Annotated in this window: 96 protein-coding genes, 4 tRNA genes and 2 pseudogenes (2 of these 102 only partly in view); 59 read left to right on the top strand and 43 right to left on the bottom strand. The window is 72.0% G+C overall.

The features are described 5' to 3' along the window. Nucleotides 1-560, bottom strand: partial view of an FAD/NAD(P)-binding protein gene (locus AB0L59_RS03565; RefSeq protein ID WP_365578737.1) — the beginning only. Its footprint begins 1,396 nt before the window's first position; the window shows 560 of its 1,956 coding nt (coding positions 1-560); its start codon is at nt 558-560; its stop codon lies off the left edge, out of view. A 188-nt stretch (nt 561-748) separates the two neighbouring features. After that, nucleotides 749-979 (bottom strand): DUF2277 domain-containing protein, encoded by a 231-nt coding sequence (locus tag AB0L59_RS03560; protein ID WP_365578735.1) that lies wholly within the window; start codon nt 977-979, stop codon nt 749-751. A gap of 93 nt (nt 980-1,072) precedes the next feature. Here AB0L59_RS03560 and AB0L59_RS03555 point away from each other — a divergent pair, with 93 nt between their 5' ends. Next, nucleotides 1,073-1,972 carry a 2-dehydropantoate 2-reductase gene (locus AB0L59_RS03555; protein WP_365578733.1) on the top strand — a complete coding sequence of 300 codons (900 nt, stop codon included), beginning with the start codon at nt 1,073-1,075 and terminating at the stop codon, nt 1,970-1,972. A gap of 98 nt (nt 1,973-2,070) precedes the next feature. Then, nucleotides 2,071-2,412: a hypothetical protein gene (locus AB0L59_RS03550; RefSeq protein ID WP_365578731.1), complete on the top strand. Its 342-nt coding sequence runs from the start codon at nt 2,071-2,073 to the stop codon at nt 2,410-2,412. A gap of 33 nt (nt 2,413-2,445) precedes the next feature. Here the strand turns inward: AB0L59_RS03550 and AB0L59_RS03545 are convergent. Further along, a tRNA-Val gene (locus AB0L59_RS03545) sits at nt 2,446-2,520 on the bottom strand. Nucleotides 2,521-2,786: 266 nt separating this feature from the next. Between AB0L59_RS03545 and AB0L59_RS03540 the strand changes: the two genes are divergently transcribed. The 4 genes from AB0L59_RS03540 (at nt 2,787) to AB0L59_RS03525 (ending at nt 5,954) form a co-directional block, all read left to right on the top strand. Further along, on the top strand, nt 2,787-3,557 hold the full coding sequence (locus AB0L59_RS03540) for a DUF4097 family beta strand repeat-containing protein (RefSeq protein WP_365578730.1): 771 nt from the start codon (nt 2,787-2,789) through the stop codon (nt 3,555-3,557). Between the two features lie 94 nt (nt 3,558-3,651). Further along, nucleotides 3,652-5,043, top strand: coding sequence for a hypothetical protein (locus tag AB0L59_RS03535; RefSeq protein ID WP_365578728.1), 1,392 nt, complete (start codon nt 3,652-3,654; stop codon nt 5,041-5,043). A gap of 104 nt (nt 5,044-5,147) precedes the next feature. Continuing rightward, entirely contained in the window at nt 5,148-5,732 is a 585-nt protein-coding gene (locus AB0L59_RS03530; protein ID WP_365578726.1) for a DUF4383 domain-containing protein, read from the top strand. Between the two features lie 9 nt (nt 5,733-5,741). Continuing rightward, nucleotides 5,742-5,954: a zinc ribbon domain-containing protein gene (locus tag AB0L59_RS03525; RefSeq protein ID WP_365578724.1), complete on the top strand. Its 213-nt coding sequence runs from the start codon at nt 5,742-5,744 to the stop codon at nt 5,952-5,954. Nucleotides 5,955-5,989: 35 nt separating this feature from the next. Here the strand turns inward: AB0L59_RS03525 and AB0L59_RS03520 are convergent, their stop codons facing one another. The 3 genes from AB0L59_RS03520 to AB0L59_RS03510 are packed head-to-tail and all read right to left on the bottom strand — an operon-like array spanning nt 5,990 to nt 10,473. After that, nucleotides 5,990-6,802 carry an HAD family hydrolase gene (locus AB0L59_RS03520; protein WP_365578723.1) on the bottom strand — a complete coding sequence of 271 codons (813 nt, stop codon included), beginning with the start codon at nt 6,800-6,802 and terminating at the stop codon, nt 5,990-5,992. Further along, a complete protein-coding gene (locus tag AB0L59_RS03515; RefSeq protein WP_365578721.1) occupies nt 6,802-9,279 on the bottom strand; it encodes a phosphoribosyltransferase in 2,478 nt (825 codons plus the stop codon). Before AB0L59_RS03515 ends, AB0L59_RS03520 begins: the two co-directional genes overlap by 1 nt. A gap of 27 nt (nt 9,280-9,306) precedes the next feature. Continuing rightward, the gene (locus tag AB0L59_RS03510; protein WP_365578719.1) at nt 9,307-10,473 is read right to left on the bottom strand and encodes an HpcH/HpaI aldolase/citrate lyase family protein; all 1,167 of its coding nucleotides are present in this window, start codon (nt 10,471-10,473) and stop codon (nt 9,307-9,309) included. Between the two features lie 185 nt (nt 10,474-10,658). On the opposite strand from AB0L59_RS03510, the gene AB0L59_RS03505 reads away from it, so the two are divergent. After that, nucleotides 10,659-11,408, top strand: coding sequence for a TerD family protein (locus tag AB0L59_RS03505; protein WP_365578717.1), 750 nt, complete (start codon nt 10,659-10,661; stop codon nt 11,406-11,408). A gap of 13 nt (nt 11,409-11,421) precedes the next feature. Here the strand turns inward: AB0L59_RS03505 and AB0L59_RS03500 are convergent, their stop codons facing one another. From AB0L59_RS03500 to AB0L59_RS03475, 6 genes are all read right to left on the bottom strand, one after another. Then, nucleotides 11,422-12,159 (bottom strand): Tellurium resistance, encoded by a 738-nt coding sequence (locus AB0L59_RS03500; RefSeq protein ID WP_365578715.1) that lies wholly within the window; start codon nt 12,157-12,159, stop codon nt 11,422-11,424. Nucleotides 12,160-12,293: 134 nt separating this feature from the next. Then, nucleotides 12,294-13,433, bottom strand: a complete 1,140-nt coding sequence (locus AB0L59_RS03495; RefSeq protein WP_365578713.1) for a DUF475 domain-containing protein — start codon at nt 13,431-13,433, stop codon at nt 12,294-12,296. 154 nt (nt 13,434-13,587) lie between these two features. Further along, the gene (locus AB0L59_RS03490) at nt 13,588-14,166 is read right to left on the bottom strand and encodes a TerD family protein (protein WP_365578711.1); all 579 of its coding nucleotides are present in this window, start codon (nt 14,164-14,166) and stop codon (nt 13,588-13,590) included. A gap of 101 nt (nt 14,167-14,267) precedes the next feature. Further along, the gene (locus AB0L59_RS03485; RefSeq protein ID WP_228620121.1) at nt 14,268-14,843 is read right to left on the bottom strand and encodes a calcium homeostasis/redox stress adaptation protein; all 576 of its coding nucleotides are present in this window, start codon (nt 14,841-14,843) and stop codon (nt 14,268-14,270) included. 138 nt (nt 14,844-14,981) lie between these two features. Then, nucleotides 14,982-15,440, bottom strand: a complete 459-nt coding sequence (locus AB0L59_RS03480; RefSeq protein ID WP_365578708.1) for a peroxiredoxin — start codon at nt 15,438-15,440, stop codon at nt 14,982-14,984. A 136-nt stretch (nt 15,441-15,576) separates the two neighbouring features. Next, nucleotides 15,577-16,017 carry a DUF3052 domain-containing protein gene (locus tag AB0L59_RS03475; protein WP_365578706.1) on the bottom strand — a complete coding sequence of 147 codons (441 nt, stop codon included), beginning with the start codon at nt 16,015-16,017 and terminating at the stop codon, nt 15,577-15,579. 417 nt (nt 16,018-16,434) lie between these two features. Between AB0L59_RS03475 and aceE the strand changes: the two genes are divergently transcribed. Next, complete coding sequence (gene aceE / locus AB0L59_RS03470; protein WP_365578704.1) at nt 16,435-19,182, top strand: pyruvate dehydrogenase (acetyl-transferring), homodimeric type; 2,748 nt, start codon at nt 16,435-16,437, stop codon at nt 19,180-19,182. A gap of 73 nt (nt 19,183-19,255) precedes the next feature. After that, nucleotides 19,256-19,999: a potassium channel family protein gene (locus AB0L59_RS03465; protein WP_365578702.1), complete on the top strand. Its 744-nt coding sequence runs from the start codon at nt 19,256-19,258 to the stop codon at nt 19,997-19,999. A gap of 154 nt (nt 20,000-20,153) precedes the next feature. Here the strand turns inward: AB0L59_RS03465 and AB0L59_RS03460 are convergent, their stop codons facing one another. Together AB0L59_RS03460 and AB0L59_RS03455 are read right to left on the bottom strand one after the other, a co-directional pair. After that, on the bottom strand, nt 20,154-20,459 hold the full coding sequence (locus AB0L59_RS03460; RefSeq protein WP_365579497.1) for a small hydrophobic protein: 306 nt from the start codon (nt 20,457-20,459) through the stop codon (nt 20,154-20,156). 241 nt (nt 20,460-20,700) lie between these two features. Continuing rightward, nucleotides 20,701-22,320, bottom strand: a complete 1,620-nt coding sequence (locus AB0L59_RS03455; RefSeq protein WP_365578700.1) for an MFS transporter — start codon at nt 22,318-22,320, stop codon at nt 20,701-20,703. Nucleotides 22,321-22,386: 66 nt separating this feature from the next. On the opposite strand from AB0L59_RS03455, the gene AB0L59_RS03450 reads away from it, so the two are divergent. The 3 genes from AB0L59_RS03450 (at nt 22,387) to AB0L59_RS03440 (ending at nt 25,244) form a co-directional block, all read left to right on the top strand. Continuing rightward, the gene (locus AB0L59_RS03450; RefSeq protein ID WP_365578698.1) at nt 22,387-23,022 is read left to right on the top strand and encodes a TetR family transcriptional regulator; all 636 of its coding nucleotides are present in this window, start codon (nt 22,387-22,389) and stop codon (nt 23,020-23,022) included. 83 nt (nt 23,023-23,105) lie between these two features. Then, entirely contained in the window at nt 23,106-24,323 is a 1,218-nt protein-coding gene (locus AB0L59_RS03445; protein WP_365578696.1) for an alpha/beta hydrolase, read from the top strand. Between the two features lie 66 nt (nt 24,324-24,389). Next, complete coding sequence (locus AB0L59_RS03440) at nt 24,390-25,244, top strand: DUF4429 domain-containing protein (protein ID WP_365578694.1); 855 nt, start codon at nt 24,390-24,392, stop codon at nt 25,242-25,244. 1 nt (nt 25,245) lies between these two features. Here AB0L59_RS03440 and AB0L59_RS03435 read toward each other — a convergent pair whose 3' ends face one another. Then, nucleotides 25,246-26,262: an aldo/keto reductase gene (locus AB0L59_RS03435; protein ID WP_365578692.1), complete on the bottom strand. Its 1,017-nt coding sequence runs from the start codon at nt 26,260-26,262 to the stop codon at nt 25,246-25,248. Continuing rightward, nucleotides 26,259-26,723, bottom strand: a complete 465-nt coding sequence (locus AB0L59_RS03430; protein WP_365578690.1) for a MerR family transcriptional regulator — start codon at nt 26,721-26,723, stop codon at nt 26,259-26,261. The genes AB0L59_RS03435 and AB0L59_RS03430 overlap by 4 nt, the downstream gene beginning before the upstream one ends. A 96-nt stretch (nt 26,724-26,819) precedes the next feature. Between AB0L59_RS03430 and AB0L59_RS03425 the strand changes: the two genes are divergently transcribed. Continuing rightward, nucleotides 26,820-27,296 (top strand): GNAT family N-acetyltransferase, encoded by a 477-nt coding sequence (locus tag AB0L59_RS03425; RefSeq protein WP_365578688.1) that lies wholly within the window; start codon nt 26,820-26,822, stop codon nt 27,294-27,296. A gap of 19 nt (nt 27,297-27,315) precedes the next feature. Next, entirely contained in the window at nt 27,316-28,137 is an 822-nt protein-coding gene (locus tag AB0L59_RS03420) for a serine hydrolase domain-containing protein (protein WP_365578686.1), read from the top strand. A gap of 83 nt (nt 28,138-28,220) precedes the next feature. On the opposite strand, the gene AB0L59_RS03415 is transcribed toward AB0L59_RS03420, so the two are convergent. Beyond that, nucleotides 28,221-28,874, bottom strand: a complete 654-nt coding sequence (locus tag AB0L59_RS03415) for a pirin family protein (RefSeq protein ID WP_365579495.1) — start codon at nt 28,872-28,874, stop codon at nt 28,221-28,223. Nucleotides 28,875-28,970: 96 nt separating this feature from the next. On the opposite strand from AB0L59_RS03415, the gene AB0L59_RS03410 reads away from it, so the two are divergent. The 5 genes from AB0L59_RS03410 to AB0L59_RS03390 all read left to right on the top strand — a co-directional run bounded on the left by AB0L59_RS03410 (nt 28,971) and on the right by AB0L59_RS03390 (nt 33,960). Further along, nucleotides 28,971-30,188: a helix-turn-helix domain-containing protein gene (locus AB0L59_RS03410; protein WP_365578684.1), complete on the top strand. Its 1,218-nt coding sequence runs from the start codon at nt 28,971-28,973 to the stop codon at nt 30,186-30,188. Nucleotides 30,189-30,277: 89 nt separating this feature from the next. After that, on the top strand, nt 30,278-31,210 hold the full coding sequence (locus AB0L59_RS03405) for an ACP S-malonyltransferase (protein WP_365578682.1): 933 nt from the start codon (nt 30,278-30,280) through the stop codon (nt 31,208-31,210). Nucleotides 31,211-31,220: 10 nt separating this feature from the next. After that, nucleotides 31,221-32,252, top strand: coding sequence for a ketoacyl-ACP synthase III (locus AB0L59_RS03400; protein WP_365578680.1), 1,032 nt, complete (start codon nt 31,221-31,223; stop codon nt 32,250-32,252). 78 nt (nt 32,253-32,330) lie between these two features. After that, entirely contained in the window at nt 32,331-32,579 is a 249-nt protein-coding gene (locus AB0L59_RS03395) for an acyl carrier protein (protein WP_361244522.1), read from the top strand. An 85-nt stretch (nt 32,580-32,664) separates the two neighbouring features. Next, nucleotides 32,665-33,960 carry a beta-ketoacyl-[acyl-carrier-protein] synthase family protein gene (locus tag AB0L59_RS03390; RefSeq protein ID WP_365578678.1) on the top strand — a complete coding sequence of 432 codons (1,296 nt, stop codon included), beginning with the start codon at nt 32,665-32,667 and terminating at the stop codon, nt 33,958-33,960. A gap of 75 nt (nt 33,961-34,035) precedes the next feature. On the opposite strand, the gene AB0L59_RS03385 is transcribed toward AB0L59_RS03390, so the two are convergent. Then, entirely contained in the window at nt 34,036-34,530 is a 495-nt protein-coding gene (locus AB0L59_RS03385; RefSeq protein WP_330340336.1) for a DUF3145 domain-containing protein, read from the bottom strand. A gap of 280 nt (nt 34,531-34,810) precedes the next feature. Between AB0L59_RS03385 and AB0L59_RS03380 the strand changes: the two genes are divergently transcribed. Both AB0L59_RS03380 and AB0L59_RS03375 read left to right on the top strand, forming a co-directional pair. Next, the gene (locus tag AB0L59_RS03380; RefSeq protein ID WP_365578676.1) at nt 34,811-35,701 is read left to right on the top strand and encodes an SGNH/GDSL hydrolase family protein; all 891 of its coding nucleotides are present in this window, start codon (nt 34,811-34,813) and stop codon (nt 35,699-35,701) included. Between the two features lie 26 nt (nt 35,702-35,727). Beyond that, nucleotides 35,728-36,708, top strand: a complete 981-nt coding sequence (locus AB0L59_RS03375) for an aldose epimerase family protein (protein ID WP_365578674.1) — start codon at nt 35,728-35,730, stop codon at nt 36,706-36,708. On the opposite strand, the gene AB0L59_RS03370 is transcribed toward AB0L59_RS03375, so the two are convergent. Further along, a complete protein-coding gene (locus AB0L59_RS03370) occupies nt 36,705-37,244 on the bottom strand; it encodes a hypothetical protein (protein WP_365578672.1) in 540 nt (179 codons plus the stop codon). The genes AB0L59_RS03375 and AB0L59_RS03370 overlap by 4 nt on opposite strands. A 241-nt stretch (nt 37,245-37,485) precedes the next feature. Continuing rightward, a complete protein-coding gene (locus AB0L59_RS03365; RefSeq protein WP_365578670.1) occupies nt 37,486-39,927 on the bottom strand; it encodes a glycoside hydrolase family 3 C-terminal domain-containing protein in 2,442 nt (813 codons plus the stop codon). 120 nt (nt 39,928-40,047) lie between these two features. Between AB0L59_RS03365 and AB0L59_RS03360 the strand changes: the two genes are divergently transcribed. Then, the gene (locus AB0L59_RS03360; RefSeq protein ID WP_365578668.1) at nt 40,048-40,611 is read left to right on the top strand and encodes a TetR/AcrR family transcriptional regulator; all 564 of its coding nucleotides are present in this window, start codon (nt 40,048-40,050) and stop codon (nt 40,609-40,611) included. Between the two features lie 326 nt (nt 40,612-40,937). Here AB0L59_RS03360 and AB0L59_RS03355 read toward each other — a convergent pair whose 3' ends face one another. From AB0L59_RS03355 to AB0L59_RS03345, 3 genes are read right to left on the bottom strand one after another with little or no spacing between them, the layout of a single operon-like run. Then, nucleotides 40,938-41,552 (bottom strand): LysE family transporter, encoded by a 615-nt coding sequence (locus tag AB0L59_RS03355; protein ID WP_365578666.1) that lies wholly within the window; start codon nt 41,550-41,552, stop codon nt 40,938-40,940. Further along, a complete protein-coding gene (locus AB0L59_RS03350) occupies nt 41,549-42,352 on the bottom strand; it encodes an EI24 domain-containing protein (RefSeq protein WP_365578664.1) in 804 nt (267 codons plus the stop codon). Before AB0L59_RS03350 ends, AB0L59_RS03355 begins: the two co-directional genes overlap by 4 nt. A 42-nt stretch (nt 42,353-42,394) precedes the next feature. Further along, nucleotides 42,395-42,832, bottom strand: coding sequence for a MarR family transcriptional regulator (locus AB0L59_RS03345; RefSeq protein WP_365578662.1), 438 nt, complete (start codon nt 42,830-42,832; stop codon nt 42,395-42,397). 89 nt (nt 42,833-42,921) lie between these two features. Between AB0L59_RS03345 and AB0L59_RS03340 the strand changes: the two genes are divergently transcribed. Beyond that, entirely contained in the window at nt 42,922-43,956 is a 1,035-nt protein-coding gene (locus AB0L59_RS03340; protein WP_365578660.1) for an NADP-dependent oxidoreductase, read from the top strand. Nucleotides 43,957-44,064: 108 nt separating this feature from the next. After that, a complete protein-coding gene (locus tag AB0L59_RS03335) occupies nt 44,065-44,484 on the top strand; it encodes an organic hydroperoxide resistance protein (protein WP_365578658.1) in 420 nt (139 codons plus the stop codon). A gap of 169 nt (nt 44,485-44,653) precedes the next feature. On the opposite strand, the gene AB0L59_RS03330 is transcribed toward AB0L59_RS03335, so the two are convergent. Continuing rightward, on the bottom strand, nt 44,654-45,805 hold the full coding sequence (locus AB0L59_RS03330; RefSeq protein WP_365578656.1) for a serine hydrolase domain-containing protein: 1,152 nt from the start codon (nt 45,803-45,805) through the stop codon (nt 44,654-44,656). Between the two features lie 187 nt (nt 45,806-45,992). Further along, on the bottom strand, nt 45,993-46,913 hold the full coding sequence (locus AB0L59_RS03325; protein WP_365578654.1) for a hypothetical protein: 921 nt from the start codon (nt 46,911-46,913) through the stop codon (nt 45,993-45,995). 201 nt (nt 46,914-47,114) lie between these two features. Here AB0L59_RS03325 and AB0L59_RS03320 point away from each other — a divergent pair, with 201 nt between their 5' ends. From AB0L59_RS03320 to AB0L59_RS03275, 10 genes are all read left to right on the top strand, one after another. Next, entirely contained in the window at nt 47,115-48,272 is a 1,158-nt protein-coding gene (locus tag AB0L59_RS03320) for a mandelate racemase/muconate lactonizing enzyme family protein (RefSeq protein WP_365578652.1), read from the top strand. Continuing rightward, nucleotides 48,269-49,273 (top strand): alcohol dehydrogenase catalytic domain-containing protein, encoded by a 1,005-nt coding sequence (locus tag AB0L59_RS03315; protein ID WP_365578650.1) that lies wholly within the window; start codon nt 48,269-48,271, stop codon nt 49,271-49,273. The genes AB0L59_RS03320 and AB0L59_RS03315 overlap by 4 nt, the downstream gene beginning before the upstream one ends. A gap of 140 nt (nt 49,274-49,413) precedes the next feature. Next, nucleotides 49,414-50,391, top strand: a complete 978-nt coding sequence (locus AB0L59_RS03310; RefSeq protein ID WP_365578648.1) for a hypothetical protein — start codon at nt 49,414-49,416, stop codon at nt 50,389-50,391. Nucleotides 50,392-50,533: 142 nt separating this feature from the next. Further along, the gene (gene chvE, locus AB0L59_RS03305) at nt 50,534-51,643 is read left to right on the top strand and encodes a multiple monosaccharide ABC transporter substrate-binding protein (protein ID WP_365578646.1); all 1,110 of its coding nucleotides are present in this window, start codon (nt 50,534-50,536) and stop codon (nt 51,641-51,643) included. Nucleotides 51,644-51,686: 43 nt separating this feature from the next. Continuing rightward, complete coding sequence (mmsA, locus tag AB0L59_RS03300) at nt 51,687-53,237, top strand: multiple monosaccharide ABC transporter ATP-binding protein (protein ID WP_365578644.1); 1,551 nt, start codon at nt 51,687-51,689, stop codon at nt 53,235-53,237. Then, nucleotides 53,234-54,478, top strand: a complete 1,245-nt coding sequence (gene mmsB / locus AB0L59_RS03295) for a multiple monosaccharide ABC transporter permease (RefSeq protein WP_365578642.1) — start codon at nt 53,234-53,236, stop codon at nt 54,476-54,478. Before mmsA ends, mmsB begins: the two co-directional genes overlap by 4 nt. Before the next feature lie 55 nt (nt 54,479-54,533). Then, complete coding sequence (locus AB0L59_RS03290) at nt 54,534-55,697, top strand: aldose epimerase family protein (protein WP_365578640.1); 1,164 nt, start codon at nt 54,534-54,536, stop codon at nt 55,695-55,697. A 121-nt stretch (nt 55,698-55,818) separates the two neighbouring features. Further along, complete coding sequence (locus AB0L59_RS03285; RefSeq protein WP_365578638.1) at nt 55,819-57,588, top strand: histidinol-phosphate transaminase; 1,770 nt, start codon at nt 55,819-55,821, stop codon at nt 57,586-57,588. Between the two features lie 318 nt (nt 57,589-57,906). After that, on the top strand, nt 57,907-58,296 hold the full coding sequence (locus tag AB0L59_RS03280) for a hypothetical protein (protein ID WP_365578636.1): 390 nt from the start codon (nt 57,907-57,909) through the stop codon (nt 58,294-58,296). Further along, on the top strand, nt 58,293-60,215 hold the full coding sequence (locus AB0L59_RS03275; RefSeq protein ID WP_365578634.1) for an esterase-like activity of phytase family protein: 1,923 nt from the start codon (nt 58,293-58,295) through the stop codon (nt 60,213-60,215). Before AB0L59_RS03280 ends, AB0L59_RS03275 begins: the two co-directional genes overlap by 4 nt. Nucleotides 60,216-60,225: 10 nt before the next feature. Here AB0L59_RS03275 and AB0L59_RS03270 read toward each other — a convergent pair whose 3' ends face one another. Next, nucleotides 60,226-60,876, bottom strand: a complete 651-nt coding sequence (locus AB0L59_RS03270) for a DUF4360 domain-containing protein (RefSeq protein WP_365578632.1) — start codon at nt 60,874-60,876, stop codon at nt 60,226-60,228. A gap of 165 nt (nt 60,877-61,041) precedes the next feature. Continuing rightward, a pseudogene (locus AB0L59_RS03265) lies at nt 61,042-61,140 on the bottom strand (transcriptional regulator); the annotation flags it as partial. A gap of 77 nt (nt 61,141-61,217) precedes the next feature. Between AB0L59_RS03265 and AB0L59_RS03260 the strand changes: the two are divergent. Next, nucleotides 61,218-64,169, top strand: coding sequence for a beta-galactosidase (locus AB0L59_RS03260; RefSeq protein ID WP_365578630.1), 2,952 nt, complete (start codon nt 61,218-61,220; stop codon nt 64,167-64,169). On the opposite strand, the gene AB0L59_RS03255 is transcribed toward AB0L59_RS03260, so the two are convergent. Next, on the bottom strand, nt 64,156-65,670 hold the full coding sequence (locus AB0L59_RS03255) for an alpha-N-arabinofuranosidase (RefSeq protein WP_365578628.1): 1,515 nt from the start codon (nt 65,668-65,670) through the stop codon (nt 64,156-64,158). The two genes, AB0L59_RS03260 and AB0L59_RS03255, sit on opposite strands and share 14 nt — an antisense overlap. 571 nt (nt 65,671-66,241) lie before the next feature. On the opposite strand from AB0L59_RS03255, the gene AB0L59_RS03250 reads away from it, so the two are divergent. The 6 genes from AB0L59_RS03250 (at nt 66,242) to AB0L59_RS03225 (ending at nt 72,576) form a co-directional block, all read left to right on the top strand. Further along, complete coding sequence (locus AB0L59_RS03250; RefSeq protein ID WP_365578626.1) at nt 66,242-66,847, top strand: toxin-antitoxin system, toxin component family protein; 606 nt, start codon at nt 66,242-66,244, stop codon at nt 66,845-66,847. A gap of 50 nt (nt 66,848-66,897) precedes the next feature. After that, entirely contained in the window at nt 66,898-68,121 is a 1,224-nt protein-coding gene (locus AB0L59_RS03245; RefSeq protein WP_365579493.1) for an MAB_1171c family putative transporter, read from the top strand. A 93-nt stretch (nt 68,122-68,214) separates the two neighbouring features. After that, entirely contained in the window at nt 68,215-68,697 is a 483-nt protein-coding gene (locus AB0L59_RS03240) for a toxin (RefSeq protein ID WP_365578624.1), read from the top strand. After that, nucleotides 68,694-69,884, top strand: a complete 1,191-nt coding sequence (locus tag AB0L59_RS03235; RefSeq protein ID WP_365578622.1) for an MAB_1171c family putative transporter — start codon at nt 68,694-68,696, stop codon at nt 69,882-69,884. The genes AB0L59_RS03240 and AB0L59_RS03235 overlap by 4 nt, the downstream gene beginning before the upstream one ends. A gap of 61 nt (nt 69,885-69,945) precedes the next feature. Beyond that, the gene (locus AB0L59_RS03230; protein ID WP_365578620.1) at nt 69,946-71,103 is read left to right on the top strand and encodes an MAB_1171c family putative transporter; all 1,158 of its coding nucleotides are present in this window, start codon (nt 69,946-69,948) and stop codon (nt 71,101-71,103) included. A 75-nt stretch (nt 71,104-71,178) separates the two neighbouring features. After that, nucleotides 71,179-72,576: an FAD-dependent monooxygenase gene (locus tag AB0L59_RS03225; RefSeq protein ID WP_365578618.1), complete on the top strand. Its 1,398-nt coding sequence runs from the start codon at nt 71,179-71,181 to the stop codon at nt 72,574-72,576. A gap of 5 nt (nt 72,577-72,581) precedes the next feature. Here the strand turns inward: AB0L59_RS03225 and AB0L59_RS03220 are convergent, their stop codons facing one another. Together AB0L59_RS03220 and AB0L59_RS03215 are read right to left on the bottom strand one after the other, a co-directional pair. Continuing rightward, nucleotides 72,582-73,430: an SMP-30/gluconolactonase/LRE family protein gene (locus AB0L59_RS03220; protein WP_365578616.1), complete on the bottom strand. Its 849-nt coding sequence runs from the start codon at nt 73,428-73,430 to the stop codon at nt 72,582-72,584. After that, nucleotides 73,427-74,200 carry an IclR family transcriptional regulator gene (locus AB0L59_RS03215; protein ID WP_365578614.1) on the bottom strand — a complete coding sequence of 258 codons (774 nt, stop codon included), beginning with the start codon at nt 74,198-74,200 and terminating at the stop codon, nt 73,427-73,429. Before AB0L59_RS03215 ends, AB0L59_RS03220 begins: the two co-directional genes overlap by 4 nt. A 152-nt stretch (nt 74,201-74,352) precedes the next feature. On the opposite strand from AB0L59_RS03215, the gene AB0L59_RS03210 reads away from it, so the two are divergent. Beyond that, on the top strand, nt 74,353-74,910 hold the full coding sequence (locus AB0L59_RS03210) for a hypothetical protein (protein ID WP_365578612.1): 558 nt from the start codon (nt 74,353-74,355) through the stop codon (nt 74,908-74,910). Between the two features lie 6 nt (nt 74,911-74,916). Here the strand turns inward: AB0L59_RS03210 and AB0L59_RS03205 are convergent, their stop codons facing one another. Beyond that, nucleotides 74,917-75,747 carry an SDR family NAD(P)-dependent oxidoreductase gene (locus AB0L59_RS03205; protein WP_365578610.1) on the bottom strand — a complete coding sequence of 277 codons (831 nt, stop codon included), beginning with the start codon at nt 75,745-75,747 and terminating at the stop codon, nt 74,917-74,919. A 94-nt stretch (nt 75,748-75,841) separates the two neighbouring features. Between AB0L59_RS03205 and AB0L59_RS03200 the strand changes: the two genes are divergently transcribed. Next, nucleotides 75,842-76,741, top strand: a complete 900-nt coding sequence (locus AB0L59_RS03200; protein ID WP_365578608.1) for a LysR family transcriptional regulator — start codon at nt 75,842-75,844, stop codon at nt 76,739-76,741. An 86-nt stretch (nt 76,742-76,827) separates the two neighbouring features. Here AB0L59_RS03200 and AB0L59_RS03195 read toward each other — a convergent pair whose 3' ends face one another. Further along, on the bottom strand, nt 76,828-77,703 hold the full coding sequence (locus tag AB0L59_RS03195) for a hypothetical protein (protein WP_365578606.1): 876 nt from the start codon (nt 77,701-77,703) through the stop codon (nt 76,828-76,830). Nucleotides 77,704-77,773: 70 nt separating this feature from the next. On the opposite strand from AB0L59_RS03195, the gene AB0L59_RS03190 reads away from it, so the two are divergent. From AB0L59_RS03190 to AB0L59_RS03180, 3 genes are read left to right on the top strand one after another with little or no spacing between them, the layout of a single operon-like run. Further along, entirely contained in the window at nt 77,774-78,379 is a 606-nt protein-coding gene (locus tag AB0L59_RS03190) for an SAM-dependent methyltransferase (RefSeq protein ID WP_365578604.1), read from the top strand. Nucleotides 78,380-78,419: 40 nt separating this feature from the next. Beyond that, nucleotides 78,420-79,865, top strand: coding sequence for an acyl-CoA synthetase (locus tag AB0L59_RS03185; protein ID WP_365578602.1), 1,446 nt, complete (start codon nt 78,420-78,422; stop codon nt 79,863-79,865). After that, nucleotides 79,858-81,228: a carboxyl transferase domain-containing protein gene (locus tag AB0L59_RS03180; RefSeq protein ID WP_365578600.1), complete on the top strand. Its 1,371-nt coding sequence runs from the start codon at nt 79,858-79,860 to the stop codon at nt 81,226-81,228. Before AB0L59_RS03185 ends, AB0L59_RS03180 begins: the two co-directional genes overlap by 8 nt. On the opposite strand, the gene AB0L59_RS03175 is transcribed toward AB0L59_RS03180, so the two are convergent. Next, on the bottom strand, nt 81,203-84,835 hold the full coding sequence (locus AB0L59_RS03175; protein WP_365578598.1) for a S8 family serine peptidase: 3,633 nt from the start codon (nt 84,833-84,835) through the stop codon (nt 81,203-81,205). The genes AB0L59_RS03180 and AB0L59_RS03175 overlap by 26 nt on opposite strands. Nucleotides 84,836-85,059: 224 nt before the next feature. On the opposite strand from AB0L59_RS03175, the gene AB0L59_RS03170 reads away from it, so the two are divergent. The 5 genes from AB0L59_RS03170 to AB0L59_RS03150 all read left to right on the top strand — a co-directional run bounded on the left by AB0L59_RS03170 (nt 85,060) and on the right by AB0L59_RS03150 (nt 93,637). Continuing rightward, nucleotides 85,060-85,452: a CU044_2847 family protein gene (locus AB0L59_RS03170; protein WP_365579491.1), complete on the top strand. Its 393-nt coding sequence runs from the start codon at nt 85,060-85,062 to the stop codon at nt 85,450-85,452. Next, a complete protein-coding gene (locus tag AB0L59_RS03165) occupies nt 85,449-87,110 on the top strand; it encodes a trypsin-like peptidase domain-containing protein (RefSeq protein ID WP_365578596.1) in 1,662 nt (553 codons plus the stop codon). Before AB0L59_RS03170 ends, AB0L59_RS03165 begins: the two co-directional genes overlap by 4 nt. Before the next feature lie 35 nt (nt 87,111-87,145). Continuing rightward, entirely contained in the window at nt 87,146-88,180 is a 1,035-nt protein-coding gene (locus AB0L59_RS03160) for a MoxR family ATPase (protein ID WP_365578594.1), read from the top strand. Then, nucleotides 88,170-92,435, top strand: coding sequence for an SAV_2336 N-terminal domain-related protein (locus tag AB0L59_RS03155; protein WP_365578592.1), 4,266 nt, complete (start codon nt 88,170-88,172; stop codon nt 92,433-92,435). Before AB0L59_RS03160 ends, AB0L59_RS03155 begins: the two co-directional genes overlap by 11 nt. A gap of 164 nt (nt 92,436-92,599) precedes the next feature. Continuing rightward, nucleotides 92,600-93,637, top strand: a complete 1,038-nt coding sequence (locus AB0L59_RS03150; RefSeq protein ID WP_365578590.1) for a rod shape-determining protein — start codon at nt 92,600-92,602, stop codon at nt 93,635-93,637. A gap of 1,046 nt (nt 93,638-94,683) precedes the next feature. Here AB0L59_RS03150 and AB0L59_RS03145 read toward each other — a convergent pair. From AB0L59_RS03145 to AB0L59_RS03130, 4 genes are all read right to left on the bottom strand, one after another. Further along, a complete protein-coding gene (locus AB0L59_RS03145) occupies nt 94,684-95,892 on the bottom strand; it encodes a serine/threonine-protein kinase (RefSeq protein ID WP_365578588.1) in 1,209 nt (402 codons plus the stop codon). A 61-nt stretch (nt 95,893-95,953) separates the two neighbouring features. Then, nucleotides 95,954-96,030 (bottom strand) — tRNA-Ile (locus AB0L59_RS03140). 176 nt (nt 96,031-96,206) lie between these two features. After that, nucleotides 96,207-96,279, bottom strand: a tRNA-Asn gene (locus AB0L59_RS03135). Between the two features lie 6 nt (nt 96,280-96,285). After that, a tRNA-Asn gene (locus tag AB0L59_RS03130) sits at nt 96,286-96,358 on the bottom strand. A gap of 161 nt (nt 96,359-96,519) precedes the next feature. Between AB0L59_RS03130 and AB0L59_RS03125 the strand changes: the two genes are divergently transcribed. The 4 genes from AB0L59_RS03125 (at nt 96,520) to AB0L59_RS03110 (ending at nt 102,128) form a co-directional block, all read left to right on the top strand. Then, on the top strand, nt 96,520-96,825 hold the full coding sequence (locus AB0L59_RS03125) for a YtxH domain-containing protein (protein ID WP_365578586.1): 306 nt from the start codon (nt 96,520-96,522) through the stop codon (nt 96,823-96,825). A gap of 87 nt (nt 96,826-96,912) precedes the next feature. After that, nucleotides 96,913-98,352, top strand: a complete 1,440-nt coding sequence (locus AB0L59_RS03120; protein WP_365578584.1) for an FGGY family carbohydrate kinase — start codon at nt 96,913-96,915, stop codon at nt 98,350-98,352. A gap of 114 nt (nt 98,353-98,466) precedes the next feature. Then, entirely contained in the window at nt 98,467-100,200 is a 1,734-nt protein-coding gene (locus AB0L59_RS03115; protein WP_365578582.1) for an ABC transporter ATP-binding protein, read from the top strand. After that, complete coding sequence (locus tag AB0L59_RS03110; protein WP_365578580.1) at nt 100,200-102,128, top strand: ABC transporter ATP-binding protein; 1,929 nt, start codon at nt 100,200-100,202, stop codon at nt 102,126-102,128. The genes AB0L59_RS03115 and AB0L59_RS03110 overlap by 1 nt, the downstream gene beginning before the upstream one ends. Nucleotides 102,129-102,158: 30 nt before the next feature. On the opposite strand, the pseudogene AB0L59_RS03105 reads toward AB0L59_RS03110, so the two are convergent. From AB0L59_RS03105 to AB0L59_RS03085, 5 genes and pseudogenes are all read right to left on the bottom strand, one after another. After that, a pseudogene (locus AB0L59_RS03105) lies at nt 102,159-103,431 on the bottom strand (RNA polymerase sigma factor). A 328-nt stretch (nt 103,432-103,759) separates the two neighbouring features. Continuing rightward, a complete protein-coding gene (dnaG, locus tag AB0L59_RS03100; protein ID WP_365578578.1) occupies nt 103,760-105,667 on the bottom strand; it encodes a DNA primase in 1,908 nt (635 codons plus the stop codon). Between the two features lie 121 nt (nt 105,668-105,788). Further along, entirely contained in the window at nt 105,789-107,054 is a 1,266-nt protein-coding gene (locus AB0L59_RS03095; protein ID WP_365578576.1) for an FAD-dependent oxidoreductase, read from the bottom strand. A 104-nt stretch (nt 107,055-107,158) separates the two neighbouring features. Next, complete coding sequence (locus tag AB0L59_RS03090) at nt 107,159-108,430, bottom strand: deoxyguanosinetriphosphate triphosphohydrolase (RefSeq protein WP_365578574.1); 1,272 nt, start codon at nt 108,428-108,430, stop codon at nt 107,159-107,161. Nucleotides 108,431-108,553: 123 nt separating this feature from the next. Beyond that, complete coding sequence (locus AB0L59_RS03085; RefSeq protein ID WP_365578572.1) at nt 108,554-109,408, bottom strand: sirohydrochlorin chelatase; 855 nt, start codon at nt 109,406-109,408, stop codon at nt 108,554-108,556. A gap of 153 nt (nt 109,409-109,561) precedes the next feature. Between AB0L59_RS03085 and AB0L59_RS03080 the strand changes: the two genes are divergently transcribed. The 3 genes from AB0L59_RS03080 (at nt 109,562) to AB0L59_RS03070 (ending at nt 113,701) form a co-directional block, all read left to right on the top strand. After that, nucleotides 109,562-110,239 (top strand): ElyC/SanA/YdcF family protein, encoded by a 678-nt coding sequence (locus tag AB0L59_RS03080; protein ID WP_365578570.1) that lies wholly within the window; start codon nt 109,562-109,564, stop codon nt 110,237-110,239. A gap of 115 nt (nt 110,240-110,354) precedes the next feature. After that, a complete protein-coding gene (locus AB0L59_RS03075) occupies nt 110,355-112,814 on the top strand; it encodes a molybdopterin oxidoreductase family protein (protein WP_365578568.1) in 2,460 nt (819 codons plus the stop codon). Between the two features lie 56 nt (nt 112,815-112,870). Beyond that, nucleotides 112,871-113,701, top strand: coding sequence for an arylamine N-acetyltransferase (locus AB0L59_RS03070; RefSeq protein ID WP_365578566.1), 831 nt, complete (start codon nt 112,871-112,873; stop codon nt 113,699-113,701). Between the two features lies 1 nt (nt 113,702). Here AB0L59_RS03070 and AB0L59_RS03065 read toward each other — a convergent pair whose 3' ends face one another. Further along, nucleotides 113,703-114,134, bottom strand: a complete 432-nt coding sequence (locus AB0L59_RS03065; RefSeq protein WP_365579489.1) for a gamma-glutamylcyclotransferase family protein — start codon at nt 114,132-114,134, stop codon at nt 113,703-113,705. 142 nt (nt 114,135-114,276) lie between these two features. Here AB0L59_RS03065 and AB0L59_RS03060 point away from each other — a divergent pair, with 142 nt between their 5' ends. Beyond that, nucleotides 114,277-114,350, top strand: the beginning of a protein-coding gene (locus AB0L59_RS03060) for a M4 family metallopeptidase (protein WP_365578564.1). Its footprint extends 1,579 nt past the window's final position; only the first 74 of its 1,653 coding nucleotides appear in the window; it begins with the start codon at nt 114,277-114,279; the stop codon falls past the right edge of the window.

Raw genomic sequence — 114,350 nt, 5'->3', positions numbered from 1 at the left:
TCCTGCGCGCTCTCGGCGGTGGGCAGATGCCCCTGGGCCAGAACCACCGCGGCCAGGCCGGACAGCGCCCGGCCGTCGTCGAGGGTGAGCATCTGACGGCCGTCGCCGGCGGGATCGTCGTCCAGCCGTACGGCACGGGCCCGGTGGACCTTCACGCGGATCGCCTCCGGCGCCTCACGGACGGTCCTGGCGAACACCCACTCCAAGTAGCGGCCGTAGTGCGCGCGGGTCGGGTAGTCGTCCGGCCCCACCTCTCCGTCCGCCCACTCGTACAGGCTGGGGCCGAGGCGTACCGGGCCCGAGCAGTCGACACTGTCGTCCGTGAACAGCGTCACCTGGCTCGCCACGGTGTTCATCAGCAGCTCGGCGGGCTGCGCGGTCCGCCAGACGCGGCCGGGGCCGGGCGGCGCCGGGTCGATCACATGGACCGTCAGCCGGACACCGGGCGGAAGCAGCTCGGGCGCGGAGGCGCAGAGACGTTCCAGCACGCTGGTTCCGCGCGGACCGGCGCCGACCAGGGCGACGGAGACCGTGGGAGGGTCCTGGGTCGGGGCGACCAATGGGAACTCCGGGGCGTCGGGGGCGTAAGGGCATCCACCGCGGGTAAGCGGAGGATGCGCTTCATCATGCCTTGAGCGACCCGACCCCCCTGCCGCACGCCCGAGTTGCCGGACATGCCCCACGGGGGCCGCGCGCCTCGGGGAGCGGCCACCTCGCCGGCGCCGGTGACCGCCCGCCCCGGCGGCCCCTACCCGGCGCTTCGCACCGACCGGCCCCGCACCTCCAGCTCCCCGAGCAACTCGGCCGTGGCCTCGGCCACCGCGGCCACCGCGCGGTCGAAGGCCTCGCGGTTGTGGGCGGCGGGGGCCCGGAACCCCGAGACCTTGCGGACGTACTGCAGCGCGGCCGCGTGGATGTCCTCCGGCGTGGCCTCACCGGGCAGCACGGGCGGACGCAGCGTCTTGATACTCCGGCACATGCCCCCAGTCTCGCGCACACCGCGCCCCGGTGGCAGGATCGCGCCGAAGGCGGCCACCGACTCCCGGGGCCGACCGTCGAGAGGAACAGTCTCATGACCACCCGACACACCGTGGCCGTCCTCGGCCCCGGCGGCACCGGCGGCCTGCTCGCCGCGCTGCTCTCCCGCTCCGGCCACCGCGTCGTCTGCCTGGCCCGGGAGGAAACGGCCGAGACCCTGCGCCGCACCGGAATCACGGTCCGCAGCGGGCAGTTCGGCGAGTTCACCGCCCCCGTGGAGGCGGACACCGAGCTGCGCGAGCCGGTGGACGCCTGCCTGATCGCCGTCAAGCACACCGCGCTCGGCGCCGCCCTCACCCGGGTGCCGCCCGAGACCCTGGGGGACGCCCTGGTCGTACCGCTCCTGAACGGCGTCGAACACCCCGCGCGGCTGCGCGCCCGCTACCGCCCCGACCGGGTCGCGCCGGCGGTGATCCGCGTGGAGTCGACGCGGGTCGCGCCGGGCGTGATCGAGCACGGCAGCCCGTTCACGGAGATCGACCTGGCCGGGGACGGCGTACCCCGCGCCCGCCTCGACGCCCTGGCGGCCGCCCTCGCCTCCGCCGGTACGGTCGCCCGCGTGGTCGAGGACGAGACGGCGGCCCTGTGGGCCAAGATGGCGTTCCTCGCCCCGTTCGCCCTGCTCACCACCCGGTACGGCCTCCCCCTCGGCGAGGCCCGCACCCGCCACCGCGAGGAACTGGAGGCCCTGGTCGCCGAGACCGCCGCGGTCGGCCGCGCGTGCGGCGCCCCCACCGATCCGGCGCGGGCCCTGGCCCGGTACGACGCCTTCCCGCCCGGCGCCAAGTCCTCCATGCAGCGCGACGCCGAGGCGGGCCGTCCGCTCGAACTCGACGCCATCGGCGGGGCGCTGCTGCGCGCGGCCGACCGGCACGGCGTTCCGGTACCGGTGACGGCCCGCCTGGTGGCCGAACTGCGCACCGCCGGCCACTGAGCGGTACCGGGTCACCGCCGTGACGGCAGGCCAACCCGTTCGCGTGAACCTCACGACCGAACTCGCCACCCAAAATCGAACAGGCGTAGCATTGCCACGTGGCTACGACCTATGAATTCCCCAGTGACCTCCTCGCCGGTCAGGAGGAGCTGCATCAGGTCCGGGCCGAGCTGTCGGCTCTGCTCAAGCGGCTGCCCTGGTCGGTCGAGCCGATCGACGGATTCAGCGACGACACCGGCTGGCGCAAGGTGGAGCGGCCCGCCTCCCCGGGCTGGACTGCGGACGAACAGGCCGAGGTGGAGAAGCTGCGCCGCCGCGAGCACGAGCTGGCGGTGTTCGTCAGCACGCACCGCTTCTGGGCCGAGGTCGCGGCGGCGGACCGCGTGGACGCCCGCACCAGGCTGAAGCACGCCCACGAACAGGACAGCGAGGAGGCATGACGAAGCCCCCGGCCGCACGGCCGGGGGCTCTCCTGGTGGGCGCGGACGGTTTCGAACCGCCGACATCCTGCTTGTAAGGCAGGCGCTCTACCCCTGAGCTACGCACCCGGCACCCGGGCTGCGCGCCCAGGACGAGTCGACAGCCTACCTTGCCGGGACCGGTGCACGGCAAACCCGTAACGCCAAGTCACGGGCCGTACCGGCGGCGCGGGCCGGGCCCGGGGGCAGGCGGCCGGGCGCCGGCGGGGGTTGACCCCACCACGGTTCCGGGAGGCTGCCGGATCGGGGCGTGGACGATGATCACCTAGGGTCGGCGCAGACCGAGTTGCTCCGGCCCGCCGTGACCCGGCGGGCCGGTACAGGGGGAGATTCGCATGGCCCGTTCCGTTCCCGTCCGCGCCGCCGCCATGGCCGTCGTCACCGGCGTCCTCGTCACGGGGCTCAGCGCCTGCGGCGCCTCCGCCGACGACGACACGCACCCCGACCACCGGTCCTTCCCCCTGCACGGCCGCACCCTCACCGTCGACTCCGACAACTCCCAGCTGGAGATCGTCGCCACCGACTCCGTCAGGGCCGGCACGGTCGAGGTGACCCGCTGGTTCCAGGGGGCGGTCGTCATCGGCCATGATCCGACGGTGCGCTGGTCCTTCAAGGACGACCGGCTGGTGCTGCGGGTGCACTGCTCGGGATTCGTCGCCGACTGCGCGGCCCGGCACCGGATCGAGGTGCCGCGCGGGATCGGCGTGCGCGTCGGCAACGGGGACGGCAGCGTGCGGGCGCGCGGGTTCCGGGACCCGCTCAGCATCGACACCAGCGACGGCGCCGTACGCGTCACCGACTCCAGCGGACCGCTCGACCTGCAGTCGGACGACGGGTCCGTACGCGCGGATGTCTCCTCGCGCCGGGTGAAGGCGGACTCCAGCGACGGCACGGTGCACGTGACGCTGTCCGGCGTGCCCGACCTGGTGGACGTCTCCAGCGACGACGGCGCGGTCACGGTCGACCTGCCCAGGAGCGCCTACCGGGTGTCGGCCGGCTCCGACGACGGCGCGGTGTCGGTGTCCGTGCCCCGCGACGACAGCAGCCCGCACCGGATCGCGGCCCACTCCCCCGACGGGAACGTGAGCGTCCGAACGGGAAAGTGACGGTGCGCACCGCGAACTGACCGGCCCGTGTGTTCGTCTACAACGGGTGGGAGAATGACACCACCCACGGCGGAGCACAGCACGGGAGAGGGATGTGACGGCGACACCGGGCACGCCAGCGACGCGGTCGTACCCGCCGTCGACCGTCCGGGCCCGGTACGGGGCCACGGCACTGCGGGACACCCTCACCCTGATGAGCCTGCCGGTGCTGGCGGCGCTGGCCCTGCCCGCCGCGTTCGCCGGCGGCGGCACCCGGCGCTGGTTCGGCGGCCGGGCGGAGAGCCAGCGGGCCGAGGCGCAGGCCGCGAAGGACGCCGCGGCGGCCGCCTTCTACGAACTGGACACCGCCCAGCGGGACCTCAGGATCTCCGTCGAGACCATCGCGGCCGTGGACGACTCCCCCGCCGCCAGGCGTGCCGCCACCGACTTCACGGCCCTCGGACAGCGCATCGACGAGGTCAGCCAGCGGTACATCCAGGCCGTCGACGCCCATGACCTGGACCGGGACGACCTGGAGGCCGCGGCAGCCACCCGGGCTCGCTCGGAACTGACGTCCGCCAAGGACGAACTGGTCCGGGTCAAGCAGGAGCTGGACCGTTTCAGCAGCTCGCTCGGGCCGCTGCTCGGCAAGGCCGAGACCCAGCTGGCCCGGCTCGCGCCCGCCGTGGAGCGGGCCCGGCAGGCCCTGCTGGGCGCGAGCAACGCCCTCGACGCCGTGCGGGACCAGGGATTGCGCGCCGATGACCTGGCCGGCCGGCTCGCCGCGCTGTCCCCGGAGCTGACCAAGCTGAACCAGGGCGCCGGGCAGCACGGCGCGGCACAGACGCTGGAGCGGGCCGAGCGGGTCCAGCGGGAGGCCGGGGCGATCCGCGCCGAGGCCGAGCGTCTGCCGGAGAAGGCCGCCGAGATCGATCACCGGCTGGTCAGCCTGCGTACCCGGGCCCAGGCGCTGACCACCCGGGCCGGGCAGGTGGACCCGGTGCTGAGCGAGCTGCGCCGCCGGTTCGCTGCCGCCTGCTGGCAGGACCTGCAGCAGGTGCCCGCGCAGGCCGGGGAGAACGTACGGCAGGCCGAGCAGAAGCTCCGCGAGGCCCAGACCGCGCGGGACGCCCAGCGCTGGCCGGACGCCACCTCGCTGCTGTCGACGGTCCGGGCGCTGCTGAACACCACCGACGAGGCCGTCTCGGCCGCGGGTGAGCGGCTGCGGCGGCTGAACCAGGTGCAGAAGGATCCACAGGCGGAGATCGAGCGGACCCGGTTCGCGATCCGGGACGCCCAGCGGCTGGCCATGACCGGCCGTACGACCCCCGATCCCCGGCATGCCGGGCCGCTGGACGACGCGGTGGGGCGGCTGGAGCGGGCGATCGGCACGCTGGGGGCCGGGCGGCATCCTGACTACTGGCACTTCCTGACCGAGACGGACGCGGTGCGGCAGACGGTCGCCCGGGTGGTGGCGCAGATTCGTGAGGAGCGCGGGGGGCACTGAGCACCCCTGGGGGCGCGCCGCGGTGCCGCCGGTTGCACGGCGCCGTGGGCTCGGCGGATATTGGATGGACGGATGGCCTCCGCTAGCGCACGAGGGAGGCGGACATGGCCACACACGCAGTGCACACGAGGCCGCGGCGGCGGATCGAGTTCGACAAGCACCTGCCCGTCGACCACCGGCTGAACCTGGTCTACCGGATCGGCGCGGCGCTGATCGGCGCGTTCCTCGTCACCTTCGGCATCCTGGGTCTGATCAACCACATCGGGTTCTTCGACACCGGCGGCAACACGGTCGCCGGGCTGAACACCAACGGCACGCTGAGCGTGCTGTCCATCGTCGTCGGGGCGATCCTGCTCGCCGGCATGGTGATCGGCGGGAACGTGGCGTCCACGCTGAACATGGTGTTCGGGGTGCTGTTCCTGCTGGCCGGCTTCCTGACGCTCGGCCTGCTGGACAGCAACTACAACTTCCTGGCGTTCAAGATCCAGAACGTGTTCTTCAGCTTCATCGTGGGCCTGCTGCTGATGACCTTCGGCATGTACGGCCGGGTCGGCACGACCCTGCCGCACGACAACCCCTACTGGCGGGCCCGCCATCCCGACCCGGCCACCGAGCCGCCGGGACGTGAGCACGAGACCGGCACCCCGCCGGCGACCATGCCGCTGCCCGGCAAGGGGGAAGAGCACTAACCTGTGCGCATGCCTCGCTACGAGTACCGGTGCCGCACCTGCGGCGACACGTTCGAACTGAGCCGGCCCATGGCCGAGTCCGCCGCCCCCGCCACGTGCCCCACGGGGCACGACGACACGGTGAAGCTGTTGTCGACGGTGGCGGTGGGCGGCAAGGCCGTCGCCTCCGCCCCCGCGCCGAGTGGGGGCGGAGGCTGCTGCGGTGGAGGCTGCTGCGGTTAGACGGAGCCGCATGTCGAACGCGGCCCCCACGCCCCTCAGGGCGCTTGCCGTGCCGCCCGTAGGAACTCCCGTACGATCCGCTCCCCCGCCAGCACCCCCCGCTCCGGCAGCGCGCTGATCTCCGGCGCGGTCCAGCCCGTGTCGGCCAGCTCTCCGTGCCCCGGGCGCCAGCCCCGGTCGGCCGCGAGGAGCAGGTCGGCGTCCAGGAGGGAGTCACCCGCCGCCAGAGTCAGCTCCGCGCCCGTGCGGCGGGCGACCTCACGGACGGCCGCGCTCTTGGTGAGCGGCTGCGGGACGGCGTAGATCTTGCGGCCCTGGAGCGAGACGGTCCAGCCCCGGATCTCCGCCCACACCGCCAGCTCCTTCACCCAGTCCTCGGGCAGCAGCTCGCGCTCGACCACGAGGTAGGCGAACAGGTCCTCGGCGACCCGGTGCTTGCGCACCCAGACCGGGTCGGCCGCGCGCAGCAGATGCTCGCCGACCTCCGCCAGCGGCGCGCACTCGTCGGCGAGCCGCGCCTGCACGCCCGCGTGCCAGTCGGGGTCGGTGACCCCGTCGACCAGCAGATGGCCGCCGTTGGCGCAGATCGCGTACTTCGGGGGCGGGCCGGGCAGGTTGATCCGCTGGTACTGCTTGCGGGTGCGGGTCGTCGTCGGCACGAAGACGGCCGTGTCGCCGAGATCGGTCAGCAGCTGGGCCGCGGTCTCCGTCATGTAGGAGAGCGGCTTGGCCTCGTGCACCTCCACGCACAGCAGCCGGGGCGCCCGCGCGTCCGGCATGGTCAGCGCGAGGGCCGCCGAGGAGTAGATCAGCGTACGGTCGAGGTCGCTCGCCACCAGCGCCGGCATCAGGCGTTCACCGCCTTGCCGTCGGCACCGGTGGCCCCGCGCGTGTACTTGGGGTGGATCAACCCGACGCACGTGTACGGCAGTTCGCCGACCTCCTCGACCGGGACACCCCGCTGTTCGGCGAGCAGGCGGACGTGGTCGAGGTCGGCGCCGGCCCCGGCGCGGGCCAGGATCTTCCAGGGCACCCGGCGCAGCAGCACCCGGGTGGTCTCGCCGACACCGGGCTTGACGAGGTTCACGTCGTGGATGCCGTACTCCTCGCTGATCCGCTCCACGGCCCGCCAGCCGGCCCAGGTCGGGGTGCGGTCCTCGGCCATCAGCTCCTTGATCGCCGTGCCGACGGTGTCGGCGACCTCGGGGAAGCGGGCGGAGACGGCGTCGAGGAAGGCCACGGAGACGTCGGCGCCGGCGAGTTCCCGGTAGAACTTCGCGCCGTGGAAGTCGTCGGGGCCGACCAGGTCGGCGCGCAGTACCGTTCGCGAGATCAGGCCGGAGACCGTCGAGTTGAGGCAGGCGGAGGGTATGAGGAAGTCCTCGCGGGTGCCGTAGGTGCGCACACACGAGCCCGGGTCGGCGAGTACGGCGATCTCCGGGTCGAAGCCGGTGACGCCCTCCTTCTCCTCGAACTCCTCCACGGCTTGGGCGAGTTCGCGGGTGATGGCACCCTTGCCGGTCCAGCCGTCGACGAAGACGACGTCCCGGGGGTCGTGGTGGGCGGCGAGCCAGCGCAGCGCGTTGGCGTCGATGCCCCGGCCGCGCACGATCGACACGGCGTAGTGCGGGAGGTCGAGGCCGTGCCGGTACCGCGCCCAGCGACGCATGAGGACGCCGACCGGCGTGCCCGCGCGGGCGAGCGAGACCAGCACCGGGCGCGGTGACCGCTCGGCGATGACGGCCTCGGTCACCACGCCGACCGCCTGGGCGAGCCGGGCGGCCGAGGCGTCGAGGGCCGTGTGGAACAGCTCCTGGTACTGCTCGCTGGGCTGGTACTCCACCGGCAGCGACTCGGCGTAGTGGGCGCCGCCGCTCTGGATGGCCTCCTCCCGCTCCTCGGTCGGCGCCTCCAGCGTGACGTCGGAGAGGTCCTGGAGCAGCCAGCCGACCTCGTCGGGCGCGTAGGAGGAGAATGCGGGGCCGCGGAGGGGCTCGGGCAGCATGGCCGGCCTTTCGGAAGCGTGCGGTGCGTACGACGGGACGACCGCGAGCAGGACGTGCGGGGTGTGCGCGGCGAGGCGGGCCAGCAGGCCGTCGGGCGCGTGCAGCGCGGGGGTGTCGGCGACGGAGTCGACCACGGCGACGACGGCGTCGAAGCCGCCGCCCGCGACGTTGTAGGCGTAACGCTCGCCGGGACCGTCGGCCGGTGTGTCATGGGCGGGGAAGACCAGCCGGGTGCGGATCGCATAGCCGGGGTCGTCCACGGCCAGCACGGGCGAACGGGTGGTGGTGGAGAAGCGCACCTCGGCCGGGATCAGGTGTTCCAGCTCACGGGCGAGGCGCAGGGGGGCGTACATCAGCTCCTCGAAGCCGAGGACCAGGACGCGCCCGGCGCCGGGGGGCAGGGCGCCGGCCATCCGGGCGGCCATGGCGGGCAGCACGGCCTCGAGTCGGGCGCGGTGGGCGGGGGTGAAGCCGTGCCGGCCGCCGTCGGGCAGGCCGTGAGGCCAGCGGAGGTCCACCCGGACGACCTGGCTCGGCTGGTGCGCCCCATGGGGCGCGCGGGGAACCGCGCGACCGGCCACGGCGGACCCGCCCACGGCGACGTCATGCCGCGCCACCAGCCGCTGCCCCTTCTCCAGCACGTCCGACGGCAGCCGCACGCCCCCGGACGCGGCAGCGACGAGATCCACCCGCGCCCCGATCTCGTCGGCGAACCGTGCCATCCGAGCCGCGTCCCCAGCGGAACGCATATCCACCAGCGCAACCACGACATACCGCCGCCGCGGATAACGTTCGTGCAGGTCACGGATGGTGTTCAGCACGGTGTTGCCGGTGGAGAACTCATCGTCGACCAAGACCAGCGGACCGTCCCCCGCCAGCAGCCCGGCATCCTCCGGCAGCAAGAGATGCGAGGTGGCATGGGAGTGCGACTCCTCGAAGCCGCCCGCCCGGGCGACCCCGGCGACCTGCCGCCGCGTGGAGTGCAGATACGGCGCCGTACCGAGCCCGTCGGCCACCGCGTGCCCCAGCCCCGTCGCGGTCTCCGCATAGCCCAGGACCACGGCGCCGGCGGCCTCCTCTTCGCCGAGCAACGCACCGACCCGTCGGCCCAGGCGGTGGCCGTACTCGTACACCACCGTCGGCGACTGCGGCACATGCTTGCCGAGGACGTTGGACACCAGCAGATGGGCCCGCTTGGGGTTGCGCCGCAGGGCGAGCCCCAGCAGGGCCGGCAGGCCGTCGTCCCCCACGAGTTCGACCCCGAGCCGCTCGGCGACCCAGCTGCCGGACCAGACCCCGTCGTTCACTGCGTTCTTCATGCGTTCCTTGGAGAGGTGGAGAAAGGTTCAGCCGGGTATACCGGCGGCGAGCAGCTCCACGAAGCCGACGTCCTCGTGGGCCACGCCGAAGGCCTCGGCGCGCAGCAGGGTCCGCTCGGCCCAGGCGCGGTGCGGCTTCACCTCGTTCATCTTGTTCGTATAGGCCGACCGGAGTACACCCCCGCCGCCGCGTTCCGGCCGCAGGATGTCCTGGGCGTCGCTGTACTCCTCGTGACTGACCACGGACAGCGTGTGGACGGGCAGCACATGGGAGGGGTGGATGCAGGTCTTGCCGAGCAGGCCGTTGGCCTGGTCGAGGGAGATCTCCCGCAGCAGACCGTCCATGGCGTGCTCGATCAGCTTCTCGCGCAGCTCGACGGCCTGCACCTCCAGGAAGGGGCTCTGCCTGAGCTGCGGCTTGAACATGCGCTCGGAGACGCGGAAGTACTCCCACACCGGACCGGTCACGGTGAAGCCCGTGCCGTCCGCCCTGCCCAGCATGTTCACGACGTCGGCGATGACGGAGGCGACGATCTGCACGTCGTAGGCGGTCATGTCGGGGGCGCGGCGCAGGCCGTAGCTGGAGCAGAAGTCGGTCACGCCGAGGCGGAGCGCCAGGACCCGGTCGCGGAATTTGTCGACGGCGCGGGCGATGCCTTCCAGGGTGTCCACGCGGGACTCGCGGTAGAGCAGCTCGGGGGACTCCAGGACGGGCATGGCGAACAGCCGGCGCCCGCTCGCGGCCTCGGCGGCCGTCAGGGCCTCCAGGAAGGGGATGCCGCGCTCCTCGGTGAACTTCGGCAGCACGAATCCGGACAGCAGCCGCACGGTCGGGCCGAGGCGTCGCACGAGGTCGGGGATCTGCCCGGGGGTGCGGACCCGGATGAAGAGCAGCGGCAGCTCGGCTCCGGGCCGGGCCGCCAGGTCGGCGAACTGCCGGACGAGGTTCTCCTCGCCCGCCAGGACGTCCGCGTCGTCGATCGAGTCCTCCAGGCACAGCACCATCGAGACCACGCCGTTCCCGGCCTGTTTGACGATGTCGTCGGCGAGCCGCGGCCGCGTGGCCGGGCTGTACAGGGTGGCGCCGAGAGCGGCGGCAAGCAGCCGGGCCGGAGAGTCGGCGGTGAACGCGCACGGCTCCCGGTGGAAGAGGCGCTGCCGCACCTCGGGGGCGATGTGCCCGAAATGACGCATCGGACTCCTTCAGGGCGCGGCCCGCGTCTCAGTGTTGGGTAAAGGGTGGCCGGTAATAGTACGTAGGGATCCGTGTCGAGGGTTCCCTGCGGGCATGAATTTCCGGTAACCCGCCCGTGTCGGCGGCAGTCCGGAGACCGCCCCCCGCATTGTCGTGGCCAGGACCGAGAAGGCAGGATGACCGCATGACGCACACGATGCTGAAGGGGTCGAACGTCCCGCTGGAAGCCACCACGGTGCGCGCCGTGCTGCGCTGGACGCCCGGGCAGGATGTCCCGGACGTGGACGCCTCGGCGCTGCTTTTGGGGCCCGACGGCCGTGTGCGCTCCGACGAGGACTTCGTCTTCTACAACCAGCCCCGGCACCCCTCCGGAAAGGTGTGGCGGCTGGGCAAGAAGCGGGTCGCCGAGGGGCTGACCGACACGATCCAGTCGGAGCTGACCGGCGTCGAGCCGGACGTCGGCCGGATCCTGCTGGTCGCGTCCGCGGACGGGATCACCTTCGACCGGGTGCCGGCGCTGTGCATCCTGCTGTACGACGCCTCGGCCGCCGGCACCGAGCCGCTGGCCCGGTTCGAGATCAGACCGGAGACCGGTGCGGAGACCGCGCTGATCTGCGGTGAGCTGTACCGGCGCGGGGAGGGTTGGAAGTTCCGCGCGCTGGGCGAGGGGTACTCCAACGGGCTGAGGGGGCTGGCGACGGACTTCGGCATCTCGGTGGACGAGTCGGAGGCGGAGGAGCCGAGCTCCTCGCAGCCGTTGCCGCCCGCGCAGCCGACGTCCGCCGTGCCGCAGCAGCCGCCCGCCTACGGCTATCCGCAGCCGACCTCGGCCCCACCGGTGTACGGCTACCCGCAGCCGGTGCCGGTGACCGTGGGACCGGTGGATCCGAACTTCCGGCTGCCTCCGCAGGGGCCGCAGTTCATCGGGCGGTAGCCCGGCAGGCGGGTCACCGCTCCACCTTGGTCTTGTAGCCCCTGCCCCACTGCAGTCCCCACCCGTACAGCCGGTCCAGCTCGCCCTGGAACCCGTACACGAACTTGACCTCGCGGCGGACGACGAGCTCGCCCTTGACGTTCTCGATCATCACCACCGCGCAGGAGCGGGCCTGGGGATGGCGCTCGTCGAGGCCTATCTCGATGCGGGGGCCGTTGCTGGGGTAGAGCGTGACGATGGCGTGGGTGCGGTCGAAGGCCGGGGTCTGGTCGTAGATGTAGACGAAGACCAGCAGGCGTTTGAAGGCGTCGAGGTGGTCGAGGTTGACGTACATCGTCTCGCCGGACGCCGAGCCGAACCGGTCGTCGCCGCTGAGCTTGATGTACGGCGGTGCGTTGACGTCGCCGAGATAGCCGCCGAGGGGCTGGACGACCCCCTTGGTGCCGTCGGCCAGCTCGTACAGGCACCCCAGGTCGAGGTCGACGTTGACCATGCTCTGTCCGTGGCCGAGGACCTCCGGCGGCTTGAGGGCCTTGAAGGGGTGCCGGAAGAGGCTGGTGCGCTGGTTGCCGTCGAAGTCGGAGGTGCGCATCCGCCAGGTGAGGTTGATGCGCAGGTGGCCGGTGGACGCGCCCTGTTTGGTGAGGGACACCGTCTGGTGCCGCCTGGTGAGTTCGATGGAGTTGGTCGCGGCGCTGCCCGAGTCGAACTCGGCGGCGCCGGCGCCTCGCAGCCCGTCGAAGAAACCCATTCCCGCCCCCTGGTCGTCATCTGAACGCGTCGGGGGCGGCCGACCGTGTCGGCCGCCCCGATTCAGAGCGTTCCTCGCCGGACGGGGTGGCACACCCCGTCACGGCCCGGATCTGTCCCGTACGGGAGCGACGATCACACCCCTGAGGAGACCTCGGCCTTCTCGTCGGTGCCCTCGCCGGTGGCACCCAGCGCGCGGTTACGGCGGACGGAGGACCAGAAGGACAACGCGATCAGGACGACGCCGACGAGACCGGTGATGACCTCGTTGATCTCGTACTGGATGGTGACCATGAGGATCACGGCCAGCGCGCCGATGGCGTAGTGGGCGCCGTGCTCCAGGTAGACGTAGTCGTCGAGGGTGCCCTGGCGGACCAGGTAGACCGTGAGGGACCGGACGTACATGGCGCCGATGCCGAGGCCGAGGGCCATCATCACGATGTCGTTGGTGATGGCGAAGGCGCCGATCACACCGTCGAAGGAGAAGGACGCGTCCAGGACCTCGAGGTAGAGGAACATGAAGAACGCGGCCTGCCCGGCCAGCAGCACCGCCGACTTCTTCTTTCCGGTGCGGGCGGCCTCTTCCTCCTCCTCGTGCTCGCGCTCCTCCTCTTCCTCCAGCCGGTCCTCGAAGTAGCCGGACAGGCCGCCGACGATCATGTAGGTGATCAGGCCGGCGATACCGGCGATCAGGACCGTCTGGGCCTTGTCGGCGTGGGCGCCGCCGTGCTGGTGGGCGTGGGTGGCGAAGGTGAAGGAGGTGATCAGCAGGACGATCAGCGAGATGCAGACGGCCAGCATGTCGACCTTGCCGAGCTTGGCCAGGGGGCGCTCGATCCAGCGCAGCCACTGGATGTCCCGGTCCTCGAAGATGAAGTCCAGGAAGATCATCAGCAGGAACATCCCGCCGAAGGCGGCGATCGCCGGGTGGGCGTCGGTGACCAGCTGCTGGTAGCGGTCCTTGTCGGTGAGGGCCAGGTGGACCGCGTCGTAGGGGTTGAGCTTGGCGGTGATGGCCACGATGACGACCGGGAAGACCAGCCGCATGCCGAAGACCGCGATGAGGACGCCGACCGTGAGGAAGATCTTCTGCCAGAAGGCGTTCATCTTCTTCAGGATGCCGGCGTTGACCACCGCGTTGTCGAACGACAGCGAGATCTCGAGGACGGCGAGGATCGCCACCACGCCGAAGGCCTCCCACCCCCCGTAGAAGACCGCGGCGACCAGGCCGAGGGCGGTGATCGCGAACGACCAGCCGAAGGTTTTCAGAAGCACTGGCTACCCAATCGTGTCAGTACGGGGCTCCCCCGCGCCGTACTCGGCTTTGCTAAACGTTGACCCCGAGTCTAGAGGTGCACCCTACCGGCGGTACCGGCCAGGGCAACCCTCACCGAACAGACACAGCCCAGGCCCCTGGAGGCGTGCTGGGCTACGAGACGTTCACCCCGAAGTCGAGGGCGATGCCGCGCAGGCCCGACGCGTACCCCTGGCCGACGGCGCGGAACTTCCATTCGCCCTGGTAGCGATAGAGCTCGCCGAAGATCATGGCGGTCTCGGTGGAGGCGTCCTCGCTCAGGTCGTAGCGGGCCAGTTCCTGGCCGTCGGCCTGGTTGACGACCCGGATGAAGGCGTTGGAGACCTGGCCGAAGGTCTGGGCGCGCTCGTCCGCCATGTGGATGGAGACCGGGAAGACGATCTTCTCGCAGTGCGCGGGAACCTTCGCGAGGTCGACCAGGATCGACTCGTCGTCGCCCTCACCCTCACCGGTGAGGTTGTCGCCGGTGTGCTCGACCGAGCCGTCGGGGCTCTTGAGCTGGTTGTAGAAGACGAACCACTCGTCGCCCAGGACACGGTTGCCGGCGCCGCAGAGCAGCGCGCTGGCGTCCAGGTCGAAGGGGGCGCCGGTGGTCGACCGCGCGTCCCAGCCGAGCCCGACCATGACGTTGGTGAGGTTCGGTGCGGCTTTGGAGAGGGAGACATTGCCTCCCTTGGCGAGCGTGACGCCCATGATGCTGGTCCTCCCCTAGTGGTGCTTCCCTGGTTGTCCTGCGCGTCCGGCGCCGACCGTAAACGGTGCGGCGCCGGACGGGTTGCGCAGGCTGTCGTACGTCAGACGTTGACGCCGAAGTCCTGTGCGATGCCGCGCAGACCGGAGGCGTAGCCCTGACCGATGGCGCGGAACTTCCACTCCGCTCCGTGCCGGTACAGCTCACCGAAGACCATGGCGGTCTCGGTGGAGGCGTCCTCGCTGAGGTCGTAGCGGGCGATCTCCTGCTCGCCCGCCTGGTTCACGACGCGGATGAACGCGTTGCGGACCTGACCGAAGGACTGCTGGCGGTTCTCGGCGTCGTAGATCGACACCGGGAAGACGATCTTCTCGATGTCGGCCGGGACGCCGGCCAGGTTGATCTTGATCTGTTCGTCGTCGCCCTCGCCCTCACCGGTGATGTTGTCACCGGTGTGCTCGACCGAGCCGTCGGGGCTCTTGAGGTTGTTGAAGAAGACGAAGTGCTGGTCGCTCGCGACCTTGCCGGTGTTGTTCAGCAGCAGCGCGCTCGCGTCGAGGTCGAAGTCGGAGCCGGTCGTGGTCCGCACGTCCCACCCCAGACCGACGATGACGGCGGTCAGGCCCGGGGCCTCCTTCGTCAGCGATACGTTGCCGCCCTTGCTGAGGCTGACTCCCACGGGTCCTCCATGTGGTGTCCAGGGGCGGGGAGCCCCGTCGTGCTTCGGATACGGGATCAACGAGCCGATCCTAGTGACGGGTTCCCGCCCCCCGCAGACCCTGGACCTGAAGAATCACAGGTGTCGGCCACGGTCGGCCTACAGGGTGTCGAGGGCCTTCACGTAGTCGCTCAGGTCGCGCGCGTCCGGCAGGCCGTTGACCACGGTCCACCGCACGACGCCCTCCTTGTCGATGATGAAGGTGCCCCGTACGGCGCATCCCTTGTCCTCGTCGAAGACGCCGTACGCGCGCGAGACGTTGCCGTGCGGCCAGAAGTCGCTGAGCAGGGGGTACTCCAGGCCCTCCTGCTCGGCGAAGACGCGCAGGGTGTGGATGGAGTCGTTGGAGACGGCGAGCACCTGCGTCTCACGGTCCGCGAACCTCGGCAGGTTGTCCCGCACCTCGCACAGCTCGCCGGTGCAGACACCGGTGAAGGCGAAGGGGTAGAAGAGCAGGACCACGTTCTTCTCACCGCGGAAGTCCGAGAGCTTCACGGTGCGGCCGTGGTTGTCCTTGAGCTCGAAGTCGGGCGCCTTGTCGCCGACCTGGATCGCCATCGTCGTGCATCCCTTCGGTGGGCTGTTCGGGTGAGCGCGAACCACACGCTCGACTCCACCCTACGCAGCGGGCACCGGGGCCTTCCGGACGGGCTGGGCCGAAGACCAGCCCGTCCGGTGCTCGTGGACGAGGCGTCTACTTCTTGCCGGACTTGGCCGCCTTGGGCGTCGCCAGACGCGAGCCGCTCCAGTCCTTGCCGACACTGACGCTCTTGGACGCCGTCAGGCCGGCGGTCGTAGCGGCTTCCGAGATGTCACTCGGCTCCACGTACCCCGAACGGCCGGTCTTCGGCGTGAGGAGCAGGATCGCGCCGCCCTCTTCGATGTACGTGGTGGCATCGACCAGCGCATCCGTCAGGTCGCCGTCGTCATCACGGAACCACAGCACAACGGCGTCGGCCACGTCGTCGTAGTCCTCGTCCATCAGGTCGCCTTCGACGGCTTCCTCAATGGCCTCGCGGAGCTCCTGATCGACGTCGTCGTCGTAGCCGATCTCCTGGACCACCTGCCCGGGCTGGAACCCCAGCCTGGCGGCAGGGTTCGTCCGCTCCTCCGCGTGGTCCGCGGTCGCGCTCACGGGTTGCCTCCTGATCATGTCTTGGTGAATATCTCAGCCACGCGCGTGCGCGAAGCATTGGCCGTAGTCCACACGGGCGGGACGGATCGCGCAAGTACCCGGCCGTTTGGACCGCCGAAACGGTGACGATCCCGGCCGTGTCGCCGCAACTCCTGGCACCGTATCCCGATTCCGGGTGCGCCACATCACACCGATGTGCCCGGTTTACCCCATTCGAAATCATCTCAGGATCATCCAGTGATACGCCCCTCGAACACCTTTGCCAAGCCTGTCACACCCCGGGCGTATCGTTGCGTTTTGACCGCTGCACGTACCGATGTGGACACCGAGGAGATGACGTACGCCTTCCCGAGGTACACGATGGGGAACGGTGTAGGCACGAGCAAAAAATCGGCCCTCTGACAGGTAAGGAACAGCGTGGCTTCCGGATCCGATCGCAATCCGATCATCATTGGCGGCCTTCCGAGTCAGGTTCCTGACTTCGATCCCGAAGAGACCCAGGAGTGGCTCGACTCCCTCGACGCCGCCGTGGACGAGCGCGGCCGGGAGAGGGCCCGCTACCTCATGCTCCGGCTGATCGAGCGGGCCCGCGAGCGGCGCGTGGCCGTGCCCGAGATGCGCAGCACGGACTACGTCAACACGATCCCGACCAAGAGCGAGCCGTTCTTCCCGGGCAACGAGGAGATCGAGCGCAAGATCCTCAACGCGACCCGCTGGAACGCGGCCGTGATGGTCTCGCGGGCCCAGCGCCCCGGCATCGGCGTCGGCGGCCACATCGCCACCTTCGCCTCCTCCGCCTCGCTGTACGACGTCGGCTTCAACCACTTCTTCCGCGGCAAGGACCACGGCGACGGCGGCGACCAGGTCTTCTTCCAGGGCCACGCCTCCCCGGGCATCTACGCGCGCGCGTACCTGCTCGACCGGCTCACCGAGAACCAGCTGGACGGCTTCCGCCAGGAGAAGTCGAAATACCCCGACGGCCTGTCCAGCTACCCGCACCCGCGCTCGATGCCGGACTTCTGGGAGTTCCCGACGGTCTCCATGGGCCTCGGCCCCCTCGGCGCGATCTACCAGGCGCGGATGAACCGCTACATGGAGGCGCGCGGCATCGCGGACACCTCCAGGTCGCACGTGTGGGCCTTCCTCGGGGACGGGGAGATGGACGAGCCGGAGTCGCTCGGCCAGCTGTCCATCGCGGCCCGTGAGGGCCTGGACAACCTGACCTTCGTGGTCAACTGCAACCTGCAGCGACTCGACGGCCCGGTGCGCGGCAACGGCAAGATCATCCAGGAGCTGGAGTCGATCTTCCGGGGCGCCGGCTGGAACGTGATCAAGCTGATCTGGGACCGCACCTGGGACCCGCTGCTCGCGCAGGACCGGGACGGCATCCTCGTCAACAAGATGAACACGACCCCGGACGGCCAGTTCCAGACGTACGCCACGGAGTCGGGCGCCTACATCCGTGAACACTTCTTCGGCGACGACCACCGGCTGCGCGCGATGGTCGAGAACATGACCGACGACCAGATCCTGCACCTGGGCCGCGGCGGTCACGACCACCGCAAGATCTACGCGGCGTTCAAGGCGGCCAAGGAGCACAAGGGCCAGCCGACGGTCATCCTCGCGAAGACGATCAAGGGCTGGACGCTGGGCCCGAACTTCGAGGGCCGCAACGCCACGCACCAGATGAAGAAGCTGACGGTCGACGACCTCAAGCGCTTCCGGGACCGGCTGCACCTGCCGATCTCCGACAGGGAGCTGGAGTCCGGCCTGCCGCCGTACTACCACCCGGGCCGGAACACCGACGAGATCCAGTACATGCACGACATGCGCATGCAGTGCGGCGGCTACGTGCCCACGCGCGTCGTGCGCTCCGAGCCGCTGCCCCTGCCGGACGACAAGGCGTACGCGACGGTGAAGAAGGGCACGGGTCAGCAGTCCATCGCGACGACGATGGCCTTCGTGCGCCTCCTGAAGGACCTCATGCGGGACAAGGAGATCGGCAAGCGGTTCGTGCTGATCGCGCCGGACGAGTACCGCACGTTCGGCATGGACTCCTTCTTCCCGAGCGCGAAGATCTACAACCCGCTCGGCCAGCAGTACGAGTCGGTGGACCGTGAGCTGCTGCTCGCCTACAAGGAGTCGCCGACCGGCCAGATGCTGCACGACGGCATCTCGGAGGCGGGCTGCACGGCTTCGCTGATCGCGGCGGGCTCGGCCTACGCGACGCACGGCGAGCCGCTGATCCCGGTGTACGTCTTCTACTCGATGTTCGGTTTCCAGCGCACGGGTGACCAGTTCTGGCAGATGGCCGACCAGCTGGCGCGCGGTTTCGTACTGGGTGCGACCGCCGGCCGTACGACACTGACCGGTGAGGGCCTGCAGCACGCGGACGGCCACTCGCAGCTGCTCGCCTCGACGAACCCGGCCTGCGTGGCCTACGACCCGGCGTACGCCTACGAGATCGCGCACATCGTCCAGGACGGCCTGCGCCGCATGTACGGCGCCGACGCCGAGCACCCGCACGGCGAGGACGTCTTCTACTACCTGACCGTGTACAACGAGCCCATCCAGCACCCCGCCGAGCCGGCGAACGTGGACGTCGAGGGCATCCTCAAGGGCGTCCACCGGGTGAGCGCGGGCACCACGGGCTCGATCCCGGCGCAGATCATGGCGTCGGGCGTGGCGGTTCCGTGGGCGCTCGAGGCGCAGAGGATCCTCGCCGAGGAGTGGAACGTACGCGCCGACGTCTGGTCGGCCACCTCCTGGAACGAACTGCGCCGCGAGGCGGTGGCCTGCGAGCAGCACAACCTGCTGCATCCGGAGGAGGAGCAGCGGGTGCCGTACGTGACCCGGAAGCTCAGCGGCGCCGAAGGTCCGTTCGTGGCCGTGTCCGACTGGATGCGATCGGTCCCGGACCAGATCGCGCGGTGGGTGCCGGGCACGTACCAGTCGCTCGGCGCGGACGGCTTCGGCTTCGCCGACACCCGGGGCGCGGCGCGCCGGTTCTTCCACATCGACGCGCAGTCGATCGTCGTCGCGGTGCTGACCGAGCTGGCCCGGGACGGGAGGATCGACCGCTCCGCGCTGAAGCAGGCCATCGACCGGTACCAGCTCCTGGAGGTGTCGGCGGCCGACCCGGGCGTCGCAGGTGGCGACGCGTAAGCCCGGCTCGGCCTGCTGAACGAGGGCGGCGCCCGGGGCGCCGCCCTCGTTGCTTTTTCTTTACGATGCGGACATGAACGATCTGTCGGCGCAGGCGCGTTGGGAACGGCATACCCAGCGGCCTCTGCTGGCGCTCGCGGTGGCGTTCGCCGCCGCCTATGCCGTGCCGATCGTGGACAACCCCGCGAGCCGGTCCCTGACGGTCGTCTGCACCGCCACGGAGTGGGTGGTGTGGGGGGCGTTCGCGGTGGACTACCTGATGCGGCTGGCGTTCGCCCCGCGGCGCCGGGAGTTCGTCCGGACGCACTGGATGGACCTCTGCGCGGTGGTGCTGCCGCTGCTGCAGCCGCTGCGGTTGCTGCGCATGGTGTCGACGCTGCTGCTGGTCGGTCGGCGGGCGCGGATGGCCTCGCAGATCCGGCTCACGACGTATGTCGGCGGGGCGGTGGTCGGGCTGCTGATGTTCGGGTCGCTGGCGGTGCTGTCCGTGGAGCGGAACTCGCCGAACGGGAACATCCGCACGCTGGGTGACGCCGTGTGGTGGTCGTTCACGACGATGACGACCGTGGGGTACGGGGACCACGCGCCGACGACCGGGCTGGGGCGGTTGATCGCCGTGGGGCTGATGCTGTCCGGGATCGCACTGCTCGGTGTGGTGACCGCGAACATCGCGGCGTGGTTCATCGCCCGTTTCGAGAAGGACGACGTGGAGGAGCGGCGGCAGACGCAGGCGATCGCCGATCTGGCCGAGGAGGTGCGGTTGCTGCGGGACGAGGTGGCTCGTTTGGCCGACGAGCGTCAGGAGCAGCGGAGCTGACCGGCGCGGATGGGCCGGGGCCGGCGCGGGGCTCGCCCACCGGCGCCGGGGGTCCCCCTGAGGGGCGCGGGGACCTGCGCGACCGGCCCCCGCGCGCCCGCAGGTAGCCCCATGCCCCATCCCGAGGAACCGTCGGCGAAAAGGGAACCGCCGGCTAGAGCAGCCCGTGACCCCACGTCGCCGCGCCCGCCAGGGCGATGACGGCGAGCAGCGTGTCTATCGCGCCCAGGATCAACGCCACCAGCGCCGGGACGCTGCGGTCGTTGGACCACCTGCGGCCCATGGACTGCCAGCCGCAGAACATCGCCACCGGGCCCAGGACGATGCCCAGCGCGAAGAAGCCGGCCACGGCACAGATCGTGCCGATGATGCCGAGCGTCGCGCGGTCCGGCCCGGTCCGTTGCCACGTCCGGCCGCGTGACCGGGGGTACCCGCGCGTTCCGTGCCCGAAGCCTGCCATCATCAACTCCCTGAGGGTCGTGGTCAGTTCGGCTTCAGTGTGCGGGTACCCCGGTTCCGGACCGCCAGACCTGCGCGCGCCGCCCCCCTCCGGCAGCGCGCGCCGCGGCCAGGCCGTCCTCCCATGTCCTGCGGAGGACTTGACCCACTGTGACCTGCGGCACGCGCCCAGTGCGAGGGATCTTTAGCGGAGTCACCCTGATAGGCGAACTCCGCCGGCGAATCCGCCGGGTGGCGAGCCCTCAGATGTGGCCCACACCCGCGCCGGCCTCCGCGTTCGCGCCCCGCTTGGTGAGCAGCGCGACGAGGACGGCGACCGCTGCCACGCCCGCCGCGACCAGGGAGGCGAGGCTCATGCCGGAGATGAAGGTGTGGTGCGCCACCTCGGTGATCTTCGCGGCGACCTGCTCCGGGACGCCCTTCGGCACCGGGGCCACGCCGACCTGCACCGCCTCGGAGGCCTGGTCCAGCTGCCCCGGGGTCAGCCGCGGAAGTCCGGCCCCGGTCCAGTTGCCCGGCAGGTCGCTGTCGACCTTGGACGCCATCACGGCGCCCAGCACCGCCGTACCGAGGCTGCCGCCGATCTGCATGGCGGCCTGCTGGAGACCGCCGGCGACACCGGACAGCTCCATGGGGGCGTTGCCGACGATGACCTCGGTGGCGCCGACCATGACCGGCGCGAGGCCGAGGCCGAGCAGCGCGAACCAGAGGGACATCACTCCGCTGCCGGTGTCGGCCTCGAGCGTCGACATGCCGTACATGGCGACGGCTGTCACGGCCATGCCGCCCGCGAGCGGGATGCGCGGGCCGAGCTTGGTGATCGCGGCGCCGGCCAGCGGCGAGCCGACGATCATCATGCCGGTGAGCGGCAGCAGGTGCAGGCCGGCGTTGATCGGGGTCATGCCGTGGACGTTCTGGAGGTAGAACGTCACGAAGAACAGGCCGCCCATGAAGGCGATGGCCATCAGGACCATCAGCACGACGCCCGCCGACAGCGGCACCGAGCGGAACAGGCCCAGCGGGATCAGCGGCTCCCCGACTCTCGTCTCCCAGAAGGAGAACCCGGCGAAGAGCGCCACCGACGCGGCGATGAAGATCCATGTCCTGCCGTCGCCCCAGCCCCACGTCGGCGCCTTGATGAGCGCCCACACCAGGCAGAACATCGCGCCGGAGAGCAGGGCGATGCCGAGGACGTCGAAGGAGCGCGGGGCGTTCTCGGCGCGGTGGTCGAGCAGGATCAGCAGGCCCAGGATCAGCGCCAGGGCGCCGACCGGCACGTTGATGAAGAACACCGACTGCCAGTCGACGTGCTCGACGAGGACGCCGCCGAGGATCGGCCCTCCCGCGGTGGACGCGCCGATGACCATGCCCCAGATGCCGATGGCCATGTTGAGCTTCTCGGCCGGGAAGGTGGCCCGCAGCAGGCCGAGCGCGGCAGGCATCAGCAGCGCGCCGAACAGGCCCTGGAACACGCGGAAGGTGACGACCGCGGCGATGCTGTTGGAGAGGCCGATGGCGCCCGAGGCGGCGGCGAAGCCGGTGACGCCGATGAGGAAGGTCTGCCGGTGGCCGAAGCGGTCACCGAGCTTGCCGGCTGTGATCAGGGAGACCGCGAGGGCGAGGAAGTAGCCGTTGGTGATCCACTGCACCTGGGCGAAGGTGGCCCCGAGGTCCTTCTGGATCGCGGGGTTGGCGATGGCCACGATGGTGCCGTCGAGGGCCACCATCATGACGCCCACGGCGACGGTGATCAGGGTGAGCCACGGATGGCCGCGCAGCCCCGCGGCCGAGGACGACGCGGGCGGGGCTCCGGGGCCCGCGTCCCCCGGCCCCGTCGCGTCGATGATGGTCTGACTAGTCATACGTTCGAGGCTAGTGACAGCCTCTGACATTTGACAAACAATTTCATGCGTTAGTAACTGACACCTATGGAAACGCTGCGCGAACGGAAGAAACAGCGCACCCGGGAGGCGCTGCTGCGGGCCGCTCTGGAGCTCTTCACGACCCAGGGGTACGAGCAGACGACCGTGGACGAGATCGTCGAGGCAGTCGACGTCTCGCAGCGCACCTTCTTCCGCTACTTCGCCGGCAAGGAGGACGTGGCCTTCGCGGTCCAGAGCGTGACCGAGGAGCACTTCGTGGCCGCCGTACGGGCGCGGCCCGCCCGCGAGGCGCCGCTGGAGGCCCTGCGGCAGGCGGTCCTGGAGGGCTGGGACGGGATCCGCGAGACCGTCGAGTCGGCCGTTCCGGTCGAGCTGTATCTGCGCATGTACCGGACGATCGAGTCGACGCCCGCGCTGCTCGCCGCCCACCTGCTGCGCTCGGCGGCCACGGAGGAGCGCATCGCGCGGCTGCTGGCCGAGCGCGAGGGCGTGGACGTGGACGCCGACCCGCGGCCGCGGCTGGCCGTGGCCGTGTTCGGCGGAGTGATGAGGGTCACCGAACGGCAGTGGTGCACGGGTGACGACTTCAGCCTGGAGGCGATGCGTCAACTCACCGCGTCCTACCTCGATCAGGTGAGTTCGGCACTGACCGGGAACTGGGGCTCCGCAGAAGATCGTTGACAACGCGTTCGACGTCTGACGAAACGTGATACCTGTCACTCGGTTACCCCGAGACCCTCTCGTTCTCCTAGTGTGTCCTCCCAGTGACTTCCTTCGACACCTCCCCGCAACTGAACGTCTGGCGCGCACTACTGGCGCTGGCCGTGGTGTTCGTGATGCTCGCGACAACCGGCTGGACCGCCCTGCACGCCCACCGGGAGTCGACCGCACTGCAGGCCTCGCTCGCCAAGTGGCGGCACGGCAGCATCCACGGCCTCCACCTGCCGGACCCCGCGGCCGCACCGGCCCGGCTCAGCCGTTTCTTCACCTCCCTCAGCCCCGAGGACCAGGGCCGGCTCGCCCACCGCTACCCGCTCGCGGTCGGCAACATGAACGGCGCGCCCGTCGCCCTGCGCTACCGCGCCAACCACATCGCGCTGGACCAGCAGCGCAAGGTCGAGAAGAAGCGCATGCACGACAGCCGGCTGAGCGCGGCCGGACACCAGGACGCGGGCCGTCGTATGCACCGCTACGAGTCCCTGCTGACCCCCGGCCGCCAGATCCTCGCCTTCGACCCCGAGGGCTCGGGCCGCATCGCCGAGGTGTTCGGGAACCTGAACGAGGCACAGCGGATCTCGGTCGTCGTCCCCGGCGTCGACACCGATCTGCTCACCTTCCAGAAGACCTCCCGCCAGTACACGGCACCGGTCGGCATGGCCAAGGCGCTGTACGCGGCGGAGCGCACGCAGAGCCCCATGACCCGGACGGCCGTGATCGCCTGGGCCGACTACACCGCCCCCGACGGACTCGGCGTGGACGCGGCCACGGGGCTGCGCGCCGAGGATGGCGCCGTACGGCTGAACGCCCTGCTGGGCGGCCTGCCCGGCCGGGCCCCGGTGACGATGGTCTGCCACAGCTACGGCTCCGTGGTCTGCGGCGTCGCCGCGCACGCCATGCCCCGCCGGGTGACCGACATAGCGGTGGCCGCGAGCCCCGGCATGCGGGTCTCCAGCGCCTCCCACCTGGGCACCGGGGCCCGGGTGTGGGCCATGCGGGACGCCACCGACTGGATCCAGGACGTGCCGTACCTGGAGCTCGGCGGACTCGGGCACGGCGCCGACCCGGTGTCCTCGGCGTTCGGCGCGCGCGTGCTGTCCGCCCGGGACGCACAGGGCCATGCCGGCTATTTCCAGCCGGGCACGGACAGCCTGCGCAACCTCGCCGACGTGGCCGTCGGCGCGTACGGCGCGGTGACGTGCGCCCGCGAGAACGACACGTGCCGGGCCGGTGTGCCCGGCACTACCACGGCCGGACGCGCGTAGAAACAGCAGGAAGTGCGGTCTGCGCGGGTGGCGACGGAGGAGCACGTGCCGCATACGATGAGCCGCATGGGTGACGTACTGGCGGGATTTCATGCCGTCTGGGAGTTCGAATCCGACTCCGTGCTCATCCGTTACGAACGGGGGATTCGAACACCGAAGCTGTTCCAGGCACTTGGAGAGCGGCGGATACCGCTGTCGGCGGTGGAGGGCGTGACGCTCAGCCCGGGCAGGCGCGGCACCGTCGTGCTGCGGCTGCTGCCCCGCCCCGGCGCCGATCCGCTGATGGAGGCGGCGGCCGGGCAGCTGAAGGAGGGCTCCGATCCGTACCGGCTGGTGCTGCCGGCCGAGCGGGAGACGCTCGCCGAGTACTACGCCGACGAACTGAAGGGACTGCTGGCCGAGTCCGGGGCCGGGCCGGCCGAGCGGTTCCTGGTGCCGGTGCCCGAGGCGCCGATGTCGTTCAAGGCGTACGACGGGAAGGCGTCCTTCGACGGGGAGTCCGTGCAGTTCCGCTGGTCGTGGACGGGGGCCTCCTCGGCGAAGTGGAAGGCCGGCGACCAGAGCTTTCCGGTCTCGGAGCTGAGCGGGGTGGAGTGGCGGTCGCCGGAGGTGTTCGAGGGGCACCTCACACTGGTGCGGCGCTCCGCTGATTCCGCGCCGGCCGTACAGGCCGACCAGGACCCGGCCTCCGTCGTCTTCGGGCTGGGGTACGGGCCGGTGCACGAGTCGCTGCCGTTCGCCGCGGCGGTCCTGGCCGCCGTACGCGTGCGGGGGCCGGTGCCCGCGGCACCGGCCCCGTCACGGCGCGACCCGGCGGACATCGCCGAACGGATCCGCCATCTCGGGGAGTTGCACCAGGCCGGACTGGTCACCGATGAGGAGTTCTCCTACAAGAAGGCGGAGCTGCTGGCGGAGCTCTGACCTACTCCCTGCCCGCGGACGTGAACGACATGTCCGCGTAGCGGGTGCCCGCCACCTTGCCCGCGATCGGTTCCAGCAGGGCCAGTTCCTCGTCGGTCAGGACGATCGCCGTCGCCGCCACGTTCTCCTCCACCCGGTTCGGCTTGCGGGTGCCCGGGATCGGCACGACCGGGAGCGTGTCCAGCGTGGCGCGCTGCTGCACCCAGGCCAGGGCGATCTGGCCGAGCGTGGCGTCGTGGGCCCCGGCGATGGCGCGGAGCGGCTCCAAAAGGGCGGCGTTGGCGGCGGCGTTGGCGCCGGTGAAGCGGGGCTGCTGGCGGCGGAAGTCGTCGGCCGAGAGCTCTGTTTCGGCGTTGGTGAAGGAGCCGGTGAGGAAGCCGCGGCCGAGCGGCGAGTACGGCACCAGGGCGACGCCCAGGTCCCGCGCGGCCGGTACGACCTTCGCCTCGATGTCCCGGCTGAACAGGGACCACTCCGACTGCACCGCCGCGATCGGGTGCACCGCGTGCGCGACGCGCAGCTCGTCGGCGGTGATCTCGCTCAGCCCGAGGTGCTTGACCTTCCCCTCGCGGACCAGTTCCGCCATCGTGCCGACCGTCTCCTCGACGGGGACGTCCGGGTCGCGGCGGTGCATGTAGTAGAGGTCGATCACGTCGACGTCGAGCCGCTTCAGGCTGGCCTCGACGGCCTCGCGGATGTACGGCGCGTCGTTGCGGATGATCCGCCTGGTCGGGTCGTCCTTCGGGATCGACAGGGCGAACTTGGTGGCGATGACCACCTCGTCCCGGTGCGCCTTGAAGAACGGGGACAGGAACCGCTCGTTGTCCCCGTCACCGTAGGCGTCCGCCGTGTCGTACAGCGTCACGCCCAGCTCGAGCGCCCGCTCCAGCGCGGCGCGCGCCTGGCCGGCGTCCGTGGGGCCGTACGCGAAGCTCATGCCCATGCAGCCGAGGCCCTGTACGCCGACCTCCGGCCCTTCCTCGCCGAGCCGTACGGTCGGAATCCTGGCGTCGGTCATCGCGTGGTCCCCTCCATCGCGTAGAAACTGATCTTTCGGTCGAGTACGGCGAGCGTGTCCCGCAGTTCGGCGATCCTGTTCAGGACGTCCCGGCGGGTCGACTCCAGCAGGGCCTGCCGCTCCGCATAGGTGCTCTCGCCCTCCCGGACCAGCTCCGCGTACCGCACCATGTCCGCCACCGGCATCCCGGTCAGCCGCAGCTTGGTCACGAAGTCCAGCCAGTCCAGGTCGCGGTTGCTGTAGCGCCGCTGACCGGTGTGCGAGCGGTCGACGTGCGGCATCAGGCCGATCCGCTCGTACCAGCGCAGGGTGTGCGCGGTCAGGCCGGTGAACGCGACGACCTCGCTGATGGTGTAGCGGTCCTCGCCGTCGGGGCGCGGATGGCGTCTGGGTGGGGCGGCGCAGATGTCGGCGGGGGCCGTTCGCTCGGTGTCCGCTGGCGTGGTCTGCATCACCGTCATGGCCCCCACGCTATGGGGTTGGAGTGCACTCCAAGCAAGCGGATTCGGTAAGAAATCCGCAGACGCGGGCCGTGGCGGGTGATTAGCGTGCGGCACATGAGTCTTGCACGCCGGGCCCTGCCCGAGGATGCCGAGGAACTGCTGCGCTTGCGCCAGGTGATGATCGACGCTCTGTGGAGCCGGACCGGTGCCGCGTCGGCGGACTGGCATGCCGAGTCGCTGCCGACGCTGCGCGGGCGGCTGGCCGAGCCGGACGGGGACTTCGCCGCCTTCGTCATGGACCATCCGGACCGGCCGGGGGCGCTGGCCGCGCTGGTGGCCGGGACGCTGGAGTACCGGATCGGGAAGGCCGGCAATCCGCACGGGCGGGTCGGGCACGTGTTCAGCGTGGCGACCGCCCCGGACGCCCGGCGCCGCGGGTACGCGCGCGCGTGCATGGAGGAGCTGCTGGCCTGGTTCCGGGAGCGTGGGGCGGGGCATGTGCTGCTGAACGCCTCCCCGGAGGCCGAGCCGCTGTACGCCTCGCTCGGCTTCGAGCGGGACCCGGACCCGTCGATGCGGCTGCTGCTGTGAGCCGCATAGGCTCGGCACCATGTCGTTGAACAGCCTGGCGTCGATCGAGAACTGGCCCGTCCCCACCGCCGCGGCGGGCGTCGTACGAGCCGACGGGACCGTCCTCGGGACGCACGGCCCCGTCGGACACCGCTTTCCGCTCGCCTCGGTCACCAAGCCGCTGGCGGCGTTCGCGGCGCTGGTCGCGTACGAGGAGGGCGCGATCGAACTGGACGAGCCGGCCGGACCGCCCGGCTCGACCGTCCGCCACCTCCTCGCCCACACCTCCGGGCTGGCCTTCGACGAGCACCGGGTGACGGCACCTCCCGGGGAGCGCCGTCTGTACTCCAACGCCGGGTTCGAGCAGCTCGGGGACCACATCGCCAAGGCGACGGACATTCCGTTCGCGGAGTATGCGCGGCAGGCGGTCCTGGAGCCGCTGGGCATGACGTCGACCTCTCTGGAGGGCTCTCCCGCGAAGGACGGCGTGTCCACGGTGGCCGACCTGCTGCGGTTCGCGGCAGAGGTGCAGGCGCCGCGGCTGCTGGATCCGCGGACGGTCGCGGAGGCGATGAGCGTGCAGTACCCGGGGACGAAGGGGGTGCTGCCGGGGTACGGGCACCAGAACCCGAACGACTGGGGGCTGGGCTTCGAGATCCGGAACTCCAAGTCGCCCCACTGGACGGGACGTTCGTCGTCGCCGCGCACCTTCGGGCACTTCGGGCAGTCGGGTACGTTCCTGTGGATCGACCCGGATGCGGGGATGGCCTGTGCCGCCCTGACCGACAGGGCGTTCGGTCCCTGGGCGATCGAGGCGTGGCCGGTGTTCACGGATGCGGTGCTCGGGGAGCGACGGGGCTGAGGCCGGGCGCCGCCGCGCCCCGTCGGGGGCGGGCGGAACCGCGCGGCCGGCCACGACGGACCCGCGGACGAACGACGGCCCTCCTACGCCCCCATCTCCCACAGCAGCACCTCGGCCGACGCGACCGCCTCCGCCTCCACACCCTCCGCCCCGGTGATCCGCGCCGAGTCCCCCGCGCCCAGCTCCTCGCCGGCCAGCCGGACGGCACCACACACCACGTGCACGTACACGTACGCCGCCTCGGGCACAGCAGTCCGCTCTCCCGTCGTCAGCCGGCGTACGTGCAGCATCGCGCCGGCCTCGGGGACGGCGTACGGCGTGGAGTCGGCTATCCCCGGGATGATCTCGTACGACGGCTCCCCGCCAGGGTCCCGCGGGGCCAGCCACATCTGGAGGAAGGTGAGCGGCGACGCCCCGTCGTTGCGCTCCACGTGGCGGACGCCCGCCGCCGCGCTGAGGTGTTGGACGTCACCGGGGCGGACCTTCGTCTCGTGGCCCGTGGAGTCGCGGTGCGTCAGCTCGCCCTCGACGACCCAGGTGACGATCTCGGTGTGGCTGTGCGGGTGTTCGCCGAAACCGGCGCCGGGCGCGAGCCGCTCCTCGTTGCAGGCGATCACCGCGCCGAAGCGCAGGTTGTCGGGGTCGTAGTGCGGCCCGAAGGAAAAGGCGTGCCACGACTCGATCCCGGACTCCGGGTCGCCCCCTGGGTAGCGCTCACCGGCGCGCCGTACCTCCATCACGCGCACCACCGTAGACCGGCCGCCGGCCGCGCAGGGCCCGGACCCCCGACCCGGCGGCGCACGTCGGCGTCCGGATAAGGCAGTCTTGTCCCCGTGCCCGAACCCGAATCCCGCAACAGTGATCCGCACGCCGGTCCCCACGCACACGACATCCACCCGCACGCCGCGACCCTGAAACGGCTGGAGAAGTCCTCCGGGTCGCTCGCCGCCCAGGCCATCGCGCGGATGGACGAGACCCTGCCGTGGTACCGGGCCATGCCGCCGGAGAACCGTTCCTGGATCGGGCTCGTGGCCCAGGCGGGCATCGCCGCCTTCACCGAGTGGTTCCGGCACCCGGACGCCCCTCAGGCGATCTCCACCGACGTGTTCGGGACGGCGCCGCGCGAGCTGACCCGGGCCATCACGCTGCGGCAGACCGTGGAGATGGTGCGGACCACCATCGAGGTCATGGAGAGCGCGATCGACGAGGTCGCGGCGCCCGGGGACGAGGGGGTGCTGCGCGAGGCGCTGCTCGTGTACGCGCGGGAGATCGCCTTCGCCACCGCCCAGGTGTACGCGCAGGCGGCCGAGGCACGCGGTGCCTGGGACGCGCGGCTGGAGTCGCTGGTCGTCAACGCCGTGCTGAGCGGGGAGGCGGACGAGGGGGCCGTCAGCCGGGCCGCCGCGCTGGGGTGGAACTCGCCCGACCATGTGTGCGTCGTGCTGGGCACCGCGCCCGACGGGGACAGCGAGCTGACCGTCGAGGCCATCCGGCGGGCCGCGCGGCATGCCAAGCTCCAGGTGCTCACCGGCGTCCTCGGGGACCGGCTCGTCGTCATCGCCGGGGGCAGCCCCCATCCGCTCGCCGTCGCCAAGTCGCTGATCGGGCCCTTTGCCGCCGGACCCGTCGTCGCGGGGCCCGTCGTCTCGGATCTGCTGGCCGCCACCCGGTCCGCGCAGGCCGCCGCGGCGGGCCTGAAGGCGTGTTCCGCCTGGCAGGACGCGCCGCGTCCGGTGCTGGCGGACGATCTGCTGCCGGAGCGCGCGATCGCCGGTGATCCGAGCGCCCGCGAGCAACTGGTGGAGGAGATCTACAGACCGCTGGAGGAAGCGGGTTCCGCGCTGCTGGAAACCCTGAGTGTCTATCTCGAGCAGGCGAGCAGTCTCGAAGGCGCGGCCCGCATGCTCTTCGTTCACCCGAACACCGTGCGCTACCGGCTCCGACGTGTGACTGACGTCACCGGATGGTCACCTTCGGATGTACGATCCGCGTTCACACTGCGGATCGCGCTCATCCTGGGGCGTCTGGCCGACGGCGAGACCCCCGCATAGGGTTTTGTCGGAGGCCCACAAAAGCCCTTCGTGTTCTTCGTCCCTGTCCTCACGGGCGGCTCCGGCCGTCCCCAAGAGAGAGTGTGAGAGTGCTCGTACTCGTCGCTCCCGGCCAGGGCGCCCAGACGCCCGGCTTCCTGACTCCCTGGCTCGACCTCCCCGGTGCCGCGGACCGCGTCGCCGCGTGGTCGGACGCCATCGGGCTGGACCTGGTCCACTACGGCACCCAGGCCGACGCCGACGCCATCCGCGACACCGCGGTGGCCCAGCCGCTGCTGGTCGCCGCCGGGATCCTGTCCGCCGCGGCACTCGGTGACATCGCCGAGATCGCCCCGGGCGCCGTCGCCGGTCACAGCGTCGGCGAGATCACCGCCGCCGCCTTCGCCGGCGTCCTGGACGACACCGACGCGCTCGGCCTGGTGCGCAAGCGGGGTCTGGCGATGGCCGACGCCGCCGCGATCACCGAGACCGGCATGGCGGCGCTGCTCGGCGGCGACCCCGAGACCTCCGTGGCGCACCTGGAGAAGCTGGGCCTGACCCCGGCGAACATCAACGGCGCCGGCCAGATCGTCGCCGCGGGCACCCTGGAGCAGCTGGCCGCGCTGAACGAGGACAAGCCCGAGGGCGTCCGCAAGGTCATCGCGCTGAAGGTCGCCGGCGCCTTCCACACCCGCCACATGGCTCCCGCCGTGGAGACGCTGGCCAAGGCCGCCGCGGAGCTGGTGCCGGCCGACCCGAAGGTCCGTTACGTCTCCAACAAGGACGGCCGGGCCGTCGCGACGGGCACCGAGGTGCTCGAGCGACTGGTCGGCCAGGTCGCCAACCCCGTGCGCTGGGACCTGTGCATGGAGACCTTCAAGGAGCTGGGCGTCACCGCGCTCATCGAGGTGTGCCCGGGCGGCACGCTGACCGGCCTGGCCAAGCGGGCGCTGCCCGGCGTCACGACGCTGGCCCTGAAGACCCCCGACGACCTCGACGCGGCCCGCGAGCTCATCGCCGAGCACGCCGGCGCCGGTGCCTAAGGAGCCGTAGATGGCGAAGATCAAGCCCAGCAAGGGCGCCCCGTATGCGCGCATCCTCGGTGTCGGCGGCTACCGGCCGACGCGGGTGGTGCCCAACGAGGTGATCCTCGAGAAGATCGACTCGTCCGACGAGTGGATCCGCTCGCGGTCCGGCATCGAGACCCGGCACTGGGCCGGTCCGGACGAGACCGTGGCCGCGATGGCGATCGAGGCCTCCGGCAAGGCGATCGCGGACGCCGGCATCGGCGCCGAGCAGATCGGTGCCGTGGTCGTCTCCACGGTCTCGCACTTCAGCCAGACCCCGGCCGTCGCGACCGAGATCGCCGACAAGCTGGGCACCGACAGGGCCGCCGCCTTCGACATCTCGGCCGGCTGCGCGGGCTTCGGCTACGGCCTGACCCTCGCCAAGGGCATGGTGGTGGAGGGTTCCGCCGAGTACGTGCTCGTCATCGGCGTGGAGCGGCTCAGCGACCTGACCGACCTGGAGGACCGGGCCACGGCCTTCCTGTTCGGCGACGGCGCCGGCGCGGTCGTCGTCGGTCCCTCGCAGGAGCCGGCGATCGGCCCGACCGTGTGGGGCTCCGAGGGCGACAAGGCCGGGACCATCAAGCAGACCGTCCCGTGGGACCGGTTCCGGCTCGGTGACGTCTCAGAGCTGCCGCTGGACGCCGAGGGCAACGTCAAGTTCCCCGCGATCACGCAGGAGGGCCAGGCGGTGTTCCGCTGGGCCGTGTTCGAGATGGCGAAGGTCGCCCAGCAGGCGCTGGACGCGGCCGGGATCAGCCCGGACGACCTGGACGTCTTCATCCCGCACCAGGCCAACGTGCGGATCATCGACTCGATGGTGAAGACTCTCAAACTGCCGGAGCATGTCACGGTCGCCCGGGACATCCGCACCACCGGCAACACCTCGGCCGCCTCGATTCCGCTCGCGATGGAGCGGCTCCTGGCGACCGGGGAGGCGAAGAGCGGCGACACCGCGCTCGTCATCGGATTCGGGGCGGGTCTCGTCTACGCCGCCACGGTCGTTACCCTCCCCTAGGCACTCCGTGCCGGATCTTGCGATCGGGCACGGCAGCAATTGCCACAAACCGTCTGAACATCAAGAAGGAGCGCCGACATGGCCGCCACTCAGGAAGAGATCGTCAAGGGTCTCGCCGACATCGTTAACGAGATCGCTGGCATCCCGGTTGAGGACGTCCAGTTGGACAAGTCCTTCACCGACGACCTGGACGTCGACTCGCTGTCCATGGTCGAGGTCGTCGTCGCCGCCGAGGAGCGCTTCGACGTGAAGATCCCGGACGAGGACGTCAAGAACCTCAAGACCGTCGGTGACGCGACCGACTACATCCTCAAGCACCAGGCCTGAGCCACCCCTTAGGCCCCAGGCTGCAAGGCCCCGCCACCCGGCGGTGGCGCCGTAGAATCCCGCATCCGTTGGAGAAAGAATTCCCGTGAGCCCGACCAATCGCACCGTGGTCGTCACCGGTATCGGCGCAACCACACCGCTGGGTGGCGACGCAGCCTCGACCTGGGAAGGTCTGATCGCCGGCAAGTCCGGCGTCAAGCCCCTGGAGCAGGACTGGGCGGCCGAGCAGGCCGTCCGTATCGCGGCCCCGGTCGCCGTGGAGCCCATCGAGGTCATCCCGCGGCCGCAGGCCCGCAAGCTGGACCGTTCCGCGCAGTTCGCGCTGATCGCCGCTCAGGAGGCCTGGAAGGACGCGGGCTTCACCGGCAAGGCCGGTGAAAGCGCGACCTCAGCCGCTGACGCGGCGGGCAGCGTCGACCCGGACCGGCTGGGCGCGGTCATCGCCTCCGGCATCGGTGGCGTGACCACGCTGCTCGACCAGTACGACGTGCTCCGGGAGAAGGGCGTCCGCCGCGTCTCCCCGCACACCGTCCCCATGCTGATGCCGAACAGCCCCTCGGCCAACGTGGGCCTCCTCGTGGGTGCCCGTGCGGGCGTGCACACGCCGGTCTCCGCGTGCGCGTCGGGCGCCGAGGCCATCGGCTACGCCATCGAGATGATCCGTACCGGCCGTGCCGACGTCGTGGTCGCCGGCGGTACGGAGGCGGCCATCCACCCGCTGCCGATCGCCGCGTTCGGCAACATGATGGCGATGTCCAAGAACAACGAGAACCCGCAGGGCGCCTCGCGTCCCTACGACGTCGACCGCGACGGCTTCGTCCTCGGTGAGGGCGCCGGCGTGCTCGTCCTGGAGTCCGCCGAGCACGCCGCGAAGCGCGGGGCGCGGGTGTACGCGGAGGCCGTCGGGCAGGGCATCTCCGCCGACAGCCACGACATCGTGCAGCCGGAGCCCGAGGGCCGCGGCATCTCGCACGCGCTGCAGAACCTGCTGGACAACACCGGCCTGGACCCGGCCGAGATCGTGCACGTCAACGCGCACGCCACGTCGACGCCGGCCGGTGACATCGCCGAGCTGAAGGCGCTGCGGAAGGTGTTCGGCGACGACGCGGACCACATGGCGGTCTCCGCGACCAAGTCGATGACGGGTCACCTCCTCGGTGGCGCCGGCGGCGTGGAGTCCGTCGCGACCGTGCTCGCGCTGTACCACCGGGTGGCGCCGCCGACCATCAACATCGAGCACATCGACCCCGAGGCGGAGGCCAACGCCGACGTCGTCCGGGGCGAGGCCCGCAAGCTGCCCGTCGAGGGCCGTATCGCCGCGCTGAACGACTCGTTCGGCTTCGGTGGGCACAACGTGGTGCTGGCGTTCCGCAGCGTCTGAGAACGCGCGTGAAGGGCCCCTGCCGAACGGCAGGGGCCCTTTCCCGTGCCCGGACTCGAGCCCGGGTACGGAGACTCACACCACCTGGTGCAGCCAGCGCACCGGTGCGCCCTCTCCCGCGTACCGGAAGGGCTCCAGCTCGTCGTCCCACGGCTTGCCCAGGAGCTTGGCGATCTCGGCCTCCAGGTCGGTTTCCCCGCGCTGAGACCTGGTCAGCGCCGCGCGCAGGCGGTCCTCGGGGATGAGGATGTCGCCGTGGATGCCGGTGACGGCGTGGAAGATGCCGAGGTCGGGGGTGCAGCTGTAGCGCTCGCCCTCCGCGGTCGGGCAGGGCTCGGCGGTGACCTCGAAGCGCAGCAGGTGCCAGCCGCGCAGTGCGGAGGCGAGCTTGGAGGCCGTGCCGGCCTCGCCCTGCCAGGAGAACTCCGAGCGCCAGGTGCCGGGGGCCGCGGGCTGCCGGATCCAGTCGAGGCTGACGCGCGTGCCGAGCACCCCGGCGACGGCCCACTCGACGTGCGGGCACAGCGCGCGCGGCGCGGAGTGCACGTACAGAACTCCACGTGTCGTCACCGGAACCTCCGGGCAGAGCGGGACATCTTGCTGACTGGCTGGCGGCTGTGGCGCGACGGCCGCGTTGATGGCGAGGCTACCCTGCGGCGGTGCAAGGAGTGTGACGTACCGTCGGTCCCGCTGCCAGGAAACCTCCGCCATTCACCCAGGGGGACGCTTGTACGGGGGTGCTCCGTTCCAAGGCGCCCGGTCGGGAACCCTCGCACGTTGTTATGGAGGAAGCACCGGAAACATCGGATTCGACGACGAGCGGATCCGACGACGAGGGGATCACCAGGGGATGCGGAAGCGAAGCAGCCGGGCGCGGGCCGCTCTCGCCGTCGTGGCGGCCGCCGTGCTGGGCGTCGCCGGCTGCGACACCGGGGACGGTTCGCCCGCGCCCGAGGGCAGCAAGGCGCGCGCCGCCAGACCCGCGCCGCTGTGGAACCGCAGCCCGGAATCGATCGCCGCGGTCGGTGACTCCATCACGCGCGGCTTCGACGCGTGCACGGTGCTGTCGGACTGCCCGGAGGTGTCCTGGGCGACGGGCAGCGACTCGGAGGTCGACAGCCTGGCGGTGCGGTTGCTCGGGGCCGCGGGCGCGGCGGAGCGCAGCTGGAACTACGCGGTGACGGGCGCCCGGATGGCGGATCTGCCGGAGCAGATGTCCCAGGCGGCGGAGCGCGACCCGGCGCTGGTGACGGTGATGGTGGGCGCGAACGACGCCTGCCGGTCCTCGGCGCGGGCGATGACCTCGGTGGCCGACTTCCGCGCGGACTTCGAGGAGGCCCTGCACACGCTGCGCGCGGCCTCACCGAAGACGCAGGTGTACGTGGCGAGCGTGCCGAACCTGAAGCGGCTGTGGTCCGAGGGGCGGACCAATCCGCTGGGCAGGGAGGTGTGGAAGCTCGGCATCTGCCCGTCGATGCTGTCCGACGCGGACGACCTGACCGGCGCCGCCACGGTGCGCCGGGACCGGGTGCAGCAGCGGGTGGTGGAGTACAACAAGGTGCTGCAGGAGGTCTGCGCCAAGGACCGCCGCTGCCGCTTCGACGGCAACGCGGTCTACGACTACCGCTTCGGCACCGACCAGCTCAGCCGCTGGGACTGGTTCCACCCCAGCAAGGACGGCCAGGCGCGGCTCGCGGCGATCGCGTACCGGACGATCACCGCGGCCGATCCGGTCGCGTGAGGAACCGATCGCCTAGGGTTTTTCACATGAGCGAACTTTTCGGCACACTTTCCGACGGCACCGAGGTCCACCGCTGGACGCTGGAGCGCGCCGGGACACGGGTGGAGATCCTGACGTACGGCGGGATCGTGCGGTCGGTCGAGGTGCCGGACCGGGAGGGCCGGACGGCGAACGTGGTGCTGGGCTTCGCGGGCCTCGACGGCTATCTCGCCCACCCGGAGCCGTACTTCGGTGCCCTGGTCGGACGGTACGCCAACCGGATCGCGCAGGCCCGCTTCCCGCTGGACGGCGCGGTCTACGCCCTGGAGCGGAACAGCGGCCCGAACTCCCTGCACGGCGGGGCCCGCGGCTTCGACAAGCGGGTCTGGGCGGCGGAAGCCCTCGAAGACGCGGCGCACGGGGTGCGGCTGCACCGGGTGAGCCCGCACGGGGAGGAGGGCTTTCCCGGGCGGCTGGAGGTGTCGGCGACGTACACGCTGGACGCCTCCGGTGCGCTGCGGATCGCGTACGAGGCGGTCACGGACGCGCCGACGGTGATCAACCTCACCCACCACGGCTACTTCAACCTGGCCGGCTCGGGCCACGCGGGCGGGCAGAAACTGCGGCTCGCCGCCTCCCGCTTCACCCCGGTCGACGCGGACCTGATCCCGACGGGCGCCCGGGAGGACGTGACCGGCTCCCGGTTCGACTTCCGAGCCTCCCGCAAGGTCGGTTCGGGTTACGACCACAACTTCGTCCTGGACAAGGGCGTGACCGGCGCCCCGGAGGAGGTCGCCGAGCTCCACGACCCGGCCTCCGGCCGGACCCTGACCATCGCCACCACCGAGCCGGGCCTCCAGCTCTACACCGCCGACCATCTGCCGGAGCCGTTCGCCCCGGTCGCCGGCATCGCCCTGGAGACCCAGCACTTCCCGGACTCCCCGAACCGACCGGACTTCCCGAGTACGGTGCTGCGGCCGGGGGAGGTGTTCCGGTCGGAGACGGTGTACGGGTTCGGGCACGTCTAGGGAGTCTCGTCCCGCATCCCCTTCGCCGCCTTGCCCGGCGGGGCCATCGCCCCGCCGCAGATGAGCAGCGTCGCACCGCCGGCCACGACCGGTCCGGCCTCGTGCCCCTTGATCCCCTCCCCCGTCACCGTCGTCGCCAGCACGAAGATGATCGAGTACAGGCTCCGGCCGACCTTCGCGCCGGCCGGAATCACCTGGAGCAGCTGCGGGAAGGTCGTCACGGCGGCCAGTGCCATGCCGAAGGGCAGGGCGGCGACCGGCATCAGCGCGCCGAAGCCGAGGGAGTTGCCGTACGCGCCCCGGTCGGCGCCCTCGTAGAGCAGCCAGCCGGCCGCGGCGAGGGAGAGCAGGACCAGCAGGCCGAGCCCGGCGAGCGCGGCGACGAATCCGAGGGGCTGGCGGGTGATGCCGAAGTGGGCACCGTCGAAGGTGAGCGGGATGCCGAGGACCATCCCGTAGGCCATGGGCTCGGCCTTCGCCTGGATCTTCAGCGCCGGCTCCCGCTGGGCCGGGGTGAGGCGGGGGTCCAGCCGCATCCGTCCCTCGCCCACGTGCGGCGCGGGCGGGTGGGGGGACTGCTGCGCGGGGTAGGGCTGCTGCGGATACGGCTGCTGATACCGCGGCGGCCCGTACGGTCCCGGCGGTGGCTGCCGGCCTGGATACACGATGTCTGTCTCTCCCCCGTGCTGTGCCCGTGTATACGCAGCGGGAGACGACGAGCCCCGGTCCAGGGGTCAGGTCCCGGACCGGGGCTGCTCGTGGGGGACTTGTCCCGGATCAGACGTTAATCGGCGTGGTGAGCCTGCGGTCCGTGATCGAGCGTCCGACAGCGATCTCGTACGAACCCTTCACAAACGCCCACCCGTTCGCCTTCTCGTCCCAGATCTCGAAGGCCCGGCGCGGCAGGGCGATGGTCACCTCTACGCTCTCGCCGGGACCGGCCTCGGCGGCGGCGAAGCCGGCGAGCAGGCGGGCCGGGCGCTGGGGGTCGGGCTGGGCCGGGCAGACGTAGACCTGGACGACCTCGCGGCCGGGTCGCCCGCCCGTGTTGCTCAGGCGGATGCGCACGGTGGTGCCGTCGACGTCCAGGGACTCGTAGGTCCAGTCGGTGTATCCGAGGCCGTGGCCGAAGGGGTACGCCGGGGTGCGGCCCTCCTTCTCCCAGGCGCGGTAACCGATGAAGACTCCTTCGGAATAGGGAAGTTCACCGTCGATGGGGGTGACCCGGGTGACCGGGGCGTCGGCGAGGGAGCCCCAGGTGGTGGGGAGCCGGCCGCCGGGCTCGTGGGCGCCGGTGAGGACGTCGGCGAGGGCGGCGCCCCCCTCCTGGCCGGGGAACCAGCTGAGCAGGACGGCGGCGACCCGGTCGCGCCAGGGCAGCTCCACCGGCGAGCCGGAGTTGACCACGACCACGGTGTTCGGGTTGGCGGCGGCGACCGCGCGGACCAGGTCGTCCTGACGGCCGGGCAGCCTGAGGTCCGTACGGTCGAAGCCCTCGGACTCGACGCGGTCGGTGGTGGCGACCATGACGACGGCCGTGTCGGCGCTCCGTGCCGCCTCGATCGCCTCGGCGATCAGCTCGTCGGGGTCGCGCTGCGGCTCCGCGTGGGCGAGCGCGAAGGTGACGACCTTCATCGGGATGGCGTCGGGGAGCCGGACGACGTGGGTGAGGGAGACGTCGACCGGTTCGCCGGCGGTGAGTTCGGCCTGGGCGCGGGGCACGGGGGCGCCGAAGAAGGCCTCGAAGGGGTCGTCCTTGTCGGGGCGCTGCACGTCGTCGAAGTACGTCGTGCCGTCGACGGTGAGGGTGAAGGCGCCCATGCCCCTGATGCCGAGGGTGTGCGGACCGGACACGCGCGGGGTGAAGGTGCCGGTGAGCTCCACGGTGTGCAGGCGGTCGTGGGTGACGCCGTCGGGGAGGTCCGATCCCATCCACTGGATCAGTCCGTTGGGGGCGGACCGGGTGCCGATGACCTCGCCCGCCGCGTCCCGGCAGACGGCCTGGAGGCTGAAACCCCGTCCGGCCACGGCGAGTTCGGTGGCCGGGTCGGCGCCGACGGCATAGCTGAGCGTGCCCTCGGCAAGGGCGGCGGTGAGACCGTCGAGCGGGGAGACGATCCGGGCCGGGAAGACGGTGGCGGAGCCGCCGCCGAGGACGCGGGCGTCGCGGGCCGCGGCGCCGATCAGGGCCACCGTGCCGCCCGGCTTCAGGGGCAGGGCGGCGTTCTCGTTGCGGACGAGGACGAAGGAGCGGCGGGCGATCTCGCGGGCCAGCGCCTCGCCGTCCACCGGGGCCGGGGGTTCCGGCACGACGGGTTCGGCTCCCTCCAGGATGCCGACGCGGGCCGCCAGCCGCAGCACGCGCCGTACGGCCGCGTCGACGGTGGCCTCGGCGACCTCGCCGTCCCGGACGGCCTGCGCGAGGGCTTCGCCGTACACGGTCCGCGGCCCGGGCATGGCCACGTCCAGGCCGCCCTCGATGGCGCCGACCGTGTCCCGGGCGGCCATCCAGTCGGAGACGTTGAAGCCGTCGAAGCCCCATTCGCCGCGCAGGACTTCGCCGACCAGGTGGTGGTGTTCGGTCATGGTGGTGCCGTTGACCGTGTTGTAGGCGGTCATGATGCCCCACGGGTGGGCGTTCTCGACGATGGCCTCGAAGGGGGCCAGGTACAGCTCGCGCAGGGCGCGTTCGGGGACCAGGTTGTTCACGGTGAGGCGGTCGGTCTCGGCGTCGTTGGCGACGAAGTGCTTGACGGTGGTGCCGACTCCTCCGGACTGCACGCCGCAGACGTAACCGGTGCCCATCACGCCGGTCAGGTACGGGTCCTCGCTGTAGCACTCGAAGTGCCGGCCGCCGAGCGGGGAGCGGTGCAGGTTGACCGTGGGCGCGAGCAGCACATGGACGCCCTTGCGGCGGGCCTCCTGGGCGAGCAGCACCCCTGCGCGGCGGGCGAGTTCGGGGTCCCAGGTGGCGGCGAGCGCGGTCGGCGAGGGCAGGGCGACGGAGGGGTCGTCGGCGGTCCAGCGCACGCCCCGGACGCCGATCGGACCGTCGGACATGACGAGGGACTTCAGGCCGATCTCCGGCAGGGCGGGCAGGGTCCACATGTCCTGACCGGCCAGCAGCCGCGTCTTGGCAGCCAGGTCGAGCGTGCCGAGAGCGGCCTCGACGACCGCCTCGCGGGCCGTGTCGGCCGGGGTGGGCTGGGATCCCGCCATCGCGGTGCCTCCTCGTTGTCCGGTGCTGGTGCCTCCATCGTGCATCCGGTACCTGTAGAACGGTAGGTTTCGTTATCTTGCCGTTATATTTCGGGGATGGGGATGCCGTAGGTTGAGGACATGAACGCGAGGGTCAGGAGCGAGGAGCGGCGCGCTGAGATCGTCGGGGCGGCCCTGGAGGTGATCGCCGAGCGCGGTTACCGGGGGGCGAGCCTGGCCGCGGTCGCCGAGCGCGTCGGCCTCACCCAGCAGGGCCTGCTGCACCACTTCCCCACCAAGGACGCCCTGTTGGTGGCCGTCCTGCAGGAGCGGGACCGGTGGGACGCGGTGCCGGACACCCGGTGGCGGGTGGATCTGCTGGCCTCGCTGGTGGAGTACAACGCGATGCGGCCGGCGATCATCCAGACCTTCTCGGCCCTGCTCGGGGAGAGCGTGACGGAGGGGCATCCGGCACGGGGGTATTTCACCGAGCGGTACGCCCGGGTGCGGGAGTCCATGACGACGGCCCTGCGCGCCGGGTACGGCGACCGCCTGCCGAACGGCCTCACCCCCGAGCGGTCCGCTCCGCTGCTGGTCGCGGTGATGGACGGGCTGCAGTACCAGTGGCTGCTGGACCCGGAGTCGGTGGACATGCCGGGGGCGTTCCGGGACTTCCTGCGGCTGCTGGGCGAGCCGGTGGACTGACGACGGCTCTTCTCACGCGGCTGGTACGGCCGCCACGACTTCCGCCTCCACCGGCGCCTCGGGGCGGAACAGACGCGGGACCTCGAAGGTCATGCTCGTCGGCGGTGTCCCCGTGCGGAACTCCCGCCGCACCGAACCGCGTTCGTCGAGCTTTCCGATGTCCGTCAGGTGCCGGCGACGGCGGTGAGCGCCTCGGGTCCGGCGAGCATAGTGATCACCGACCCCGGCGGCACGCGCCTTCGTGGCGGCCCTGCGAGAGGCGGCGGAAGGGATCCCACGCCGAGCGGAACCCGGACACCCGACGCCGTACGCCGGGCGCGGGGCGCTCAGTGCGACGGCGCGAGCGCGAGGCTGATGCCGAGGCCGGCCAGGACCGAGCCGATGACCTTGTTGAGGACCTTCTGGGCGCGCAGCATCAGGGCCCGCATCCGGGCCTGCGAGAAGAACGCGGCGACCACCCCGAACCACGACAGGTGGGCCAGCGACATGAACAGGCCGTAGCCGACCTGCTGATACAGCGGGGTCTCGGGGCTGACTACCTGGGCGAAGGTGGACACGACGAAGAGGGTGGTCTTCGGGTTGAGGACGTTGGTGAGGAAGCCGGTGCGCAACGCCGCGAACGGGGTCAGTTCACGCCGGTCCTCCAGGTCGATCTTCAGCTCGCCGCGGGTGCGGTAGGTGCGGATGCCGGCGTAGACGAGATAGGCCGCGCCGACCAGCTTGATCACTGTGAACAGGGCGGTGGAGGAGGCGATCAGCAGGCCGACGCCGAGCAGGGTGTAGGTGACGTGGACCAGGACGCCCGCGGCGACGCCCGTTGCGGCGAGCAGGCCGGTGCGGCGGCCGTACAGATAGCTGTTGCGGACGATCATGGCGAAGTCGGCTCCGGGCGCGACGACGGCGAGGACGGTGATGACGGCGACGGCGAGTATCTGGGTCACGGGGTGACGTCCTCCGGTCGGCGCTCCCCGTCGGGAGCGGAGTCGTCGTCGGCGGTCTCCTCGCCGAGCAGGTCGCGGGCGAGGAGCGTGGCGCCCGCGACCGCGCCCGGCATCAGGAACACCGCGACGAACGGGACCAGGAAGGCCAGGCCGAGGGGCGTACCGAAGCCCCAGGCCAGGGCCTTGCGGGAGCGGAGCAGGGCCAGCCGGGCGCGTAGTTCGACGCCCCGGCGCTGCAGGGCCACGGCGGTCAGTTCCTCGGAGAGGAAGAACCCGGTGACGAAGAAGCCGATCACGGGCACGACGGTCTGCCCGACGAACGGCAGGAAGCCCAGGGCGAAGAGCAGCACGCCCCACAGCGCGGCCCGCACCAGGACGCGCAGGCTGTCCCGGGCCGAGATCCACAGCTCGCGCCAGAAGGGCCGGTCCGGCTGCGGGGCGGTGCCGTCGGGCGAGACATCGGCGTCGACGTTCGCCGACAGGTTCTCGTAGAAGGGCTGGCCGATCAGCAGGGTGACCGCCGTGAACGTCAGCACGGCCAGCAGCAGGCCGAGCGCGAACAGGACGGCCGTCAGAAGGCCGCGGAACAGGCCCTGCCAGGGACTGGACCAGTCGTCCGCGAAGGGCGTCGCCCAGGTGACCGCGTCCTCGCCCCACACCGCGAGCGCGACCAGCGCCGCCGCGTAGAGGACCAGAGTGATCAGCCCGGGCAGCAGCCCGAAACCGTAACTGCGGCCGTGCCGGGCCATCCAGCGCTGGCCCTTCAGCAGATAACCGAGCCCCGCCCCAAGATCGCGCATGGCGGGCACTTTACCGATGATCGTACGTACGGCGCCCGGTTCTCAGTCCGTCAGCATCCGGCGCAGCAGGTCGCGCAGGGAGCGGCGTTCGGCGTCCGAGAGGCCGGCTAGGGGCTCGCGGGCGAAGTGGAGGCCCTCGCGCAGGTCACGGGCGACGGTCAGGCCCTCGCCGGTGGCGGCGGCCACCTTCACCCGGCGGTCGTCCGGGTCGGGGCGGCGCTCGACCAGACCCCGGGACTCCAGCCGGTCGACTATGCCCGTGACGTTCGACGGCTCGCACTTCAGCCTCTGCGCGAGCTTCCGCATCGGCAGCGGTTCCACCGAGAGCAGGCTGAGGAGCCGGGCCTGCGGTCCGGTCAGCGCGTGCTCGCCCGCGGCTTCCTCGTAGTCCGCGTAGAAGCGGGCCACGACGTCTCCGATGAGCTCGACGACCTCCATCGTCAGGGCGTCGGGGCGGTGGGTCTTCGGTGGTGGGGCCATACACACCAGGATACCCGCTTACTTGACATCATGAAATATTGAAGCGCATGGTTGTTTCAGGTTCTGAAGTATTCAGGAAAGGCGCTGTCATGATCAACCGCGAGTGGCATCTGCTCAGCCGTCCCGTCGGCTGGCCCAGGCCGGAGGACTTCGCTCTCGTCGAGACGCCGGTCCCGACCCCGGGCGAGGGACAGGTGCTGGTGCGGAACAAGTACCTCTCCGTGGACCCGTACATGCGCGGCCGCATGAGTGCCGCGAAGTCGTACGCCGCCCCCTACGAACTGGGCAAGGTCATGCAGGGCGGCGCGGTCGGCGAGGTGATCACCTCCCACGCCGAGGGCATCGAGGCCGGCGACCACGTCCTGCACTTCTTCGGCTGGCGCGAGTACGCGGTCGTCGACGCGAAGAACGCGGTCAAGGTGGGCCCGGCGGTCGTCCCGGCCGTCAAGGTCGACGACAAGGCCCACGACGTGCCGCTGTCGGCCTACCTGGGCGTCCTCGGCATGACGGGCCTGACCGCCTACGCGGGCCTGCTGCGCACCGCCTCCTTCAAGGAGGGCGACATCGTCTTCGTCTCCGGCGCCGCGGGTGCCGTGGGCAGCGAGGTCGGCCAGATCGCCAAGCTTCTCGGCGCCTCCCGGGTCATCGGCTCGGCCGGCTCCGACGAGAAGGTCAAGCTGCTGGTCGAGGAGTACGGTTTCAACGCCGCGTTCAACTACAGGAACGGCCCGGTGAGCGAGCAGTTGCGCGAGGCGGCGCCGGACGGCATCGACGTCTACTTCGACAACGTGGGCGGTGACCACCTGGAGGCCGCCATCGGCTCGCTCCGCGAGGGCGGCCGCATCGCCGTCTGCGGCATGATCTCGGTCTACAACAACACCGAGCCCGCGCCCGGCCCGAGGAACCTCGCCCGGCTGATCCAGACCCGGGGCCGCATCGAGGGCTTCCTGGTCGGCGACCACTACGACCTGCAGCCGGAGTTCGTCCAGAAGGTCGGCCCGTGGGTCGCCTCGGGTGATCTGAAGTACCGCGAGACGGTCGTCGAGGGCGTCGAGAACACCCTGGAGGCGTTCCTCGGGGTGCTGCGCGGCGACAACATCGGCAAGATGATCGTCAAGCTCTGAGGGCCGGACAGGCCTTCCCCACCGTTTCCGGCATGCGGTAACTTCTTTCCGAATCCCGCCGTCGATCGTGGGCGCGAGTCGGGGCGGGCCGAGGAGGAAGACAACCGCATGCCCATCACGCAGTCCGACGTCCTGTACACCGCCGTCGCCACCGCCGAGAACGGCCGGGACGGCCGGGTCGCCACGGACGACGGCCGACTCGACGTCGTCGTCAACCCGCCCAAGGAGATGGGCGGCAGCGGATCGGGGACCAACCCGGAGCAGCTGTTCGCCGCGGGATACTCCGCTTGCTTCCAGGGAGCGCTGGGCGTCGTCGCCCGGGCCGAGGGGGCCGATGTCTCCGGGTCGACCGTCACCGCGAAGGTCGGCATCGGCAAGAACGACGAGGGGTTCGGGATCATCGTGGAGATCTCGGCCCGCATTCCCCACGTGTCCGCCCAGGTGGCCCGGGAGCTGGTCGAGAAGGCCCACCAGGTGTGCCCGTACTCGAAGGCGACGCGGGGGAACATCACCGTGACGCTGGTCTGACACCGGTCGTTGCGTTATCGGCAGCCGCATCCTTGGACGTGGGGTGCGGCTGCCGCGGTGTGCGGCTGCCGGGTGCGGTGCGCCCTTCGGCCGCGGGTCTGTCCGCGGGTCCGTCGTGGCTGGACGCGCCCATGCGGCGGAGCCGCACATCGGTACGGTCCCGCGCCCCTCAGAGCGCCGTCGCCGCCCGGTGCACCACGCGCACGAACCTGTCGTTCTCCGGTGCCGCCCCGCCCGGAAACGCCATCCGCCGGCGTGTGTAGCCGTACGCCAGGCCGCTGCGCGGGTCCGCGAAGGCCTGGCTGCCGCCTGCGCCGCTGTGGCCGAAGGTGCCCGCGCCGAGGACCGGGTGCCACATGTCGGCGGTGGCCTGGAAGCCGAGGCCGTACGCCTTGTGGGCGCGGGCCACCAGGTCGTAGCCCACGGACTGGATCTGGCCCACTTCGGCGACCGTGTCCGGCTTCAGCAGCGGGGGCCGGTCGTCCAGTTCGCTGATCGCCGCCGCGTACATCGTGGCGAGTCCGCGCGCGGAGGCGACGCCGCCGGCCGACGCCGGTCCCCTGGCCCGTACGCGGCGTGAGTTGGCGTACTCGGGCAGCGTGCCCGGATCCGGGACGTGGGTGTTGAAGGCGATCGAGTTCAGCGTGTGCGGGCCGCTCGGCAGGGCGTCCAGCAGCGCCTGCTGCTCAGGGGTGGGGAGCATCGGCTGGACGGAGCGGAAGCGGGGCTCCTCGGAGACGGGCAGCCCCAGGAAGAAGTCCGTCCCGTACGGCGCGCGCACCCGCTCCTCGTACACCTCCTGAAGTGTGTGTCCCGTGGCCCGGCGGACCACCTCTCCGGTGAGCGCGCCGATCACCAGCGCGTGGTAGCCGAAGGCCGTCCCCGGGCGCCAGAACGGCTTCTGGTCGGCGAGCCGTTCGGCCATCGCCCGGTCGTCGGCGAGCTCCTCCGCGGAGAACCCGGCGTCGATCCCGACCAGTCCGGCCCGGTGCGCCAGCAGGTCCCGCAGGGTCACCGCGCCCTTGCCCTCGGCACCGAACTCGGGCCAGTAGTACGTGACCTTGCGGTCCAGCTCGAGCGTGCCCTCCTGCACCAGGAGCGCGACGACCAGGTGCGCGGCGCCCTTGGTGGACGAGAAGACTCCGTACAGCGAGTCCGCCTCCCCGCCCGCCCACAGGTCGACGACCCGCCGCCCGTGCACATACGCGCACAACTGACCTTCGTAGTCGTCCCGTTCTCCGGCGACGAAGGCGGCGAACTCCTCGCGCACCGCCTCGAAACCCTCGGCGGCCGTGCCGTGCACGCTGGTCTGCTGCGTCATCCGCTCTCCTCGACTGAGCCGCTGCTCGCTGCTCCCCCTCGGCACAACGCCCCTCCCTCGTCGGGCGTTCCCGAGACCGGTACGGCGCGATGCACCCGTTCGACTCAACCGCCGCGGGCGCCCGTGGGTGTCATCACTGCCCCGGACGGCGGATGGCGCGGGGTGGCGAGCCCCTGCGCGGCCGGGCTCAGCTGCACCACCACAGGAAACGCTTGCAGGTCTTGCTCGGCGAGGGTGTCGGCGACGGGCCCGAGGTCGTCGGGGCGCTGGTCGGGGTGCCGGCCGGCTCGGACGTGGCAGGGGGCGCCGGGGCCTTCGGGGTGGCGCCGGAGCCGGTCGTGGCGGTCTGCTGCGCCTTGTCGGTGGCCGTGGCACCGGGGGACGCGGAGTGCTTGTCCTTGGGTGACTTGGAGGCGGACGCGGAGGCCGAGGTGTCCGGCGAGGCGGAGCCGCTCGCGCCGGGGCCGGCGCCGGAGGTGTCGGAGACCGGGTCGGCCGTGGCGCCGGGGGACGCCGAGGACGTGCCGCCGTCGGCCGCGGCACCGCCGGCCGGGTCCGGCTGTCCGCTGATGAAGGGCGCGAACGGCGCGTCCGTGCCGAGTTCGGCGAGGCTCAGGCCGCCCGCGGCCAGCACGAAGCCCGCGGCGATCAGCACGGCGCGGCGACGCCGGCGCCGGTGCGCGGCGGCCTTGCGGTCACGGCGGCTGGAGTCGGCGTCGGCGGGGCTCACGATGGCACCGCCGCGCGCCCTGCGCCGGGCGGCCCGGCCACCGGGCTCGGCGTCGGCGGCGCCGTCGGCCTCGGGCTCGGCGTCGTGGCCGGGCTCGCGGTCGGCCGTGGACCCGGCCCCGGATTCCGCTTCCCACTCCTGAGGTGCGCCGCTCCCCTGGGCGGGGACGCGCGTCTCGTACCCGCCGTAACCCCCGGGAGGGGTGTCGTACCCCGCTCCAGCGGGCGACTGGCCGCCGTGGCCCGGCACCCCACCCGTGCCCGCGTGCACCTGCGCGTGCGCGTACGTCGGTTCGTCCGCCGCGCGCGCCGGAGTTCCGCATCCGGGGCAGGCCAGGGCGCCGTTGAGGTGCCGTTGGCACGGGTGGCAGTAGTCCATGACGCCGGAAGACTAGATTCCCCGCCGGTAACGTTCCTAGGGGCGCCTGTGAAGGTTTCGTGGAACAGCGAAATAATTGCCGAAAGGCTTGCCGAAACCGTTACCTGTTCGACCCATTGACACCCCGACCACCCCGTCCTTACTGTCACGCCAGCATTTCGAACGTGTGACGAAATTTCGAACAGCTGAGGGGCAACCGCTGTGCGCATCACCGGAATCAGCACACACGTGGTCGGCACGCCGTGGCGCAACCTGACCTACGTCCAGGTGCACACCGACGAGGGCATCACGGGAGTCGGTGAGACCCGGATGCTCGGTCACACCGACGCGCTGATCGGCTACTTGCGAGAGGCCGAGGCCAATCACATCCTCGGCTCGGATCCGTTCGCGGTCGAGGATCTGGTACGCCGGATGAAGTACGGCGACTACGGCCGCGCGGGCGAGATCGTGATGTCCGGCATCGCGGTCGTCGAGACGGCCTGCTGGGACATCAAGGGCAAGGCGCTGGGTGTGCCGGTGTGGCAGCTGCTCGGCGGCAAGGTGACGGACCGGGTCAAGGCGTACGCCAACGGGTGGTACACGACCGAGCGAACCCCGGAGGCCTATCACAAGGCCGCCCAGGGGGTCGTGGAGCGCGGTTACCAGGCGCTGAAGATCGACCCGTTCGGCACCGGGCACTTCGAGCTGGACCACCGGGAGACCCTTTACGCCGTCTCGCTCATCGAGGCGGTACGGGACGCGATCGGCCCCGAGGCCGAGCTGATGCTCGAGATGCACGGACGCTTCTCCCCCGCCACCGCCGTCCGGCTGGCCAAGGAGATGGCCCCCTTCAAGCCGGCCTGGCTGGAGGAACCGGTTCCGCCGGAGAACCTGAAGGCCCTGGAGAAGGTCGCGGCCAAGGTGGACGTCCCGGTCGCCACCGGTGAGCGGATCCACGACCGGATCGAGTTCCGCGAGCTGTTCGACAGCCAGGCCGTGGACATCGTCCAGCCGGACGTCGGCCACATCGGGGGCATCTGGGAGACCCGGAAGCTCGCGGCGACCGCCGAGACGCACTACATGCTGGTCGCCCCGCACAACGTGGGCGGGTCGGTGCTCACCGCCGCCTCCCTCCAGGTCGGCTTCACCTCACCCAACTTCAAGATCCTGGAGCACTTCAACGACTTCGCCGACGCGGAGATCAAGAAGGTGGTCAAGGGGGCGCCGCAGGTCGTGGACGGGTACTTCCACCTGTCCGACGCGCCCGGCCTCGGGGTCGAGCTGGACGTCGACGCCGCCGCCGAGTTCCCGCAGCAGCAGGCCCGGTTCGACCTGTGGGCCGAGGGCTGGGAGCAGCGCAGGCCGAAGGGAACCAGGTGAGCACCGCCGTCGTCGTCGAGGCCCCGGGCCGGTACCGGCCGGTGGCGCACACGCCCCGCGAGCCCGGCCCCGGAGAGGCGCTGGTGGCCGTGCACGCGGTCGGCATCTGCGGCAGCGACCGCGAGGTGTACCAGGGCAACCGGCCCGAGGGGTACGTCCGTTACCCGCTCACGCCCGGCCACGAGTGGTCGGGGACGGTGGCCGGGGTGGGTGCCGGGGTGCCGGAGGGGCTCGTGGGGCGCAAGGTCGTCGGCGAGGGTTTCCGCAACTGCCAGGTGTGCGACCGCTGCCACGCCGGCGAGACCACCCTGTGCACCCGCGGCTACGAGGAGACCGGGTTCACCCAGCCGGGCGCCATGGCCGCCACGCTGACCCTGCCGGCCCGGCTGCTGCACGTGCTGCCGGACGACGCCGACCTCACCGCCGCCGCCCTGCTGGAGCCGGCCGCCTGTATCGCGGCCGCCGCGCTGAAGGCGGGTGCCCGGCCGGGCGAGCGGGTCGCGGTGGTCGGCACCGGAACGCTCGGGATGTTCGCCGTGCAGTTCCTGAAGGCGGTGTCACCTGCGGAGCTGCTCGTCGTCGGCACCGGAGACGACCGGGAAGCGCTGTCCCGGCGGTTCGGGGCGACCGACTTCCGGCTCAAGGACCAGCGACTCCCGGACGACTTCGACGTCGTCATCGAGACGGCCGGCTCGGCCTCCGCCGCACGCACCGCCGCCGCGCTGCTCCGGCGGGGCGGACGGCTGGTCCTGACCGGGATCCCGGCGCCGGGCGCGGACGGGCTCGACCCGACCGGTCTCGTCGTACGGCAGCTCGAGGTGCGCACCGTCTTCGGGGCACCGCCGGACGCCTGGGCGCACGCCGTGCGGGTCTTCGGCGCCGGGCTGCTGCATCCGCTGCCGCTGGTCACGCACGAACTGCCGCTGACCGAGTTCCCGCAGGCCATCGAGCTGGTCGGGGCCGGCGATCCGAAGGTGGGCAAGGTGCTGCTCCGCCCCTGACGGTGTACGGCGGTCAGGGGGTGACCTGACGGCGCCCTGACCGGCGTACCCCCACGGCCGTTTTTCCCGCAGCGCCCCCAGGCCGCTTTCCGCCCAGAGCCGCGAACCTTGTCCGAAATATCGAACACGAAGGACAGCTTGTGACCGACGCTTCCGCTCCGGCAGCCCGCAGGCCCGGCGAGCAGGTGCTCGCCACGCTCGGCCTGGCCGCGCCCGCCCTCGACCCCGCCGACGCCTCCTCCCACAGCTTCCCGGGCGGTGGCCGCTGGCGCACCGAGATCCCCTCGTGCGAGGGTCCCGAAGCGCTGACGGTCGTGCTCAAGGAGGCCTCGCGCCTCGACGTGCCGATCCACCGGATCAGCCAGGGCAGCGGCGTGTGGATGCTCACCGACGCCGAGATCACCGAGATGGTCGAGGCCACCGCCGAACGCGACATCGAGCTCTGCCTGTTCACCGGCCCGCGCGGCACCTGGGACATCGGCGGCTCGGTGCGCTCCGACTCGCGGGGGGCCGGACTGCGCGCCCGGGGCCACGACGCCGTCGCCGGCTGCGTCGAGGACGCCGTGAGAGCGACGGAGTTGGGGGTGAAGTGCCTGCTGGTCGCCGACGAGGGCGTGCTGTGGACCCTGCACCGGGCCCGGGAGAACGGCATCGTCCCGGCCGACACCACGCTGAAGGTCTCGGCGCTGATCGGCCCCGTCAACCCGGCCTCGTACGCCGTCTTCGAGCGGCTCGGAGCCGACTCCGTCAACGTGCCCAGCGACCTGACACTGGATCACCTCACCGAGATCCGCCGGGTGTCCGCCGCCCCCATGGACATGTACATCGAGGCCCCCGACGACCTCGGCGGCTACGTGCGGATGTACGAGGTCGCCGAGCTGATCCGGCGCGGTGCCCCGCTCTACCTGAAGTTCGGTCTGTCCAAGGCGCCCGGCATCTACCCGTGGGGCACCCACCTGCGGGACGTGACCCTGGACACCGCCCGGGAGCGGGTGCGGCGCGGCCGGCTCGCCCTGGACCTGCTCGCCCGGCTCGGCGCGGACGGCGACATGGCGCCGCTCGGCTCGCGGCTGCCGGGGTCTCTCAACCGTTTCCCCACCGACCGTCCCGCCGGATGACCGACGGGGACCGCGGGCCGTGCGTGGCCGGTCGCGGCCACGCGGCGGAGCCGCACACGTCAGCGCCCCGCGCCCCTTCAGGGCGCTTCAGCCGACTTCGCTCGACACAACTCGACGACGAGAAGAACAGGGACCGATGACCATGCGTACTCGTAGAAGCGCCCTCGCCGCCATAGCCGGCACCGCATCGCTCGCCCTCACCCTGACCGCCTGCGGACAGAGCGGCTCGGGCGGCAGCAAGGAGAAGACGGGCGACGTCAAGGGCGCCACGATCGGCATCGCGATGCCGACCAAGTCCTCCGAGCGGTGGATCAACGACGGCAACGACATGGTCGAGAACCTCAAGGCCAAGGGCTACAAGACCAAGCTGGTCTACGGCGAGGACGACCCGAGCACCCAGGTCTCGCAGATCGAGAACATGATCACGCAGGGCGTCAAGGGCCTGATCATCGCCGCCATCGACAACAAGTCCCTGAACAACGTGCTCCAGGAGGCCGCACAGGCCAACATCCCGGTCATCGCCTACGACCGGCTCATCCTCGGCACCAAGAACGTCGACTACTACGCCTCGTTCGACAACGAGAAGGTCGGCACCCTCCAGGGCACCTACATCGTGCACAAGCTCGGCCTGGACAGCGGCAAGAAGGGCCCGTTCAACATCGAGCTGTTCGCCGGCTCCAACGACGACAACAACACCCAGTACTTCTTCGACGGCGCGATGAAGGTGCTCCAGCCGTACCTCGACAAGAAGGAACTGGTCGTCAAGTCCGGGCAGACCAAGCTCAACCAGGTCACCACCCTGCGCTGGGACGGCACCACCGCGCAGAAGCGCATGGAGGACATCCTCACCTCCTCCTACAAGAGCGGCAAGGTCGACGCGGTGCTCTCGCCCTACGACGGCATCTCCATCGGCATCATCTCCGCGCTGAAGTCCGACGGTTACGGCACCGGCAGCCAGCCGCTGCCGGTCATCACCGGCCAGGACGCCGAGCTGGCCTCGGTGAAGTCGATCATCGCGGGCCAGCAGTCCCAGACCGTCTTCAAGGACAGCCGCAAGGAGACCGCGGTCGCGGTGACCATGGTCGACGACGTCCTGCACGGCAAGAAGCCCCAGGTCAACGACACCAAGACCTACACCAACGGCGCCAAGGTCGTCCCCTCCTACCTGCTCCAGCCGGTGAGCGTGGACAAGACCAACTACGAGGACGTCCTGGTCAAGGGCGGCTACTACACCGATTCCCAGCTCCGGTAAGCCCGCCCACCTGCCCGACCCACACTGATTGGAAGGCACGACCATGGCGGGACCCGTCCTGGAAATGCGCTCGATCGTCAAGACCTTTCCCGGTGTCAAGGCGCTGTCGGACGTCACCCTGACCGTCCGGCAGGGCGAGGTCCACGCCATCTGCGGGGAGAACGGCGCCGGCAAGTCGACCCTGATGAAGGTGCTCTCCGGCGTCCATCCGCACGGCACCTACGAGGGCGAGATCCTCTTCGAGGGGGAGCTCTGCCGGTTCAAGGACATCCGGGCGAGCGAACAGCACGGCATCGTCATCATCCACCAGGAGCTGGCGCTGGTGCCGTACCTCTCACTCGCGGAGAACATCTTCCTCGGCAACGAGCACGCCAGGCGCGGGCTCATCAACTGGCGCGAAACCCTGCGCCACGCCACCGAACTGCTGCGCCGGGTCGGCCTCGACGAGCACCCGGAGACCCGCGTCGCCGACATCGGCGTGGGCAAGCAGCAGCTCGTGGAGATCGCCAAGGCGCTGTCGAAGGAGGTGAAACTGCTCATCCTCGACGAGCCGACGGCGGCGCTGAACGACGAGGACAGCGGCAAACTCCTCGACCTGATCCTGGAGCTGAAGAGCCAGGGCATCACCTCGATCATCATCTCCCACAAGCTGGGCGAGATCCGGCGGGTCGCCGACTCGGTGACGATCATCCGCGACGGGCGGTCCATCGAGACGCTCGACGTCAAGGCGGAGGGGACGTCCGAGGACCGGATCATCAGCGGCATGGTGGGCCGCGACCTCGACCACCGCTTCCCGGAGCGCACCCCGCACGAGCCGGAGGAGGGCGCGGCTCCCGCGCTGGAGATCCGCAACTGGACCGTCCACCACCCGATCGACCAGCAGCGCAAGGTCGTGGACGACGTGTCGATCAGCGTTCGGCGGGGCGAGATCGTCGGCATCGCGGGCCTGATGGGCGCCGGACGCACCGAACTCGCGATGAGCGTCTTCGGCCGCACCTACGGCCGGTACGCGGGCGGCACGGTCCTCAAGGACGGCGTCGAGATCCGTACGAAGTCCGTGGCGGAGGCGGTGGAGCACGGCCTCGCGTACGTCACCGAGGACCGCAAGCACTACGGCCTCAACCTCATCGACACCATCAACCGGAACATCTCGCTGACCGCGCTGAAGAAGGTCGCCCGACGGGGCGTGGTGGACGAGCAGGCCGAGCGGCAGGTCTCCGAGGGCTTCCGCGCGTCGATGAACATCAAGGCGCCGACCGTCTTCGAGCCGGTGGGCAAGCTGTCGGGCGGCAACCAGCAGAAGGTCGTCCTCAGCAAGTGGATCTTCGCGGGTCCGGACGTGCTGATCCTGGACGAGCCCACGCGCGGCATCGACGTGGGGGCCAAGTACGAGATCTACACGGTCATCGACCAACTGGCCGCCCAGGGCAAGGCGGTCGTCTTCATCTCCTCCGAGCTGCCGGAGCTGCTCGGCATGTGCGACCGCATCTACACGATGGCCGCCGGGCGGCTGACCGGTGAGGTGCCGCGCGCCGAGGCCACGCAGGAAGTGCTGATGCGCCATATGACGAAGGACAAAGAGGTGTCCCGATGAGCACGGATGTGACCGCCAAGACCCCGGCCCCCGCGCCGCCGGGCAAGAGCGGATCGGCCGGTGCGGACGGCCTGCTCCAGCTGGTCCTGGGCGGCCTGCGCCGCAACATGCGCCAGTACGGCATGCTGATCGCGCTCGGTCTGATCGTCGTCCTCTTCCAGGTCTGGACCGGCGGCGACCTGCTGCTGCCGCGCAACGTCTCCAACCTGGTGCTGCAGAACAGCTACATCCTGATCCTCGCGATCGGCATGATGCTGGTGATCATCGCCGGGCACATCGACCTGTCGGTCGGCTCGATCACGGCGTTCGTGGGCGCGTTCGCCGCCGTGCTGACGGTGCAGCACCATGTGGCGTGGCCCGTCGCCCTGGTGCTGTGCCTGCTGGTGGGCGCCGTGGCGGGTGCCGTACAGGGCTTCCTGATCGCGTACTTCGGCATACCGTCGTTCATCGTCACCCTGGCGGGCATGCTGCTCTTCCGCGGCCTCACCGAGATCCTGCTCAAGGGCCAGACCCTCGGCCCGTTCCCGAACGGCCTGCAGAAGATCGGCAACGGCTTCCTGCCCGAGGTCGGCCCGAACACCAACTACCACAACCTGACCCTGCTCCTCGGCATCGTCCTGATCGCCGCCGTGGTGTGGCAGGAGGTGCGCGACCGGCGCCGCCAGCAGGAGTTCTCCCTCGACGTGGTGCCCGTCAGGCTGTTCCTGCTCAAGCTGGTGGCGCTGGTCGCCGCGATCCTCGCCCTCACGCTGCTGCTCGCCAGCTACGACGGCGCACCGATCATCCTGATCGTTCTCGGTGTCCTGGTGGGCGGGTACGGCTACGTCATGCGCAACTCGGTCTTCGGCCGCCACATCTACGCCATCGGCGGCAATCTGCCGGCGGCCAAACTGTCCGGCGTGAAGGACAGGCGCATCACCTTCCAGGTGTTCCTGAACATGGGCGTGCTCGCGGCCCTGGCGGGTCTGGTGGTGGCCGCCCGCCTGAACGCGGCCTCGCCGAAGGCGGGCGACGGCTTCGAACTGGAGGCCATCGCCTCCTCGTTCATCGGCGGCGCCTCCATGAGCGGCGGTGTCGGCACCGTCCTCGGCGCCATCATCGGCGGTCTCGTCCTCGGCGTGCTGAACAACGGCATGAACCTCCTCAGCGTCGGAACCGACTGGCAGCAGGTCATCAAGGGCCTGGCCCTGTTGGCGGCGGTCGGCTTCGACGTGTGGAACAAGCGCAAGTCCGGTTCGTAGGTCAGATCGGGCCCCGCCGCTGACGGCGGGACCCCTCCTTTTACGGGAGCCGCACATGGAACTGAACAGACGCACGGTCATCGCAGGAGCAGCCGCGGCGGGCGTCGCCGCCACCGCCCTCGGCTCGGGCACCGCCCGAGCCGCGTCCGCTTCGTCAGGGGGCCGCAAGCCGGTGAAGGAGCTCTTCGGCACGCTCGCCGACGGAACCAAGGTCCACCGCTGGTCGCTGGAGAACGGCGGCACCCGCCTGAGGGTCCTCTCCTACGGCGGCATCGTCCAGTCCCTGGAGATCCCCGACCGGCACGGCCGGTACGCCAACGTCTCCCTCGGCTACGACAACCTCGACACGTACGTCAAGGGCACCACCTACTTCGGCGCGACCATCGGCCGCTACGGCAACCGCATCGCCAAGGGCCAGTTCACCCTGGACGGCAAGAAGTACCAGCTGTCCGTGAACGACGGGGTGAACAGCCTGCACGGCGGCGCCAAGGGCTTCAACACCAAGGTGTGGGACATCGAGCCCTTCACCGCCGGCTCCGACGTCGGTCTGCACCTGTACTACACGAGTGTCGACGGCGAGATGGGCTACCCCGGCACGCTGAAGACGAAGGTCACCTTCACACTGAACCGGCACGGCGACTGGCGGATCGACTACGAGGCCACCACCGACAAGCCGACCGTCGTCAACCTCACCAACCACACGTACTACAACCTCGCGGGCGAGGGCAGCGGCAGCATCTACGACCACGAACTGTGGATCGCCGCCGGCCGTTTCACCCCCACCGACCCGGGACTGATCCCCACCGGCGAACTGGCGAAGACCAAGGGCTCCCCCTTCGACTTCACCCACGCCAAGCCGATCGGCCGGGACATCCGCGTCGGCCACCCGCAGCTGGTCACCGCCAAGGGCTACGACCACAACTTCGCGCTCGACAAGGGCGTGACCGCGCGGCCCGAGCACGTGGTGACGCTGCGCGACCCCGGATCCGGCCGCACCCTGAGGATCCTCACCGACCAGCCCGGTGTGCAGTTCTACTCGGGCAACTTCCTCGACGGCACGCTCGTCGGTCAGTCCGGCCACACCTACCGGCAGGGCGACGGCCTGGCCCTGGAGACCCAGCACTTCCCGGACTCCCCGAACGAGCCGTCGTTCCCGTCGACCGTGCTGCGGCCGGGGCAGACGTACCGGACGACGACGATCCACGCGTTCGGCGCGTGAAGGTGACCGGCCGGGCGTGAACAGGCTCACGCCGCATGTGAGTTGAACGCCACTGCCGTCCCCTCCGTATCCAGGGGTGGCCCGTGCTCCCCCGCACGGGCCACCCGAAACGGAGGTCTCCTTGGCCGGCAACGTCACCTCGTTGTTCCGCGGCGGCACCGCGCACAGCCCCTCGATGGCGGCGCTGACGCGGGAGGGCGGGGACGGGACGGGACCGGTGGACTTCTGCATCCCGTGCAACCCGTACTTCCCCACGCCGGACATGTTCGAGGCGCTGTCGGCCCGGCTCCGTGAGATCGTCACCTACTACCCGAGCGGCGCCGACGCCATCACCGACGAGCTGTGCTCCCTGCTCCAGCTCCCGCCGCAGTGCGTGGCCATGGGCAACGGCTCCACGGAGCTGATCACCTGGATCGACCACCTGCTGGTCCGCGAGTCCCTCGCGATTCCCGTGCCGACCTTCGGCCGCTGGACCGACCAGCCGATGGAGACCGGCAAGCGGGTCGACATGTTCCCGCTGCAGGAGGCGAACGGCTTCGCGCTGGACCTCGCCCAGTACGCCGAGTTCATCCGCAAGCGCGGGACCCGGGTGGCGGTGATCTGCAACCCCAACAACCCCGACGGCGGCTATCTGCGCAAGCAGTCGGTGGTGCAGTTCATGGACGCGATGGCCGACCTGGACCTGGTGATCGTCGACGAGTCGTTCCTGGAGTTCGCCGACGCGGAGGCCGAGCCCAGCGTCGTCCAGGAGGCCATGCTCCGCCCCAACGTGATCGTGCTGCGCAGCCTCGGCAAGAACTTCGGCCTGCACGGCATACGCTTCGGCTACCTCGTGGCGAACCCGGCCCTGGCGGGCAAGGTCCGCTCCATGCTCCCGAAGTGGAACCTCAACGCCTTCGCCGAGCACGTGGTGTTCATGCTGAAGGAGCACGGTGCCGAGTACGCACAGAGCCTTCAGCAGGTCCGCCGCGACCGGCTGGAGATGGCCAGCCACCTGTCGGCGCTGCCGGGGCTGACGGTGTACCCCTCACAGGGGAACTTCCTCTTCGTCCGCCTTCCCGTCGGCGCCGAGGGCACCGTGGTCCGCGACCGGATGCTCACCGAGCACCGGATCCTGGTCCGCGAGTGCGGCAACAAGATCGGTTCCTCCAGCCGCTTCCTGAGACTCGTGGTGCGCCCCCAGGTCGACGTGCGTCGCCTGGTGTCCGGCCTGGAGCAGGTGCTCTACGGGTCCAGGAGGGGAGCCGCCGTACCCGAGCTGGGCACAGGGACCAGCTACAGCTCGGGTACGGCGGCGGTGGACCGGCTGATGAGCGAGACCAACGGCGGCGGCGTGCAAGGTCTGGCCGCGCAGGCCCAGGCCATGCCCGCCCCGGCCGCCGGCACCGGCATGCCGCTCCCCGCCGCCGCGCATCCCGGCGCCGGGATGCCGATGCCGGCGGCGCTTCAGCCGACTCCCGCGCCCCAGCCGATGCCGGCAGCGCCCCAGCCGGCTCCCGCCCCCCTGCCGACGGCACCCCAGCCGGTACCGGTGGCACCCCAGCCGGTACCGGTGGCACCCCAGCCGGTACCGGCAGCGCAGCCGATGGGGCCCCTGCAGCAGCCGGTGGTCCCGGTGCCGGCCCCCCAGCCCGCACCGGTGCCTGCGCCCGCGCCCCTGCCGACGCCGATGCCCGCTCCGGCCCCACTGCCGGCTCCCACCCCGGTGCCGGCTCCCGCGGCCGTCGTCGCGCCCACTCCGCCCGGCGTCCCGGCCCGCGGTGGGCTCACGGCCGCCCAGGTGCGCGGCATGACGGCGCCGGCCACGCCCGCTCCCCCGGCGGGCCTGTCACCGGCTCCGGCCACGGGGTGGCCGAATGCGCAGAGCTGGCCCAACGCGGCGGGGGCCTAGGCGGGGACGGCGTGGAATCCGGCGCGGGTCAACTGAGCATCCCTGAAGGGCAGTTCGCGCGTGGTGATCACATCGCCGGCCGGAGTGCCACGCGTCCTGCCACGGACGTAACGGGTGGCGTCCCCGGAGTACCGCTTCCCGGCGGACGGACCGATCCGGATCGTCTTGACGCCGGCTCGTGCCGGGCGGGCGGCGTGTGCCTGCGGCGACCGGGCGGGCGGCCGTATGCTGTTGGGAGGTCAACATCCTGACGGGACACCGGTGTTGGTCCTCCGTGGGAATTCCGGAGGCCCTGACCGGCGGGGGCGAGGGAAGGGCATGGACTACAGGCTTCGGCTGCCCGGCGACAAAGAAGGCGACGAACTCTCCCAGCTGTACGACTGGTTGACCCGGGACACGACACTGCGCCACGGCGCGGAGATCCGGCTGCGCACGGACACGGAACTCGACCCGGACCCGGCGCCGCCGGACGAACCGGGCGAGGGCATGAGCACCGGCTTCGACCTGGTGCAGCTCATTCTCGACGCGGGCTCCCAACTGGTGCAGCTCGCCCTGGCCATCGTCTCCTGGCGGCGCGCCCAGGCACCCGAGGCGGCCGTGGTGGTCGAGCACGACGGCATCAGGGTCACCCTCCCGCCGGGGGCGGACGTGGAGGCGGTCCTCCGCCTGCTGCGCGAGCTGGACGACCCGGAGGACGGAGAGCAGTGACCGAGGCACCCGACACCGGCACCCGGCCGGTGACCCGTCTGCCCGATCCCCGGCTGCCCAACCCCCGACGGTCCGCCGCCGTGCTCATCGGAGTGAGCGAGTACCGGCACCTGCCGAGGCTTCCCGCGGTCCGCAACAACCTCGTCCGGCTGATGGAGGCGCTGACCGACGAGGCGATGTGGGGGCTCCCGATCGACAAGTGCGTGCTGGCCGGCGATCCCACCACGTCGAAGGACCTGATCGGCCCGGTCAAGAGGGCGGCCCGGATGGCCGAGGACACCCTGGTCGTGTACTACGCCGGCCACGGCTTCGTCGACCGGCGTGGCGCCCTCCACCTCACCCTCACCGACTCGGAGCGGGGCGAGGCCGATACGACCGTCCCCTACGACTGGCTGCGCGAGGCCCTGCTCAAACACAGCAAGGCCAGGCGCCGGATCATCATCCTGGACTGCTGCTACAGCGGCCGCGCACTGGAAGGCATGTCCGACCCGGCCGCCCAGCTGTCGGTCGCGGCCGCCGTGTCGGGCAGCTACACGCTCGCCTCCGCGCCGCCGAACGAGGAGGCGCTGTCCCCCCGCGGCGAGGAGTGCACGGCGTTCACCGGGGAGCTGTTCCGGGTCCTGCGGCACGGCATCCGCGAGGACGGACAGGAGAAGGAGCCGTACCTCACCCTCGACATGATCTACGAGGAGGTCCGGCGCGCCCTGCGCGCCCGGGGGCTTCCCCTCCCGGAGGTGCAGGACCGCAACCGGATCGGCCGTCTGCCCTTCGTCCGCAACCTGGCCGGCGACGCACCCCCCTGGCGGCCCCCCCGGCGGAGATGGCCGGCCGTCGCCGCCGTCGCCACCGTGCTGGCGGCCGTCGCGACGTTCTCCGTCTACCACTGGGCCCTGGCCGATGACGCCGTCTCCCGGCGCTGCTCCGCCCAGGCCGAGCTGATCGGCCACTCCGACCGGCTGGACAAGTCGGTCCACCAGGGACGCCGGCTGTACGGACTGTCCGACCTCGCCCTGACCGACGACTCCCACGCGCTGTCCCTGTCCGACAACGCGCCGCCGGTGCTGTACGGCCTCTCGCTCGGGCAGCCCGGCGGGAAACCGGACCCCCGGGTCACCTCGGTCACGGAACTGCGCCGCAAGGACGGCACCGGTTACGCGGGCAGGAGCTTCGACGGCGAGGCGATCGCCCTGGAGCAGGGCGGCAGAACGCTGCTCGTGGCCTCCGAGGCCGGACCGTCGATCAGCCGCTTCGACATGGCGTCCGGCAGGTTCGTCACCGGCTTCCCCGTGCCGCGGCGGTTCTCGATCCCGCAGGACGGCGGCGAGGCGCTGGAGGGCCAGATCTTCGAAGCGATGGCCCTCAGCCCCGACGGCAGGTACCTGTACGTCGGCACGGAGGCCCCGCTCAGCAGCGACGGCAGCTACCAGGGCCAGTACCTCATCCGCATCCTGCGCTATCGGGGCTCCCCCGGCGGCCGGTACGTCGACGACCGGGAGTTCGCCTACCGGACCGACGCGGGCTTCACCCTGGCGGACCTCACCCCGGTGAGCGGCAACCGTTTCCTCGCGCTGGAGCACAGCTACAGCAAGGGGGTGGGCAACAACGCGCACATCTACGACATCACCTTCGACGACAAACTGCCGGACGTACGGCGGACGCCCTCGCTCGCGGGCCTGCCCGGCTCCTCGTACGTCGCCAAGAAGCCGGTCGTCGACCTGAGCCGGTGCCCCTCCGACGGCGCCACCGCGAAACAGCGGCAGAGCAATCCGCTGCTCGACAACGTCGAGGGCATGGCCCTGGGCCGACCCCTGCCCCAGGGGCCGTACCAGGGCCTGCGTCCGCTGTATCTCGTCACGGACGACAACGACCAGGCCACGCAGACGACACGGTTCTACTCCCTGGCCGTCCGCGGGCTGTGACCGGTGGCCGTCACTGCGGGCACTCCTTCCACGCCAGGTGGTACACCGTGCTGATGTCGCCGTCCGTCGAGTCCATGGTCATGAAGCTGACCTTGTCGGCCGAGGTGGTGCCGGCGTTCACCCGCAGCTCGGTGTTGATGTTGAAGTTGCGCAGGACCCCGCAGGGCGCCCAGACCAGCTGGGCCCAGTCCGTGCTGTCGGTGGCCTCCCAGTCGTCGTTGTAGGTGCCGTTGAAGGGGTGGGTCTTGGGCACGGTCTGCGAGGAGCCCTGGAAGTAGTACGAGGCCCTCTGGGTGGCGCTCGCGCCGGGCTGCAGGGACAGGAAGCCGCGGTAGTCGGCGCTGGCTATCGCGTAGGTGAAGCCCTGGGGGACGTGGACCACCAGGTTCAGCTGGCAGTTCTTGCGGAAGGCCGTGGGGTCGGAGCTGCCTCCGGCCTGGGCCAGGTAGTTGCTGTAGGTCACCGTGAAGGCGGTGTTGTCCGGCGAAACGGCGACCGCGGCCGTGCCCGCGGGGCAGCCGGAGCCGTTCACGGTCGCCACGTCGATGACGATCTTGTCCGGGGGCGGGTTGTCGAACACGCCCGAGGCGGGGGTGTGAGCGGGTAGCGCGGTGGTGAGCAGCGCCGCCACGGCGCCGCCCAGAAGGAGTCCACCAGCCATGGTTTCTCCTGGGGTCGAGGGTGTGGGGGGTCTGTGTGGAACCTGTGAAGCGCTCCGCATCGTAGGAAGCCCCCGCGCTCCCCGGGAGGTTCAACTCCGGCCATTCACAACCGGCCGTTCACACCGGGCCCTACGGGTTCTCCCAGGCCGCCGGTCCGCCCGGAGGGCGGCGATTTCCTCCGCCTTCATCGGGCCGTTACCCTGCCGTACGGCCGGCTCCAGTACCGCCCGTACCGCGTAATCCGCCCGCGCCGGGATCCTCACGGGTCCGTTGTGGGGGCGTCCCCGCATGGAGAATGGCCCTCACCCGCGCCCCGTAAGATCGCCCGGGAGGATCCACCTTGGCGCTCAGCAGACGTTCTTTCAGTGCCCTGGCCGGCTCGACCGCGCTCGGGCTCGCCCTGGGCGGCAGCGGCGGCCCCGGGGCGCCCTCGGCGTACGCGGCGCGCAGCGTGCCGACCGGCCCGGCACCCGCCCCGCCGAGCGCCGACGGCCGGCCGCACACCATCGGCTACGACCGGTACTCGCTGCTCGTCGACGGCAGGCGCCTGGTCGTGTGGTCCGGGGAGATGCACCCCTTCCGGCTGCCGAGCCCGTCCCTGTGGCGGGACGTGCTGCAGAAGATGCGGGCGCACGGCTACAACGCCGTGAGCATCTATGTGGCCTGGAACTACCACTCCCCCGCCCCGGGGACGTACGACTTCACCGGGGTCCGGGACCTGGACCTGTTCCTGCGGATGGCCGCCGAGACGGGCCTCTACGTCATCCTGCGGCCCGGCCCGTACATCAACGCCGAGGTGGACGGCGGCGGTTTCCCCGGCTGGCTGACGGCGACCGCGGGCACCGCCCGGACCGACGACCCGACCTACCTGGGGCACGTCGACGCGTGGCTGACCCAGGTGAACCGGATCGCCCGCAGGCACCTGTTCACCCAGGGCGCCGGCACGGTCCTGCTGTACCAGATCGAGAACGAGTACGACGCCCACGTCGACGCCACCGGTCGCGCGTACCTGTCCCACCTGTACAAGAAGGTCCGGGCCGACGGCATCGACGTGCCGCTGTTCCACAACGACAAGGGGCGCAACGGCTACTGGGTGCCCGGCTCGTTCGACACCGGCGGCGAGCAGGGCGGCTGGCTGTACGGCTTCGACGGCTATCCGGCGCCGTCGCAGACGCCGCCGGACTGGGGGACGTTCGGGCCCGGCGGGGCGAAGGGCGGGGCGAGTGCCTCGCCGACCACGCCCGGCTTCGTGCCCGAGTTCGGCGGCGGCTGGTTCGACCCGTGGGGCGGGGCCTTCTTCGACGGCAAGGGGTACGCCGAGTCGCGGCGCACCCGGGACGCGGCCTACGAGCGGCGCTTCTACCTCACCAACCTCGCCAACGGCCTCACCCTGCACAACGTCTACATGACCTTCGGCGGGACCTCCTGGGGCTGGCTGCCCGCACCGGTCGTCTACACGTCGTACGACTACGGCGCCGCCATCGACGAGGGCCGGAACGTCACCGACAAGATCGCGCCGATGCACCAGCTCGGCCATCTGCTGCAGCGCGTGCCCGACTTCGCCAAGCTGGACCGGGCGGCGGACGTCAAGGCGGCGGGCCTGAAGGTCTACCACCTGACCAACCCGGACACCGGCGCCCATGTCTACGTCGCCCGCAACGACGCCGCGGAGGCGGTCACCACCGACCTGCCGACCGACACCGGCCGGCTGCGGATCACCGTGCCCGGCAGGGACGCCCGGCTGTACGCGACCGGGCTGAAGCTGGGCAGGCGGACGCTGAAGTACTCCACCGCCGCGCCCATGCTGTGCCTGACGGCGGGGCGGCAGGACATCGCGGCGTTCTCCGGGCGCCTGGACGACATGGCCGAGCTGGTGCTGCAGTGCCCGGCCGAGCCGGACGTCATGCGGCTGGACCCGGAGGCCGCCTGGGTCTTCGACGACGACGAACTGCATGTGAACGTGCCGCTCGGCCGGGGCGGGCTGACCCGCGTGCTGGTGCAGAAGGGCGAGACCGAGACCCCGCTGCTGCTGCTCTTCGCCGACGACGCCACCGCCGTACGCCTCTTCCCGTACGACACCCCGTCCGGGACGCTGCTGGTGTACGGCCCGGCACTGCTGCGCCACGTCGAACTGCGTGGCTCCGAGGTCCACTTGACGGGTGACGTCACCGACACGACGACCGTGGAGGTGTGGGGGCCGCGCGGGATCGACACCCTGGTGTGGAACGGGCGCACCCTGCCCACCCGGATCACGATGTCCGGCAGCCTGATGACCACCGGCCTGCTGCCCGCCGTCCCCGAGGTGAAGCTGCCCGAGCTGGGCGGCTGGCGGATGCGGACGGAGAACCCGGAGGCCGGACCCGGCTTCGACGACTCCGGCTGGCAGGCCGCCGACAAGAAGGCGTCGTTCAGCCCCACGCCCGTCCCAGCCGGTCAGCCGGTGCTGTTCGCCGACGACTACGGCTTCCACTACGGCGACGTCTGGTACCGCGGCGCCTTCATCGACGCCACCGGCCTGGAAGAGGTCTCGCTGTCCTACAGCACGGGCACCCAGGGACTGTTGATGGCCTGGCTGGACGGCGAGCCGCTGGGCACGCACCGGATGCCGGTGCCGGACAAGAGCACCACCGTCCGCCAGGGGAGCTGGTCGGCCACGGCCGGCTTCCCGGTGCGGGAGGCACTGCGCTCGCCGGGCCGGCATGTGCTGTCCGTGCTCGTGCGACGCATGCAGCACGACCAGGACGGCAAGGGGCTCGACACCCACAAGGTGGCTCGAGGCCTGACGGCCGCCACCTTCAAGGGCGCTTCGCCCAGGGTGAGTTGGCGGATCCAGGGCGCGGCGGCCCCCGATCCCGTACGCGGCCCCCTGAACAACGGCGGCCTGTACGGCGAGCGGGAGGGCTGGCATCTGCCCGGCTTCCGGGACCACGACTGGGAGAGGGCGACCTTCCCGCGGGCCGCCCGGTACCAGGGCGTGACCTGGTACCGGACCGCGTTCCGGCTCTCGGTGCCGGCCGACATCGACGCCTCGATCGGCCTGACCCTTCAGGACGACCCGTACCGCGCCTACCGCGCCCAGATCTTCCTCAACGGCTGGAACCTCGGCCAGTACATCAACAACGTGGGCCCGCAGCACACCTTCGTCCTGCCGAACGGCATCCTGCGCACCCGGGGCACCAACACCCTCGCGCTGGCGGTCCTCTCGGAGTTCACCACACTGTCGGGCCCCGGGTCGGTACGGCTGACACTGCTCGGCAGGGCGACGGGCGGGCTACCGGTCACGCCAGTCTGATCACGTTCCAGGACAGCGGTTCCAGTACGGCGGTGAGGGTGCCGTCCGCAAGGGCGGTGCCCTCGACCGGGTGCGGGACGACCCGCCCGGGGTCGTCGAGGGTGTTACGGGCGTCGGGGTCGGCGTCCGCGAGCGCGCTGTGCTCGATGACGTTCGTCGGTCCCATTCCGTTGAGGGCGACTTCGACGGGCAGGGCGTCCGTACGGCTGCGGTTGACGGCGAACACGGTGACCGAGCCGTCGGCCGCGCGGACGGCCGTGGCGTGGAGCAGGTCCGTCTCGCCGTACTTCTTCGTGTCGTACGTCGGCGAGTCCACGCGCACGTCGAGGACCTCGCCCCGGCCGTACCTCGACGCCTGCGCGAACGGGAAGAACGTCGTCTGCCGCCAGGCCGGGCCGCCCGGCTCGGTCATGATCGGGGCGATCACGTTGACCAACTGGGCCAGGCAGGCGACGGTGACGCGGTCGGCGTGCCGGAGCAGGGCGATGAGGAGCGAGCCCAGGACGACGGCGTCCGTGACGCTGTAGTTGTCCTCCAGCAGTCGCGGGGCCTCGGGCCAGTCGTGCCGCTCGAACGTCTTCGCGTGTTCCTCCCAGCGGGAGAGGTACCAGACGTTCCACTCGTCGAAGGAGAGGTTGATCCTCTTCTTGGACTTGAGCTTCGCGCCGATGTGGTCGGCGGTGGCGACCACGTTCCCGATGAAGGACTCCATGTCGACGGCGGAGGCGAGGAAGGAGTCCAGGTCGCCGTCGACCGGCTCGTAGTAGGCGTGCAGGGAGATGTGGTCGACCAGGTCGTACGCCTCCTCAAGGACGGTCGCCTCCCACGCGGCGAAGGTGGGCATGGCCTGGTTGGAGGAGCCGCAGGCGACCAGTTCGACGGCGGGGTCGGCCTGGCGCATGGCCCGCGCGGTCTCGGCGGCGAGCCGGCCGTACTCGTGGGCGGTCTTGTGCCCGGTCTGCCAGGGACCGTCCATCTCGTTGCCGAGGCACCACAGCCTGATGCCGAAGGGTTCCTTGTCACCGTGGGCGGCACGGAGGTCGGAGAGGGCGGTGCCGGCGGGGTGGTTGGCGTACTCCTGGAGTTCGAGGGCTTCCGCCACGCCGCGGGTGCCGAGGTTCACCGCCATCATCGGCTCGGCCTCGGGGCCGAGTTTCTTGAGGAAGGCGATGAATTCGGAGAGGCCGAAACGGTTCGTCTCGGTGGAGTGCCAGGCGAGGTCGAGGCGCCGGGGGCGGTCCTCGACGGGGCCGACCGAGTCCTCCCACCTGTAGCCGGAGACGAAGTTGCCGCCGGGGTAGCGGATGGCGGTGACGCCGAGTTCCCGGACCAGTTCCAGGACGTCGGTGCGCAGTCCGGCTTCGTCCGCGCGGGGGTGCCCGGGTTCGTGGATGCCCGTGTGGACACAGCGGCCCAGGTGTTCCACGAAGGAGCCGAAGATGCGGGGGTTCACCTGGCCGATGGTGAAAGCGGGGTCCAGCGTGAAGCGGGCGGTGTCCATGGGCGCCTTTCGGGGTGGTTGGCCTGTGTTTCGTCGGCGAGTGCGAGTGCTTCGTGGCTCGTCACGCAGTTCCCGGCGCTTGCCGGAGTCCCGGCCGGCCGTGCTTCCAGGTGGGCTGGTCCAGGCGCGGCTTCGGGGTGGCGGGGAGGACGGCGGCGAGCACCGCCGCCGGTCCGAGGCGCTTCGGCTGCACGGCTCCTTCGGGTGCGTCACGGGCCCGGGAGGCCGGTGTGGGCGAGACCCGTCACGATCCGGCGCTGGAAGAGGACGAAGACGACGATCAACGGCAGGCCCGCCCGCCATGAGGCATCCGGCCACGGCCGGGCCGCCCACCGCTGTCAGAAGTCGCCTGCGAGTCAGGCCAGGTCGTCCCACACCTTGCCCCATTGTTCGACAGATCGAATACTGTCCGTAACTTCGAACGTGACCGTAGAGTCGAAGCGCTTGCGCGTCAATGGGGGCGGCGGATTCGTCCCGCGGTGCCCCCCGAACCGTGTCGACCGCATGACGCGGACACGTCCTTCCGCGTAGTCTCGGACCTGCCGTCGTTCGGCGGCGAGGAGGGGGGACGATGGGCATCGCGGGCGCGCTGAGGAGGGCGGCCCGGTGTGCCGGGAGGCTGCGACAGCGCTCGCGGACCGATGTGACGATGCGTCGGCTGACGGCCCACTTCGCCGCGGCGGTGCGAGACCGTCCCCACCCTCCCGCCGACGCACGCGAGTTGTGCCGGGCGCTGTGCGCGGCGATGAGCACCCTGCGCGGAGGGCGGCCCGTCCAGCTGCGGTTCGAGCGCTTCCCCGACGAGCTCGCGGTCACGGGCCTGTGGGTGGAGTTCCACGACTTCGACCTCGTCATCGTCGAGGAGCGGGCCGAAGGGGTCCAGCAACTGGTCATCCTCGGGCATGAGCTGTGGCACATGCACGCCGGACACTGTCAGCACCCCGGCGCCGACGCAGCCGCGTCCCGCGTGCTGGCCGAGGAGCCCGACCTGTGTGCCGCCGCACTCGCCGTCGCCGCCCGCGACGGCTCCCGGGAGCGCGACGAGGCCGACGCCGATGCGTTCGGGCACCGGCTCGCCACCGCCTTCCGGCCCCACCTGTTGCACGGCACGGGCCGGCCCCTCGACCCCCTCCAGCGGTCCCTCGGCCACCGCGGGCGCGCGGAGGGTCCACGGTGACGTGCGCCTACCAGGCGGCCGCCCTGACCGGCCGGCCGGCCTCCGCGGACATGCTCAGCGAGTCCTCCATCGCGTTCTGGATCGCGACCGCGGTGCTGGCCACCGCCCTGGCGATCAAGCTGCCCACGATCATCCGGCTGTGGAAGGACCCGCTGCTGCGCGCGGTGGGCGGTCTGCTGCTGCTCGCCTGTGCGGTGTTCGTGTTCGTGACGCCGTCGACGATCGCCTGGACCAACCGGGTCACCGGCGTCCCCAACATCTCGGCGCCGCTGGTCTATTCGCTGCTCACCGCGTTCTGCGCGTCCTGTCTGCTGCTGATCATCGCCTGGCGCGACGGACTGTCCGACCGCTCTGCCGTCACCCGGCGCGCACAGCGCTGGGTGATCACCGTGTACTCCGGTGTGATCGTCGCGCTGTGGGTGCTGTTCGTACTCGCGGACGTCCCTGTCGAGCGGCGCATCGACCTGGACACGTACTACGCCAACACCCCGTACATGCGCGAGGAGATCCTGCTGTACCTGCTCGCGCACTGCGCCACGGCCCTCATCACGTCCCGGTTGATCTGGAACTGGGTGCGCGCCGACGGGCTGCTCGACTCCTGGCTGTGCTGGGGGCTGATGTCGCTGGGCGCCGGCTACGGGATGAACCTGGTGTTCGACGCCGTCAAGCTCACCGCCGTCACGGCCCGCTGGACCGGACACGACCTGGACTGGCTGAGCACCGATGTCGCGCCGCCGGTGGCCTGTCTGTCGGCCATCCTGATCGCGGTCGGCTTCATCCTGCCGCACGTCGGCCAGTACCTGCACGACCGCTGGCGGGTCCGGCTCGCCCACAACCAACTGCGCCCTCTGTACCTGCTGATGCGCAGCGTCAACGGCGAGGGGGTGCCTCTGCTGCTGCGGGCCCGCCCGGAGTTGCGGCTGACGCGCCGCGAGACGTTCATCCGGGACGTCCTGCTGCCCCTCGGCCGCCGCATCGACGACGACCTGCGCCGTCGGTCGTACGACGCCGCGCTCGACCTCGGCCACCCACCGGACAGGGCCAAGGCACTGGCCTCGGCGGTGACGATCCTGGACGCCGTGGAGAAGCGCGCACGGCCGCGGTCCGACGACGGCATGGAGGACACCGACGCGACGGACCTCCTGCGGGAGATCGGCCCGGTCTCCTGCGCGCTGCGCCGCCCCGACGTCGTCGAGGCCGTCCGCGCGACGGCGGAAGGCCGCGGCGATCCGCACACCGGGCCCCGGGTAAACGACGGCTTGGCTTCGGCGTGAGACGTAGGCACGGATTTCCGGCACAGGGTGGCTGAGACGGGCCGAGTGTTGGCATATTGCACGGATGACGGCGACGAGATGACGGAGAGCAGGGTGCGTACGACCAGGGAGATGCGGCGGCTCGCCGACACCCTCATCGGTCCCATCCGCGTGCCGGTCCCGGCGGACCCGGAGGCTCTCTTCGACGCCCTGGTCGCCTCCGTCAGCGCCTGGCGCGGCCGCGAGGTCGTCGTCCACAAGGAGGTCTTCCCCCCGCACACCGCCAGCGGGCTGTGGCTGGAACGGGAGACGCACGACGACGTGGTCGTCGACCGGCGAGCCGCCGTGTGGCACCAGATCGTCATCTTCTGTCACGAGGTGTGGCACATGAGCCAGGGTGGTGCCGGTGCGGCGCGCACCGACTTCAACCTGGTCGAGGAGCAGGCGGCCGACCAGTTCGGCATGTTGATGGGCCGGCGGCTGCGCCCGTGGCTGGAGGCCTCCGCGGACTCGGTGTTCGCCGAGCCCGGCGACGGCACTCAGGGCCTGGCCGGCCGTATCGGCGCCGCTCTCAACTACCGTGGAACCAAACCATGAGCGGCCCGATCAACTACGTCAGCTGCGCGGTGCTGTGGCTCGGGCTCGCGGTGAAGGCGCCGGACCTGGCCCGCCACTGGAGGGATCCGTACCTGCGGGCGATCTGCGCGGTGCTGGCCCTGGCCGGGCTGTGCTTCCTCCTCGGGGCCCCTCCGACGGTGGGCGCCGTCAACCGGCTCAGCGGCATCCCCAACCTCGCGGCCCCGCTCACCTACGCCTCGATCACGGCGTACAGCGCCGCCTCGCAGCTCCTCGTCGTCTACTGGCGGGGCGGACCGCAGGTGCACCGGACCGCCTGCCGGTGGATCGCCGCCTACACAGGCGTCCTCCTCGGCGTCGCCGTCATGTTCGCGCTGGGCGACGCGCCGGTGGAACGCCGTACCGACCTGGACACCTACTACGCGACCACCCCGTTCCTCGCCGAGATGATCGTGCTGTACCTGGCCGGGCACCTCGCCGCCGCCGGCGTCACCGCGGTGTCGTCGCTGCGCTGGGCACGCCAGGTCGACGGCCGTCTGCGGGTGGGGCTGACCATGTTGGGCACCGGGGCGCTGTGCAGCGCCGGGTACAGCGTCTCCAAGCTCACCGCCGTGACGGCCCGATGGTGCGGGGCCGACTGGTCGCGGCTCGGGACGACGGTGTCCCCGGTGGCCGCCGGGCTCGGCGCGCTCCTCACCGTCACGGGCATCCTGATCCCGCTGGCCTGGCCGCGCGTGACGGAGTGGCGGCGGTCCCGACGGACGTACGCGCGGCTGAGCCCCCTGGAGCGCGAACTGGACGAACTGCTCACCCGCCGGTCGCTCCGGCTGCCGCGGCCCCGCTGGGCCACCCCCGCCACCCGGCTGGTGTGGCTGCGGACCAGCATCCACAACGCGCTCGGCCATTTGGACGCCTACTTCGACCGGGACCTGTACGAGCAGGTCCGCGAGAGCGCCTTGCGGGAGACGGACGACGCGGGACGCGCGGAGTCGGTCGCGTGGGCGGCGGTGGTCGCGGCGGCGGTCGAGGCGGAACGCCGCCGGGAGCGGCCCCTGGAACCCCTGGAACCGTGCGACGAGATCGACCTGCTGTCGGTCCGCGCCCTCGGCCCGGCGACCCTGGTCGACATCGCCGACGCCCTGGCCACCTCGGCGCTGGTCGCGTCCGCCCGCGTCCGCGGCAGGACGACGCACACGGGCACCGCATGAGGCGGACCAGGATGCGTACGCCCCGCGGGGCCGCACTGCGGACGGACGGGGGGGCGCGGCCGTGAATCTCGTCGTCTACCTGGCGGCGGGGGCTCTTGTGCTGTCCTCCGCTCTCCTGGCCCGCCGGCCCCGCACCGCGCCGTGGAATCCGCTCACCCTGTCGACGTGCGCGGCGATCGCGCTGGGCGCCCTCGTCTTCGTCTGCTCGGCCCCGTTGACCCTGGCCACGGTCAACGAGCTCACCGGCATACCGAACTTCGGTGCTCCGCTCACCTACGGAATGCTCTCCGCGTACAGCTGCTCGCTGCTCGTCCTGCTGATCCACTGGCGGGGCGGCCCACGCGAGCGCCTGCGGCGGGCGGTGCTGCGCTGTGTGGCCGCCTACGGAGCGCTGATCGTCGCCATCGTCGTGCTGTTCGCACTCGCGGACGCGCACACGGAGCGGCTGCGCGACCTCGACACGTACTACGCGAACACGCCCGGCATGCGGGAGATGATCCTGCTCTATCTGTTCGGGCACACCGCGGCGATTCTGGTGATGTGCGCGCTGTGTGTGAAATGGGGGCGCGAGGTCACCGGCCTGCTGCGGACCGGCCTGCGGCTGATCCTCGTCGGCTCGCTGCTGGACGTCACCGGTTTTCAGCTCACCAAGTACACGGCGGTCGTGGCTCGTTGGACGGGACACGACCTCGACTTCCTGTCCACCGACCTCGCCCCTCCGGCGGCGTCGCTCGCCGCCCTGCTGTGTTCCGCGGGCTTCGCCCTGCCCAGACTGCTGCCCGCGGTCCTCACCCAGTGGCACGGTCTCGGCGACTACCGCCGGCTCGGACCGCTGTGGTCACGGCTGCGGTTCGCGTCCATCGCGCCCAAGCCTCCCAGCTCGTGGTGGCAGCTGCCCCACGAGCGGCTGCACTGGCGCGAGGTGTCCATCCACGACGCCCTGCTGGCGCTCGCCCCGTACTTCGACGACCGCGTCCGCGAGAAGGCACGCGAGGCGGCACTGCGGGCGGGACGCGGGGCGCACGAGGCGCGGGTCGCGGCGGAGGCCGCCATGGTCGCGGACGCCGCACGCCGCGCCGCCGCCGGCGAGGAGCCGCCACAGGCGCCGAGCGGAAACCGCCTGTACGCGACGGAGGTGTCCGGGCCGAGCGGCTTGGTGGAGCTGGCGCGGGCCCTGGAGACCGTGCACGCCGCGGAACCGTGGGTGAAGGTACGGTGAGGACCTGCCATGGCTGAACTTGCGCGGCCCGCTTCGGGCTTGGCCGGTTCATGCCCGGATGATTCGAGGAGCCCCATGCCGCGCAGAGCTGTCGTGATCGGTGCCGGACTGGCCGGCATGCTGGCCGCCGCGGCGCTGTCCGCCTCCGTGGAGGAGGTGATCGTGCTGGAGCGCGACGACCTGCCCGACGGCCCCCGGCACCGCCGTGGGCTCCCTCAGGGGCGCCATGCTCATCTCCTCATGGCCGGTGGCCTGGCCGCCATGGACGATCTGGTGCCCGGGACGCGCATGCGCGAGCGGCTGCTCGCCGCCGGCGCCCACGAGGTGGCCCTCGGCCAGGGGCTGGTGGCCCTCACCCCGGAGGGCTGGTTCCGCCGCTGGCGCCACGAGGGGCCACACATGCTCACCTGCAGCCGGGCGCTGCTGGACTGGGTCGTACGGGCCGCGGTGCTGGCCGGCACGAACGTGCGCATACGCAAGGCGCAGGCTCTCGAACTGACCGGGGACGCCAGGCGTGTTCGGGGGGTGCGGGTGTCGACGCCCGACGGCGAGCACGCACTCGAAGCCGACTTCGTGGTCGACGCCGGCGGGCGGGGGTCCCGGGTCCTGACGTGGCTGAAGGAGCTCGGCCTTTCGGGCATCGAGGAGAAGACCGTGGACGCCGGTCTCGTCAATGCCACCCGCATCTACCGCAGACCCGCCGGGGCCGAGCTGTTCCCGGTGACGCTCGTGCAGGCCGATCCCTACCGAGGGCGGCCGGGGCGCAGTGGGATGATCCTGCCCATCGAGGGCGGCCGCTGGATGGTGAGTCTCGCCGGCACCCGGGGCGGCGAACCACCGGCCGACCCCGATGGCTTCCTGCGCTACACACTCGATCTTCCCGACCCCATCGTCGGCCGCCTGATCTCCGGCGCCGAGCCCCTCACCGAAGTGCGCATCAACCGCAGCACCAGCAACGTACGGCGCTACCTGGAGAAGGCCCGCCACTGGCCGGACGGCTTCGTCGTCCTCGGTGACGCGGTGGCCACGTTCAACCCCGCCTACGGACAGGGCATGTCGGTGGCCGCGCTCGGCGCCGGGGTGCTGGGCGCGGAACTGCGGCGCGGCGGTGTCCTCGCGCCCGGACTCGGGCGGCGGGTGCAGCGGGGGGTCGCCCGGTCGGTCACCGCGGCGTGGGCGATGGCCGTGGGTCAGGACGTCTGGTTCCCCCAGGTGCGGGGTGCGCGACCGGGCGTCGCTGATCACCTCGTCACCCGGTACTCGCGCCGTATGACGAAGGCGGCCACCGGTTCGTACCGGGCGGCCGCCGCTCTCTGGGACGTGACGAGCCTCGCGGCGGGACCCACCCGTCTGCTGCGCCCGGACGCCGTGCTCGCGGCCCTGGCGGGCCCGCTCCTTCCGGCCCTGCCGGAGCCGCCGCTGACGGCACGGGAGTGGAAGATCGTGCGGGAGCTGGACCGCACGGGAGCGTGAATCGGTCAGCCCGCGAACGCCGGCTGAGCAACGCCCCGGCCCGCGCCGGGCACCACCAGCAGCGAACCCGCCACCGGATGCGGCGCCCGGAGCCCCGTCCGCGCCGTCGTCACGTACAGGTCGGTCAAGTCGTCACCGCCGAACGCGCAGGCGGTCGTACGCGGCGTCGGCAGTGGGATCACCCGGTCCAACGCACCGGCCGGCGTGTACCGCCGCACCGCTCCCCCGTCCCACAGCGCCACCCACACGCATCCGTCCGCGTCGACCGTCAGCCCGTCCGGGAAACCCGCCCCCTCCTCGATCTCCACCAGCGGCCGCCGGCCGTGGACCCGTTCGCCGTCGTAGTCGAAGACGTCCACCCGGCGGGTCGGGGAGTCGACGTAGTACATCAGGCGGCCGTCGGGGCTCCAGCCCGTGCCGTTGCTGACCGCGACGTCGGACAGCACCGGTTCCGCCGTACCGTCGCCGGTCAGCCGGGTCAGCGTGCCGCCGCCCGGCGCCTCGTCGTAGCGCATGGTGCCCGCCCACAGCGAGCCGTCGGGCGCCACGGCGGCGTCGTTCGCGCGGCGGCCCGCGACCGGCTCGTGGTGCAGCCAGCGGAACGTGCCGTCGGGGTCCAGCAGGCCCACGCCGTCCCGGAGGTTGAGGACCAGGCCGCCGCCCGCGCGGGGCTTGACCGCACCCACGTGCTGCTCGGTCGTCCGCACCGTACGCCGGCCCGACGCCGGGTCGTACGTGTGGACGCGCATCCCGAGGATGTCGAGCCAGATCAGCCGGCCCGTCGCCGGGTCCCAGGTCGGCCCCTCGCCCAGCTCCGACTCCGCCCGCACGGCGACCTCGTACGCGGCGCTCATGCCGCGCTCCGGTGGCCCAGCCGCTCGGACAGCTCCGCCGCGCCCTTCACCGCCAGCTGCTCCAGCTCGGCCCGGCGCTCGTCGCTCCAGCGGATCATCGGCACGGAGATGGACAGCGCGGCGACGACCTGGCCGGTGCGATCGCGGACCGGGGCGGCCACACAGCTCACGTCCGGGTTGGACTCGCGGCTCTCCGCCGCGATGCCCCGCTGCCGGATCTCCGCCAGCGCCTCGCGCAGCGCGCCGGGGTCGGTGATGCTGTTGGGGGTCATCGCGGACAGCTCGGCGTCGTCCGGGATCCGCGCGGTCAGCTCCTGCTCCGGCAGCGCGGCCAGCAGCATCTTGCCGACCGAGGTGCAGTGGGCGGGCAGGCGCCGGCCGGCCGCGGAGACCATGCGGACGGCGTGCGTGGAGTCGACCTTGGCGATGTAGATGACGTCGGTGCCCTCGAGGATCGCCACGTGGACGGTCTCGTCGCAGGTCTCGGCGACCGAGCGGGCCACCTGCTGGCCCTCGGCGGCGAGGTCGAGCTGCTCGGCGTAGCGGCTGCCGAGCTGGTACGGGCGTACGCCGAGCCGGTAGCGTCCGGGCTGCCCCGGCACGGGCACGATGTACGAGCGTGCGGCGAGCGTGGTGACCAGCTCGTGCACGGTGGTGCGCGGCAGCTGCAGCCTGCGCACGATGTCGGGGGCGGAGAGCGTCCCGTCCCCGTCGAGGAACAGCTCAAGAATGTCGAGAGCCCGGGTCACGGCAGGCACGAGGCGTCCCACGTCCGGCCCCCTCCCTTGGGTCTAGGCGCCCGTCCGACACAGCGACACGGAGATGTTCGAGATATCAACAGGCGATCGGCATGACGAACACAGGCTAGTCATGGAGGGTTTCCCGGGCAATGGCCCGGCGGCAGACCGTGCACCATGGAGGCATGGATCTGGACTTCCAGCTGGTGCTGCTGCGCCGCATGGCCGACCACAACCCGGATCTGGTCGAGGACGCCCGCCGCACGCTGGGCGCGTCGATCGCGGACATGCGGGAGACCAACAAGCGCTGGCAGGCGATGGTCCGCTCCCCGAGATCCCGCTCCGCCGCGTCCCGTTACCGCTCGGTCCTCGGCGAGCCCGAGTCCGTCGCCCCGCGCCGGCTCGGTGACGTCGACTGCGAGGCCCGGCGCTGGGCCCTGCCCCTCTGGCCCGACCTGCGGTTCGAGGTGCTGGTCGGGCCGGACGGCGCGGTCTGGAACGAGTGGCTGGTGCGGGCGCCGGGTGCCCCCGCGCCGCGGCTGGAGACCGTGCAGGACCTGGTCCCCTGGTCCTGCACGGTCGACGAGGCCGCCCGCGCCTTCGCCCCGGCCCGCCCGCTGGAGGGCACCGCACCGACTCGCTGGGGCCTCGCCTTCACCGCACCCGGCCCGGACGGCGTACGGCACGAGGTGGTCACCGAGTTCACCTGGGGGCTGCTGCAGCGGACGGCGGTCGTCCCCTGATCCCGCTCAGTCGTCGAAACCGGTGGCCCGGGTCCGCTTCTCCCAGGTGGTGACGTCCTGGCGGACCTGGTCGAGGTGGTCCAGCACGGCGCTCACCCCGTCGTCGCCGAGCGGCAGCCGCAGCGGGGTGTGCTCCGCCTCCAGGGCGGCCAGGATCAGCGCCGCCGCCCTGGCCGGGTCACCGGGCTGACTGCCGCGACCACCGGCGACCGCACCCCGGGTCTCCCCGACCCTGGTGTACACCCCGGTGTCGGAGCTGGCCCCGGCCCGGTCGACCTCGAACAGCGCGGTCCGGAAGGCGCCCGGCTCGACGATCAGCACCTTGACCCCGTACTCCCGCACCTCGTCCGCGAGCGCCTCGGACAGTCCCTCCAGAGCGAACTTCGTCGCGCTGTACGCCCCGAAGCCCGCGAAGGACATCTGACCGCCCATGCTGCTCATCTGCACGATCGCACCCGAGCGCCGCTCCCGCAGGTGCGGCAGCACGGCCCGGACGAGGGCCGCCGGTCCGAAGAAGTGCAGGTCGAACAGGTCGCGCAGTTCGGCGTCGGTGGTCTCTTCGACGGCGCCGACGTGAGTGCGGCCGGCGTTGTTGACCAGCACGTCGATCCGCCCGTACCGGGCCACGACATCCCCTACGGCCTGCTCGATCGCGGCGGTGTCCGTCACATCCAGCCGGAGCGCCTCCACCTGGTCGGGGTGGGCGGCCACCACGTCGTCCAGGGCCTCCGGGCGCCGGGCCGCGCCGACCACCACGTCCCCCGCGGCGACGGCCGCCTCGGTGATCGCCCGCCCGAAACCGCTGGTCGCGCCGGTCACCAGCCATACCTTGTTCATCGCAACTCCCCGCGCCGCTCGATCCGTTCGACACACACAAGACTGCTGCCGCATGCCGTTGCCCGTCCAAGACCCGAGGTGATAACCAACGGCTATGGCCATCGACGTCCACGCCCGGGACCTGCGCTACTTCGTCGCGGTCGCCGGGGAACTGCACTTCACCCGGGCCGCCGAGAAGCTGTACGTCTCACAGCCCGCGCTCAGCAAGCAGATCCGGGCGCTGGAGCGGCGGTTGGGGGCGGAGCTGTTCCGGCGCGATCGGCACGGGGTGGCGCTGACGGCGGCGGGCGAGGCGCTGCTGCCGCACGCGCGCGAGGCGCTGGCCGCGTGGGAGGCGGGCGCGGCGGCCGTTGAGGCGGCCAAGGCGGCACAGCGCAGCACGCTGGTGGTGGGCATGAGCACCAGTCCGGGCCGGGGCGGCCTGCTGCCCGCGATCCGCTCCCGCTTCACCGCCGCGCACCCGGAGACGACGGTCCGGCTGCGCCAGATGAGCTGGGACGATCCGACGGCGGGCCTGGCCGACGGTTCCGCGGACGTCGCGTTCGTCTGGCTGCCGCTGCCCGACGAGGAGCGCTACGCCTGGACGGTGGTCGCCGAGGAACCCCGGCTGCTGGCCCTCCCCGCCTCGCATCCGCTCGCCGCCCACGCCGAGATCGACTTCGCGGACCTGCTGGACGAGCCGTTCCTGGCCCTTCCGGCAAGCGCAGGCCGGCTGCGGGACCACTGGCTCGCGCTGGACGCCCGCACCGGCCGCCCGCCCCGGATCGGCGCGGAGATCTCCGGGACGGAGGAGACGTACGAGGCGCTGGTCGCGGGCCTCGGCGTCTGCCTGGTCGCCGCGGGCAACGCCCCGCTGATCAGCCTGGGCGGGGTCGTCACCCGTCCGGTCCGGGGCATCGGCCCGAGCCGCTATGTGCTGGCGTGGCGGCGGGAGGACGGCCGGCGGCCGCTGGTGCGGGCGTATGCGGAGGCATGCCGGGAGACGGTCCGCTGATGGCCCCGAAGGGGAGCGGGGAACTGCGCGACATGTCACGGCGCGGCCGCAGCCGCACGACGACACGTCGCGGCACCCCAGGGGCGTCAGTCGATGGCGGCCGCGGTCAGGATCGCTTCCGTCACACGCTCCAGGGAACCGGGATGCAGCCACAGAAACAGGTTCGGCTCGACCAGTTCGAGCTCCATCAGCCGGGGCTCCCCATCCTCGCCGTCCACGAGGTCCACACGCGCGTACAGCAACCCGTCCGCGCCGGGCACCGCCGCCAACGCCTGCTCCGCGACCGCCAGTTCCGCCGCCGTCGGCTGCCACCGCTCCAGGTCCGGATGCGCCACCTTGTCGGCGTCGTACGGGGTGCCGGGCGCGAGGACGGCGCCCTTGCGGCTGGCGTGCAGCGGCCGGCCGCCGAAGAACTGCAGCGCCCGCTCGCCGCTGACGTCGATGCCCCGCACATACGGCTGGACCATCGCGGTGAAGCCCTCGGCGTGCATCCGGGCGAGGTGCCGTACGGCCTGCTCGTGCCCGTCGGGCGTGTAGCGGGCGGCGAACCGGGCACCGGCGCCCGAGGTCGGCTTGATCACGTACTCGTGGTCGACGGGCAGGTCGGCCGGCTCGCCCGGTGCGATGTAACTCGTGGGGACGGTGGGCACGCCGGCCGCCGCGAGCTCGCCCAGGTAGCGCTTGTCGGTGTTCCAGCGCACCACGGGCGCCGGATTGGCGAGCCGGGTCAGCGCGCCGACCCGCTCCACCCAGGCCCCGAACTCCTCGGCGCGCCAGCTGTAGTCCCAGGTGGAGCGGATGACGACGAGGTCGTAGCCGCCCCAGTCGGCGTCCGGGTCGTCCCAGTGGCGGGCCTCGGCCTCGGCTCCGGCGTCGCTCAGCGCCCGCACCAGCTCCGGCAGGTCGGTGTCCTTGCCGGGCTCGGCGCCGGGGTCGTAGGTGGCGAGGGCGATGCGGGGCACGGCGGACTCCCTGTCGTACGGTTCGATCACGGCGAGGCTAACAACCGGCGCTGTCCGGTATGAAGTGACCATGGCCATCGACGGGACCGACGCGTACGCCGGCGTGCCCGGGCTTCCCGCCCTCGTCCGGGCCGCGCTCGCCGTCGCCCGCAGCCACGGTTTCCGGCACTCCTGCCGCCCCGAGCAGGGCCGGCTGCTGCACGCGCCGGCGGGCGGCGCCCGGGTCCGCATCGGGGAGACCGGGACGGGGCTCGGGGTGGGCCTGGCGTGGCCGGCGTCGGGCACGGCTCCGGGGGTGCGGTCGTACAGCGTGGAGCGGGACCCGGAGCGGGCGCGGGCCGCCGCGGGAGTGTTCGCCGGGCGGGCCGAGGTCACCGTGCTCGGCGGCGACTGGCGGCGGATCGAGGAGTACGGGCCCTTCGACCTGCTCGTGCTCGACGGGGGCGGGCAGGGCAAGGTGCCCGGGGCTCCGCCCGCGGACGTCGAGCGGCTGCTGGTGCCCGGCGGGACGCTCGTCGTCGACGACCTCACCCCGGCGACCGGCTGGCCGCCGCTGCACGAGGGCGCGCCGGACCGGCCCCGGCTGCACTGGCTGGAGCATCCCGCGCTGCGCGCGACCGAGCTGAGGCTCGCGGCGGACCTGAGCGCGGTCGTCGGGACAAGCCTCCTGGGGTAGGAAGGTGCCGACGGTCCACCGACAGTTAGGAGTGCCCCGCGTGTCCTCCCTCTTCCCCGCCCTGACGGACGGTCCGGGCGAGCGGATCGCCCTGCGGTTCGGCGAACGGTCGTTGACGTACGGCGAGCTGGCCGGGGCCGCGGGCGCGCTCGCCGCCCGGCTGCGGGGCGCCGGCCGGGTGGCCGTGTGGGCCACGCCGGAGCTGGAGACCGCCGTCGCCGTGACGGGCGCGCTGCTCGCCGGCGTGGCCGCGGTGCCGCTGAACCCCAAGTCGGGCGAGAAAGAACTCGCGCACATCCTCTCCGACAGCGCGCCGACCCTCGTACTGGCCACTCCTGGCGCCGAACTCCCCAGCGTGGTCGGCGAGTTGGAGCGGATCGACGTCGACGCGTCCGCCTCCGGCGTCGTACCCGACGACACGGCCCCGGGCGGGGACCCGGCGCTGGTCGTGTACACCTCCGGCACCACGGGCCCGCCCAAGGGCGCCGTCCTGCCCCGCCGGGCCCTCGCCACCACCCTGGACGCGCTCGCCGACGCCTGGCAGTGGACCGGGGACGACGTGCTGGTGCACGGGCTGCCCCTGTTCCATGTGCACGGGCTCGTGCTCGGCACCCTCGGCCCGCTGCGGCGCGGCGGCAGCGTCCGGCACCTGGGCCGGTTCAGCACCGAGGGCGTGGCACGGGAGCTGAACGCCGGCGCGACCATGCTGTTCGGGGTGCCGACGATGTACCACCGCATCGCCGAGGCCCTGCCCGAGGACCCGGAGCTGGCCAAGGCGCTCGCCCGGGCCCGGCTGCTGGTCTCGGGCTCGGCCGCGCTGCCCGTGCACGACCACGAGCGGATCGCGGCGGCGACCGGACGCCGGGTGATCGAGCGGTACGGCATGACCGAGACGCTGATGAACACCAGCGTGCGGGCCGACGGCGAACCGCGCGCGGGCACCGTGGGCGTGCCGCTGCCCGGCGTCGAGCTGCGGCTGGTGGAGGAGGACGGGACGCCGATCACCGCGTACGACGGGGAGAGCGTCGGCGAGATCCAGGTGCGCGGGCCGAACCTGTTCACCGAGTATCTCAACCGGCCCGACGCCACGGCCGCCGCGTACACCGCCGACGGCTGGTTCCGCACCGGGGACATGGCGGTGCGGGAGAGCGACGGGTACGTGCGGATCGTCGGGCGCAAGGCCACGGACCTGATCAAGAGCGGCGGGTACAAGATCGGGGCCGGGGAGATCGAGAACGCGCTGCTGGAGCATCCGGGGGTGCGGGAGGCGGCGGTCACCGGGGAGCCGGACGCGGACCTCGGCGAGCGGATCGTGGCCTGGATCGTCCCGGCCGACCCGGAGTCGCCGCCCCCCGCGAAGGAGCTGGCGGACCACGTGGCCCGGCGCCTCGCCCCCCACAAGCGCCCCCGCGTGGTCCACTACCTGGACGCGCTTCCCCGCAACGACATGGGGAAGATCATGAAGCGGGCGCTGGCCGATGCCTGAGCGGCGCTCGGCCCGGGAGATCCTGACGCTGGTCACGGACCCCGGCACCTTCGCCGGACTCCCGGCACCGACAGGGGGGCCCGGGCGGGACGGCCCCCTCGGCTGGCAGGGCTACGACGCCATGCGCGCCCGTGCCGCCGAACGCACCGGTGAGGAGGAGTCGGTCGTCTGCGGCACGGCGAGCGTCGAAGGCACCCGGGCCGTGCTGCTCGCCTTCGAGTTCGGCTTCCTGGGCGGCTCCCTCGGCGAGCGCACCGGGGACCGGCTGGAGGCGGCGTACCACCACGCCCGCGCCCACCGGCTCCCGGTCGTGCCGTTGGTCGCCACCGGCGGCAGCCGGATGCAGGAGGGCATGCTCGCACTGAGCCAACTGCAGCGGGTGGCCCGCGAGTCGGCGCTCACGCGGGAGGCGGGCCTGCCGCAGATCGCGGTCCTGCGGGACCCCACGACCGGCGGCGGCTGGGCCACCCTCGGCGCCGGAGCCGACGTGATCCTGGCCCTGCCGGGCGCCCAGGTGGGCTTCGCGGGTTCCCGGGTCCGGCCCCCGGACGCCGACCCGGCGGCCTACACCGCGGAGGGGCAGCTGGCGGCGGGGGCGGCGGACGCGGTGGTACCGCCCGAGGAGCTGCGGGAGACGCTGGGCCGGTGGCTCCGGCTCCTCACCACCCCGGCGCAGGAAGCCCCCGTACCGGCCGCGCTCGGCACCGCCGGCCTCCCGGCGACCGGCTGGGCGGCCGTCCAGCGCGCCCGCGCGCGCGAACGCCCCCGGGCGCAGGACTACTTGGACGCCTACTTCACCCACCGCCGTGACATCAGCGGCGACCGGTGCGGGGGTACGGATCCCGACGGCGTCCTCTGCGGGTTCGGTGAGCGGGACGGTCGTACCGTGGCCTACGCGGCACAGACCGGGGCGGCGACCCGGCCCGCCGGTTACCGGTCCGCCGCCCGGCTGATCCGGCTGGCGGACCGGCTCGGCATCCCGGTCCTGACGCTGGTGGACACGCCGGGCGCGGCCAATGACGCCGAGGCGGAGCGGCAGGGGGCCGGGGCCGCGATCGCCGAGGTGTTCGGGGCGGTGGCGGCCGCCCGGGTCCCGATCACCACGCTCGTCATCGGCGAGGGCGGCTCCGGCGGGGCGCTGGCACTGGCGGCACCGGGCAACACCTGGGCCACGCCCGACAGTTACTTCTCGGTGATCGCCCCGGAACTGGCGGCGGCCATCCTCAAACGGCCGCCGGAGCAGTCGGAGGCGACGGCCGACCAGCTCCGCATCCGGCCGCAGGACCTGGTGGAGCTGGGGGTGATCAGAGGGATCGTGGACCACCCCCGGCCCCGGGTCACTTCACGGCCACCGCCTGAATGATCTCCTGCGTCACCGATCCCCCCCTGTCGTCGTGGGCCGAGGCCCGCAGCGAAACGGAGGTCGCGGCGCGCGGCACACTCAGCGCGCCGCGCCAGGACGCGCCCGCGCCCTTCAGCGGAACGGCGCGCCAGCTCGCCCCCTCGTCGTAGGACACCTCCAGCCGCCCCCCGCTCAAGGCCCCGGTGCCGGCGGCCCCGGCCACGTACGGCGCGCCGAGCCCCACCGGGATGCGCGAGCCACCCCGCACGGTCCCCGCGAGATCGGTCTCGATGCCGTACGCGAGGTTGATCAGCGGCAGACAGGTCCAGTGGTCCTCCGGAGTGGCGGCCGACCGGAACGTCCATTCGGAGTGTCCCCGCGAGGCCAGCGGCCAGCGCCCCGCGTCGAGCGCAGTGTCGGTGACGACCTTGTAGGTGTGCTCGTCGGCCGGCGCGTCCCAGACGTACGCGGCGGAGCCGTTGCCCTGGTCGACGAGCGTGCCGTCGAGGTACACGGCGGTGGTCTGGCTCATGCCGCCGTCCGTGCTCCACACGTCGCCGAACCCGGTGTGGTCGGGACCGGAGTCGCCCCAGCCCGGGGTGTTCAACTGGATCTCGTTCCCGGCGCGTTGCTGCCCCCAGCCGAGCCCGGTGCCGAGCCATGGGTGCCACACCGGCCCGAACCAGTTCAGCACCGGATGCGAGCCACCCTCGTACCGCACCAGCCCGCTGCGCTCCTCCAGGGTGCCGTCGCCGATCGCGACGGACTCGTGCCACAGCTGGCCGGGGCCGGTGGAGACGTGGTCGGTGCGCTCGGCGGGCAGGTGGACCCGCTCCTGGAAGCCGAGGCCGATGGGGAAGGTGTCGGTGAGGGAGTACCGGAACTCGCCGCCGTCCGCGGGCCGCGCCGCGTGGAACTTCACGTGTACGTCGGCCAGTTGGCGGCCCGTGGGCCGATAGGTGAGGTCCCGGTCGGGGATCGCGCCACGGTGCCCCTCGGACAGGTCGTACACGTACGGGGAGTCGGCGGTGCCGGTCATGTCGACCCGGCCGGCCGCGCGCAGCCGGGCCGCGTCCGCCGCGTTCACCGTGGCGATCTGCAGCGGCCGGTCGGCGTCGTCGTCGGTGCCCCACCAGGCCATCAGCCGGCCGGGCGCGTCGTCCGTCACGAACAGCGCCTTGGCGCCCGCGTCCTGCGCGGCCCGGGCGAGTGCGGCCGGATCGGCGCCGTCGGCCAGGTGCGCGAGCACCGCCTCGCCGGACACCCCGGTGAAGGGGCCGTCGCCGGCGTCCACCAGCGGCAGCCTGGTGCGGCCCTCGACCAGGGTGCCGCCCGGCTGGACGGTCGCCTCGCCGACGCCCTGCACCTGCAGCTGCGGCATGGCCAGCCGCCACACGGTCCGGTACTCGAAGCCGCCCTGGGTGACCTCGGCCGTGGGCGCGGCGAAGACGCTGTCGTAGGTGAGGGGCACCTGGACCGCGCCGAAGAGATCGGCGCCGTTCGCCTGCCGGTCGTACTCCATCACGAGCTGGTGGGTCTCGGTGCGCCGGTCGACGTCGGCCCTGAGCTCGCGCAGCGTGCGGCCGTCCAGGGTGACGTCCTGGTCGTGGTCGAGGGTGATCTCGGGCGCCGCGAGGAAGCCGAGGCCGAGGGAGTCGGCGCCATGGCTGCCGCGCACGTCGAGGAAGGTGGCGAGGGAGTAGGTGCCGGGCTTCAGGCGCAGCCGGAGGGTGCCGGAGTCGCCGACGTGGGCGGGCTGGGCGTCCTCGCCCGCCGCGAGCCGCTGCAGGGTGAGGTCGGCGGCGGTGGGCGCGCCCGCGCGGTCCTTGACGTGGACGGTGAGCGTGTCCCGCTCCTCCTCCTTGACCAGCCCGAACGCGGTGTGTGCGACGACGTCGCCGGAGGGACTCGTGGCCACGATCTGCCCGCCGGTCTCGCCGACCGGCGCCTTGGAGGCGTCGCCGGTGACCGTGGTGGAGGCGGTGCCGTGGGCCGGGACGGTGAGGGAGGTGTCGGCGAGGGTGGCCACACCGTCCGGGGCGCCTGTCACGGACAGCTTCAACTCGACCGCCTCGTCGGAGGAGTTGGCGTAGGTGACGATACGGGTGACCGGCTTGTCCTGGTCGTACGGCCAGCTGTGGAAGCCGAGGTCGGCGCTGCCGGTGGCGGTGACCCGGGCCCTGACGGCGTCCGGCACGCTGACCCGCCCCGCACCCAGCAGGTAGGCGGATGCGTCCAGTTCTCTCGAGCTCGACATCAGCGCGTCCTTCAGCTGCGCGCCGGTCCAGCCGGGATGCTCCTGGGCGAGCAGGGCGGCTACCCCGGCGACGTGCGGGGTCGCCATGGACGTACCGCTCATGGAGGCGTAGTAGCCGCTGCCGTCGGTGAGTTGGGAGCGGGCGGCGAGGATGTCGACGCCGGGTGCCGATATGTCGGGCTTGAGGGCGTTGTCGCCGTACCGGGGTCCGGCGCTGGTGAAGTAGGCCGCCTGGTCGGCGGAGTCGACCGCGCCGACGGTGAGGGCCGCGTCGGCGGCGCCGGGCGAGCCGATGGAGGACGGTGCGCCGGTGTTGCCCGCGGCGACGACGAAGAGCGCGCCGGTCTCCCTGGAGAGGGTGTTCACCGCCTCGGCCATCGGGTCGGTGCCGTCGCTCGGCTCGGTGGAGCCGAGGCTCATGGAGACGATCCGGGCGTGCAGGTCCCTCGCGGCCCACTCCATCCCGGCGATGATCTGCGACTCGCTGCCCGAGCCCTGGTCGCTGAGCACCTTGCCGACGGCGAGGGTGGCCTCGGGCGCGACGCCCTTCTCCTTGCCGTCGGAGGCGGCGCCGCTGCCGCCGACGGTGGAGGTGACGTGGGTGCCGTGGCCGTTGCGGTCGGCGGCGTCCTGTCCGTCGACGAAGCTCTTGGTGGTGGTGACCCGGTCCTCGAGGTCGGGGTGGCTCAGGTCGACTCCCGTGTCGAGGACGGCGACGGTGACCCCCCTGCCCGTCAGTCCCGCGTCCCAGGCCGCCTGCGTGCCGATCTGCGCGTTGCTCTCGGCCATGCCGGCCTTGACCCTGCCGTCCAGCCACACCTCGGCGACGCCGTCGCGGTGGGTGAACGACCGCCAGAAGGTACGCCCCAGCCCCTTGCCGGCCTCGACGGCGGCCCCGCGAAGACTGGGCAGGCTGCGGGTGCGCTCGGTCCCGGCCGGGGCGGCGGCCCGCGCGCCCTTGCGGTAGGTCACGATCAGAGGGGTCGCGGCGGCCTTGGCGTCGGTCAGCCCCTGCCGGATCAGCCCGCTCACGTCGAACAGCCGCCGGTCCAGCGTCCCGGCCCGCAGATACGGCAGCGCCTCGTCCGGTACGACGCTGATCTCGCCGCCGCTCTCCTGCGTCCGCACGGCTCCGGTGGCGCCCTCGGGCCGCCGCACGGTGACCGTCTTCTTCCCGTGCCCGAGGTCGGTGACGGTCACCTTGTCGCCGGTGACGAGGGTGACGCTGGTGGCGGTGGCGGCCGTGGTCGCGGGGCCCGGTGAGTGCGGCGCGGTGTGTCCCGCCGCCGCTGCGGATCCCGCCGGGAGCAGGGCACCCACCAGTCCCGCCGCCAGCAGTACCGCTCCGCGTCCGACTGGTCCTCTGGTCATCCACGCCTCTTCTCGTCGGAGGTGTCGGTCCGAGTGGCTCGCGTGCTGGGACGAGTGTCATGTGCCGCCTGGTGCAAGGGGGTTGACCGTCGGCGGCGGGAACGCGCCCTGGCGGGTATCCGCCAGGGCGGACGACCCGGTCCGGCGCAGGCCGAGACACCGTCAGGGACCTTCCGTCACAATGGACTTGGCCGTAGACGGAGCGCACGGGGGCGATGGACACCATGGGCAGACTGCTGGAGTTCACCACGGACGACGGCGCCGTGGTCGTCGTGGAGAGCGTGGAGCCCGGAACCGGGACCCGCCTGGTCGGCCGCGGCGACGGTGGCCCGGCGGCCCAGGCGTCCAGCACCTTCGAGGGCGCCCTGGACGGGGTGCGCTCGGCGGCCCAGTCCGCGCTGCGGGTGTTCCGCGACGGCAGCCTGTGTCCCGACTCGGTGGAGCTGGAGTTCGGCGTGAAGCTGACCGCGGAGGCCGGTGCGGTCATCGCCAAGGGGGCGGCGGAGGGACAGCTGGTGGTGCGCCTCGGGTGGTCGTCGCAGCGTCCGGGCGCCGGGCCGGCCGAGGGGACGCCCTCGTCTGCGGCGAGCATCCCGGAGCCGACGCCCCTGCCATGAGAGGCGCTTCCTGGCACGCCCGGATCGAGTGCAGGGGCATGGTGGTGGGGGCGGGCTTCCTCGTCACCCCCCGCACGGTGCTGACCTGTGCCCACGTCATACAGGGCGATCCGGCGGTGACGGTGAGCTTCCCGAACCGGCCGGAGCTGGCCGGGCTGCCCGCGACCGTGACCGTCCCCGGCGGCTGGGCGGGCGGCGCGACCGACCCCGGGGACCTAGCCGTACTGGAACTGGACCGCGACGTACCCGTGGCGCCCGCCAGGTTCGCGCCGCCCGGTGCGGAGCAGGGCAGCGCGTCCCTGCTCGCGTACGGCTTCCCCGAGGGCTACGACGAGGGTGTGCTGGCCCGGTACCGTGCCGTGTCCCGGACCCTCATCGCCGACCAGTGGGTGCAGTTGGAGGCGACCTCCGGACACGGGCAGCCGCTTGCGGGCGGGTTCAGCGGGGCGGCGGTGACCCTGCCCGACGATCGGGTGGTCGGCATGGTGGCGCAGGTCGCGGGGGAGCCGGACGTGCGGGTCGGGCGGATGCTGCCCACGGAGGTCATGGCCCGCTACTGGTACGGCCTGGGCTCCCTGGTCCCCGGCCCCGGCGCCGGCACCCCCGAGGCCACCGGGCGGCTGCACGCGCTGGTGCGGCGCGCGGAGGCCACCGGCCTGGACTGCGATCCGAACCGGCTGTACGGGCATGCCGTGGGCCCCTTCGGCCCGGACCTGCCGCCGGGCGGGTTCGCCTCGCTGCGGGCGTCAGCGGCCTACGTGCAGTGGCAGGTCGACGATCCCGAGGCGGTGCCCCGGTTCGCCGACCGGCTGGCGGAGCTGCTCGCGGGTCCGCCCGCGCCCGAGGCCGCCGCCTGGTCCCCCATCGTCGTGGAGCTGGAGCGCAGCGGCGAGGATCAGGACCAGGTCACCGTGCGGGTGTCGGCCTACCGCGACGGGCAGCGGCGCCCGGTGGACACCGGCCGGCTGCCGCGCGGTGAGGTACGGGCCTATGTGCAGCAGCGCGTCGACCGCGCCTTCGTCCACCTGGCCGAGGGCGCCGAGGCGCTGCTCGCGTTCGTGCTGCCCCGTGAGTGGCTCAACGAGCCGGTCGCGCAGTGGGAGTGCGGCCCGGAGGACTCCACTCCGCTCGGCTGCGCCCACCCGCTCGTCGTCGCCGACCGCTCCCGGCACCGCAGCCCCCGGCTGCGCCACCACCTGGCCAAGAAGTGGCGGAGGCTGGAGACCGGGCCGGGGACCACGACGCTGCACCGGGTCGACTGCGCGAGCCCGGAGCGCCCGCCCAGCCTGCGCAAGCGCCTCCGCGACGAGCACGCCGACCTGGTGGGCTTCGCCGCCCCGCCCAGCGCCCTGCCCGGCCATTTCGAGGCCGGCCTCAACGTCCCGGTGCCGGTGCTGCTGTGGCCGCGCACCGGCTGCGCCGGCCTCGGTCACGACCCCGGCGGTCCGTGTCCGGGAGCGGCCTTCCTGGACGCGCTCGGGCTGGCCCTGGGCGCCGTCCCACCCACCGAGCTCCCGCGCCACATCCGGTCTCTGCGCGAGGAGGCAGCCGCGGACGACGACCCCGACCGGCACTGGGCGAAAGACATCCAGGTCCTGTGGGACGCCCCCCACTGCTTCCCCGAGCCGGCCGCCGGCCTCCGCTCCCCCGTCGCCTGAACCCAGCACCGCACCCGATGGAGAAGAAGGACCCCATGCCCCTGTGGCCCGTCTACACCGGCACCAAGGAGCCGCACGACGGCATCGGACTGCTGCCCCCGCCCCCGCCCTGGCGGGCCTTCGACGGCGGCCCGGAGCTCCCGACGCCCGCCGACGCCGACGACGCCTCGGCCACCTCCCCCGACCGCACCCATCGCGCCGCCACCTACCAGGCGACCGACCGGACCGTCCAACTGGTCAACGCGGCACTCTACTTGCGCCGCCCGCTGCTCGTGACGGGGCCGCCCGGCACCGGCAAGTCGTCGCTCGCCTACGCGGTGGCCCGGGAGCTGAGGCTGGGCCCGGTGCTGCGCTGGAACATCACCAGCCGCAGCACCCTCCACGACGGCCTCTACCAGTACGACCCCCTCTCCCGCCTCTACGCGGCCGGCCAGGAGGCGGCGACGCGGGACCCGGACACGTCCGTCGCGCCCGCCCCGGCGTCCGGCATCGAGGACCATCTGCGCCTCGGCCCCCTGGGTACCGCGCTCCTGCCGTACGCCCGTCCCCGCGTCCTGCTGATCGACGAGATCGACAAGAGCGATCTGGATCTGCCGAACGACCTGCTCAACGTGCTGGAGGAAGGGCAGTACGAGATCCCGGAGCTGGTCCGCGCCGCCCGCCACACCCCGGTCGCCGAGGTGATGGTCGACGGCACCCACGACCGCGTCCCCGTGACACGCGGCCGGGTCCGCTGCCGCGCCTTCCCGTTCGTGGTGCTGACCAGCAACGGTGAACGGGAGTTCCCGCCGGCGTTCCTGCGCCGCTGCGTGAGCCTGCGGCTGCGGCAGCCCGACGACCGTCACCTCGCCGGGATCGTCCGCGCCCATCTGGGCGAACCGGACGCCTACGCCCAGTCGTTGATCAACCGATTCCTGTCCCGGGCCGGTCACGGCGACCTGGCCACCGACCAGCTCCTCAACGCCATCTACCTGTCCCGCTCCGCCGACCTGGGCGCCGAGTCCCTGGACGAACTGGCCGAACTGCTCATGCCGTACCTCGGCGAGGCCCCGCAGGCAGATGCCTTCTGACCACCCCGCCACGGCGGCCGCCGCCCCCTACGCCCGCCTCGCCGACGTCCTGGCCAAGGCGACGGGCGGCACCCGCCCGACCCCGCTGGAACTGGCCGAACTCCTGTGGCTGGCCCGGCAGCTGGGACCGGCGGACGGCACGGGCGAGCACTCCGGACCGCCGGCGCCGGCGGAGGAACCGGGCGCCGCGCCGCAGAAGCCCGTCCAGGAGCCCGCCGGCCCTGCCCCCGCCCCGGACCGCGCCGAAGGTGTCGAACCCCCCGGCCAGGCGCCCCCGCGTGCCCCGCTCCACCTGCCCTCACCCACCGCCGCGGCGGGGCCGTACACCGCCCTGCACGCCCCCGCACCCCCGATGCTGCGGCACCCCCTGGGCCTCCAGCGGGCCCTGCGCCCGCTCAAACGACACACCGACGCCCCGGTCGGCCACCGCCTCGACGAGCAGGCCACCGCCGACCGCATCGCCCGGCTCGGCGCGGGACCGCAGTGGTGGCTGCCGGTGCTGCGCCCGGCCCGGGAGCGCTGGCTGCGGCTGCACCTGGTGTACGACGCCGGTCCGACGATGCCCGTCTGGCGACCCCTGATCCGCGAACTGCACCAGGCGCTGTCCCAGTCAGGCGTGTTCCGCACGGTGACCGTGCACCGCGCCGGCCCCGACGGCACAGTGGGCGGCGACGGACCGCACGGTCCCGGCGACGGCCGTACCGTCACGCTGCTGATCAGCGACTGCATGGGCCCGCAGTGGTGGCAGGGCGGGGCGGGCGGCCGCTGGTACGGCACCCTGCGCCGGTGGGCGCACCGGATGCCGCTGGCGGTGGTCCAGCCGCTGCCCGAACACCTGTGGCGCGGCACCGCGCTGCCCGCCGCGCCGGGGGTGTTCTCGGCTCCGTTCCCGGCCGCGCCGACGGCCACGCTCGGGTTCACGCCGTACGAGGAATGGGAGACCGAGGCACCACGGGAGACGGTGGCGCTGCCCGTGCTCGAAGCCGGTCCGCGATGGCTCGCGCACTGGGCCGGGCTGGTGGCGTCCATGGGCGGATCCGCGTTTCCGGGCTCGGCCGCCCTGCTGGGCCCGCCGCCTGGGCCGGAGGAGTCCGGGGAGCGCACCGACCTCGCCGGGCTCACCGCCGGGGAACTGGTGCTGCGCTTCAGGGCGACGGCCTCCCCGGAGGCCTTCCGGCTGGCCGGCCACCTCGCCCTCGGCCGCCCCGACCTGCCCGTGATGCGACTGGTGCAGCGGGCCGTCGAACCGGTCCCGCGCCCGCAGCATCTGGCCGAGGTGATCCTCAGCGGCGTCCTCACGACCGTCCCGGGACCGCCGGGGTCGTACGCCTTCCGCCCGGGGGTGCGCGAACTGCTCCTGCGCGGCCTGCCCCGCTCCGCGCGTGGCACCACGGTCGAACTGCTCGCCCGCGTGGGCGGGTTGATCGAGGAGCGGGCCGGGACGGCGCCCGGTGAGTTCCGCGCGGTGACGCCCACGGCCGGCGGTGCGGGGGCGGCTGCGGACGGGGAGGCGTTCGCGACCGTACGGCCGGAGAGCGTCCGGCGGTTGACCGGGGGCGGGGCGGGGGCGGGGGCGGGGGCGGCGCTGGACCAGGTCGGCCGTTACCGGCTGCTGCGGCGCCTCGACCCTGCCGGGCGGGCCGTGTGGCTGGCCGAGGCCCCGGAGACGGACCGCCAGGTGGCGGTGCGGCTGTACCGGCCGTTTCGCGACAGCGCGCGGCGCGAGGCGTTCCTGCGGGATGCCCGGCGCCTGCGGGACCTCGCACACCGGAACGTCGCGGGCATCCACGACTTCGGCATCGAGGACGGAACACCGTACATCGTCATGGAGTATGTGAGCGGCGTCGGTCTCCACGCCCTCGCCGCCCCCTCCGATCACCTCGTTCCGGCTCCCCTGCTGGCGTCGGTCGCGGCCCAGCTGGCGCACGCGATCGAAGCCGTACACGAGGCGGGCGTCACACACGGCGATCTCGGCCTGTCCCGGGTGATGCTCCTGCCCAACGGCATGCTCAGGCTCACCGGCTTCCTCCCCGGCCGGACCTCCGGGGCGAGCGGGCGCGCGCACGATCTGTCGGCGCTCGGCAGGATGCTGCTGCGCCTGGCCTCGGGAACCACCCGACTGGCGCCCCCCTTCCCTCCGGACCGGCTGCGGCACCTTCCGCACAGCCTGCGGGAGCCGTATGCGCGCGCCCTCGGCCTCCTGGTCTCCGAATCGCCCCAGGACCAGCTGCGGGGCAGGGACCTGCTCATGGACGGGGAGCTGCTGCGGCTCGCCCAGGAGGGGTACGACCAGCAGCGTTCCTACCGCATCCTGGGCCCGGTGACCGTGCGGGTGGGCAGCGGCAACGTGGACCTGGCTCCCGAGGAGGCCGCGGTACTCGCCATGCTGGTGCTGCGGGACGGCCGCGAGGTGACCCGCGCCGACCTGCGGGCCGGTCTGTGGGCCCGGCACGAGGAGCCGGAGGACGCCGCGGCGGCCATGGACCGGATCGCGTCGCGGCTGCGCGCCCGCCTGGGTCCCGGCGTGCTGGCAGTGCTCCCCACCGGGTACGCCCTCCACACCAGCGCCGACTTCGTGGACCTGGCCCGCCACGAGCACTTCGAGCGGACGGCCACGGAGCGGGCCAGGACGGGCCACCACCAGGAGGCGGTCGCGCTCCTCGACCTGGCGCTCGTCCTGTGGCGCGGGGAGGGCCCGCTCGCCGGCGTCCCCGGCCCTGCGGCCCGCAAGGCGCGCAGTCGGCTCCTCGAGCTCCGCCTCGTGCTGCATCGCAAGATCGCCGAACTGCACCTGGATCTCGGCGAGTACCACCGCGCGGGCGCACAACTCACCGACCTGGTCCGGCAGTACCCGTCCCGGGAGGACTTCCGCCTCCTGCTGATGATCACACTGCGCCGCCTGGGCCGTACCGAGGAGGCCCTGGAGGTGTACGAGGAGTACGAACTCTCCGGCGGCCGGAACCCGGAGCTGATCGCCCTGGGGCACGAACTGCGCGGGGAGTACGACGACCCCTCGCACGACAGTGGTGCCGTCCTCGACGGCTACGACGCCACCCCGCTCTCGCAGAACCCGGTGCCGGAGCCCGACGGACTGCCGGAGGGCAGCTTCCCCACCGAGGAGTCGCTGCCGTCGATCTTCGAGATGCAGGAGCGGGAGTCGGCCGTGGAGGCGCCACTGCCGCAGAACGTGGTACCGGAGAGTCTGTTCGCCGTGGACGACCCGCTCGCCGAGGAGCCCGACGGGCTGTACGACGAGCGGCCTCACGAGGACGACGACGGCTACGACGATCTGTACGACGACCTGGGCGACGAGCCGCCCCCGCCCACCTACCGCACCATGGCCACCTACGAGTTCGCCGACGGCCCCCCGCACCCGGACACCGTGGCGGCGCTCGGCCGGGCGGTGACCCGGCTGCTGACGGCGAGCGGGTGGACCGGCTGCTCCCTGAAACCCACCGCGCGGGACACCGGCTGGACGGTGGTGACGGCGCGGGACGTGCCCGGCCTGCCACTGCTGCACGCCACGATGCGGCACTTCGAGGACGAGGTGGTCGGACTGGGCGGGCTCCGCTGGCTGGTGACGTTCGAGTGTCTGGTGTCCGAAGGCCAGGCGGAGAGACCGAACGCGGTGGCCGTCCGCCGGACGCTGGACGCCGCCGAGGACCGGCGGGGCATCGTGGCGGTGCCGCGGACGCTCCGGGACGAACTCGACGACGACTCCGGCCTGGCCCCCTGGTTGCGGTCCCTGCGGCCGGGGACCGACGCGGGCTGGTACCGGCTGTGCCGGCTGGCCCGCCCGCTCTTCGACGGCACGCACGCACCTCCGCCCGTCATCGGCCCCCACCCGCTGCCGCCCGGCGACGTCTTCCCCGAGGGGACCGGCGAGACCAGGACCGTCGTCTACCGGACCGGCGCGGGCGAACCCAGCCGCACCCGGCGCCCGGGAGTGACGGAGTACTTCGAGGTCGACCTCACCGAGCGCCGCCTGGGGCTGGACGAGACGGAGTCGTCCCTCCGGGCCACCGGCACGGCGATCTGGCGCGTCAGCGACCCGCTCCAGGCCGTGGCGCACCCGGACGCCGCGTCGTTCCCCGAACTCATCAGGGAGGCCGTGCGCGGGCGGCTGCGGGACCTGGCGAGCACCCACCCGGACGCCACGGCGGGGCCTCGCGTGTCACTCCCACCCCTCCGGCCGGGGGACGTACCCGGCTGCACCGTCCGCTGCGAGCTGCGCATCACGCGGACCCGGGCCTGACCAGGCGACACACCGCGCCGCCACCGGAAACCCCCCGTTCGGCCGCACCCCGCCCGGCCCCCTCCAGAAGGCGCACGCCCCCGGGACCCGCGCAGGATGCAGTGAGAGCAGGACACCCGCCGAGCGGCGGGCGCCCAAGGCCCGCGCACTCGGGAGGATCCGCCGTGACCGTCAGTCTGGAGCAGTTGCGTCGCTGCCACTTCGCCGTCGACCTCGGCGCGGCCCGCACCCGCGTGTATGTGAAGGGTGCCGGTCTCGTCGTCGACCAGCCCTCGGTCGCCGCGGTGAACACCCGCAGCGGGGCGCTCATAGCCGTGGGCGAGTTCGCGGAGAAGATGATGGGCCGGACGCCGGGTTACATCCGGGTCGTCCGGCCCATCTCCGGGGGTACGGTCGTCGACATCGAGATGGCCCAGCGCATGCTGCGTCAGCTGCTCGGCGACAAGACGCGCCGGGCCCTGCGCCGTAATCTCCGGCTGCGGGCGGCGGCCTGCACCCCGCACGACGCCGATCCGCTGGCCCAGCGGGCGACCATCGAGACGCTGGTCGGGCTGGGTGCCAGAAAGGTCGAGCTGGTGGACACGCTGATCGCTGCCGCCGTCGGCTGCGGGCTGCCCGTCGAACGCCCCGAGGCCACCATGATCATGGTGTGCGGGGCGGCGGCCACCCAGGTCGCGGTGCTCTCGCTGGGCTCCATCGTCACCGCCGAGCGGATCCCGGTGGGCGGCGAGGCCGTGGACCACGCGATCGTGCAGCACCTGCGGCACGAGCACGAGCTCATGCTGCCCAGCCAGTCGGTACGGCCGCTGCAACTGGCCCTGTCCGGCAACGGGCTGACCCCGCACGGCCCGGCCGTCACGGAGATCCACGGACGGGACGTGGCCACCGGTCTCGCCCGCAGTGTGCGCGTCGACACCGCCGCCGTACGGGACGCGATCCAGACCCCGCTGACCGCCGTCCTGGACGGCATCGGCAAGGTGCTGCGGGACTGCCCGCCCGACCTGGTGGCCGACCTCGCCGACAGCGGGATCATCATGGTCGGCGGCTCGGCGCTGCTGCCCGGCTTCGACGAGATGCTCCGGGAGGCCACCGGAATGCCGGTGCACATCGCCGAGCGGCCCGACATCTGCGCCGCCCAGGGCCTGGGCGCCATGCTGGAGGGCCGGATCGAGCCACTCGTCCTGAACCCGCTGGCCGCCTGAGCCGCGCCCGAAGGGGCGCGGGGCCGTGCTCGAACATGCGGCTCCGCCGCGACGGCACCCGGGCCGGACAGCGGGCCGGGTGCCGGCCGGCGTTCCGCGGCCACGGTCGGGACCGTAGCGTGCCTGGCCGACCGGTCACGAACGGCATCGCACACCGGGACGGTCGCGAACGTCCTCGGCAGGGCGGCGAGACCGGCGTCGAACGGCGTCAGGCGGCAGGTGTGCTGGAGCCATGCGGCGAGCTGGTACACGCCGCCGGAGCAGGCGAAGCAACTCATTTGCTTGAAGCCATACTTGGTCGTGAGCGTGCCGGTGCGGGCGGGCACGGGGCGGGCTCACCGAGGCAGGTGCCCGGCTGCCGCCGTACACGCGCGAGTCGCTGGAGCCGGAGGTGCGGATGCGCCGGGCGGTCCACGGCGACCGGACCCGCCCGCGGATCGGGGCGCAGGAGTCACCGGCCTCTCGTCGGGTGCCCGAACGGGCATTCACAGACGGCGAGTTGGGCCTCGTGGTCCCGTACGGCCACGGGGTCCGTGCGGTCCACGCGCACCCAATCGTGGGTCATGACCCTACGGTGCTCGTGGCGGCGCCGGCCGCCCCCCGTGCGGGCGAGGCCGAACGCGCCGTACGGACCCGACCCGGCCCGGCCCACCGCACAGGTCCACCACCGGAGGTGACGGAGGCGCAGCGCGCGTCCTGACGCGCGTCTCGCGACCCGAAAGGGCGCGGGGAACCGCGCCCGGACACAACGGACCCGCACCCACCGCCGACGGCGAAGAGCCCCACGGAGATGAGCCGGACACGGCCCTCAGTACGGCAGTACCCGCCCCGACGGCGTCCTGCGGTCGATCTCCCGGTCACGCGGGGCGGCGGGGCGTCGGCTGACGCGTACCCGGATGCGACGGTCCATGACGCCCTCCCTCTTCCGAAGTGGTTCGGCGATCGACGCCGGTAGGAGGTGGGTGCCCAAGACACGAGCCGTTCAAGCATGTACGGGTCAAGCAGTCAGCCGGATACCGCTGTCGGCGAACAGGGTGGCCGGGACGCTACCGCGGGGCGTAAAGGCCGAGGACGTGGTCGAGCCGGGCCAGCCACTCGCCGAGCCGGGCGGACCGCCGGGCGTTCAGCTCGCAGTCGTAGACACCGCCGTCCCACAGCCGTACGACCACCGTGAGGTGATGGCCGCGCCGGACGCGCCCGACGTGCGCGATCTCCGCCCACTCGAAGTCCGCGGCGGCGTCCGCCACTTCGAGAACGATCCCGGTGGCGTTCACGACGGCACGGGCGTCTCCGTCGGCGAGTTCGACCTCCGGGACGACGTACGGGACCGGCGGGCCGAACCCCGGGACGGCCTGCCGCGGGGGCGTGGCCGGGTAGGGCGGGAGCGGGGCCGGGACGGGCGCGGGCCGCGGCAGGGGGATCGGCTGCGGGGATGCGGTCAGGGTCGGGACGTACGGCGTCCGGGCCGGGGCCGGCCGCGGTGTCTCCTCGGTGAGCAGGTCCAGCAGTTCGGCGGCGGTCGGCCGGGCCGCCGGGTCCTTGGCCAGGCAGCGCGCGACCGGGCCGGCCAGCGGGGCGGGTACGGCGGCCAGGTTCGGCGGTTCGTGCACGGACCGGTACATCAGCCCCATCGGCGTGCCCTCGCCCCAGGCGCTGCCGCCCGCCGCCGCGACCAGCACCGCGCCCAGCGCGAACACGTCGGCGGCGCCGGTCACATCGTGGCCCAGGGCCTGCTCGGGCGCGAGGAAGCCGGGCGTGCCGAAGGCGGTGCCGGTGGCGGTGAGCCGGGTGGACTCGACGGCCCGGGCGATGCCGAAGTCGAGGACGCGCGGTCCGTCGGCGGCCATGATGATGTTGCCGGGCTTGAGATCGCGGTGCACCAGACCGCAGGAGTGGATGGACTCCAGCGCCTCGGCGAGCGCGGCGGCCAGCGCCCGTAGCCGCGGCTCGTCCATCGCGCCCTCGGTGGCGAGCCGCGCCGCGAGGGTCGGTCCGGGTATGTAGGCCGTGGCCAGCCACGGCGGGTCGCCGTCGAGGTCCGCGTCCACGACCGGCGCCGTGTGGAAGCCGCCGACCCGGCGGGCCGCCTCGACCTCGCTGCGGAACCGCTCGCGGAAGACCGGGTCGGCGGCCAGCTCCGTCTTGGCGACCTTCACGGCCACGGCCCGCCCGCCGCGCGTCCGCGCGAGATACACGGTGCCCATCCCGCCCTCGCCGAGCCGCCGCTCGACGAGGTATCCCCCGATGCGTTCCATGCGCACAGTATGGCGTTACCGGCGCCACCACAGGTCGCATCGTTTCTGCACCTGCGGCGCCTGGTGGGGCGGGTGGGACTCGAACCCACGGCCGACGGATTATGAGTCCGCTGCTCTAACCGGCTGAGCTACCGCCCCATAGCGGCGTGTCGCGTACATGTGTGCGCGCCTGCTGCCGCAGCATAGCCGCTCATACGATCTCCTGCTTCGGATGGTCGGCATCTGCGCTGCTCATGACCTTGAGGACAGCGGCCCGGGTGCGGCGGTTCCCGCGGGCATGAAAAAGGACCCCCAAGGGGTCCTCGTTCACTGCGCTCCCCCGACTGGACTCGAACCAGTAACCTGCCGGTTAACAGCCGGCTGCTCTGCCAATTGAGCTACGGAGGACCGAAGCTCCCCCGACTGGACTCGAACCAGTAACCTGCCGGTTAACAGCCGGCTGCTCTGCCAATTGAGCTACGGAGGATTGCCTCGATTGCATCGAACGTACCTACCTGGGTATTCGCCAGGGGGCGGGCGTTCGCTGCGACACATACATTAGCGCAAGCAGGGGGGTGCTCCGCCAATCGGTTCCCCTCGGCGCCCCGCGTCGCACCAGCAGACCCAGATAAGGGAAGGGTGGCAGCCATGCGCTACCGGCTCACGTTCGTCGCCGGACTGGCCCTCGGTTACGTGCTCGGCACGAGGGCCGGACGCGAGCGGTACGAGCAGCTGAAGAAGTCCGCTCAGCGGATCGCGCAGAACCCGGCCGTGCGCAACACTGCCGAGACCGCCGCCCAGCAGGGCCGCCAGTACGCCGGCAAGGCCTTCCACACGGTCGGCCACAAGGTCGGCGACCGGGTCCCCGAGACGGTTGCCCAGCGGGTGCGCTCCCTCCGGGAGCGGAACCTGAACGGCACGCCGGAGGACGACTGGGGCACGAGCAACACGTAGGGACACCCGCGCCCGGTCGCAGCCGTCCCCGCACCCCTTCGGTGCCCTCGGCCACCGCACTCGCAGGAATGCTGCAAAATTCAGGGCATGGGGATAGTCGCCGGCTTGGACAGCTCACCGGACTTCACACGCATCGTGGTCTGCGACACGGACACCGGTGCCGTACTACGGCAGGGATATGCCCCCCACCCGATGGAGGGCCGGCCCAGCGACGTGGACCCGCAGGCGTGGCTGCTGTCCCTCGGCGAGGCCGCGGGCGGGGGCCTGCTCGAGGGCGTCCAGGCCATCGGCGTGTCGGCCCAGCAGAACGCGCTGGTCCCGCTGGACGCGCAGGGCAACACCGTGCGCCCGGCGCTGGTCGGCGGCGACAAGCGGGCGCAGGTCGCGGCGGCGGATCTCGTCGACGCTCTCGGCGGCCGGGAGGCCTGGGCGCAGGCGGTCGGCTGTGTGCCGCAGGCCGCCCAGCCCGTCACCAAGCTGCGCTGGCTCGCGAAGAACGAGCCCGAGAACGCCCGCCGGACGGCCGTACTGCTCCAGGCGCACGACTGGCTGGTGTGGCAGCTGCTCGGGCGGCCGGTGAGGAGGACCACCGATCGCGGCGGGGCCTCCGGGACCGGCTACTGGTCGGCCGCGACCGGCGGCTACCGGCCCGACCTGGTCGAGCTGGCACTCGGCCACCAGGCGATGCTGCCCGAGGTGATCGGCCCCTCGGACGCGGCCGGTACGACCCCGGAGGGGCTGCTGATCTCCGCCGGGACCGGGGAGACCATGGCCGCCGCTTTCGGGCTCGGGATCGGACTGGGGGACGCGGTCGTGTCCCTCGGTGCCTCCGGGTCCGTGATGGCAGTGCATCCCGAGGCGCTCGCGGACCAGTCCGGGATGATCACCTCCCTCGCCGACGCCACCGGCATGCATCTGCCGGTCGTGACCACGCTCAACGCCGTACGGACCCTGCGCGGCACCGCCGAACTGCTCGGGCTGTCGGACCTGGAGAGCCTGTCCGAGCTGGCGATGAAGTCCACGCCGGGCTCCCACGGCCTGGTGCTGCTCCCCTACCTGGAGGGTGAACGGACGCCGCATCTGCCGCACACCGCCGGGACGATCGCCGGGCTGCGCCGCGAGTCGATGAAGCCCGAGCACCTGGCGCGGGCCGCGTTCGAGGGCATGCTGTGCGGGCTCGCCGACGCGCTGGACGTGCTGCGCGGCCGGGGCGTGGACGTGCGGCGGATCTTCCTGCTCGGCCCGGCCGCCGAGCTGCCCGCCGTGCAGGCCTCCGCGCCCTCGCTGTTCGGCGCGCAGGTCGTCGTACCGCAGCCCGCGGACTACGCGGCGATCGGCGCGGCGCGGCAGGCGGCCTGGGCGCTCGGCGTGTCGCAGGGCACCCTCGATCCGCGGAACCCGCCGGCCTGGCAGGGCGCGGCGGCCCAGGTCCTGGAGCCGGGCGACGAGCTGGCCGTCGGGCAGGCGGTACGGCAGCAGTTCGTGGCGGTGCGGGAACAGACCCATCCGGGGGCGTTCCGCTCTTAGCTCAAGTGGGCCGTCCGCCGGGTTAATCGGTTGAGGTAACGCGGGTGGAGTGTCCGACGATAGGGGCCAAGGGCACACCGACCAGCCCCCGTCGCCGACCCCGAGAGACCTAGCGTGCTCATACGACTTCTGCGGACCCATCTCGGTCCGTACAAGAAACCCATCGCCGTACTGGTGCTGCTGCAGTTCCTGCAGACCTGCGCCACTCTCTATCTGCCCACACTGAACGCGCACATCATCGACAACGGTGTCGTGAAGGGTGACACGGGTTACATCCTGTCCTTCGGCGCCCTGATGATCGGCATCTCGCTGGCCCAGGTCGTGTGCAACATCGGTGCCGTGTACTACGGGGCGCGGACCGCCTCCGCGCTCGGCCGGGACGTGCGCGCGGCCGTCTTCGACCGGGTGCAGTCCTTCTCGGCGCGTGAGGTGGGTCACTTCGGAGCGCCCTCGCTCATCACGCGTACGACGAACGACGTACAACAGGTCCAGATGCTGGTCCTGATGACGTTCACCCTGATGGTGTCGGCGCCCATCATGTGCGTGGGCGGCATCGTGCTGGCGCTCGGACTGGATGTTCCGCTGTCCGGGGTGCTGGTCGCGGTGGTTCCGGTGCTCGGCATCTCCGTGACGCTGATCGTGCGCCGGCTGCGGCCGCTGTTCCGGTCCATGCAGGTCCGCCTCGACACGGTGAACCGGGTGCTGCGCGAGCAGATCGCCGGCAACCGGGTGATCCGCGCCTTCGTCCGGGACGAGTACGAGATCGGCCGGTTCGGAAAGGCGAACGGCGACCTGACGGAGATGCAGCTGGCCACCGGTCGGATGCTCGCGCTGATGTTCCCGATCGTCATGACGGTCGTGAACGTGTCGTCGATCGCGGTGGTGTGGTTCGGCGCCCACCGCATCGACAGCGGCGGCATGCAGATCGGCGACCTGACCGCGTTCCTCGCCTATCTGATGCAGATCGTCATGTCCGTGATGATGGCCACCTTCATGTTCATGATGGTGCCGCGCGCGGAGGTGTGCGCCGAGCGCATCCAGGAGGTCCTCGGCACCGATTCGAGCGTGGTGCCGCCGGTGGCGCCCGTCAGCGAGCTGCGCGCCCACGGCCACCTGGAGATCCGGGGCGCGGGCTTCCGCTATCCGGGCGCCGAGGAGCCGGTGCTGAAGTCCATCGACCTGGTGGCCCGGCCGGGTGAGACGACCGCCGTGATCGGCTCCACCGGCAGCGGCAAGTCGACGCTGCTCGGGCTGGTCCCGCGGCTGTTCGACGCCACCGAGGGGCAAGTCCTCGTGAACGGCGTGGACGTCCAGGAGGTCGAACCGAAGCTGCTCGCGAACACGGTCGGACTCGTCCCGCAGAAGCCGTACCTGTTCGCCGGGACGGTCGCCACGAACCTGCGCTACGGCAATCCGGACGCCACCGACGAGGAACTGTGGCACGCGCTGGAGGTGGCGCAGGCCAAGGACTTCGTGAGCAAGCTGGAGGGCGGCCTGGACGCGCCGATCGCGCAGGGCGGCACCAACGTCTCCGGCGGCCAGCGCCAGCGCCTGGCCATCGCCCGCACCCTGGTCCAGCGCCCGGAGATCTACCTCTTCGACGACTCCTTCTCCGCGCTCGACTACGCCACCGACGCGGCCCTGCGCCGCGCGCTCTCCCGCGAGACCGCCGAGGCGACCGTCGTCATCGTCGCCCAGCGGGTGGCCACCATCCGGGACGCCGACCGGATCATCGTGCTGGACGAGGGCCGGGTCGTCGGCTCCGGCCGGCACCGGGAACTGATGGCGGACAACGAGACCTACCGGGAGATCGTGCTCTCCCAGCTGACGGAAGCGGAGGCTGCCTGATGGCCGGGCCCATGGGACGCATGATGAACGGGGCCGGTCCCGACCAGCGCTCGATGGACTTCAAGGGGTCGGGCAAGCGGCTCGTCTCCCAGTTCCGACCTGAACGGCTCACGATCTACGGCCTGCTGCTGTGCGTGGTCGTCAGCGTGACCCTGAACGTCATCGGCCCGAAGATCCTGGGCAGGGCCACGGACCTGGTCTTCGCCGGCATCATCGGCCGGAAGATGCCCGCCGGGGCGACCAAGGAGCAGGTCCTCGACCAGATGCGGGCCCACGGCCAGGGCACCGTCGCGGACATGCTCAAGAGCACCGACTTCACGCCCGGCAAGGGCATCGACTTCGACGCCGTCGGGAACGTCCTGCTGTTCGCGCTCGTCACGTTCCTGGTCGCCGGTCTGCTGATGGCGGTGGCTACCAGGCTGGTCAACCGGGCCGTGAACCGCACGATGTACCGGCTGCGGGGCGAGGTGCAGGCGAAGCTGTCGCGGCTGCCGCTGTCGTACTTCGACAAGCGGCAGCGCGGCGAGGTGCTCTCGCGCGCGACCAACGACATCGACAACATCGGCCAGACCCTGCAGCAGTCGATGGGCCAGCTGATCAACTCGGTGCTGAGCATCATCGGTGTGCTCGCGATGATGTTCTACGTGTCCTGGATCCTCGCGCTGGTCGCGCTGGTCACCGTGCCGCTGTCGTTCCTGGTGGCGACCCGGATCGGCAAGCGGTCGCAGCCGCACTTCGTGCAGCAGTGGCGCTCCACCGGCAAGCTGAACGCCCATGTCGAGGAGATGTACACCGGGCACACCCTGGTGAAGGTGTTCGGCCGGCAGGAGGAGTCGGCGAAGCAGTTCGCCGAGCAGAACGAGGCGCTGTACCAGGCGGCGTTCAGGGCGCAGTTCAACAGCGGTGTGATGCAGCCGCTGATGATGTTCGTGTCGAACCTCAACTACGTCCTGGTCGCGGTCGTCGGCGGTCTGCGCGTCGCGTCCGGCGCGCTCTCCATCGGTGACGTCCAGGCCTTCATCCAGTACTCGCGGCAGTTCTCGATGCCGCTGACGCAGGTCGCGTCGATGGCGAACCTGGTGCAGTCCGGTGTCGCCTCGGCCGAGCGGGTCTTCGAACTCCTGGACGCGGAGGAGCAGGAGGCGGACCCGGTGCCGGGCGAGCGGCCGGCCGAGCTGCGCGGCCGGGTGCGGCTGGAGCAGGTGTCCTTCCGGTACGACCCCGAGAAGCCGCTGATCGAGGACCTGTCGCTGACCGTCGAGCCGGGCCACACGGTGGCGATCGTCGGCCCGACCGGGGCGGGCAAGACCACACTGGTCAACCTGCTGATGCGGTTCTACGACGTCTCCGGCGGCCGGATCACCCTCGACGGCGTCGACATCCGGAGGATGAACCGGGACGAACTGCGCTCCGGGATCGGCATGGTGCTGCAGGACACCTGGCTGTTCGGCGGCACGATCGCGGAGAACATCGCCTACGGTGCCGCACGCGAGGTGACCCGGGGCGAGATCGAGGAGGCGGCACGGGCGGCCCACGCGGACCGGTTCATCCGTACGCTCCCCGACGGCTACGACACCGTGATCGACGACGAGGGCACCGGGGTCAGCGCGGGTGAGAAGCAGCTCGTCACCATCGCGCGGGCGTTCCTGTCCGACCCGACGATCCTGGTGCTGGACGAGGCGACGAGTTCGGTCGACACCCGGACCGAGGTGCTGATCCAGAAGGCGATGGCCAAACTGGCGGCGGGACGCACGTCGTTCGTGATCGCGCACCGGCTGTCGACGATCCGGGACGCCGACACGATTCTCGTGATGGAGAACGGCTCGATCGTGGAACAGGGCGCGCATGCCGAGCTGTTGGCCGCGGACGGCGCGTATGCCCGCCTCTACAAGGCCCAGTTCGCGCAGGCGGTGGCCGAGGTCGACTAGGCACGAGGGGGGCGCCGCCCGGCGCCCCCTTCAGTCCAGGTATCCCCTCAGCTGATCCGCGAAGGCATGGTCCCGGAGCTTGTTGAGGGTCTTGGACTCGATCTGCCGTATCCGCTCCCGGGTCACCCCGAACAGCCGGCCTATCTCCTCCAGCGTGCGCGGGCGGCCGTCGATGAGGCCGTAGCGGAGCTGGACGACCTTGCGCTCCCGCTCACCGAGGGTGGACAGGACGGCCTCCAGGTGCTCCCGCAGCAGCAGGAACGCCGCCGATTCCACGGGGCTCGCCGCGTCGCCGTCCTCGATCAGGTCGCCGAGCGCGACGTCGTCCTCCTCGCCGACCGGCGCGTGCAGTGACACCGGTTCCTGGGCCAGGCGCAGCACCTCGGAGACCCGCTCGGGCGGCAGCTCGAGGTAGGCGGCGACCTCTTCGGGCGTCGGCTCGTAGCCCCGCTCCTGGAGCATGCGCCGCTGCACCCGGACGACGCGGTTGATCAGTTCGACCACGTGGACCGGGACGCGGATGGTGCGGGCCTGGTCGGCCAGGGCCCGGGACATGGCCTGACGGATCCACCAGGTGGCGTACGTCGAGAACTTGTAGCCGCGGGCGTAGTCGAACTTCTCCACCGCCCGGATCAGGCCGAGGTTTCCCTCCTGGACCAGGTCGAGCATGGTCAGCCCGCGGCCGACGTACCTCTTCGCCACCGACACCACGAGCCGCAGATTGGCCTCGATCAGCCGGCGCTTGGCCATCCGCCCCATGACCACGAGCCGGTCCAGATCCAGGGCCAACTCACTGTCCAGGTCGGGGGTGTTGCCCAGCTTCTCCTCGGCGAACAGGCCGGCCTCGACGCGGCGGGCGAGTTCGACCTCCTCGGCGGCGGTCAGCAACGGGACACGGCCGATCTCGCGCAGGTACTGGCGGAACAGGTCGGCGGAGGGGCCGGCGGTGTCGGCTCGGGCGGCGACGGGTGTCTCGGCGGGCTCCAGTGGTTCAACGGCCTCCTCGGGCTCGTCCGTGAGCTCTTCCGCCGGCGGTTCCGCCGACTCGGCGGACGCCGCCTCCGGGTGCAGGGCGGCACGGCTCTGCGGGGGCACGGCCGCGAGGACGTCCGGCTCCGCGTCCGGCTCGTCCGCGGTGGTACCGGTGGCGCTGTCGGTCTGGGTGAGGGTCTGGGTCTGCACGGGGGCGACCTCCAGGATGATCGCTGCTGAAGGAGTGCGGCAGCGGTACTTCGGGGGCGGAGAGTCGACGGCCTGCGCTCCGAGGACTCGGGCACCGCCCCCAGTGTGGAGTACGACACATCCCCGCCACGAGGGGCTTGCGGTGACTTTTTGCGTCCGGTCCGTGACCGCGCGGTTATGCGGCTCGTCGGACTATGCGACTGGCAACTGCGGCCGCTGAGCTGCGTCGACTTGGGGCACAGGACGCAGCGGCGGGCCGACGTGCGGCTCATGCAGGCTGCGACAGACTCAGCCGGAGCACAGCAAGGTGCCCGAGGCGCACAGCAAGACGCTGGAGCAGCACGGCAGGCTGCGCGGCGCCCTGGTGACCGGGCAAGTGGCGATCACGGAGCACCTCGGCATCGCCGCGCCGCACCAGTCCCCCGGGGACCGGCCTCGCCGAGGCACCCCTACAGCGCCTCCGCTCCCCGCTCCCGCAACGCCTGGTCGTACTGCTGGAGCACCCACATCTCGTTCTGCACGGCGGCCAGCTGGGCGGGGTCGCCGCCGGTGGCGAGGCGGGTCATCTGGGACTGGATGTCACGGATGCGGCGTTCCACGGCGCGGCGGCGGATCTGTACGAGGACCGTGCCGGCGTACACCTCGTCGACCGTGCGGCGCAGGATCGGCTCGACGGCCAGCTCGGTGACCATCGCGCGCACCGTGTCGTCGGGCGCGGCCTCGCGGACCCGGACCAGATACTCCTGCGGGTCCGGGACGCCGTACTCGGCGCCGCCCGCCTCCGCGATCGCCTGGCGCACGGCCGCGTACGGCGGCGCGGTGAACTCGTCCAGGCCGTAGGCGTCGAAGGCCGGGGAGACCAGCTCCGGGCGCTGGAGGGCGAGTTTGAGCAGTTCGCGTTCGGCGGCGTAGACCGGGTTGCGCAGGGTCAGTGCCGGGCCGCCGTTCGCCGGGCGCGGTGCCGCCGCCCACTGCGGGTCGGCGCCGCGCTGCCGGTCCTGCTGCGGGGCCTTCCCGCCACGGTCCCGCGCCCAGCGGGCCAGTTGGGCCACGCGCCGGACGACGAACTGGGTGTCGAGGATGCCGAGCATGCCGGCCAGTTCGACGGCGACCTCGTGCTGGGCCCCGCTGTTCTTGATCCGGGCGACGACCGGCGCGGCCTCGTCGAGCGCGGCCGCACGCCCTGCCGGGGTGTCCAGGTCGTAGCGGCCGACGATCTGCCGCAGCGCGAACTCGAAGAGCGGGGTGCGGGGTTCGGCCAGGTCGGCGACCGCCTCGTCGCCCTTGGCCAGGCGGAGCTCGCAGGGGTCCATGCCGTCGGGCGCGATCGCGATGTAGGTCTCGGCGGCGAACTTCTGGTCGTCCTCGAAGGCGCGCAGGGCGGCCTTCTGCCCGGCCGCGTCACCGTCGAAGGTGAAGATCACGCGGGCCGAGCCGTTGTCCATCAGCAGCCGGCGGAGGATCTTGATGTGCTCCCCGCCGAAGGCCGTACCGCAGGTGGCGATGGCCGTCGTCACCCCGGCGAGGTGGCAGGCCATCACGTCGGTGTAGCCCTCGACCACGACCGCGCGGCTGGACTTGGCGATCTCCTTCTTCGCCAGGTCGATGCCGTACAGCACCTGGCTCTTCTTGTAGATCGCCGTGTCGGGGGTGTTCAGGTACTTCGGACCGTTGTCCGCCTCGTAGAGCTTTCTGGCGCCGAAGCCGACGACCTCGCCGCCGATGTCCCGGATCGGCCACATCAGGCGGCCCCGGAACCGGTCGATGGGGCCCCGGCGGCCCTCCTGGGACAGCCCGGAGAGGATCAGCTCCTTGTCGGTGAAGCCCTTGCCGCGCAGATGGCGGGTGAGGTGGTCCCAGCCCTGGGGGCTGTAGCCGACGCCGAAGTGGACGGCGGCGGCCTGGTCGAAACCGCGCTCGGCGAGGAAGACCCGGCCCGTCTCGGCCTCGGGGCTGGCGGCGAGCTGCTCGGCGTACCACTGCGCGGCGATCTTGTGCGCCTCGACCAGGCGGATGCGCTCGCCCCGCTGGTGGGCCGGGTTGTACCCGCCCTCCTCGTAGCGCAGCGTGATGCCGGCCTGGGCGGCCAGCCGCTCCACCGCCTCGGAGAAGGAGAGGTGGTCCACCTTCATCACGAAGGTGATGGTGTCGCCGCCCTCCTGGCAGCCGAAGCAGTGGAAGAGCCCCTTGCTCGGGCTGACCTGGAAGGACGGCGACTTCTCGTCGTGGAACGGGCACAGCCCCTTCAGGTTGCCGCCGCCCGCGTTGCGCAGCTGGAGGTACTCGGAGACCACGGCGTCGATCGGGACCGCGTCCCGTACCGCCTTCACGTCCTCGTCGTTGATCCGTCCTGCCACGAGGTGATTCTACGGGGCAGTGCCGACATCCCCGGCGGCGCCGACCGGCCCCCGGCCGGGGGTCCGGGGGGCCGGGGTCCGCCGGGAATCACAGCACGGGGGCGCCGGGCGGTCCCGGTCCTCAGGGCACGAGGCTGTCCAGGGGGACGTGCGGGTCGGCCAGGGCCTCGAGGTCCACCGGCGCGCCCGCACGGATCAGTTTCTGGATCTTGTCTGTGACATCCCACACATTCACGTTCATCCCGGCCAGCACGCGCCCCTCCTTCACCCAGAACGCGATGAACTCCCGCTTCCCGGCGTCGCCCCGGATCACCACCTGGTCGTACGACCCGGCCGGCGCCCATCCGCTGTACTCCATGCCCAGGTCGTACTGGTCGGTGAAGAAGTACGGCACACGGTCGTACACGACGTCCTGCCCGAGCATGGCGCGCGCGGCGGCCGGGCCGCCGTTCAGCGCGTTGGCCCAGTGCTCCACCCGGACCCTCGTCCCGAAGAGATCGAGCGGGACGGCCGCCACGTCGCCGGCCGCGTAGATGTCGGGGTCGGACGTGCGCAACCGCTCGTCCACCACCACACCGCCGCCCCGTGCCCGGTCGACCAGCTCCAATCCCGCCGCCTCGGCCAGGCCCGTGCGCGGCATCGCGCCGATCGCGGCGAGGACGTCGTGCGCCGGGTGCTCCTCGCCGTCGTCGGTGCGGACCGCGAGGACCATGCCGTCCTGGCCGACGATCTCGGTCAGCTCCCGCCCGAACTGGAAGCGGACGCCGTGCTCGCGGTGCAGCTCGGCGAAGACGTTGCCCAGCTCGGGGCCGAGGACGGTGTGCAGCGGCGTCGGCCCGTGCTCGATCACCGTGACCTCCGCGCCGTACTCGCGGGCGGCCGCCGCGACCTCCAGGCCGATCCAGCCGGCGCCCGCGATGACCAGGTGTCCGTTGTCCCGGCCGAGGGCCGTGAGGACGCCCTTGAGGCGCTCGGCGTGGGCGAGGCGGCGCAGGTGGTGCACGCCCGCCAGGTCGGTGCCCGGGATGTCCAGGCGGCGCGGCTCGGCGCCGGTGACGAGCAGCAGCTTGTCGTAGCGGACGAGGGTGCCGTCGTCGCCGTAGCGGACCGTCTTCGCCGTACGGTCGACGCGGTCGACGAACTGGCCGAGGTGCAGCTCGATGTCGTTCTGCGCGTACCAGGCCGGCTCGTGCACGAAGACGCTGTCGCGCTCCTTCTTGCCGAGCAGGTAGCCCTTGGACAGCGGCGGGCGTTCGTAGGGGTGGTCGCGCTCGTCACTGATCAGTATCACCCGGCCGGTGAAGCCCTCCGCCCGGAGCGTCTCGGCCGCCTTCGCGCCGGCGAGACCGCCTCCGACGATGACGAATGTCTGATCCGCGTCGACCACTTGATGCCTCCTCGTAAGGGTGCCGCCACATGCGAGCGTCCCGCACCGGGCGTGCTGCGGGAAGAGGGAGTGACCCGATCAGGCCAGGGCCGGTCATGTTCCGCTCACATATGCCCCGTCAGTCTCGCGTGCAGCGAGCGCGCGGAGGCGTCGGTGAGGGAGGCGATCTGGTCGACGATCACCCGCTTGCGTGCGTGGTCGTCGTCTGCCCCGTCGAACAGTGCCCGAAACTGTGGATCCAGCCCGTCCGGCGCCCGGGCGGTGAGCGCCTCCGCCAGCTCCGCCACGACGACCCGCTGGTCCGCGCGCAGCCGCTCCTGCTCGGCGCGCTGCATCACATACCGGTCCGCGACCGCCTTGAGCACCGCGCACTCCATGCGGGCCTCGCGGGGTACGACGAGTTCCGCCGCGTAGCGGGTGAGCCGGCCGGCGCCGTACGCGGCGCGCGTGGCGCCCTCGGCGGCCAGGCAGAACCGGCCGATGAGCTGGCTGGTGGCGTCCTTCAGCCGGGCCTGGGCGACCGCCGTGCCGTCGTAGCCGTGCGGCCACCACTCCTCGTCCTGGAGCCGGTCGAGGGCGGCGGCCAGCTCGGCCGGGTCGGTGTCCGCGGGCACGTACCGGCCGACGGCGACCTCGAACACCGCCTGCCGCTCGGGCTCGGCGTGCAGGCAGTTGGGGTCGATGTGGCCGGCGTGCAGGCCGTCCTCGACGTCGTGCACCGAGTACGCCACGTCGTCCGACCAGTCCATGACCTGGGCCTCGAAGCAGGTGCGGGTGCCGGGGGCGTGCGCTCTGACCCAGTCGAACACGGGGCGGTCGTCCTCGTACACACCGAACTTCCGCGACGCCGGGTCGCTGGGGTGGGCGCCCCGGGGCCAGGGGTACTTGGTGGCGGCGTCGAGAGTGGCGCGGGTGAGGTTGAGCCCGACGGAGCGTTCCTCGGTGAACCGTTTGGGTTCGATGCGCGTGAGGAGTCTCAGCGACTGGGCGTTGCCCTCGAAGCCGCCGCAGTCGTCCGCGAAGGCGTTCAGCGCCTGTTCGCCGTTGTGGCCGAAGGGCGGATGGCCGAGGTCGTGGGCCAGGCAGGCGGCTTCCACCAGGTCGGGGTCACAGCCGAGGGCCGCGCCGAGCTCCCGGCCCACCTGGGCGCACTCCAGGGAGTGGGTCAGGCGTGTCCGCGGGCTGGCGTCCCACGCCTGGCTGCGGGTTCCCGGGGTGACGACCTGGGTCTTGCCGGCCAGGCGTCGCAGGGCGGCGGAGTGGAGGATGCGGGCGCGGTCGCGCTGGAAGGCGGTGCGGCCGGGGCGTTTGTCGGGCTCGGGGGCCCAACGCTCCGCTGAGGTCGGGCCGTAGGTTCCGTCGGGTGTGCCTTCCATGGTTCGACAGTAAGCGTCGGCAGTGACAAAAGGGGGTTGGCGGTGCGTCCGGTTCCCCGCGCCCCCAGGTGTGCTGTTCGGACAGACTGGTGACGCGGCCGGCCGGGTGGTGGCCGCCGACGCCTAGGCAGCCTCGGTCGACCGTGTGGCGAGGCTCTCGTCGTACCGGTGCAGGATCAGGCGGGCCATGGCCGGGTGGGCACCCAGGGGGGCCGACGCCCACCACGGTGCCGCCTGCGCGCACTGCGTCGCGAAACGCCCCGGTGCCGTGAAGTACGACGCGACGGCCACCCTGTGCCGGCCCCTCGCCGCCAGTGCCCGTACCGCCGCCGGGACCGTAGGACTCGCCGCCGAGGCGTACGCCGGGACGACCGGGACGCCCAGACGGTCCGCCAGGAGGCGGGCCGTGCGGCGGGTGTCGGTGGTCGAGTCGGGGTCGCGGGATCCCGCGGCCGCCAGGACGACCGCGGTCGAACGGCGGGTGCCCGCATCCACGCCGGCGGGCCAGCCGGCCTCGACCAGCCGGTCGTAGAGGGCCTCCACCAGCAGCGGGTGCGGGCCGAGCGGGGCGGCCAGGCGGGTGGGGGGCGGGGCGGCGGCGGCCATCTCGGGGAGGTCCTGCCCGACGTGGTAGCCGCGGGAGAGGAGCAGCGGGACCAGGACGGCGAGGGTGTCGCCGAGGGCGGCGAGGGTGTCCGGGAGGAGGGGCTCGTTCAGCTCGATGTGGCCCAGGTGGACGGGGAGGCCCGGGCGCAGCTCGCGCACCCTGTCCCGCAGGGCTCGTACGGTGTCCAGGGCGCGCGGGTCGCGGCTGCCGTGGGCGACCAGGACGAGGGCGGGGCGGGCCGGGCGGCGGTGGCCGAGCGGGGAGACCAGCCGGAGCTGGCCGGCGAGCTCGTGGCTGATGCTGTTCATGAGGTGCGCCGTGCTGTCGAGGTGGATGTCGGACTCGGAGCGGGGTGGGTGCGACGCCGTCATGGAAGGATCCTGGCGGGGGCGCGTTGCGCTGCCGTTGCCGGGTCGTCACGAGCGTTTTCCGCTGCTTCACGTCGTACAGTCGCGCGATGTGAGGCGAACCGGATCGGTGCCGGTGGCGTCCTCCATGGTCGACAACAGATCCGTGGGGGGCGTATGAAGATCCGTCGACCGCGGCTGCCGCGCACCCGCAAGGGGCAGCGGCGGCTGCTGCAGGCCGTGATGGCCGCATGTGTGCTGGCGCTGCTGCCGGCGACCTGGTTGTTCGTGTCCACGGCGGACCGGCTGCGCACCGCGGCGGACGCACCACGGGCGCAGGTGGCCGTGGTGTTCGGGGCCGGGCTGTGGAACGGGGAGCCCTCGCCGTATCTCGCGCACCGGCTGGACGCGGCGGCCGAGCTGTACCGGGCGGGACGGGTCGAGGTCGTCCTGGTCACGGGGGACAACAGCCGCAGGGACTACGACGAGCCCGACGCCATGCGCGCCTATCTGAAGAAGCACGGGGTGCCGGACAAGCGGATCGTCAGCGACTACGCGGGGTTCGACACCTGGGACTCCTGTGTGCGGGCCAGGAGGATCTTCGGTGTGGACCGGGCCGTGCTGATCAGCCAGGGTTTCCACATCCGGCGGGCGGTGGCGCTGTGCGAGGCGGCGGGGGTGGACTCGTACGGGGTCGGGGTCGACGCCAAGCACGACGTGACCTGGTACTACGGCGGTACGCGGGAGGTGTTCGCGGCGGGCAAGGCGGTGCTGGACGCGGTGTTCCGTCCGGATCCGACGTTCCTCGGGCCGAAGGAGCCGGGCGTGGCGCGGGCGCTGGCCGCCGGGCGGTGACCGGCGGCCCACGGCGGTTCCCTCACGGCGGCCGGAGCGGCACGGGGAGGGCGCCGTGCCGGGCGTGTAACCGCAGGCGGTCGGAGCCGTAACACGCCCGGCGCACGCTGGCGGCATGCAGAGGATCGCCGCGACGCCCACCCACTGCCCGTACTGCGCCCTGCAGTGCGGGATGAACGTCACGCCCCGGGCGGAGGGGGGCGTCGAGGTCTCCGAGCGGGCGGACTTCCCGGTGAACCGGGGCATGCTGTGCGGCAAGGGCCGTACGGCGGCCGAGGTGCTCTCGCCCGCGGTGCGGCTGACCTCGCCGCTGGTGCGGTCCGGGGGCCGGCTGGTCGAGGCGAGCTGGGCGCACGCGCTGGGTCTGGTCGCCGAGCGGCTCGGCTGGACGCGCGAGCGGTACGGCGCCGACGCGCTGGGCGTGTTCGGCGGGGGCGGCCTGACGAACGAGAAGGCGTACGCGCTCGGGAAGTTCGCCCGGGTGGTGCTCGGGACCTCGCAGATCGACTACAACGGCCGGTTCTGCATGTCGTCGGCCGCGGCGGCCGGGACGAAGGCCTTCGGGCTCGACCGGGGGCTGCCGTTCCCGCTGGAGGACATACCGAGGACGGGGTGCGTGATCCTCGTCGGCTCCAATCTCGCCGAGACCATGCCGCCGTCCCTGCGGTTCTTCCGCGAACTGCGCGAGAACGGCGGCACGTTGATCGTGGTCGACCCGCGCCGGACGAGGACGGCCGAGCATGCGGACCTGCACCTGGCTCCCCGGCCCGGCACCGATCTCGCCCTCGCCCTGGGCCTGTTGCACCTGGTGGTGGCCGAGGGACGGACGGACGAGGAGTACATCCGGGAGCGGACGACGGGCTGGGAGGAGGCACGGGCGGCGGCGATGGCGCACTGGCCGGAGTACGTGGAGCGGATCACGGGGGTGTCCGTTCCCCGACTCCGGGAGACCGTACGGCTGTTCTGCGCACCGGAGTCGGCGATGGTACTCACCGCGCGCGGGCCGGAACAGCAGTCCAAGGGTACGGACACGGTGGGCGCGTGGATCAACCTGTGCCTGGCGACCGGCCGGGCGGGCCGCCCAATGTCCGGGTACGGCTGTCTGACCGGGCAGGGCAACGGGCAGGGCGGACGCGAACACGGCCAGAAGGCCGACCAGTTGCCCGGCTACCGCAGGCTGGACGACCCGGAGGCGCGGCGGCACGTGGCCGCGGTGTGGGGCGTGGACCCGGACGGCCTGCCCGGGCCGGGACGCAGCGCCTACGAGCTCCTCGACGCCCTCGGCACGGACGTGAGGGCGCTGCTGCTGATGGGCTCCAACCCGGTGGTGTCGGCGCCGCGCGCGGCCCATGTCGAGGAGCGGCTGCGCTCGCTGGACTTCCTCGCGGTGGCCGACGTCGTGCTCTCCGAGACGGCTGAGCTGGCGGACGTCGTCCTGCCGGTCACCCAGTGGGCGGAGGAGACGGGCACCACGACCAGCCTGGAGGGCAGGGTACTGCTGCGCGGCCGGGCGGTCGCCCCGCCGCCCGGTGTGCGCAGCGACCTGTACGTGCTGCACGAGCTGGCAGCCAGGCTGGGGGTGGAGAAGGGCTTCCCGACGGACCCCGAGGAGGTCTTCGAGGAACTGCGCCGGGCGAGCGCGGGCGGACCAGCCGACTACTCGGGCATCACCTACCGCCGCCTGGCCGAGGAGAACGGCGTGTTCTGGCCCTGCCCGTCACCCGAGGCCGAGCGCGCCGACGGCGGAGCCGGGCGGGCTGCCCGGGGGAAGGGCGGAATCGGCGCGGACGCGGTCGGCCGTCCGGCCGGAACCGCCGTCACCGCAACCGCGGGCGGCCGAGACACGGCCGGAACCGACAACACCGACACACACGGCCACCCGCCGACCGAACCCCCCACTACCGCGACCGCCGACAGCCCAGCCACAGCCGGAACCGACCACACGAACACGCACGGCCGTCCGGCGGCCGGATCCGCCGTCACCGCGAGCGCCGACAGCCGCGCGACGGCCGGGACCGACGACGGTGAGGGCGTGCTGTCCGGCGCCCGGGGCGGTGGGCCGGTCCAGGTCGCCGCGCCGCCTCCTCGCCTCCTGCCCCCGGTCCACCCCGGGACCCCCCGCCTCTTCCTCGACCGTTTCGCCACAGCGGACGGCCGGGCCCGGTTCGTCGCCGTGACGCACCGGGCGACAGCGGAGGAGCCGGACGACGAGTATCCACTCCTGCTGACCACCGGCCGGGTGGTGTCGCAGTACCAGTCGGGGGCGCAGACACGGCGGGTCCCGGAGCTGAACGCGGCCGCTCCCGGCCCCTTCGTGGAACTGCACCCTCGCCTCGCGGCCCGGATCGGCGCGGCCGAGGGCGATCCGGTCAGCGTGGTCTCCCGGCGCGGCCGTGCCGTGGCCCCTGCCCGCATCACCCCGGCCATCCGTCCCGACACCGTCTTCATGCCCTTCCACTGGCCGGGCGAGGGCCGCGCCAACACGCTCACCAATCCGGCGCTCGACCCGACGTCCAGGATGCCGGAGTTCAAGTCGTGCGCGGTGCGGGTCGAGGTCCTAGGGCCACCGGAGTAGCGCGGACCGGTCCGAAGGCCCCCGCGGGAAGCGGCCGGGGCGCGTAGGTTCGACGCATGTCCGACTTCGAGCACTTCGGCCTCGACGCCTATCTGGACCGCATCGGCTGGAAGGGCGGCCGGCGGGCCGACCTGGAGACGCTGCGGGGTGTGCATCTGGCGCACGCGCTGTCGCTGCCCTTCGAGAACCTGGACGCCGTGTCCGGCCGGGCCCCCTCGCTCGCCCCGGCCGATCTGATGGCCAAGATGATCCACGGCCGGCGCGGCGGTTACTGTTACGAGCACAACACGCTGCTCAGGCTGGCGCTGCGGGCGCTGGGGTTCGGGGTGACTGCGCTGGCCGGGCGGGTGGTGCTGGGCGCCGAGACGCCCGAGAGCCGGCCGCGCACCCACGCGATGCTGCGGGTCTCGGTGCCCGGCGAGCCGCGGACGTATCTCGCGGACGTCGGCTTCGGCGCCGAGGGCGCGCTGCTGGTACCGGTGCCGCTGGTCACGGGCGAGGAGTCCGAGGGCGCGGGACGCCGCCACCGACTGGTGCCGCTGCCGCACGAAGGACCGCTGGAGCTGTGGGAGTTGCAGGCATACGACGGCCGGGGGCGGGAGTGGGTCGGTCAGTACGCCTTCACTCTCGAGCCGTTCGCCGCGCCGGACTTCGAGGTGTTCAACTGGTACGTCGGCACCAGCCCGCGTTCGCCCTTCACCCGTCGCCCCTATCTGCAGCGGACGACCGCCGGGCGCCATCTCTCCCTGGACGGCGCCCGGTTGACCGAGTCCCGGGCCGACGGCACGGTGACCGAGCGCAAGCTGACGGACGAAGACCAGGCGCGGCGCGTGGTGGCGGAGGAGTTCGGGATCGTCGTGCCCGAGGGGCTGCGGCTGCTCGGCTGACTCAGCGCCGGGACAGCCAGTCGCCGCCCTCGATGGGGGTGCCGGTGGCGCGCAGGCCGGCGGCGACCCGGGGGGCGGCCAGATAGACCCAGGCCCGCACGGAGGTGCCGTCGGTGGTGCGTACGACGTCCCGGGCGACGCGTTCGTAGAGGTTGCGCCGGTCGCCCGGTGCGTACTCCTCCAGCCGGTCCAGGGCGGCGAGCAGGGTGTCGTACGTCTCCGGCCGGGCGGTGACCAGTTCGCCCCGGACCTCGCCGCCCGGCCGCTCGACGGCATAGGGGTAGCCGGGGCCGTCGTAGAGCGCCGCGCCGGGCAGCCGGGCCGGTTCCTCCGCCGCGGTGCGGCCGTGCAGGAAGAGGTCGTGGTTGGCCTCGCCGGGGCGGAGGGTGCCGTAGACGAAGAAGGGCAGCGGGGTCCCCGGTTCCGAAGTGATCACGGAAACGATTCTGTACCCCCTTCGGCTCCTCACACATCTCCATGGAGGGCCTATGGACATGACATGTCATGGCCCCTTAAATCTCTGAGGACATCAGCGCCGTCCCCACGCCTAGCCGGGCGCTTCCCCGAGGAGACAGATGAGCCGGATACGCCAGCACGTCCGAGGATCCCGTCGTCTCACCACCACCGCCGGCGTCGCCGTCACCACCGC

The sequence above is a fragment of the Streptomyces sp. NPDC052109 genome (genome assembly GCF_040680195.1).
Taxonomy (GTDB): Bacteria; Actinomycetota; Actinomycetes; order Streptomycetales; family Streptomycetaceae; genus Streptomyces.
The sequence above is the reverse complement of the archived record's forward strand: the minus strand, read 5'-3'. Positions and strand labels throughout refer to the sequence as shown.

Excerpts from the sequence above, each read along its gene's own strand:
- AB0L59_RS03560 (WP_365578735.1), bottom strand. The coding sequence starts at position 979 with ATGTGCCGGAGTATCAAGACGCTGCGTCCGCCCGTGCTGCCCGGTGAG.
- AB0L59_RS03555 (WP_365578733.1), top strand. The coding sequence starts at position 1,073 with ATGACCACCCGACACACCGTGGCCGTCCTCGGCCCCGGCGGCACCGGC.
- AB0L59_RS03540 (WP_365578730.1), top strand. The coding sequence starts at position 2,787 with ATGGCCCGTTCCGTTCCCGTCCGCGCCGCCGCCATGGCCGTCGTCACC.
- AB0L59_RS03530 (WP_365578726.1), top strand. The coding sequence starts at position 5,148 with ATGGCCACACACGCAGTGCACACGAGGCCGCGGCGGCGGATCGAGTTC.
- AB0L59_RS03525 (WP_365578724.1), top strand. The coding sequence starts at position 5,742 with ATGCCTCGCTACGAGTACCGGTGCCGCACCTGCGGCGACACGTTCGAA.
- AB0L59_RS03520 (WP_365578723.1), bottom strand. The coding sequence starts at position 6,802 with ATGCCGGCGCTGGTGGCGAGCGACCTCGACCGTACGCTGATCTACTCC.
- AB0L59_RS03515 (WP_365578721.1), bottom strand. The coding sequence starts at position 9,279 with ATGAAGAACGCAGTGAACGACGGGGTCTGGTCCGGCAGCTGGGTCGCC.
- AB0L59_RS03510 (WP_365578719.1), bottom strand. The coding sequence starts at position 10,473 with ATGCGTCATTTCGGGCACATCGCCCCCGAGGTGCGGCAGCGCCTCTTC.
- AB0L59_RS03505 (WP_365578717.1), top strand. The coding sequence starts at position 10,659 with ATGACGCACACGATGCTGAAGGGGTCGAACGTCCCGCTGGAAGCCACC.
- AB0L59_RS03500 (WP_365578715.1), bottom strand. The coding sequence starts at position 12,159 with ATGGGTTTCTTCGACGGGCTGCGAGGCGCCGGCGCCGCCGAGTTCGAC.
- AB0L59_RS03490 (WP_365578711.1), bottom strand. The coding sequence starts at position 14,166 with ATGGGCGTCACGCTCGCCAAGGGAGGCAATGTCTCCCTCTCCAAAGCC.
- AB0L59_RS03480 (WP_365578708.1), bottom strand. The coding sequence starts at position 15,440 with ATGGCGATCCAGGTCGGCGACAAGGCGCCCGACTTCGAGCTCAAGGAC.
- AB0L59_RS03465 (WP_365578702.1), top strand. The coding sequence starts at position 19,256 with ATGAACGATCTGTCGGCGCAGGCGCGTTGGGAACGGCATACCCAGCGG.
- AB0L59_RS03460 (WP_365579497.1), bottom strand. The coding sequence starts at position 20,459 with ATGGCAGGCTTCGGGCACGGAACGCGCGGGTACCCCCGGTCACGCGGC.
- AB0L59_RS03455 (WP_365578700.1), bottom strand. The coding sequence starts at position 22,320 with ATGACTAGTCAGACCATCATCGACGCGACGGGGCCGGGGGACGCGGGC.
- AB0L59_RS03450 (WP_365578698.1), top strand. The coding sequence starts at position 22,387 with ATGGAAACGCTGCGCGAACGGAAGAAACAGCGCACCCGGGAGGCGCTG.
- AB0L59_RS03440 (WP_365578694.1), top strand. The coding sequence starts at position 24,390 with ATGGGTGACGTACTGGCGGGATTTCATGCCGTCTGGGAGTTCGAATCC.
- AB0L59_RS03435 (WP_365578692.1), bottom strand. The coding sequence starts at position 26,262 with ATGACCGACGCCAGGATTCCGACCGTACGGCTCGGCGAGGAAGGGCCG.
- AB0L59_RS03430 (WP_365578690.1), bottom strand. The coding sequence starts at position 26,723 with ATGACGGTGATGCAGACCACGCCAGCGGACACCGAGCGAACGGCCCCC.
- AB0L59_RS03425 (WP_365578688.1), top strand. The coding sequence starts at position 26,820 with ATGAGTCTTGCACGCCGGGCCCTGCCCGAGGATGCCGAGGAACTGCTG.
- AB0L59_RS03420 (WP_365578686.1), top strand. The coding sequence starts at position 27,316 with ATGTCGTTGAACAGCCTGGCGTCGATCGAGAACTGGCCCGTCCCCACC.
- AB0L59_RS03415 (WP_365579495.1), bottom strand. The coding sequence starts at position 28,874 with ATGGAGGTACGGCGCGCCGGTGAGCGCTACCCAGGGGGCGACCCGGAG.
- AB0L59_RS03400 (WP_365578680.1), top strand. The coding sequence starts at position 31,221 with ATGGCGAAGATCAAGCCCAGCAAGGGCGCCCCGTATGCGCGCATCCTC.
- AB0L59_RS03395 (WP_361244522.1), top strand. The coding sequence starts at position 32,331 with ATGGCCGCCACTCAGGAAGAGATCGTCAAGGGTCTCGCCGACATCGTT.
- AB0L59_RS03380 (WP_365578676.1), top strand. The coding sequence starts at position 34,811 with ATGCGGAAGCGAAGCAGCCGGGCGCGGGCCGCTCTCGCCGTCGTGGCG.
- AB0L59_RS03375 (WP_365578674.1), top strand. The coding sequence starts at position 35,728 with ATGAGCGAACTTTTCGGCACACTTTCCGACGGCACCGAGGTCCACCGC.
- AB0L59_RS03370 (WP_365578672.1), bottom strand. The coding sequence starts at position 37,244 with ATGCGGCTGGACCCCCGCCTCACCCCGGCCCAGCGGGAGCCGGCGCTG.
- AB0L59_RS03365 (WP_365578670.1), bottom strand. The coding sequence starts at position 39,927 with ATGGCGGGATCCCAGCCCACCCCGGCCGACACGGCCCGCGAGGCGGTC.
- AB0L59_RS03360 (WP_365578668.1), top strand. The coding sequence starts at position 40,048 with ATGAACGCGAGGGTCAGGAGCGAGGAGCGGCGCGCTGAGATCGTCGGG.
- AB0L59_RS03350 (WP_365578664.1), bottom strand. The coding sequence starts at position 42,352 with ATGCGCGATCTTGGGGCGGGGCTCGGTTATCTGCTGAAGGGCCAGCGC.
- AB0L59_RS03345 (WP_365578662.1), bottom strand. The coding sequence starts at position 42,832 with ATGGCCCCACCACCGAAGACCCACCGCCCCGACGCCCTGACGATGGAG.
- AB0L59_RS03340 (WP_365578660.1), top strand. The coding sequence starts at position 42,922 with ATGATCAACCGCGAGTGGCATCTGCTCAGCCGTCCCGTCGGCTGGCCC.
- AB0L59_RS03335 (WP_365578658.1), top strand. The coding sequence starts at position 44,065 with ATGCCCATCACGCAGTCCGACGTCCTGTACACCGCCGTCGCCACCGCC.
- AB0L59_RS03330 (WP_365578656.1), bottom strand. The coding sequence starts at position 45,805 with ATGACGCAGCAGACCAGCGTGCACGGCACGGCCGCCGAGGGTTTCGAG.
- AB0L59_RS03325 (WP_365578654.1), bottom strand. The coding sequence starts at position 46,913 with ATGGACTACTGCCACCCGTGCCAACGGCACCTCAACGGCGCCCTGGCC.
- chvE (WP_365578646.1), top strand. The coding sequence starts at position 50,534 with ATGCGTACTCGTAGAAGCGCCCTCGCCGCCATAGCCGGCACCGCATCG.
- mmsA (WP_365578644.1), top strand. The coding sequence starts at position 51,687 with ATGGCGGGACCCGTCCTGGAAATGCGCTCGATCGTCAAGACCTTTCCC.
- mmsB (WP_365578642.1), top strand. The coding sequence starts at position 53,234 with ATGAGCACGGATGTGACCGCCAAGACCCCGGCCCCCGCGCCGCCGGGC.
- AB0L59_RS03290 (WP_365578640.1), top strand. The coding sequence starts at position 54,534 with ATGGAACTGAACAGACGCACGGTCATCGCAGGAGCAGCCGCGGCGGGC.
- AB0L59_RS03280 (WP_365578636.1), top strand. The coding sequence starts at position 57,907 with ATGGACTACAGGCTTCGGCTGCCCGGCGACAAAGAAGGCGACGAACTC.
- AB0L59_RS03270 (WP_365578632.1), bottom strand. The coding sequence starts at position 60,876 with ATGGCTGGTGGACTCCTTCTGGGCGGCGCCGTGGCGGCGCTGCTCACC.
- AB0L59_RS03255 (WP_365578628.1), bottom strand. The coding sequence starts at position 65,670 with ATGGACACCGCCCGCTTCACGCTGGACCCCGCTTTCACCATCGGCCAG.
- AB0L59_RS03250 (WP_365578626.1), top strand. The coding sequence starts at position 66,242 with ATGGGCATCGCGGGCGCGCTGAGGAGGGCGGCCCGGTGTGCCGGGAGG.
- AB0L59_RS03245 (WP_365579493.1), top strand. The coding sequence starts at position 66,898 with ATGCTCAGCGAGTCCTCCATCGCGTTCTGGATCGCGACCGCGGTGCTG.
- AB0L59_RS03235 (WP_365578622.1), top strand. The coding sequence starts at position 68,694 with ATGAGCGGCCCGATCAACTACGTCAGCTGCGCGGTGCTGTGGCTCGGG.
- AB0L59_RS03225 (WP_365578618.1), top strand. The coding sequence starts at position 71,179 with ATGCCGCGCAGAGCTGTCGTGATCGGTGCCGGACTGGCCGGCATGCTG.
- AB0L59_RS03220 (WP_365578616.1), bottom strand. The coding sequence starts at position 73,430 with ATGAGCGCCGCGTACGAGGTCGCCGTGCGGGCGGAGTCGGAGCTGGGC.
- AB0L59_RS03210 (WP_365578612.1), top strand. The coding sequence starts at position 74,353 with ATGGATCTGGACTTCCAGCTGGTGCTGCTGCGCCGCATGGCCGACCAC.
- AB0L59_RS03205 (WP_365578610.1), bottom strand. The coding sequence starts at position 75,747 with ATGAACAAGGTATGGCTGGTGACCGGCGCGACCAGCGGTTTCGGGCGG.
- AB0L59_RS03200 (WP_365578608.1), top strand. The coding sequence starts at position 75,842 with ATGGCCATCGACGTCCACGCCCGGGACCTGCGCTACTTCGTCGCGGTC.
- AB0L59_RS03190 (WP_365578604.1), top strand. The coding sequence starts at position 77,774 with ATGGCCATCGACGGGACCGACGCGTACGCCGGCGTGCCCGGGCTTCCC.
- AB0L59_RS03180 (WP_365578600.1), top strand. The coding sequence starts at position 79,858 with ATGCCTGAGCGGCGCTCGGCCCGGGAGATCCTGACGCTGGTCACGGAC.
- AB0L59_RS03175 (WP_365578598.1), bottom strand. The coding sequence starts at position 84,835 with ATGACCAGAGGACCAGTCGGACGCGGAGCGGTACTGCTGGCGGCGGGA.
- AB0L59_RS03170 (WP_365579491.1), top strand. The coding sequence starts at position 85,060 with ATGGGCAGACTGCTGGAGTTCACCACGGACGACGGCGCCGTGGTCGTC.
- AB0L59_RS03165 (WP_365578596.1), top strand. The coding sequence starts at position 85,449 with ATGAGAGGCGCTTCCTGGCACGCCCGGATCGAGTGCAGGGGCATGGTG.
- AB0L59_RS03160 (WP_365578594.1), top strand. The coding sequence starts at position 87,146 with ATGCCCCTGTGGCCCGTCTACACCGGCACCAAGGAGCCGCACGACGGC.
- AB0L59_RS03155 (WP_365578592.1), top strand. The coding sequence starts at position 88,170 with ATGCCTTCTGACCACCCCGCCACGGCGGCCGCCGCCCCCTACGCCCGC.
- AB0L59_RS03145 (WP_365578588.1), bottom strand. The coding sequence starts at position 95,892 with ATGGAACGCATCGGGGGATACCTCGTCGAGCGGCGGCTCGGCGAGGGC.
- AB0L59_RS03125 (WP_365578586.1), top strand. The coding sequence starts at position 96,520 with ATGCGCTACCGGCTCACGTTCGTCGCCGGACTGGCCCTCGGTTACGTG.
- AB0L59_RS03120 (WP_365578584.1), top strand. The coding sequence starts at position 96,913 with ATGGGGATAGTCGCCGGCTTGGACAGCTCACCGGACTTCACACGCATC.
- AB0L59_RS03110 (WP_365578580.1), top strand. The coding sequence starts at position 100,200 with ATGGCCGGGCCCATGGGACGCATGATGAACGGGGCCGGTCCCGACCAG.
- AB0L59_RS03090 (WP_365578574.1), bottom strand. The coding sequence starts at position 108,430 with ATGGAAGGCACACCCGACGGAACCTACGGCCCGACCTCAGCGGAGCGT.
- AB0L59_RS03085 (WP_365578572.1), bottom strand. The coding sequence starts at position 109,408 with ATGACGGCGTCGCACCCACCCCGCTCCGAGTCCGACATCCACCTCGAC.
- AB0L59_RS03080 (WP_365578570.1), top strand. The coding sequence starts at position 109,562 with ATGAAGATCCGTCGACCGCGGCTGCCGCGCACCCGCAAGGGGCAGCGG.
- AB0L59_RS03075 (WP_365578568.1), top strand. The coding sequence starts at position 110,355 with ATGCAGAGGATCGCCGCGACGCCCACCCACTGCCCGTACTGCGCCCTG.
- AB0L59_RS03070 (WP_365578566.1), top strand. The coding sequence starts at position 112,871 with ATGTCCGACTTCGAGCACTTCGGCCTCGACGCCTATCTGGACCGCATC.